102 protein-coding genes and 5 pseudogenes (1 of these 107 running past the window's edge) are annotated in these 115,343 nt (G+C 56.8%); 34 read left to right on the top strand and 73 right to left on the bottom strand.

From position 1 onward, the window contains the following. The 3 genes from AACY52_RS04385 to AACY52_RS04375 form a co-directional block, all read right to left on the bottom strand. Window positions 1–608: the 5' portion of a L,D-transpeptidase family protein gene (locus AACY52_RS04385; RefSeq protein WP_339437445.1), read on the bottom strand. It extends 361 nt beyond the left edge of the window; only the first 608 of its 969 coding nucleotides appear in the window; its start codon is at window positions 606–608; its stop codon lies off the left edge, out of view. 72 nt (window positions 609–680) lie between these two features. Next, entirely contained in the window at window positions 681–974 is a 294-nt protein-coding gene (locus tag AACY52_RS04380) for a hypothetical protein (RefSeq protein ID WP_065872740.1), read from the bottom strand. Window positions 975–1,032: 58 nt separating this feature from the next. Further along, window positions 1,033–1,638 carry an arylesterase gene (locus AACY52_RS04375; RefSeq protein ID WP_339414784.1) on the bottom strand — a complete coding sequence of 202 codons (606 nt, stop codon included), beginning with the start codon at window positions 1,636–1,638 and terminating at the stop codon, window positions 1,033–1,035. Between the two features lie 10 nt (window positions 1,639–1,648). On the opposite strand from AACY52_RS04375, the gene AACY52_RS04370 reads away from it, so the two are divergent. Continuing rightward, on the top strand, window positions 1,649–2,332 hold the full coding sequence (locus tag AACY52_RS04370) for an ABC transporter ATP-binding protein (protein WP_005786391.1): 684 nt from the start codon (window positions 1,649–1,651) through the stop codon (window positions 2,330–2,332). Next, window positions 2,332–4,842 carry an ABC transporter permease gene (locus tag AACY52_RS04365; protein WP_339560304.1) on the top strand — a complete coding sequence of 837 codons (2,511 nt, stop codon included), beginning with the start codon at window positions 2,332–2,334 and terminating at the stop codon, window positions 4,840–4,842. Before AACY52_RS04370 ends, AACY52_RS04365 begins: the two co-directional genes overlap by 1 nt. Window positions 4,843–4,979: 137 nt before the next feature. Here the strand turns inward: AACY52_RS04365 and greB are convergent, their stop codons facing one another. Further along, entirely contained in the window at window positions 4,980–5,453 is a 474-nt protein-coding gene (gene greB / locus AACY52_RS04360; protein WP_339415040.1) for a transcription elongation factor GreB, read from the bottom strand. Window positions 5,454–5,565: 112 nt separating this feature from the next. Further along, the gene (locus AACY52_RS04355; protein WP_339427778.1) at window positions 5,566–6,549 is read right to left on the bottom strand and encodes a hypothetical protein; all 984 of its coding nucleotides are present in this window, start codon (window positions 6,547–6,549) and stop codon (window positions 5,566–5,568) included. 219 nt (window positions 6,550–6,768) lie between these two features. Between AACY52_RS04355 and AACY52_RS04350 the strand changes: the two genes are divergently transcribed. From AACY52_RS04350 to AACY52_RS04340, 3 genes are read left to right on the top strand one after another with little or no spacing between them, the layout of a single operon-like run. Continuing rightward, window positions 6,769–7,695, top strand: a complete 927-nt coding sequence (locus tag AACY52_RS04350; RefSeq protein WP_339414787.1) for an ABC transporter ATP-binding protein — start codon at window positions 6,769–6,771, stop codon at window positions 7,693–7,695. Then, window positions 7,692–8,417, top strand: coding sequence for an ABC transporter permease (locus AACY52_RS04345; RefSeq protein WP_339560303.1), 726 nt, complete (start codon window positions 7,692–7,694; stop codon window positions 8,415–8,417). Before AACY52_RS04350 ends, AACY52_RS04345 begins: the two co-directional genes overlap by 4 nt. Before the next feature lie 15 nt (window positions 8,418–8,432). Then, a complete protein-coding gene (locus tag AACY52_RS04340) occupies window positions 8,433–10,163 on the top strand; it encodes a Gldg family protein (protein WP_339414789.1) in 1,731 nt (576 codons plus the stop codon). A 4-nt stretch (window positions 10,164–10,167) separates the two neighbouring features. Here the strand turns inward: AACY52_RS04340 and AACY52_RS04335 are convergent, their stop codons facing one another. From AACY52_RS04335 to AACY52_RS04325, 3 genes are all read right to left on the bottom strand, one after another. Further along, entirely contained in the window at window positions 10,168–10,476 is a 309-nt protein-coding gene (locus tag AACY52_RS04335; protein WP_056857201.1) for a hypothetical protein, read from the bottom strand. A gap of 250 nt (window positions 10,477–10,726) precedes the next feature. Then, window positions 10,727–11,161: a DoxX family protein gene (locus tag AACY52_RS04330; RefSeq protein ID WP_339414790.1), complete on the bottom strand. Its 435-nt coding sequence runs from the start codon at window positions 11,159–11,161 to the stop codon at window positions 10,727–10,729. Between the two features lie 103 nt (window positions 11,162–11,264). Further along, window positions 11,265–12,686, bottom strand: coding sequence for a transglycosylase SLT domain-containing protein (locus AACY52_RS04325; RefSeq protein ID WP_339427775.1), 1,422 nt, complete (start codon window positions 12,684–12,686; stop codon window positions 11,265–11,267). A gap of 236 nt (window positions 12,687–12,922) precedes the next feature. Here AACY52_RS04325 and AACY52_RS04320 point away from each other — a divergent pair, with 236 nt between their 5' ends. From AACY52_RS04320 to AACY52_RS04300, 5 genes and pseudogenes are all read left to right on the top strand, one after another. Then, complete coding sequence (locus AACY52_RS04320; RefSeq protein WP_339427774.1) at window positions 12,923–13,729, top strand: TatD family hydrolase; 807 nt, start codon at window positions 12,923–12,925, stop codon at window positions 13,727–13,729. 96 nt (window positions 13,730–13,825) lie between these two features. Continuing rightward, complete coding sequence (locus AACY52_RS04315; RefSeq protein WP_339560302.1) at window positions 13,826–15,307, top strand: methyl-accepting chemotaxis protein; 1,482 nt, start codon at window positions 13,826–13,828, stop codon at window positions 15,305–15,307. 199 nt (window positions 15,308–15,506) lie between these two features. After that, window positions 15,507–15,869 (top strand): hypothetical protein, encoded by a 363-nt coding sequence (locus AACY52_RS04310; protein WP_339415054.1) that lies wholly within the window; start codon window positions 15,507–15,509, stop codon window positions 15,867–15,869. Further along, window positions 15,845–16,663: pseudogene (locus AACY52_RS04305) on the top strand (RHS repeat domain-containing protein); the annotation flags it as partial. The gene AACY52_RS04310 and the pseudogene AACY52_RS04305, both read left to right, overlap by 25 nt. An 847-nt stretch (window positions 16,664–17,510) precedes the next feature. Beyond that, window positions 17,511–17,750 (top strand): annotated as a pseudogene (locus AACY52_RS04300) (terminase); the annotation flags it as partial. A 33-nt stretch (window positions 17,751–17,783) separates the two neighbouring features. On the opposite strand, the gene AACY52_RS04295 reads toward AACY52_RS04300, so the two are convergent. The 3 genes from AACY52_RS04295 to AACY52_RS04285 form a co-directional block, all read right to left on the bottom strand. Continuing rightward, window positions 17,784–18,581, bottom strand: coding sequence for an acyl-CoA thioesterase domain-containing protein (locus AACY52_RS04295; protein ID WP_339414794.1), 798 nt, complete (start codon window positions 18,579–18,581; stop codon window positions 17,784–17,786). A gap of 91 nt (window positions 18,582–18,672) precedes the next feature. After that, window positions 18,673–19,434, bottom strand: coding sequence for a CHAD domain-containing protein (locus AACY52_RS04290; RefSeq protein ID WP_339414795.1), 762 nt, complete (start codon window positions 19,432–19,434; stop codon window positions 18,673–18,675). A gap of 83 nt (window positions 19,435–19,517) precedes the next feature. Next, window positions 19,518–19,796, bottom strand: coding sequence for a hypothetical protein (locus tag AACY52_RS04285; protein WP_339414796.1), 279 nt, complete (start codon window positions 19,794–19,796; stop codon window positions 19,518–19,520). 218 nt (window positions 19,797–20,014) lie between these two features. Between AACY52_RS04285 and AACY52_RS04280 the strand changes: the two genes are divergently transcribed. Then, on the top strand, window positions 20,015–21,052 hold the full coding sequence (locus AACY52_RS04280) for a patatin-like phospholipase family protein (RefSeq protein ID WP_339414797.1): 1,038 nt from the start codon (window positions 20,015–20,017) through the stop codon (window positions 21,050–21,052). A 116-nt stretch (window positions 21,053–21,168) separates the two neighbouring features. Here AACY52_RS04280 and AACY52_RS04275 read toward each other — a convergent pair whose 3' ends face one another. The 6 genes from AACY52_RS04275 to kdpF all read right to left on the bottom strand — a co-directional run bounded on the left by AACY52_RS04275 (window position 21,169) and on the right by kdpF (window position 29,216). Then, entirely contained in the window at window positions 21,169–21,858 is a 690-nt protein-coding gene (locus tag AACY52_RS04275; protein WP_010211910.1) for a response regulator, read from the bottom strand. 37 nt (window positions 21,859–21,895) lie between these two features. Continuing rightward, window positions 21,896–24,547: a sensor histidine kinase KdpD gene (locus tag AACY52_RS04270; RefSeq protein ID WP_339560301.1), complete on the bottom strand. Its 2,652-nt coding sequence runs from the start codon at window positions 24,545–24,547 to the stop codon at window positions 21,896–21,898. 145 nt (window positions 24,548–24,692) lie between these two features. Then, entirely contained in the window at window positions 24,693–25,238 is a 546-nt protein-coding gene (gene kdpC, locus AACY52_RS04265; RefSeq protein WP_339414799.1) for a potassium-transporting ATPase subunit KdpC, read from the bottom strand. Between the two features lie 100 nt (window positions 25,239–25,338). Further along, window positions 25,339–27,396: a potassium-transporting ATPase subunit KdpB gene (kdpB, locus tag AACY52_RS04260; RefSeq protein WP_339560300.1), complete on the bottom strand. Its 2,058-nt coding sequence runs from the start codon at window positions 27,394–27,396 to the stop codon at window positions 25,339–25,341. A gap of 20 nt (window positions 27,397–27,416) precedes the next feature. Continuing rightward, window positions 27,417–29,117, bottom strand: a complete 1,701-nt coding sequence (kdpA, locus tag AACY52_RS04255) for a potassium-transporting ATPase subunit KdpA (RefSeq protein WP_339560299.1) — start codon at window positions 29,115–29,117, stop codon at window positions 27,417–27,419. 9 nt (window positions 29,118–29,126) lie between these two features. Further along, the gene (gene kdpF, locus AACY52_RS04250) at window positions 29,127–29,216 is read right to left on the bottom strand and encodes a K(+)-transporting ATPase subunit F (RefSeq protein ID WP_003218754.1); all 90 of its coding nucleotides are present in this window, start codon (window positions 29,214–29,216) and stop codon (window positions 29,127–29,129) included. 425 nt (window positions 29,217–29,641) lie between these two features. Here kdpF and eat point away from each other — a divergent pair, with 425 nt between their 5' ends. Next, window positions 29,642–31,006: an ethanolamine permease gene (eat, locus tag AACY52_RS04245; RefSeq protein ID WP_049709334.1), complete on the top strand. Its 1,365-nt coding sequence runs from the start codon at window positions 29,642–29,644 to the stop codon at window positions 31,004–31,006. Between the two features lie 111 nt (window positions 31,007–31,117). Beyond that, a complete protein-coding gene (locus AACY52_RS04240; RefSeq protein ID WP_003172675.1) occupies window positions 31,118–31,285 on the top strand; it encodes a DUF2897 family protein in 168 nt (55 codons plus the stop codon). A gap of 8 nt (window positions 31,286–31,293) precedes the next feature. On the opposite strand, the gene AACY52_RS04235 is transcribed toward AACY52_RS04240, so the two are convergent. Both AACY52_RS04235 and AACY52_RS04230 read right to left on the bottom strand, forming a co-directional pair. Beyond that, a complete protein-coding gene (locus AACY52_RS04235; protein WP_339414802.1) occupies window positions 31,294–32,142 on the bottom strand; it encodes a DUF1989 domain-containing protein in 849 nt (282 codons plus the stop codon). A 15-nt stretch (window positions 32,143–32,157) separates the two neighbouring features. Continuing rightward, the gene (locus AACY52_RS04230) at window positions 32,158–32,802 is read right to left on the bottom strand and encodes a GntR family transcriptional regulator (RefSeq protein ID WP_339560298.1); all 645 of its coding nucleotides are present in this window, start codon (window positions 32,800–32,802) and stop codon (window positions 32,158–32,160) included. Between the two features lie 132 nt (window positions 32,803–32,934). Between AACY52_RS04230 and AACY52_RS04225 the strand changes: the two genes are divergently transcribed. From AACY52_RS04225 to AACY52_RS04215, 3 genes are all read left to right on the top strand, one after another. After that, a complete protein-coding gene (locus AACY52_RS04225) occupies window positions 32,935–33,306 on the top strand; it encodes a TetR/AcrR family transcriptional regulator (protein WP_339560297.1) in 372 nt (123 codons plus the stop codon). A gap of 69 nt (window positions 33,307–33,375) precedes the next feature. Beyond that, complete coding sequence (gene tnpB / locus AACY52_RS04220; protein WP_339560296.1) at window positions 33,376–33,735, top strand: IS66 family insertion sequence element accessory protein TnpB; 360 nt, start codon at window positions 33,376–33,378, stop codon at window positions 33,733–33,735. Window positions 33,736–33,752: 17 nt separating this feature from the next. Continuing rightward, complete coding sequence (locus tag AACY52_RS04215) at window positions 33,753–35,297, top strand: IS66 family transposase (protein WP_339560295.1); 1,545 nt, start codon at window positions 33,753–33,755, stop codon at window positions 35,295–35,297. A gap of 130 nt (window positions 35,298–35,427) precedes the next feature. Here AACY52_RS04215 and AACY52_RS04210 read toward each other — a convergent pair whose 3' ends face one another. The 39 genes from AACY52_RS04210 to mtnA form a co-directional block, all read right to left on the bottom strand. Further along, window positions 35,428–35,760: a ComEA family DNA-binding protein gene (locus AACY52_RS04210; RefSeq protein WP_339560294.1), complete on the bottom strand. Its 333-nt coding sequence runs from the start codon at window positions 35,758–35,760 to the stop codon at window positions 35,428–35,430. 161 nt (window positions 35,761–35,921) lie between these two features. Then, on the bottom strand, window positions 35,922–36,944 hold the full coding sequence (locus tag AACY52_RS04205) for a glycosyltransferase family 4 protein (RefSeq protein WP_339560293.1): 1,023 nt from the start codon (window positions 36,942–36,944) through the stop codon (window positions 35,922–35,924). Between the two features lie 99 nt (window positions 36,945–37,043). Then, the gene (locus AACY52_RS04200) at window positions 37,044–39,035 is read right to left on the bottom strand and encodes a nucleoside-diphosphate sugar epimerase/dehydratase (protein ID WP_339560332.1); all 1,992 of its coding nucleotides are present in this window, start codon (window positions 39,033–39,035) and stop codon (window positions 37,044–37,046) included. Window positions 39,036–39,091: 56 nt separating this feature from the next. Next, the gene (locus AACY52_RS04195) at window positions 39,092–40,048 is read right to left on the bottom strand and encodes an SDR family oxidoreductase (protein ID WP_339560292.1); all 957 of its coding nucleotides are present in this window, start codon (window positions 40,046–40,048) and stop codon (window positions 39,092–39,094) included. Window positions 40,049–40,055: 7 nt separating this feature from the next. Next, the gene (gene wecB / locus AACY52_RS04190; RefSeq protein WP_220074466.1) at window positions 40,056–41,183 is read right to left on the bottom strand and encodes a non-hydrolyzing UDP-N-acetylglucosamine 2-epimerase; all 1,128 of its coding nucleotides are present in this window, start codon (window positions 41,181–41,183) and stop codon (window positions 40,056–40,058) included. Next, the gene (locus tag AACY52_RS04185) at window positions 41,176–42,186 is read right to left on the bottom strand and encodes a polysaccharide biosynthesis protein (protein WP_339560291.1); all 1,011 of its coding nucleotides are present in this window, start codon (window positions 42,184–42,186) and stop codon (window positions 41,176–41,178) included. The genes wecB and AACY52_RS04185 overlap by 8 nt, the downstream gene beginning before the upstream one ends. Before the next feature lie 18 nt (window positions 42,187–42,204). Then, window positions 42,205–43,062, bottom strand: a complete 858-nt coding sequence (locus tag AACY52_RS04180) for an SDR family oxidoreductase (protein ID WP_339560290.1) — start codon at window positions 43,060–43,062, stop codon at window positions 42,205–42,207. A 25-nt stretch (window positions 43,063–43,087) separates the two neighbouring features. Next, window positions 43,088–44,557, bottom strand: coding sequence for an oligosaccharide flippase family protein (locus AACY52_RS04175; RefSeq protein ID WP_339560289.1), 1,470 nt, complete (start codon window positions 44,555–44,557; stop codon window positions 43,088–43,090). Between the two features lie 8 nt (window positions 44,558–44,565). Next, window positions 44,566–45,900, bottom strand: a complete 1,335-nt coding sequence (locus tag AACY52_RS04170; RefSeq protein ID WP_339560288.1) for a hypothetical protein — start codon at window positions 45,898–45,900, stop codon at window positions 44,566–44,568. A 55-nt stretch (window positions 45,901–45,955) separates the two neighbouring features. Next, window positions 45,956–47,164 carry a glycosyltransferase family 4 protein gene (locus tag AACY52_RS04165; RefSeq protein WP_339560287.1) on the bottom strand — a complete coding sequence of 403 codons (1,209 nt, stop codon included), beginning with the start codon at window positions 47,162–47,164 and terminating at the stop codon, window positions 45,956–45,958. An 8-nt stretch (window positions 47,165–47,172) separates the two neighbouring features. Next, entirely contained in the window at window positions 47,173–48,282 is a 1,110-nt protein-coding gene (locus AACY52_RS04160; protein WP_339560286.1) for an NAD(P)/FAD-dependent oxidoreductase, read from the bottom strand. 21 nt (window positions 48,283–48,303) lie between these two features. Next, the gene (locus tag AACY52_RS04155) at window positions 48,304–49,506 is read right to left on the bottom strand and encodes a glycosyltransferase family 4 protein (RefSeq protein ID WP_339560285.1); all 1,203 of its coding nucleotides are present in this window, start codon (window positions 49,504–49,506) and stop codon (window positions 48,304–48,306) included. Then, complete coding sequence (gene asnB, locus AACY52_RS04150) at window positions 49,503–51,386, bottom strand: asparagine synthase (glutamine-hydrolyzing) (protein ID WP_339560284.1); 1,884 nt, start codon at window positions 51,384–51,386, stop codon at window positions 49,503–49,505. Before asnB (AACY52_RS04150) ends, AACY52_RS04155 begins: the two co-directional genes overlap by 4 nt. A gap of 1 nt (window position 51,387) precedes the next feature. Further along, the gene (locus tag AACY52_RS04145; RefSeq protein ID WP_339560283.1) at window positions 51,388–52,545 is read right to left on the bottom strand and encodes a glycosyltransferase family 1 protein; all 1,158 of its coding nucleotides are present in this window, start codon (window positions 52,543–52,545) and stop codon (window positions 51,388–51,390) included. After that, a complete protein-coding gene (locus AACY52_RS04140) occupies window positions 52,545–53,408 on the bottom strand; it encodes an NAD(P)-dependent oxidoreductase (protein ID WP_339560282.1) in 864 nt (287 codons plus the stop codon). The genes AACY52_RS04145 and AACY52_RS04140 overlap by 1 nt, the downstream gene beginning before the upstream one ends. A 14-nt stretch (window positions 53,409–53,422) precedes the next feature. After that, entirely contained in the window at window positions 53,423–54,643 is a 1,221-nt protein-coding gene (locus AACY52_RS04135) for a hypothetical protein (protein ID WP_339560281.1), read from the bottom strand. After that, the gene (locus AACY52_RS04130; protein WP_339560280.1) at window positions 54,640–56,100 is read right to left on the bottom strand and encodes a flippase; all 1,461 of its coding nucleotides are present in this window, start codon (window positions 56,098–56,100) and stop codon (window positions 54,640–54,642) included. The genes AACY52_RS04135 and AACY52_RS04130 overlap by 4 nt, the downstream gene beginning before the upstream one ends. Then, entirely contained in the window at window positions 56,097–57,218 is a 1,122-nt protein-coding gene (locus tag AACY52_RS04125; protein ID WP_220074478.1) for a glycosyltransferase, read from the bottom strand. Before AACY52_RS04125 ends, AACY52_RS04130 begins: the two co-directional genes overlap by 4 nt. Window positions 57,219–57,400: 182 nt before the next feature. Then, complete coding sequence (locus AACY52_RS04120) at window positions 57,401–58,159, bottom strand: methionyl-tRNA formyltransferase (RefSeq protein ID WP_220074479.1); 759 nt, start codon at window positions 58,157–58,159, stop codon at window positions 57,401–57,403. Beyond that, on the bottom strand, window positions 58,156–59,202 hold the full coding sequence (locus tag AACY52_RS04115) for a GNAT family N-acetyltransferase (protein WP_339560279.1): 1,047 nt from the start codon (window positions 59,200–59,202) through the stop codon (window positions 58,156–58,158). The genes AACY52_RS04120 and AACY52_RS04115 overlap by 4 nt, the downstream gene beginning before the upstream one ends. After that, entirely contained in the window at window positions 59,192–60,217 is a 1,026-nt protein-coding gene (locus AACY52_RS04110; protein ID WP_339560278.1) for a DegT/DnrJ/EryC1/StrS aminotransferase family protein, read from the bottom strand. The genes AACY52_RS04115 and AACY52_RS04110 overlap by 11 nt, the downstream gene beginning before the upstream one ends. Continuing rightward, window positions 60,199–62,079 carry an asparagine synthase (glutamine-hydrolyzing) gene (gene asnB / locus AACY52_RS04105; protein ID WP_339560277.1) on the bottom strand — a complete coding sequence of 627 codons (1,881 nt, stop codon included), beginning with the start codon at window positions 62,077–62,079 and terminating at the stop codon, window positions 60,199–60,201. Before asnB (AACY52_RS04105) ends, AACY52_RS04110 begins: the two co-directional genes overlap by 19 nt. A 114-nt stretch (window positions 62,080–62,193) precedes the next feature. Beyond that, the gene (locus tag AACY52_RS04100; protein ID WP_339560276.1) at window positions 62,194–63,339 is read right to left on the bottom strand and encodes a DegT/DnrJ/EryC1/StrS family aminotransferase; all 1,146 of its coding nucleotides are present in this window, start codon (window positions 63,337–63,339) and stop codon (window positions 62,194–62,196) included. A 5-nt stretch (window positions 63,340–63,344) separates the two neighbouring features. Continuing rightward, on the bottom strand, window positions 63,345–64,319 hold the full coding sequence (locus AACY52_RS04095) for an SDR family NAD(P)-dependent oxidoreductase (protein WP_339560275.1): 975 nt from the start codon (window positions 64,317–64,319) through the stop codon (window positions 63,345–63,347). Window positions 64,320–64,333: 14 nt separating this feature from the next. Continuing rightward, a complete protein-coding gene (locus AACY52_RS04090) occupies window positions 64,334–65,425 on the bottom strand; it encodes a DegT/DnrJ/EryC1/StrS family aminotransferase (protein ID WP_339560274.1) in 1,092 nt (363 codons plus the stop codon). Beyond that, the gene (gene wbpD / locus AACY52_RS04085) at window positions 65,422–66,006 is read right to left on the bottom strand and encodes an acyltransferase (protein WP_220074486.1); all 585 of its coding nucleotides are present in this window, start codon (window positions 66,004–66,006) and stop codon (window positions 65,422–65,424) included. Before wbpD ends, AACY52_RS04090 begins: the two co-directional genes overlap by 4 nt. Window positions 66,007–66,013: 7 nt before the next feature. Beyond that, window positions 66,014–66,964 (bottom strand): UDP-N-acetyl-2-amino-2-deoxy-D-glucuronate oxidase, encoded by a 951-nt coding sequence (gene wbpB / locus AACY52_RS04080; RefSeq protein WP_339560273.1) that lies wholly within the window; start codon window positions 66,962–66,964, stop codon window positions 66,014–66,016. A gap of 17 nt (window positions 66,965–66,981) precedes the next feature. Next, window positions 66,982–68,295 carry a UDP-N-acetyl-D-glucosamine 6-dehydrogenase gene (gene wbpA / locus AACY52_RS04075; RefSeq protein ID WP_339560272.1) on the bottom strand — a complete coding sequence of 438 codons (1,314 nt, stop codon included), beginning with the start codon at window positions 68,293–68,295 and terminating at the stop codon, window positions 66,982–66,984. A gap of 888 nt (window positions 68,296–69,183) precedes the next feature. After that, a complete protein-coding gene (locus AACY52_RS04070) occupies window positions 69,184–69,423 on the bottom strand; it encodes a LapA family protein (RefSeq protein WP_339560271.1) in 240 nt (79 codons plus the stop codon). Between the two features lie 19 nt (window positions 69,424–69,442). Further along, window positions 69,443–69,745 carry an integration host factor subunit beta gene (ihfB, locus tag AACY52_RS04065; protein WP_220074490.1) on the bottom strand — a complete coding sequence of 101 codons (303 nt, stop codon included), beginning with the start codon at window positions 69,743–69,745 and terminating at the stop codon, window positions 69,443–69,445. Window positions 69,746–69,877: 132 nt separating this feature from the next. Further along, on the bottom strand, window positions 69,878–70,162 hold the full coding sequence (locus tag AACY52_RS04060) for a hypothetical protein (protein WP_339497164.1): 285 nt from the start codon (window positions 70,160–70,162) through the stop codon (window positions 69,878–69,880). A gap of 159 nt (window positions 70,163–70,321) precedes the next feature. Beyond that, on the bottom strand, window positions 70,322–72,013 hold the full coding sequence (gene rpsA, locus AACY52_RS04055; RefSeq protein ID WP_012722933.1) for a 30S ribosomal protein S1: 1,692 nt from the start codon (window positions 72,011–72,013) through the stop codon (window positions 70,322–70,324). Window positions 72,014–72,132: 119 nt separating this feature from the next. After that, on the bottom strand, window positions 72,133–72,822 hold the full coding sequence (gene cmk, locus AACY52_RS04050) for a (d)CMP kinase (RefSeq protein WP_012722932.1): 690 nt from the start codon (window positions 72,820–72,822) through the stop codon (window positions 72,133–72,135). Further along, complete coding sequence (locus AACY52_RS04045; RefSeq protein WP_339560331.1) at window positions 72,819–75,029, bottom strand: bifunctional prephenate dehydrogenase/3-phosphoshikimate 1-carboxyvinyltransferase; 2,211 nt, start codon at window positions 75,027–75,029, stop codon at window positions 72,819–72,821. The genes cmk and AACY52_RS04045 overlap by 4 nt, the downstream gene beginning before the upstream one ends. Before the next feature lie 28 nt (window positions 75,030–75,057). Then, on the bottom strand, window positions 75,058–76,170 hold the full coding sequence (gene hisC, locus AACY52_RS04040; protein WP_339560270.1) for a histidinol-phosphate transaminase: 1,113 nt from the start codon (window positions 76,168–76,170) through the stop codon (window positions 75,058–75,060). A 9-nt stretch (window positions 76,171–76,179) separates the two neighbouring features. Beyond that, entirely contained in the window at window positions 76,180–77,274 is a 1,095-nt protein-coding gene (pheA, locus tag AACY52_RS04035) for a prephenate dehydratase (protein WP_053132458.1), read from the bottom strand. After that, complete coding sequence (gene serC / locus AACY52_RS04030; RefSeq protein ID WP_339414823.1) at window positions 77,274–78,359, bottom strand: 3-phosphoserine/phosphohydroxythreonine transaminase; 1,086 nt, start codon at window positions 78,357–78,359, stop codon at window positions 77,274–77,276. Before serC ends, pheA begins: the two co-directional genes overlap by 1 nt. Window positions 78,360–78,590: 231 nt before the next feature. Then, window positions 78,591–81,260 carry a DNA gyrase subunit A gene (gene gyrA, locus AACY52_RS04025; RefSeq protein WP_339414824.1) on the bottom strand — a complete coding sequence of 890 codons (2,670 nt, stop codon included), beginning with the start codon at window positions 81,258–81,260 and terminating at the stop codon, window positions 78,591–78,593. 424 nt (window positions 81,261–81,684) lie between these two features. Then, the gene (gene mtnA / locus AACY52_RS04020; RefSeq protein WP_339497163.1) at window positions 81,685–82,761 is read right to left on the bottom strand and encodes an S-methyl-5-thioribose-1-phosphate isomerase; all 1,077 of its coding nucleotides are present in this window, start codon (window positions 82,759–82,761) and stop codon (window positions 81,685–81,687) included. 108 nt (window positions 82,762–82,869) lie between these two features. On the opposite strand from mtnA, the gene AACY52_RS04015 reads away from it, so the two are divergent. The 4 genes from AACY52_RS04015 to AACY52_RS04000 all read left to right on the top strand — a co-directional run bounded on the left by AACY52_RS04015 (window position 82,870) and on the right by AACY52_RS04000 (window position 86,476). Further along, window positions 82,870–84,201, top strand: coding sequence for a TRZ/ATZ family hydrolase (locus tag AACY52_RS04015; RefSeq protein WP_339437162.1), 1,332 nt, complete (start codon window positions 82,870–82,872; stop codon window positions 84,199–84,201). 64 nt (window positions 84,202–84,265) lie between these two features. Beyond that, a complete protein-coding gene (gene ubiG / locus AACY52_RS04010; protein WP_017734479.1) occupies window positions 84,266–84,964 on the top strand; it encodes a bifunctional 2-polyprenyl-6-hydroxyphenol methylase/3-demethylubiquinol 3-O-methyltransferase UbiG in 699 nt (232 codons plus the stop codon). Between the two features lie 4 nt (window positions 84,965–84,968). After that, on the top strand, window positions 84,969–85,640 hold the full coding sequence (gene mupP / locus AACY52_RS04005; protein ID WP_339414827.1) for an N-acetylmuramic acid 6-phosphate phosphatase MupP: 672 nt from the start codon (window positions 84,969–84,971) through the stop codon (window positions 85,638–85,640). Between the two features lie 95 nt (window positions 85,641–85,735). Further along, window positions 85,736–86,476 carry a YciK family oxidoreductase gene (locus AACY52_RS04000; protein ID WP_339437161.1) on the top strand — a complete coding sequence of 247 codons (741 nt, stop codon included), beginning with the start codon at window positions 85,736–85,738 and terminating at the stop codon, window positions 86,474–86,476. 75 nt (window positions 86,477–86,551) lie between these two features. On the opposite strand, the gene AACY52_RS03995 is transcribed toward AACY52_RS04000, so the two are convergent. From AACY52_RS03995 to AACY52_RS03970, 6 genes are read right to left on the bottom strand one after another with little or no spacing between them, the layout of a single operon-like run. After that, window positions 86,552–88,066, bottom strand: a complete 1,515-nt coding sequence (locus AACY52_RS03995; protein ID WP_339414829.1) for an ABC transporter substrate-binding protein — start codon at window positions 88,064–88,066, stop codon at window positions 86,552–86,554. Window positions 88,067–88,101: 35 nt separating this feature from the next. Continuing rightward, window positions 88,102–89,073, bottom strand: coding sequence for an ABC transporter ATP-binding protein (locus tag AACY52_RS03990; protein ID WP_339414830.1), 972 nt, complete (start codon window positions 89,071–89,073; stop codon window positions 88,102–88,104). Then, entirely contained in the window at window positions 89,070–90,026 is a 957-nt protein-coding gene (locus AACY52_RS03985) for an ABC transporter ATP-binding protein (RefSeq protein WP_339414831.1), read from the bottom strand. Before AACY52_RS03985 ends, AACY52_RS03990 begins: the two co-directional genes overlap by 4 nt. After that, on the bottom strand, window positions 90,023–90,880 hold the full coding sequence (locus AACY52_RS03980) for an ABC transporter permease (protein ID WP_339414832.1): 858 nt from the start codon (window positions 90,878–90,880) through the stop codon (window positions 90,023–90,025). Before AACY52_RS03980 ends, AACY52_RS03985 begins: the two co-directional genes overlap by 4 nt. Further along, window positions 90,877–91,824, bottom strand: coding sequence for an ABC transporter permease (locus AACY52_RS03975; RefSeq protein ID WP_339428399.1), 948 nt, complete (start codon window positions 91,822–91,824; stop codon window positions 90,877–90,879). The genes AACY52_RS03980 and AACY52_RS03975 overlap by 4 nt, the downstream gene beginning before the upstream one ends. 3 nt (window positions 91,825–91,827) lie before the next feature. Next, the gene (locus AACY52_RS03970) at window positions 91,828–92,715 is read right to left on the bottom strand and encodes a proline iminopeptidase-family hydrolase (RefSeq protein WP_339414834.1); all 888 of its coding nucleotides are present in this window, start codon (window positions 92,713–92,715) and stop codon (window positions 91,828–91,830) included. Window positions 92,716–92,899: 184 nt separating this feature from the next. On the opposite strand from AACY52_RS03970, the gene AACY52_RS03965 reads away from it, so the two are divergent. Beyond that, window positions 92,900–93,664 carry a LuxR family transcriptional regulator gene (locus tag AACY52_RS03965; RefSeq protein ID WP_065889502.1) on the top strand — a complete coding sequence of 255 codons (765 nt, stop codon included), beginning with the start codon at window positions 92,900–92,902 and terminating at the stop codon, window positions 93,662–93,664. 91 nt (window positions 93,665–93,755) lie between these two features. Further along, complete coding sequence (locus AACY52_RS03960) at window positions 93,756–94,688, top strand: proline iminopeptidase-family hydrolase (protein WP_339414835.1); 933 nt, start codon at window positions 93,756–93,758, stop codon at window positions 94,686–94,688. Window positions 94,689–95,313: 625 nt separating this feature from the next. Here AACY52_RS03960 and AACY52_RS03955 read toward each other — a convergent pair. Next, complete coding sequence (locus tag AACY52_RS03955) at window positions 95,314–96,816, bottom strand: nucleobase:cation symporter-2 family protein (protein WP_339560269.1); 1,503 nt, start codon at window positions 96,814–96,816, stop codon at window positions 95,314–95,316. 158 nt (window positions 96,817–96,974) lie between these two features. On the opposite strand from AACY52_RS03955, the gene AACY52_RS03950 reads away from it, so the two are divergent. Continuing rightward, entirely contained in the window at window positions 96,975–97,808 is an 834-nt protein-coding gene (locus AACY52_RS03950; RefSeq protein WP_339428397.1) for a nucleoside-binding protein, read from the top strand. Between the two features lie 42 nt (window positions 97,809–97,850). Here AACY52_RS03950 and punC read toward each other — a convergent pair whose 3' ends face one another. Next, window positions 97,851–99,035, bottom strand: a complete 1,185-nt coding sequence (gene punC / locus AACY52_RS03945; RefSeq protein WP_339414838.1) for a purine nucleoside transporter PunC — start codon at window positions 99,033–99,035, stop codon at window positions 97,851–97,853. A 122-nt stretch (window positions 99,036–99,157) separates the two neighbouring features. On the opposite strand from punC, the gene punR reads away from it, so the two are divergent. Then, window positions 99,158–100,081 (top strand): DNA-binding transcriptional activator PunR, encoded by a 924-nt coding sequence (gene punR, locus AACY52_RS03940; RefSeq protein WP_339560268.1) that lies wholly within the window; start codon window positions 99,158–99,160, stop codon window positions 100,079–100,081. Here punR and AACY52_RS03935 read toward each other — a convergent pair. Continuing rightward, window positions 100,053–101,231 carry an aspartate aminotransferase family protein gene (locus AACY52_RS03935; RefSeq protein ID WP_339437157.1) on the bottom strand — a complete coding sequence of 393 codons (1,179 nt, stop codon included), beginning with the start codon at window positions 101,229–101,231 and terminating at the stop codon, window positions 100,053–100,055. The genes punR and AACY52_RS03935 overlap by 29 nt on opposite strands. Window positions 101,232–101,333: 102 nt before the next feature. Between AACY52_RS03935 and AACY52_RS03930 the strand changes: the two genes are divergently transcribed. Then, entirely contained in the window at window positions 101,334–102,239 is a 906-nt protein-coding gene (locus AACY52_RS03930; protein ID WP_339560267.1) for a LysR family transcriptional regulator, read from the top strand. Here AACY52_RS03930 and AACY52_RS03925 read toward each other — a convergent pair. Both AACY52_RS03925 and fabV read right to left on the bottom strand, forming a co-directional pair. Next, window positions 102,236–102,859 (bottom strand): HAD family phosphatase, encoded by a 624-nt coding sequence (locus tag AACY52_RS03925; RefSeq protein WP_339506741.1) that lies wholly within the window; start codon window positions 102,857–102,859, stop codon window positions 102,236–102,238. The two genes, AACY52_RS03930 and AACY52_RS03925, sit on opposite strands and share 4 nt — an antisense overlap. A gap of 320 nt (window positions 102,860–103,179) precedes the next feature. After that, complete coding sequence (gene fabV / locus AACY52_RS03920) at window positions 103,180–104,373, bottom strand: enoyl-ACP reductase FabV (RefSeq protein WP_065874890.1); 1,194 nt, start codon at window positions 104,371–104,373, stop codon at window positions 103,180–103,182. A 308-nt stretch (window positions 104,374–104,681) separates the two neighbouring features. Between fabV and AACY52_RS32190 the strand changes: the two genes are divergently transcribed. From AACY52_RS32190 to AACY52_RS03900, 5 genes and pseudogenes are all read left to right on the top strand, one after another. Further along, entirely contained in the window at window positions 104,682–104,858 is a 177-nt protein-coding gene (locus AACY52_RS32190; RefSeq protein ID WP_370467911.1) for a hypothetical protein, read from the top strand. Continuing rightward, window positions 104,846–105,025, top strand: a pseudogene (locus AACY52_RS32185) (beta-hydroxylase); the annotation flags it as partial. The gene AACY52_RS32190 and the pseudogene AACY52_RS32185, both read left to right, overlap by 13 nt. A 150-nt stretch (window positions 105,026–105,175) precedes the next feature. Further along, on the top strand, window positions 105,176–106,549 hold the full coding sequence (gene ppnN, locus AACY52_RS03910) for a nucleotide 5'-monophosphate nucleosidase PpnN (RefSeq protein WP_339414844.1): 1,374 nt from the start codon (window positions 105,176–105,178) through the stop codon (window positions 106,547–106,549). A gap of 173 nt (window positions 106,550–106,722) precedes the next feature. After that, window positions 106,723–106,980 carry an AbrB/MazE/SpoVT family DNA-binding domain-containing protein gene (locus tag AACY52_RS03905; protein ID WP_339414845.1) on the top strand — a complete coding sequence of 86 codons (258 nt, stop codon included), beginning with the start codon at window positions 106,723–106,725 and terminating at the stop codon, window positions 106,978–106,980. Beyond that, window positions 106,977–107,372, top strand: a pseudogene (locus tag AACY52_RS03900) (PIN domain-containing protein). The gene AACY52_RS03905 and the pseudogene AACY52_RS03900 overlap by 4 nt, the downstream one beginning before the upstream one ends. A gap of 127 nt (window positions 107,373–107,499) precedes the next feature. On the opposite strand, the gene AACY52_RS03895 reads toward AACY52_RS03900, so the two are convergent. Next, on the bottom strand, window positions 107,500–107,829 hold the full coding sequence (locus AACY52_RS03895; RefSeq protein ID WP_339414846.1) for a hypothetical protein: 330 nt from the start codon (window positions 107,827–107,829) through the stop codon (window positions 107,500–107,502). A 168-nt stretch (window positions 107,830–107,997) separates the two neighbouring features. Continuing rightward, window positions 107,998–108,297 (bottom strand): annotated as a pseudogene (locus AACY52_RS03890) (LysR substrate-binding domain-containing protein); the annotation flags it as partial. Between the two features lie 31 nt (window positions 108,298–108,328). On the opposite strand from AACY52_RS03890, the gene AACY52_RS03885 reads away from it, so the two are divergent. Continuing rightward, window positions 108,329–109,000 (top strand): NADPH-dependent F420 reductase, encoded by a 672-nt coding sequence (locus AACY52_RS03885; RefSeq protein ID WP_339428393.1) that lies wholly within the window; start codon window positions 108,329–108,331, stop codon window positions 108,998–109,000. 64 nt (window positions 109,001–109,064) lie between these two features. On the opposite strand, the gene mqo is transcribed toward AACY52_RS03885, so the two are convergent. After that, entirely contained in the window at window positions 109,065–110,711 is a 1,647-nt protein-coding gene (gene mqo / locus AACY52_RS03880; protein ID WP_339414848.1) for a malate dehydrogenase (quinone), read from the bottom strand. A 424-nt stretch (window positions 110,712–111,135) separates the two neighbouring features. On the opposite strand from mqo, the gene AACY52_RS03875 reads away from it, so the two are divergent. From AACY52_RS03875 to AACY52_RS03865, 3 genes are all read left to right on the top strand, one after another. Further along, window positions 111,136–112,323: an MFS transporter gene (locus AACY52_RS03875; RefSeq protein ID WP_339560266.1), complete on the top strand. Its 1,188-nt coding sequence runs from the start codon at window positions 111,136–111,138 to the stop codon at window positions 112,321–112,323. A gap of 196 nt (window positions 112,324–112,519) precedes the next feature. Continuing rightward, window positions 112,520–113,176 carry a Wzz/FepE/Etk N-terminal domain-containing protein gene (locus AACY52_RS03870; protein ID WP_339560265.1) on the top strand — a complete coding sequence of 219 codons (657 nt, stop codon included), beginning with the start codon at window positions 112,520–112,522 and terminating at the stop codon, window positions 113,174–113,176. Window positions 113,177–113,458: 282 nt separating this feature from the next. Next, complete coding sequence (locus AACY52_RS03865; protein WP_339560264.1) at window positions 113,459–114,298, top strand: hypothetical protein; 840 nt, start codon at window positions 113,459–113,461, stop codon at window positions 114,296–114,298. Window positions 114,299–114,667: 369 nt separating this feature from the next. On the opposite strand, the gene AACY52_RS03860 is transcribed toward AACY52_RS03865, so the two are convergent. Then, window positions 114,668–115,045 carry a hypothetical protein gene (locus AACY52_RS03860; RefSeq protein ID WP_339560263.1) on the bottom strand — a complete coding sequence of 126 codons (378 nt, stop codon included), beginning with the start codon at window positions 115,043–115,045 and terminating at the stop codon, window positions 114,668–114,670. Between the last annotated feature and the right edge of the window lie 298 nt (window positions 115,046–115,343).

Genomic DNA, 115,343 nt, shown 5'->3' with positions numbered 1-115,343 from the left:
GTGCCGATGCCGAACTTCGCGTTGGAGCCGTGGATCAGGTAACCCGGAGTACCCAGGGTGAACTTGAACGGGCCCAAGGGGTTGTCCGGGCCGGCCGGCACCACGTTGGGCAGCGGGTCACCGTTGGCGGCGTGCTCGGCCTTGATTGAGGCGGGCGGCGTCCAGGTCGGGTTCGGCGTTTTGGCAATGATGCTGGTATGGGCGATAGGCGAACCCCAGCCTTCACGACCAATGCCCAGCGGGAAGGTGTAGACCACGTTCTGGCCCTTGGGGTAGTAGTAGAGCCGGTACTCCGCCAGGTTGATCACAATACCTTCGCGCGGGCCCGGCGGCAGGATGAACCGCGTCGGCAGCACGATCTCGGTGCCCGCCCCCGGCAACCAGGCATCCACGCCCGGGTTCGCCGCGACCATCTCCGAATAGCCCAGGTCATAGGTGGTGCCCAGGTCGGCAAAGGTGTCCTCGTACTTGGCCTTGATCACTTGGACCTGACCGACGATGTCTTCACCCGGCGGTGGCAAGGGCAACTGCAAAGCTGACGCAGAACCGGCCGCACAGAGTGCGGCGAGAGACAGGCAGCAGGTGACGACGGAAAGGCGCGACAACATCCGGAAAATCCTTCGCAGAACGACGGGAGATAAAGATAGATTGTATACGTGAAGCGCGCTTCTAGCTGCCCCTTACAGCTCGAAACGCAGTTCCGGCCAGATCGGCGGCGTGCCACGCTTCTGGGATTCCAGGATCGCACGACACAACGGGCACAGGCGCTGGTCCTGGAAGATCGAGCGATCAACCCGCGACCAACGCGGTTGCGCCGGCAGCAGCGTGCCGCACAGGGTACGATCGATGGTGCCGCCCAGTTCCAGTTGACGCGTCACCAGATGCACCCGCACTTCCTGGCAGGCGAACAGATCCAGCTGCTCGTCCGGCTCGATCAGTTGGTAATTAAACAGGGACCAGGCAGGACGCGACATCAGGGGCTCCAAATCGGGGGGGCGCCACCTTAGCCGAAAGCCTGCCGGTAGAAAAGCGTCAAAGCAGCGGTTTTAGCGTCGGCCAGACATTTTCCAGCAACTTGCCCTGGGCGCCGACGGCCGGGTGCAGTTGATCGGCCTGCATCAGCTCCGGGTGCCCACCCACGCCTTCGAGGAAAAACGGCACCAGCGGGACGTTTTTTTCCTTGGCCAGTGCGCCAAAGACTTCGGCAAATGCCGTGGTGTAGCGCGGGCCATAGTTGGGCGGTAATTGCATCCCCAACAACAACACCTTGGCACCACCGGCCTTGGACTGGTCAATCATCGACGCAAGATTTTGTTTCAATTGCGCCGGGGGTTGTCCACGCAATCCATCATTGCCGCCCAACTCGATCACCACCACGTCTGGCTTATGCTCTGCAAGCGCCGCCGGCAGCCGCGCCAAGCCCCCGGCACTGGTATCCCCGCTGATGGAGGCGTTGATCACTTTATCGTCGAAACCTTCCTGCTTGAGCCGTTGCTCCAGCAGGGCAACCCACCCCTTGCGGGTATCCAGGCCGAAACCGGCACTGATACTATCGCCAACGATCAGGACTGTACCCGCCGCTGCGTTCTGGGCCATGCACATCAAGGCCAGGCCAGCACTCAAAAACCACATTCGCATCGGATTCTCCATGGGCGCAAGCATTCTCACCGCGCGGAACCTTAGCAAAGTGGTTCCCAGCGCGGAAGGTGAACTGACTATCCTGCACGAACTGAGCCTGGAACTGAACAAGGGCGATAGCCTGGCTATCGTCGGCAGCTCCGGTTCCGGCAAATCTACCCTCCTCGGCCTGCTGGCCGGCCTCGACCTGCCCAGCAGCGGCGAAGTCACCCTCGCCGGGCAAGCCTTGAGCACTCTCGACGAAGACCAGCGCGCGCGCATCCGTGCCGAGCACGTAGGGTTCGTGTTCCAGTCCTTCCAACTGCTCGACAGCCTCAACGCGCTGGAGAACGTCATGCTGCCGTTGGAACTGGACGGCCGCAAAGACGCCCGCGAGCGCGCCCGGCACCTGCTCGAACGTGTCGGCCTGGGCCAGCGCCTGACCCACTCACCACGCCAACTCTCAGGTGGCGAGCAACAACGCGTGGCGATTGCCCGCGCCTTTGCCGCCGAACCGGACGTACTGTTTGCCGACGAACCTACCGGCAACCTCGACAGCCACACCGGCGAGCGCATCAGCGACCTGCTGTTCGAACTCAATAAAGAGAGCGGCACGACCCTGGTGCTGGTCACCCACGACGAGCGCCTGGCCCACCGTTGCCGACGCCTGATCCGCCTTGAAGCCGGCCTGATGGTCGCGCCCCTGGAGCCTTGATGGCACGTTTGCCGCTGTTGCGCCTATTCAGCCTTGCCATGCGCCAATTGCTGCGCGATGCCCGCGCGGGCGAATTGCGTGTGTTGTTCTTCGCCCTGTTGGTGGCCGTGGCCGCCAGTACCGCCATCGGCTACTTCGGCGCTCGCCTCAATGGCGCCATGCTGTTGCGCGCCACCGAGTTTCTGGGCGCCGACCTGGTGCTGGAAGGCAGCTCGCCGGCCCGCCCCGAGCAAATCCAGTCCGGCACCGAACTGGGCCTCGATCACGCTCGCGTCGTGGAGTTCTCCAGCGTTATAGCCACTGATAACGGCATCCAGCTCTCCAGCATCAAGGCGGTCAACGAGCAGTACCCGCTGCGCGGCGAACTGAAAAGCGCTGCTGCGCCCTTCGGCGAGGAGACCCCTGGCGGCGGGCCCAAACCCGGGGAAGCCTGGGTTGAAGCCCGGCTGCTGACAGCACTGGACCTCAAGGTCGGCGACAGCATTGATGTGGGCATGAAAACCCTGCGCCTGGCCCGCGTGCTCACCTATGAGCCGGACCGCGCCGGCAACTTCTACAGCCTTACGCCCAGGGTGATGATCAACCTGGCGGACCTGGACGCCACCGGCGTCGTCCAGCCCGGCAGCCGCGTCAGCTATCGCGAACTGTGGCGCGGGCCACAGGGCAGCACGGTACTGCAAACCTATCGTGACCTGGTCAAGCCAGGACTCGCCGCCAACCAGCGGCTGCAGGATTCACGGGACGGCAACCAACAGATCGGCGGCGCGCTGGGCAAGGCCGAACGCTACCTGAACATGGCCAGCCTGGTCGCGGTGCTGCTGGCCGGTGTGGCCGTGGCGCTGTCGGCCAATCGCTTCGCCACCCGGCGCTTTGACGCCAGTGCCTTGCTGCGCTGCCTGGGATTGTCACGGCGCGAAGCCATGTTGCTGTTCAGTCTGCAACTGAGCGTACTGGGGCTGCTGGCAAGCCTGACCGGCGCCCTGCTCGGCTGGCTGGCGCAGTTTGGCCTGTTCTACTTTCTCCATGACCTGCTGCCGGCGGACGTTCCTCCCGGCGGGCTGTTACCGGCAATTGCGGGCATCGGCACCGGCCTGGTCGCCCTCGCCGGTTTCGCCCTGCCGCCCTTGGCCGCCCTGGGTCGTGTGCCGCCACTAAGGGTATTGCGTCGCGACCTGCTGCCGATTCCTTCCAGCACCTGGATGGTCTACGGCGCAGCACTGTTTGCATTGGGCCTGATCATGTGGCGCCTGAGCCTCGACCTGGTGCTGACCTTCGCCCTGCTAGGCGGTGGCGTGGTGGCTGCGCTGGTCCTCGGCGGCTTGCTCCTGCTGCTGTTGCAAAGCCTGCGCCGCCTGCTGGCACGCGCCTCCCTGCCGTGGCGCCTGGGCCTGGGCCAATTGCTGCGCCACCCGTTGGCGGCGGCCGGTCAATCCCTGGCGTTTGGCCTGATCCTGCTGTCCATGGGTTTGATCGCCCTGCTGCGTGGCGAGTTGCTCGACACCTGGCAAAACCAGCTGCCTAAGGATGCGCCCAACTATTTCGCGTTGAATATCCTGCCGGCCGACAAGGAGGCCTTTGGCGCCCGCCTGCTGGAACTGCAAGCGCAATCCGCGCCGCTTTATCCGGTGGTGCCGGGTCGCCTGATCAGTATCAACGGTGAACCGGTACAGGAAATCGTCAGCAAGGACTCAAGCGGCGATCGTGCGGTACAACGCGACCTGAGCCTGACCTGGGCTGCCGACCTGCCACCGGGTAATGCCCTGACGGCGGGCTCATGGTGGTCACAGCAGCCCACCGATGAAATCCCTGGCGTCTCCGTAGAAGCCAAGGTAGCGGAAAGCCTCAAGCTCAAGCTCAATGACCACTTGGTGTTCACGGTGGGCGGCGAAAATCGTGAAGCGCGGGTGACCAGCCTGCGGACCATCAACTGGGATAACTTCCAGCCCAACTTCTTCATGATTTTCCAGCCAGGCACCTTGAAGGACCTGCCGACCACCTACCTGACCAGCTTCTACCTGGCACCCGGGCATGACCAGCAAATCGTCGACCTGTCCCGGGCGTTCCCGGCGGTAACCATCCTGCAGGTCGAGGCGCTGCTGGAGCAGTTGCGCAGCATCCTCGCCCAAGTGACCCTGGCGGTGGAGTACGTGCTGCTGTTTGTCCTGGCAGCGGGGATGGCGGTGTTGTTCTCGGGCCTGCAGGCCACGCTGGACGAACGTATGCGCCAAGGCGCGCTATTACGCGCACTGGGCGCCGAACGCAAGCTGCTGGTCAAGGCCAGGCGTATCGAGTTCGGCTTGCTGGGTGCTGTCAGTGGGCTGTTGGCGGCACTGGGGACTGAACTGGTGACCTTTGTGCTGTACCGCTATGCATTTGACCTGGCCTGGCAGCCTCACCCATGGTTGTTGTTGCTGCCGGTGATTGGCGCCGTGCTGATCGGCGGTGCGGGTGTGTTTGGCACCCGCCGTGCACTGAACGCAAGCCCGCTGACTGTGTTGCGCGAAGGTTGAAGCGCCGTGTGGGAGCGCTTTAGCAACGCGGCGAAGGGATCACCGCGCGGTCTTTGCCAGACCGCAGCGCCGGCATCGCAGCCTCGCTAAAGCTCGACAGCTCCCACATTTGATCTCTGGTGTTTTCGCAGCCCAGCTCACTTCACATACTCGATCCCGGTGAGCCACCAGCACACTTCACCACTCGGGGTCTGCACGAGGGCCTCGTCGTCTACTTCCTTGCGCAGCAGCGCACGGGCCATGGGTGAGTCGATGGAGATGTAGTCCATCCGATCATAGATCTCGTCATAGCCGACGATACGAAAACGCTTGGTCTCACCCTGTTCGTTTTCGATATCCACCCAGGCGCCAAAAAACACCTTGCCCTCCTGCTCGGGCATGTACTCCACCACACGCATGTCTTCCAGGCGCTTGCGCAGGTAGCGCACGCGACGGTCGATCTCGCGCAGCAACTTCTTGTTGTACTGGTAATCGGCATTTTCGCTGCGGTCCCCCAACGAGGCCGCCCACGTTACTTTGCGCGTGGTGTCGGGGCGCTTCTCACGCCAGAGGTAATCCAGCTCCTTCTTCAGCGCTTCATGGCCTTCTTTGGTAATCAGCTTGGTACTCAAACGCTTGCATCCCCAGGCAATGTCCATAGGTGCCGATACGCCTGGGTTTCAGCCCCGGCGTTGGCTGGCTGGCGTTGATGATAAATGAACCCGGGAAAGTAGCCAGGCCAGTCTAGCTATCCAACGCCCGATCCAGCTCAAGCAGCATGCCTCTCAGGCTTTGCCGCAGGCCCGCCACCTGCGACGTCATCACCTTCAGGGCTTCGGTCCTCTGGCTGACCGCTAGCGACTGATCATGCAATTGAGCGGTGCGTTGTTCCAGTTCTCGAACCTTCTCGTCCAACTGGCTTTGCCCCTGCTGCAACCGCGCCTGCCATTGCTCAAGTGCCGTCTCCTGCTCGATTGCCGCGAGTTTTTGCTGGGTCAGCTCCTGGGCGACACGGGCAAGGTTGGTCAACGTACTGTCCACCTCGAACAACGTACTGTGGTCAGTTGACGCAGGGGGTTGCGGTTGTGCCGGTGCAACGGGTGCACGTGGGATTGCAGGTGGCGGCGGCGCCATGATCACGGGCGTTTCGACGGAAGCTGGCAGTGGCTCCTCAACCAGATGCTCATGCATCGGCCGGGGTGGCTCTGAGGAGCCCGCCCCTTTGGCCGGGGAGCTCATTTGCGACGAAAAACGAATGGACGGCACGATCAATGAAGCACTTTCGATAGCCGGCAGTGTCGAGGCCGACATGCCCAGGGTGATCACTTTCATCACCAGCGCTTTCTTGATAATCACCGAGTGATGATCCTCGGGCCTGGCGGGCGGCAGCTTGCAACCTTTCAAATCGACAAAATGATAGGGCTCCTGAGTCTCAGTAACGCCGCCCGCCTTAACCCCCGAAGCGGCCAATGTCAGTATTTGCTTAAAAACATGTAAGGCCACCTGCAAGTCTTCCTTGGACTCGACCCCGCCCAGGAAATACCGGTCAAGTTTCTTACGCAAGGCCGCGATATAGACCCTGGAACTTCCCGGCTCTACCTCCTCATCCAAACTGTAAACAAGAAAGTTGGAGGCCGTCTGACCTACAGCAAACCCACAGAGCAGTGCACCGTTAACCGGGGCATCTTGACCGTCGCGTTCAAGCACAAGGGTACGTAGCAGCATCATGGCATTCAGGCCTCATTATGCGGGGCAGAAAGTTTACATAAACAACAAATAAACATTCGAAAATTGGACACTTTTAAACACAACACATTGTTTCAGTGGCTTGACTGCCTCGCACGTAGGACTTGTCTTATTAATAGTTATCGGCGTTCCCAAAAACGGTCATTACCCGTACCCTTTTTTCACGCCCCCTACGTCATGCCAAACTTATTCGGTACAAAAATGATCGAAATAAGCAATCTGACAAAACACACGGGTAACACAACTCTAATCAGCGACTTTTCATTTAGCGCCCATCCACAAGAATGCCTGGGTTTATTCGGGGAGGATCATACGGTCAAAACAGCCCTGCTCAATCTAATAGCCGGTTCGACGCAGCCGTCCAGCGGTTATATAAATATCCAGGGCTTCAATACTCAAAGCCATGCACTTAAAGCGAGAAAACTCGTCGGCTACCAACTGTCAAAAGACCTCGGCCATCCAACAATGTCCGTCAACACATTCCTTGGCTTCATCGCGGCCGTGCGCGGCCTCCACGGCGCCGAAAAGCGCGCACGGTTGGAACACGTTGTTGCAAGACTGGAACTGTTTCCGGTGCTCAATGCCCCCCTCGACGCGCTCTCCATTGCCTGGAAACGCAAAGTCGCTATTGCCCAAGCCATCCTGCATGGTCCAGCCCTGTTACTGCTGGATGAGCCAACGGAAGGGTTCGCACCTGATCAGAAACATACATTCAGGGCGCTTATCCAATCACTGACGCAAGAAATGACAGTGATCATCGCCTCTCGTCACTGCGATGAATTGTCCGAATGGTGTACACGCGCGTTGGTCATAGCCGGCGGTCGCCTGGTGGCCGATACCCCACTGCCCGATCTACAGCGCGGCTCCCGTCACTTCCAGGCCGTCACACTTGCTGCCGACACACCATTGGATCTACTGGCCCTCGCCGTACTGCCAGGCGTGGCAGGCATCGAGGAGCATCGGCACGCACCCGGCACGGTGACCGTTCTCGCCATGCCGGGGCACACCATCTATCCCCATATCAGCACGCTGATTGCCAGTCGTCGCTGGAAAATCAACTCACTGAACCTGGAACCAGGTCGCCTCAATGATGTAGTCCACCAACTGAGCCAGGAGGCGTCGCTTTGAAACTATTGCCCATCATATTAAAGCGTCAACTTGCCAGCTTTGCCTGCACACCCAGTATTTACCTGAGCATTGCGATCTTCCTGATACTGTCAGTGACGTTGGGCATGGACATAAGCTCGTGGCCGGAACAAAACGACAGCGACTTGCAGGTCTTTTTCCAGTTCCACCCCTGGCTGTACTTACTGTTGATTCCCGCCCTGGCCACGCAACTATGGTCGGATGAGGCCAATGCAGGTTTTTTCGGCCTGATGAAAACCATGCCCATCACGACACTTGAATGGGTTATCGGGAAATTCCTAGCCGCTTGGTTCGTCGCAGGCACCACGCTGCTCCTGATGTTTCCTCTCGTCATCATTGCCAACTACTTGGGCAGGGCAGACAACAGCGTTATCGCTTCACAATTTTTGTCGAGTTGGCTGCTCGCGGGCAGCTACCTGTCCGCCGGTTGCTTTATTTGCACATTTGTATGCCAGCGCACTGTCATTTTCGTACTGACCCTTGTCTTGCTGCTAACAGCCAGTGGGCTCTCTACTGTATTGGATGCGCTTGAGCACCAAGCCCCGATAGGATTGATCGACAGCCTGGCCGCCCTCAGCCCTGCTTTACGATTCAGCAGTATCGATGATGGAAAACTTACACTTCGCGACACGCTTTACTTCATTAGCATGATCCTCGCCTTTCTCGCTGCGGCGACCGTCACACTCAACTACAAACACAGCTGAGAAGGGAAACCCTTAATGCGGTCCACTCTGCGCACCGGCATGACACTCACCGTCACCTTGTTGCTTTTTCTGGCGTTCAATCTGGTTTGGATAGGTAAACTTCCTGATATCCAGTGGGATTTTTCTCAACAAAAAGTTCACACTTTATCGTCTTCAGCACAACATCTAGCTTCCACATTGGAAAGCCCCGTCGACCTGTATTACTTCAACTCGAACAACGCCCCTAAAAGAAGCAACGCCGTGCAACGCTACAGCAAGCGTATTGAGGAACTGCTCAAGGCGTACGAAAAAACCGCCAATGGCATGATTAACCTGCACCTTATTAAACCTGCACCTTTTTCCGAGGACGCCTACAAAGCGCGGCTATCCGGACTCGACCACACCGCTGGGTTTCTCGGCCTTATCGGCACCCGCGCCGGTCACAGTGTGCGCCGTATTGGTTCCTTCAGCCTCGACCGGGAGCCTTTGCTCGAGTATGAAATCAGCCACCTGCTCTATAAGTTGCAGCACCCGGAGCGCCCGGTCGTTGCACTGCTGTCGGGGCTGGCGATGGACGAAGCTGCAGGTCGGCTGTTGCAGGATCTACGACGTGAATTTGATCTGGTCAACCTGGAGTCGACTGCCGCGCACGTCCCCGAGCGCATAAAAACGCTGATGGTTGTGCACCCACAGGCGTTATCTGAGCGAACCCTGTATGGGATTGAACAATTTGTATTGAAGGGCGGCAGATTGATGATGTTTATTGATCCCTTGAGCGAGCAACGCTCGACCGCTGCCCCTGCGAACACTCGCCTGGACCAATTACTGGCTGCCTGGGGTATCCAGATGCCAGCGGACAAGCTGCTGGCCGACGACCTCTATACGCCTTGGGAAACGCCAGGGGCGCCCACTCAGGTCCGATTGAATCTGCCTCGGCAGGCGATGAACACAAACGATATCAGCACATGGAACCTCAACAGGGTGACGGTATCGAGCAGTGGTGCCCTCTCACGACTGAGTAAAAGTCGCACGACCTTCACCCCTCTCCTGCACAGCTCCGAGCAGTCGGTGCTGCTGGATGCCAATAGTTTCACACGCGCAACCACGGTCGACTCATTGATTGAACAGGCATCGGGCCAAGCGCGACGTCATGTGATAGCCGCACGTATCGAGGGGCCGAGCTATTCTGTCTTTCCAGATGGCCTCAAGGGGCAACCGCCCGGTGTGCAGAAAGCAGCGCAGATACAGGTCGTGGTCATTGCTGACACGGACTTGCTTACGGACAAGGTCAGCAATTCGGCACCTGACAGCAACGCGTTGTTTGTCTTGAATACATTGGACAACCTGTCCGCCCCCGACACACTCGCCGCAATCCGCCCTCGCGTGCCGCAGGACCGGGAGCCGACAGTGCTGGAGCGCATGCGCGAGGTCGCGAAGCACGCCTATCGCGCAAAGGCCAGCGACCTGGAACGACGCCTGCAACGAACGGAGCAGGAATGGCAACGGCTGAACCCGTGGTCCACTGCCCTCGGCACCCAGGCGGTGGACACCACCACCCAGTTGCAAGCCCTCAACAAGGAACGCCTGCGCTTGCCCATGGAGCTGCATGCCTTACAACGCGAAGCCTATGCCCAGGTGCGTGACCTGGAACTGGCGATAAAACTGGTCGTGACCTTTGCCATTCCGCTGACGTTATGCCTGATCGCCTGGGGGGTCTTCCGGGGTCATCGCCGTCGTCGGCTGCACGCTGGCAGCCTGATTCACTGAACGATTAACGTCGGGCGATCAGCCCTTGTCGAGCGATGCGGGTCAATTGGCGGATGACTTCTTCCGCGTCGCCGGCACTGGGGGCCTGGATGACAGCGAGGTCAAAGCTGTTGCTGGCAAAACGCGCAAGGGAATCGCCATCTTCGACAAACTGGATCAGGAACGCTGAGGGTCGGCCAGTGCGGCGCGGCCAGCCATCCAAGTAACGCAAGAGCGTAGGCTGGTGCTTGCCGCCAAGGAGAATTTTAGGATTGCGTTGAGTGAGGTCCGCGGTGATCGGGGCCAGGCGTATCAGGGGGCGTAGTGCATTCATCGTGTCGTGTCTCTGCCTCAAAAGTCTGCGGGCAGGTGAGAGGCAACACCGAACCAGCGCTTTAGCGGAATTTCAAAGCATGGAACATGCTTCTGTCGGGACCGATAACGATCACCCATGGCGCCCCGCAATTAGCTGTTTAAATCGGCGCATGAACGGCATCCTAGAGAAGCCGATGGGGCGGTGTCAACAATCCCGAGCAACGAAAAGGCCCGCACATGGCGGGCCGATTCAAGGTTTTGCAGAACGATCAGTTGGCGATAGCGCGGTCGGCAGACAGTTTGCCCGCACCTTCCAACAACACCGCCAGGGTGCCGCCGAGCAAGGCCAGTGCGAACTCATAACCGTTGTTGGCCATGAACAGACCGTTATGGATGTGCACCGAGAAGATCGCCACCAGCGTCAGGATGGTCAAGCCGAGTGCCGCCGGACGCGCCAGCAGACCAACGATCAGTGCCAGGCCAGCGAAGAACTCGGTACCACCCGACAGCAGCGCCATCAGCGTACCCGGCGCCAGGCCGATGCTTTCCATCCACTGGGCAGTGCCCGCCAGGCCATAGCCGCCAAACCAGCCAAAGAGTTTTTGCGAACCGTGCGCGGCGAAGATAATGCCGACAATAATACGCAGGATGGTCAGGCCGTAACCGGCACGGGTGGACAGGACGCTTTTGATCAGTGGGCTCATGGTGATAATCCTTTTCAAAGTAGGGGTTGGTTGGCCGCTATATTAATCAGTTTAAACAATGATAAAAGCCGAAAAAATGCCTGATTAATATCGATGAAATCGATTACTTCCGTGAAATGATTTTCGGCGCTGGCGGTTCCAGGGACTCCCGCTCCCGATCGAACGCCAAATAGTACTTGTTGACGCTATTAACATAGCTGACGCCGCCCATGCCTACTTGCTCCATGGCAATGCGTTCAACCTGGAAGAACCACTGGTTGGGGTTGAGCCCCCGGCGCTTGGCCTCTGTGCGCATGCCCTGCACCCGCTCTGGCCCCATGTTGTACGCCGCCAGCACAAAGGCCATCCGCTCGCGCTCGTTGAGCTTGGGGCTGGCGAAGAACTTGCGGCGGATCATCGCCAGGTAGCGCGCACCCGCCTGCACATTATTGTCGAGACTTTCGATATTGTTGATCCCCACGCGCTGCGCTGCCGAGGGCGTGATCTGCATCAGGCCGGTGGGCCCGCCGCTGTTGCGTGCGCCAGGGTCAAGTGCGGATTCCTTGAAGGCCAGCGCGGCAAGGTTCAACCAATCCATGCCCTGCTCGCGGGCATGTTTTTGCAACACCGGGCGCAATTTTTCCAGGCGCTGGCGGTCGGCGCGGGCCAGCGGATTACGTACTTGGTAGAGGCGACGGTAGATGCGTTGAAACGCCACATCCTGGTCTGCGGGGGTTCGATAGGTCTTGAGGAAGCGATCAATGCTGGCCCGCAGCATCGAGGCATCCTGGCGCACAAACCAATACTCGTCGCCCGGCTCGCTGATGACCACCTGTTTATCGAAACGCAACTTGGGCAGGATCTTCGACCAGCGCTCGGCAATCGGCTTTTCGACAATGGTCAGGTGGAAAATGCCAGCCTGGACCATCTCCAGCACATCCTCCACCGCCAGGGTCGGGTCAACCCACTCCACCTTGATGGGTGGTTGCTTGTGCAGGGCCAGTTTCTGATTGACCTGGCTGATGGCGTCCGCCGCCGCACTCCCGGTGGTCAGCGCCAGGGTGCGTCCGGACAGCTGCTCAACCTTGGTAAACCGCCGCTCGCCTTTCACACCCACCAGCCATAGCGGCACACCGCTGGCAATCGGATCGCTGGTGCTGATCTTGTGCGCAGCCTTGACATCCAGCAGCTCACCGGGCGCCACCAGGTCACCTTCACCACGGGCCAGCGCGCCGAGCAACTGGTCCTTGGCCTTGGGAATGATCTTGAGGTTGATTTCCTGGCCGTTACGAGCATGGCCATTGAGGTATTGCTCGAAGGCGCGCAAACGATGGTATTCCACACCGATGGCCTGACCCTGAACCTCGCCGGAACTGTTACGGCTCTGGTTGACCAATACACGCAGGGTGCGGCTGGAGCGGATCTGCGCCAGGTCGCGCACTTTGCCGGGCTTGGTCACTTCCAGCGGCCCGTCCAGACGCGCAACCGCGGCCATGGGCAGCAGCAGCGTCAGGCACAACATAAGCAACGCCGAGGGTCGGATCATCCGCTCTCCGGAAAAGAATACTGGCCAACATCCTCGCGAAAAACGAGGCGGTGGGGTCAGAAACAGAGCGCTTTAAGCGCAGGCTTTGCGCGCAACGGTGGCACAGGGCAAGGCGTTCGACCAAGCCCAGTGTCACTTGCGACGTTCAAAGACAGCTATAACTCGTTGTAGTTCTTAGTTTTTCTTATAAATCTACAGCTCTGATATGCTTTCCGGCCGCAGGCGGAGGTAGCACCATGCAACTCATTGATATCGGCGTCAACCTGACCAACCCCAGTTTCGACGAGAAACACCAGGCTGTGCTTGAGCGTGCCTATGCCGCCGGCGTGCAACAATTGGTGCTCACCGGCACCAGCGTCGAGGGCAGCGAACACGCCCTGGAGCTGTGCGTAAAACTCGATGAAAGCGGCCAGCGCCTGTTCAGCACCGCCGGTATTCACCCCCACTCTGCCAGTGACTGGAACGGCGACAGCGCCCAACGCTTGCGCGGTTTGCTCAGCGAAAGCCGCGTGCGAGCAGTGGGTGAATGCGGGCTGGACTTCAACCGGGATTTTTCACCGCGCCCGCAGCAGGAAAAAGTACTGGAAGAGCACCTGGCACTGGCCGTCGAGCTGAAACTGCCAGTGTTTCTCCACGAGCGTGACGCCAACGTGCGCCTGCTGGAAATCCTCAAGGACTACCGCGACCAACTCACCGCCGCCGTGGTGCATTGCTTCACCGGCGAACAAACGGCGCTGTTCAGTTATCTCGACCTCGACCTGCACATTGGCATCACCGGCTGGATTTGTGACGAACGCCGTGGGACACACCTGCACCCACTGGTCAGGGAAATTCCCCGTGGCCGTCTGATGCTGGAAAGCGATGCGCCCTACCTGCTGCCACGTACGCTGCGCCCCAAGCCAAAAAATGGCCGAAATGAACCTGCGTACCTGCCGGAAGTGCTGCGCGAAGTCGCCCTGCATCGCAACGAGAGCGTGGAAGATCTGGCCCGGCACAGCACTGCCTGCGCCCGCACCTTTTTCGGGCTGCCTGAAGTGGATTGATGCGGCGCGTTGACCCATGTCAAAACCGGTTTCCTCGATAGCGGCACAATAATGGCACCTTGCCAATGCTGTTTCCGCTATCAGAGAAAACCTTCCATGGGTGCCTGGCTTAGCAATATCTCGCTGAAGTACAAATTCTGGGCCGTCAACGCGGTCGCCTTCATTACCACCCTGTTGCTGGTGCTGTACGCCCTGCAGCTTGAACAACAGGCCCGCAGCAGCGCGTCCCATGCCTCGGCGCAGGCCCAAGCACGGTTGCTCAGCGCCTGGCCGGCTGGCGAAGCGCTGCCCAAGGGCGAGCAATGGCTGACGTTCAAGCGCGGCCAAGTCCCACAAATGGCCGACCAGGACCTGTCAGCCCTGGGTAGCAGCGTTGGCTGGGTCGAACTCAATCACATGCCGTTATTCGGCGAGAACGTACTGATGGGGGCTGAAGTCATCGCCCGCACTGACGGTCAATACGTGGCCGTACTCGCTTACGCGCCAAGCCTGAGCCAGGTGTTCGGCGAACGCTTCACCAACTATGCGGTGGCGGTATTGATCCTGATGCTCGCGATGCTCGGTGCCTCGCAATTGCTGATCCGCTTCCTGCTCAGCCAACTCAACACCCTCAAGGACGTGATGCTGCACGTTGAGAAAACCGGCGACCTGTCGGCCCGTGTGCCTTTGGCGTGCAAAGACGAAGTCGGCCAGATGGCCAGCGCCTTCAACGCCATGCAAGCGGGCTATCAACGTGTGGTCAACACCGTCGCGCGTACCGCCAAGCAACTCGATGATGGCGCCGCGCGCCTGGCCAGCAGCATGAACGAGGTGCAGCACGGCATGCTCGGCCAGCAGAGCGAAACCGACCAGGCCGCCACCGCCATCAACGAGATGACCGCCACCGTCCACCATATTGCCCAGCACGCCGGCGCCACCCGGGATCTGTCGCAGACCGCCGACACCCTTGCCGGCAGCGGCCGGGAAGTGGTCACCCGCGTACAACGCTCGATTGCCGGCCTGTCGACCGGCGTGCAGCAAACCGCCGAAATGATCCAGAGACTCGCCGAGGACAGCCAGAAAATCAACGGCGTGGTCAGCGTGATCCACAGCATCGCCGAGCAGACCAACCTGCTCGCCCTCAACGCCGCCATCGAAGCGGCCCGCGCCGGCGAAATGGGTCGGGGGTTCGCCGTGGTTGCCGACGAAGTGCGCAACCTCGCCAAACGCGTACAAACCTCCACCGACGAAATCACCCGCATGGTCTCAGCCCTGCAAGCCGGCACCCGCGACGCGGTGGACTTCATGCAGGAAAGCTCGTTCAAGGCCGACGACTGCGTCCAACAAGCCCAGGAAGCCGGCGCCGCCCTCGCCGAAATCACCGGTGCTGTGGCGCAGATGCGCGAAAGCAACACCCAGATCGCCGTCGCCGCGGAACAACAAAGCCACGTCGCCGAAGAGATGAACCGCGCGGTCGTGAGCATTCGTGACGTGACCGAGAACACCGTGCAGCAGACTGTGGACTCGGCGACTACCAGCAATGAACTGGCGGCCTTGGCCGGGGAGCTGAGCAAAGCGATTGGGCTGTTGAAGCTGTAGGACTGATCAGCCTGTAATCCCTTGCCTACAACGAAGCCTCGGTTTGCCCGAGGTTTTGGTGAAACTTCCTAGCTATCCCGGCGAATAACGCCGACTTCTTTTCACTACCAACCCTCTCCAAAGTCTCTCGCCTGATCAATCAGCGCGAGGGACCGCCGATGTACTTCTCCGTTAACACCGTGCCCCGTTGGACGGCCTCTTGATTCCGGTCATTGGCAAGTTTGTCCTGTCGCCGATGAATGCCAAAGCGCCAGACGTCGAAAGCGTCTTTCGTGACTTTCGGGATTGCCTGAATACTTTTGACGAATGGGCCGAGAGCGTCTGGAGTGGCTCGTCGCTGGAAGTCGAGCAGGTATTCAAGGTGGGGGAAGAGGTTTCTCTCGTCGCTCCGGCGTCCTCCAAAAAACCCAATCGCACGGTTGCCGTCTGCAAAGCCCAGGGCGCGTTGACCTTGGTGCATATGTTCGAGAGCACACGCTTTGTGCCCATCGGCAATACGCCGGTGATGCTACAAGCGATTGCTCCCGATGGCCGCCCATCAGCAAAACCATCGACGGCCTAACCACCGAGTTCTTCTGGCAAGGCGACAAACTCATCGCCGAACACCACGCGGACCGCCACCGCAGTTACCTCTACGAACCCGACAGCTTTCGCCCGTTGGCGCTGCTGGAAGGTTTCGGTCCAAAAGAAACGAAGCCCTACCATTACCAACTCGACCACATCGGCACGCCACAAGAACTCACCGCCCCAGATGGCGAAATCATCTGGTCCGCGCACTACCGCGCCTACGGTGAAATCAGCCGCCTGGACATAGGAAAAGTCGACAACCCGCTGCGCTTCCAAGGCCAATACTTCGATCAAGAAAGCGGGCTGCACTACAACCGCCATCGCTATTACAATCCGGATGTTGGTCGCTACCTGACGCCAGATCCAGTTAAGTTGGCGGGTGGGATTAACGCCTACCAGTACGTGCCCAACCCTACGGGTTGGGTGGATCCGCTAGGGCTGAGCAGGTGTCCGGGGGAGGATGGATGTAAACCCACAAATCGCCCAGAAAATCCGGGGGAAAACGTTGAAATCAATGAGGGTGACGTTGAGCTACCCAAAGGCTTTGATACCAGACTTTCTAGAAATGGAGCTTTTAAAAGAGCAAAAGCAATCGGAGGTGTACCTAAGACTCAGCATCCCAAAAATGTTTACCGAGAAACCATCACCGATCAAGATCGCTACATTCAAGGAAGGGTTTACGAATTCGAATTACTTTATAGAGATGTAGAAATTCGTGAGCATTCATTAGGTCATGAAAAAGGCAATCATGCTCCACACTTCAATACCGAGGTTACCGTTGAGGGGTAAAAGTTCCGTTAACCATCGGCAATGACTCCCATACGCATTTTAAAAGGTGATTAATGGACACAGTCTTCATACACGAAACCGGCATACACCCCTGGGCACACCTACACCCTACAGAAGAACGAGGGTATGCCACGTTTACACTCCTTAATCCAGACTTTGAAAATGTGTGGAACACTTGGCTCGCCCTCGCATCGCTGTTGACACATGAATGGCCACTGATACTAACTTGGTATACCACTAGGACTCCCAAGTACAACAAGACACAGGAGTACCTAGCGTTAAGGCGCTTTGCGAAAAACTCAGGCCCCAAAGACATATTCAGAAAAAATGAAGCAACCTCAATTTATTCTGGAGTAGAGTATTTGGACACCCGTCCAGACCATATAGATCCAAACAAACTAAAGGCATACCGTAGCCGTGCAACTTTAATGACAAGACAAGACTACCAACCAGAGTCATTATGGCAACGACTAAGCCATTTAGAGTACATATCCACAACGGACGACTTTAAATTAATATTGGCAGACGAAGAAAATCTGTTATTCAAATTTCATGACACTGAAACGCATGGCGTCGCTCAAATCATATGTCACGCTATACATTCAGAGAAATTAGAGTTTGCGATCAGCACCTTAGACATCAGGAAAATCTTCTATCCAGAGGTATACGAGTACATTCACAGCTAGACTCGCCCAGAACATTTAGCCTCGACATCCGCTAAAAAATGCTCTTGCAGACTTTAGGTGAGTATTCCCTATGCCCCCCATAGGCAACCCCAATTCGCCCACTCGCCCCGCCCCACCTAAACTCTGTCCATAGCATTTCAACGGACAGAGGATTCACCATCATGGGCAAACGTCACCCCAACCTCCCCGCCTGGCAATGGCGTAGTTACCCGCAGAACCACCAGCACCCGACCAACCAGGCATTGCGCCTGATTGCGGTGCCGCTGTTCATTATCGGGTTTCTGTTGATCGTATCCGGGGTATTCAGCACAAGCCCTGCCAGTGTCGCCGTCGGCATTGTCGGTGTCCTGGCTGGTCTGGCCTTGCAGCGGCAGGGTCATAGCGTGGAAGTCCAAGCCAGTTTGTGTTGAACAGCAACGCCACCGACATTGAGGTCAGGCGAAGACCACCACGGTCTGGCGGCTGATGGCGATCAACTCGCCGGTGGGGCTCCATAGCGCGGCAGCGGCATGGCCGTAGCCGTCGCGGGCGTGCTCGATGTTGACATGGTACTGGCACCAGTCGAGCGTCGTGAGATTTTGCAAAGGTTGGATGAACTCGATGGTCCAGGTCAGGGTGCTGCCCGGTGCCGGCTTTTTCAGGTGCGGCAGTAGGGCCGGTGGCCAGGCGTCGACCAAGGCGAGGATATGCGCCTCGGTCAGTGGCTCTTCTTTTACATCCCCGCGTAAACGTACCCACCCGCCCATGTCGCGGGATTTGTTGCCAGTAAATGGCAAGCCGCCGACGCTCCATCGCATCGCCAGGTGGCGCATGAATTCAGGGGTGACCCCCTTGATATAGGGCAGTTCCTGACACTCATTCCAGTGTTTGAACACCGGCGGTGCTTCACTCTCGACAGCGATTTCCGACGCTCGCGACGCGCCGAAACTGGCTTGTACCAGTGTCGCCACTTCACCGTTCTGCGTCACGCGGCCGAGCAATTGGCTAACGGCCTTGCCTTCGCGCAACACTTCGACTTGATAACTGGCAGAAACGTCCGGCGCTACCGGGCCAACAAAGGTGATTGCCATTGATCGTAAAGGCCGATCGGCTGGCACCTGGGCGCGCAGGGCTTCGTATTGCAATGCGGCGACCAGCCCACCAAACGTTGCGCGGCCCTGGGCCCATTCCGCGGGGAGAGTTACATCCAGCGGGTTGCTTCGTGCGGCGTCGAGCAAATCACTAAAGCGCATGGCGCGTCTCACATCAGAAGGAACAGATGGGTGATCTTAATCATCGGGCCCGTGACGTGCAGCGCCTATTCCGGCCAAAAGCCGGACCGGCTCAGAAACAATCGGCGCTGAATTTGGCGAGCACGCGATCGGCCTGCCCTTCCGACTTGGCCATGGTGCGATGCCATACCGCAACACAAGGTTGCAGATCGGCCTGGTGCTCGGCCTGGGCCAACCACTGCCAGCAGTCATGCCAATCCCCGAGGGCAGCTTGGGCTTTTTTCAAGCGTGACAGGGCGTTGGCAGGCAATTTGTCCAGCTCGGGATACGCTTGCGCAGCGTAGCGCACGCGCTTGATCAGCAACCGCAGGCGGTGACGATCATGGTCGGGGTCTTTCAACGCTTCACCGAGTTTCTGCCATTGCTTGGCCAGACGTTTCTCGATGCGCGGGCGCAGGCCTTTGAGCAGTTTCTGGTGTTCAGAGGCACGAATAAAACGTGGGAAGGCGTCGAGTATCTGCAGCAAATGGGCAACTTCCGGGCTTTGCGCCACCTGGCGATAGGCATCGGGTTGCAAACGCAGGCGCCGGCTCGCGGCTTCGTGATGGCCATGCTGATGCAAATACGCCGCCAGCACCTCGCGGTCGCGTAGCGGCGTAGTCAGTTGGCCGACCTTGCTGGCTGCCAATTCAAGCTGTTCTACCCCAGGTAGACCGCGCAAGGGACGCAACAGGCTGCGCAGTCGGCGCACGGTGGTGCGCAAGTCATGCAAGGCTTCATCGTCGGTGACGGCGGCGAGGCGAGCCTGGCAGCTCAGTAACCCTACTTCCAGGCTAATGACCTGAGCGACTAACTGATCGACCAAAGCTGACATCCCTTCCTCCCCCTGACGACGAAAATTCCCAGATAACTCATGGCCGCCGATGCAGCCTCGTTGCACTCGACAGCCGCTACGCGTCAACGCCCGGCGCGAGACTCACGAATATAGAACCGCGCTTTCTCGGCTTTAGTGGAGCAGCCTTCGAACGCTTCAAATTGTTGCTGGGTTTTGGCGCCGGTCAACAAAGACAAGGCCTTGGAGTAGCTCACCGTGCCGGCAAAACCCTCAGCCTTGGCCAGGTCGAGCTCCTTCCAGGCAGCGTCCAATTGCGAGCCGCAACTGTCGCGGTACGCGGTTTTACCGGCACAACCGGCCAGGGCCAACACGATCACAGGCACACACATCCAAGCTTTCATCGATGACACCTCAAGATAAAGAAAAAACAGTCGTACGTTGTAGACGTTGCCTACATGGAAAAGTGCCTAATCCTTAGCCTGAAATCGACAGTACCTATACACCCGAGCATACCCGAGCGCCGCGAGTATTCAGGAAAAATATTACATGCCTAGCGAAGATTGAAGCTGCCACCTCAATGGGTGCATTGTGGGCGCCTGCATTAGGAAGGACATGGACCATGAAAAAACGTGTTGCCTTGGTGCTGGGCTCCGGCGGGGCCCGGGGCTACGCCCATATTGGGGTTATCGAGGAAATCGAACGGCGCGGCTACGACATCGCCTGTATCGCCGGGTGCTCCATGGGGGCCGTGGTCGGCGGGATCTACGCCGCCGGCAAGCTGGAGGCGTATCGAAACTGGATTGAAAGCCTCGACTATCTCGACGTGCTGCGCCTGGTCGACGTGAGTTTTCGCCTGGGGGCAATTCGCGGCGAGAAGGTCTTCGGGCAGATCCGCAAGATCGTCGGTGAGATCAATATCGAAGAACTGCGCATCCCCTACACCGCCGTCGCCACCGACCTGACCAACCAACAGGAAATCTGGTTCCAGGAAGGCTGCCTGCACCAGGCCATGCGCGCTTCCGCGGCGATTCCCAGCCTGTTTACCCCGGTGATGCAAGGCAACCGCATGCTGGTGGACGGCGGCCTGCTCAACCCACTGCCCATCGTGCCGGTGGTGTCGAGCCATTGTGACTTGATCATCGCGGTCAACCTCAACGCCACCAACCAGAAGCAGTACCGGTTGCCGGTGATCCAACGCCCGCCAGCGTTCAAGAGTCGCTTCAACAATCTGGCCAAATCACTCGGTTCGCACCTGCCGTTTCGCCGCAAGCAGGCCGAACAATTGCTGAAGCTGGAGCAAGAGGCGTTGGAGGCGCAAGCGGCAGAGATCAACCCGTGGCTGGACTCGGCCGAGCCGGAATCCCAACAACCCAACGCCGCACCGGAAAAACCCGGTGCACCGAAGTCGGCGACCGGGTCGTTCATCATCGATAACGTCGGCCCGGCGTCGCTGCTGGACCTGATCAACCAGAGCTTCGAGGTGATGCAAACCTCGCTGGCTCAGTACAAAATCGCCGGCTACCCGCCGGATGTGCTGATCAACGTGCCGAAGCGGGTGTGCCGGTTTTTCGAGTTCTACAAAGCGCCGGAGTTGATTGCGCTGGGGCGGGAGATTGCCAGTGATACGTTGGATCGGTATGAGCGTGAGCAGAGTTGAGGGTTAAGGTGCTGCTGATGACGCCATCGCAGGCAAGCCAGCTCCAACCTTTGGAATGCACTCCCCCTGTGGGAGCCGGGCTTGCCCGCGATGGCCTCGGAGCCGACGCCAAACATCTAAGCACTCAACAACCGATACCCTACCCCCGCCTCGGTCACGATAAACCTCGGCTGTGTCGGATCATCCGCCAGTTTCTGCCGCAGATGCCCCACCACAATACGCAGATAGTGGCTGTCCTCAGTATGGGTCGGCCCCCAGATATCCTTGAGCAATTGCTGCTGGGTAATCACCCGCCCCGGATGCCGGGCGAGCTGCGCGAGCACCGCATACTCCTTGCGCGTCAGCGCCACTTCGGCACCGTCCAGCAGCACGCGGCGATAGGCCAGGTCGACCGTCAATGGGCCAAACCGCAAGGCCGCTTCCTGGGCTTCACCCGCGGGCGCCTGGCGCAGCAGCGCACGTACCCGGGCGAGAAACTCCTGGATGCCGAAGGGTTTGGTCACATAGTCATTGGCGCCACCGTCGAGCGCCTCGACTTTTTGCCCTTCACTGGCGCGGACTGACAGCACCAACACCGGCACCGTCGACCACTCACGGAATTCGCGCAGCACTTGCTGGCCGTCCATGTCCGGCAAGCCAAGGTCGAGTACCAGCAGGTCCGGCTTGCTCAGTGCCGCCTGGGCCAGGCCTTCGTTGCCGGTGCCGGCCTCAATCACTTTGTAGCCCTGGGAGGCCAGGCTGATGCGCAGGAATTTGCGGATCTGCGGTTCGTCATCAATGACCAAAATCGTCGCGGTCTGGCTCATGGTGTCCAATCAAAATCCGTGAAGAAAACAGGGTAGCTCATGCCTCGCGCTCCAGGCCAGGCTGTGTCGGCAAGGGCAGGAACAAGGTGATGCAGGTGCCGCGCCCGTCAATGCCGTCGGCCACGCTGAGATGCCCGCCGTGGGCACCGACCATGCCCTGGCAGATTGCCAGGCCCAAGCCTGTGCCCTGCCCGCCTCGATCACCCCGTGCGGCGGTGTAGAACATGTCGAAAATCTTTGCGCGCTCGTCTTCGGGAATGCCTGGGCCTTCATCAGCGACGGCAAAAAACAGCTGGTTATCCAGCACGCCCGCGCTCAGTTGCAAACGCCCTTGAGACGGTGAAAAACGCGCGGCGTTTTCCAGCACATTAACCAGCGCTTGTTCGATCAGCGCAGCATGCACATACAACAGTGGCAACTCAGGCGGCACGTCGGTACTCACCTTCAACGGCGCCAGCACCGCACGCAAACGACCGAGGGCGCTGCCGACGATATCGCCCGGCGACACCCAATCCCGCGCCAGTTTCAAAGCGCCATGGCCGAGGCGCGTCATGTCGAGCAAGTTCTGGATATAGCGGTCGAGACGTTCGGCCTCATCGCGGGTGCCTTCAAGCAACTCGCGGCGATCTTCCAGCGGGATGGCCTCACCGAGCGCCAACAGGCTGTCGATGCTGCCGCGCATGGAGGTCAGCGGCGTACGCAAATCGTGAGACACCGAGGCCAGCAAGGCGCTGCGCAGTTGCTCGGTCTCACCGTGCAACCGTGCGGACTCCAGCTCCTGGGCCAGTTGCGCCCGCGCCAGCGCCTGGGCCAATGGCTGGCTCAGGGCAGTCAGCAAGCGACGGCGTTGGCCGCTCAGTTCCTGGCCGGGTTTTGGACTGACGCCCAGCAAACCCAACGGGCCCTCTTCGGCTGACACCGGCCACCACCACCAACGCCCGAACGGCAAGGTGCCAGTGCCCATGCCCGCCGGTTGGTCATGCTGCCAGGCCCAATCAGCAGCGGCGCGCTCGGCTTCGGTAAGCGTCAGCGGGCCGCCGGTCTCAATCGCCCAACCGCCCTGGCCATCGCGGTTGACCAGGCACAGGTCCAGGTCACTCCAGCCTTCCAGGTGATGCGCCGCGGCGCTGATCACCGCCTGGCGATCGGTGGCGGCGGTCAGTTTGCGTGACAGGTCGAGCAGTTCGCTGGTTTCTTCCTGGGTGTCGCGCAACGCCTGCAACTGACGGCGTTGACGTGCGGCGAGGTTGCCGGTCAACGCCGCCATCAACAGGAAGAACAACAGGGTCAGCACGTCCTCTTCGCGCTGGATGGCGAAGGAAAATTTCGGTGGGATAAACAGGAAGTCGTAGGTTATGAACGACAACGCCGCACACACCAGCGACGGCCCCAGGCTGCTGCGCACGGCCACCAGCAATACCGCCGCCAGGAACACCAGCGAGATATTCGGCAGCGGCAAGACGCTGGACACCGCCCAAGCCAATGCCGCAGCAACCACCGTCGCCACGACCGCAAGCGCATAGTCGAACCACACCAGGCCGCGCACGTCCGGCAAGCGTGACGGTGCGGGGATGTCATCGCTGTCGAGGACGTTGATTTCCAAGCTACGCGCATTACGCAGCAAACGCGCAGCCAGGCCGCCACCGAACAACCGACGCCGCCAACGCATCCGCGACTGCCCCACCAACACCAGGCTGGCGCGGCGTTCGGCGGCATGCTGGATCAGCGTTTTGGCCACCTCGCCGGCTCGCAGCAACACCACTTCACCGCCAAGGCGTTCGGCCAGTTGCTGGGCATTTTGCAGGCGCAATCGGAACTGCTCATCCCGCGCACGGCCGTTATCGATGTGCACCAGGCTCCACGGCAAATGCCGGCGTTGGGCAACACGGCTGGCATGGCGCACCAGGCGTTCGGCCTGTGCATCGCCGTCCACGCCGACCAACAAACGCCCACGTACTGCCGGCGCGGCCTGGCCGAGTTGGCGGTAGCCTTGGGCCAAATCATCGTCGACATGGGCGGCGGCGGTTTGCATCGCCAACTCGCGCAAGGCCATGAGGTTGGTCTGGGTGAAGAATGCATCAATGGCCGCGCGGGCCTGCTCCGGCACATAGACCTTGCCGTCGCGCAGGCGCTCCAGCAACTCGCGAGAGGGCAGATCGATCAGCAGCAGTTCGTCGGCCTCTTGCAGCACCCAGTCCGGCAGGGTTTCACGCACCTGCACGCCGGTGATGCCGCGTACTTGGTCGTTGAGGCTTTCCAGGTGCTGGACGTTGACCGTGGTGAACACGTTGATGCCGGCGGCGAGCAGTTCCTGGATGTCTTGCCAGCGCTTTTCATGGCGGCTGCCGGGGGCGTTGCTGTGGGCCAGCTCGTCCACCAGCACCAGCTTGGGCTGGGCGGCGAGCAGGCCGTCGAGGTCCATTTCTTCAAGCATCACGCCGCGATATTCGGTGCGCAGCGACGGTTGCTGCGGCAGGCCGCTGAGCAAGACTTCGGTCTCGGCGCGGCCGTGGGTCTCGACCACGCCGGCGATCAACTTCACGCCCTGGCGCAACTGGGTATGGGCGGCCTGGAGCATGGCGTAGGTCTTGCCCACGCCGGGCGCGGCGCCAAGGAAGACTTTGAGCCGGCCACGGCCGTTGCGGGGCAGATCGGCTAGCAGGGCATCGGCGCGGCCGGAGTCGCTCATGCTTGGGGGTTCCTTCAGGTATTCAAGTATTCAGGCCCACTGACGATCCAATGTGGGAGCGGGCTTGCTCGCGAAGGCGGTCTATCAGTAACAGATACATTGGCTGATACACCGCTTTCGCGAGCAAGCCCGCTCCCACAGGGGGTTACAGTTTTTCCAGAGCCATGTTCAATGCCAGCACATTCACCACCGGCGGCCCTACCAACGGGCTTTCGATATGCTCATCGAGCAACCGCTGCAAGGTCGACACCGGCACACTCCGCGCCGCCGCCACCCGCGCCAGTTGATAGGCAATCGCTTCCGGTGGCAAGTGTGGATCAAGACCGCTGCCAGAGGTAGTCAGCGACGCCAAAGGCACCGGCCCTTGGCTGGGCACGCGCTGTTTATTCGCATCATCAAAGATGCGCGTCGCCAGCGCCGGGTTACTTGGGCCAAGGTTGCTGGCGCTGCTGGAAACCGTCGCGAAAGCGCCGGCCGAGGGGCGCGGGTGGAACCAGCTGTCACCGGTAAAGTCCTGGGCGATCAAGCTGGAGCCGCGCACTTTGCCGCTGGCGTCGCGTACCAGGCTGCCATTGGCTTGATCCGGGAAGGCGACTTGGGCGACGCCGGTCACCACCAGTGGGTAAGCGACGCCGGTGATCAGGGTCATGAGCACCAGCAGGCTCAGGGCCGGACGGATTAGGTTGGACATTTTGGATTCCTCAATTTGTGGGACGCTCTGCCGTGTTGCAATGGGGCTGCTTCGCAGCCCGGCGCGGGGCAAGCCCGCTCACTACAAAGAGCGGGTTCGGTTACACCAGGTGCAACGCCGTCAGCAGCATGTCGATCGCCTTGATGCCCACGAACGGCACCCCAAGCCCGCCCAGCCCGTAGATCAGCAGGTTGCGCCGCAGCAAGGCCGCCGCGCTCGCCGCCTGCACGCGCACACCGCGCAGCGCCAGCGGGATCAGCACCACGATGATCAGCGCGTTGAACACGATGGCCGAGAGAATCGCGCTTTGCGGGCTCTGCAAGTGCATCACGTTGAGCACGCCGAGTTGCGGGTAGATCGAAGCAAACAGCGCCGGCAAAATCGCAAAGTACTTGGCCACGTCGTTGGCGATGGAAAAGGTGGTCAGCGCACCGCGCGTCACCAGCAATTCCTTGCCGATCTGCACCACGTCCAGCAACTTGGTGGGGTCGCTGTCGAGGTCGACCATGTTGGCGGCTTCGCGAGCGGCCTGGGTGCCATCGTTCATCGCCATGCCGACGTCCGCCTGGGCCAGGGCCGGAGCATCGTTGGCGCCGTCGCCGCACATCGCCACCAGGCGACCGTCGTTCTGCTCATGACGAATACGGGCGAGTTTTTTCTCCGGCGTGGCTTCGGCCAGCACGTCGTCCACGCCGGCTTCGGCAGCAATCGCAGCAGCGGTCAGCGGGTTGTCGCCCGTCACCATCACGGTCCGAATGCCCAGTTTGCGCAACTCGGCGAAACGCTCGCGGATGCCGGGCTTGACCACGTCCTTCAGGTGAATCGCACCGAGCAACTTGCCATCGGCACACACCAGCAATGGCGTGCCACCGCTCTGGGCGATCTTGTCGATTTCCCGCGACAGTGCTGGTTGCAGGTCGCTGCGTTGTTGGCCGATAAACGCCAGCAGCGAATCCACGGCGCCTTTGCGGAACACACGGCCCTGATAATCGACGCCAGACAAGCGGGTTTCAGCACTGAACGGCACGGCCGTCAGCTCATCCGCAGTCGGCTCGGCTTGCGGGTGCAAGGCGCGCAGGTATTCGACGATGGATTTACCTTCCGCCGTGTCATCCGCCAGGGAGGCAAACAACGCGCCTTCGGCCACTTCCTTGCCGCTGACGCCAGGCGCCGCGACCACCGCCGTACAGCGACGGTTACCAAAGGTGATGGTGCCGGTCTTGTCCAGCAGCAGCACATGCACGTCCCCCGCCGCTTCCACGGCGCGGCCGGACTTGGCGATCACATTGAGGCGCACCAGGCGGTCCATACCGGCGATACCGATCGCCGACAATAAGCCGCCAATGGTCGTAGGAATCAGCGTCACCAGAAGTGCGACCAAGAACACCAACGGCAAGCTGCCATTGGCAAAGTGGGCGAACGGTTGCAGGGTCACCACCACCAGCAGGAAGATCAGGGTCAGGCCGATCAGCAGGATATCCAGCGCGACTTCGTTGGGGGTTTTCTGGCGTTTGGCGCCTTCCACCAGGGCGATCATGCGGTCCAGGGTCGACTCACCCGGGTTGGCGGTGATGCGGATCAGCAGCCAGTCCGATACCAGACGGGTGTTGCCGGTGACGGCCGAACGGTCGCCACCGGACTCGCGGATCACGGGGGCGGATTCGCCAGTGATCGCCGCTTCGTTAACCGCCGCGATGCCTTCAACGACTTCGCCGTCACCGGGGATCATTTCCCCAGCGGTAACGCGCACCGCATCACCTTTGCGCAGGCTGGTGGCCGGCACCACTTTGAAGCTGCCATCGGCCTCTTTGCGGTGTGCGCTCAGGCCTTCGCTGCCGGCCTTGAGGCTGTCGGCACGGGCTTTGCCGCGCCCTTCGGCCAAGGCTTCGGCAAAGTTGGCGAACAGCACGGTGAACCACAGCCACACAGCGATTTGCACGGCGACGTAGGTCGGCACCGTCGTGTCCGGCACAAAGCACAGCACGGTGGTAAGGATGGCGGTCAGCTCGACCACCAGCATCACTGGCGAGCGTTGCAGTTGGCGCGGGTCCAGCTTCACGAACGCCTGGACCAGCGCCGGGCGCCACAGGGCGGAAATCGCGGTTTTGGCGGGCTCTTGGGTTTGCACCGGAGCCGCGTTTTTTGCAGGCATATTCATTTTCATATCCCCTTCGCTCTTCATTTAGAAGCAGCCATGCTCAGATGTTCAGCAATAGGGCCCAGTGCCAGCGTCGGCAGGAAGGTCAAGCCGCCCACCAGCAAAATGGTCACGGTCAACAGGGTCACGAACAGCGGGCCATGGGTAGGGAAGCTGTTCTGACCAATCGGTGCGGCCTTCTTCATCGCCAGGCTGCCGGCCAGGGCCAGTACCGGAAGGATGTAGCCGAAGCGACCGATCAACATGCCCAGGCCCAGCATCAGGTTGTGGAACGGTGTGTTGGCGCTGAAGCCACCGAACGCCGAGCCGTTGTTGGCACTGGCCGAGGTGTAGGCGTAGAGCAACTGGCTGAAGCCGTGCGGACCTGGGTTGCTGATGGCACCGGCCGGGCCTGGCAGGCTCGCGGCGATGGCACCGAGCACGAGCACGCCAACCGGCATGACCAGCAGCGTCACCACCAGCAATTGCACTTCCTTGGCCTGCAGCTTCTTGCCGAGGTATTCCGGGGTGCGGCCGATCATCAGGCCGGCGAGGAACACCGCGATCAACACATTGAGCAACATGCTGTACATGCCGGCACCGACGCCGCCGAAGATCACTTCGCCGACCATCATGTTGACCAGCGCCACCATCCCGCTGAGGGGGCTGAGGCTGTCCTGCATGCCGTTGACCGAACCGTTGGACGCTGCGGTGGTGGTCACCGACCACAGCACCGTGCCGGTGGTGCCGAAGCGCGCCTCCTTACCTTCCAGCGGCGCGGTCTGCTCCACAGCCGGGTTGTTCAGGGTCGGGTTGGGCTGGTATTCGGACCACAACGAGGTCGCGCCACCGATCAGGAACAGCGCCAGCATGCAGCCGAGAATCGCACGGCTCTGACGCAGGTCTTTCACGTAGTGGCCGAAGGTGAACACCAGCGCCACCGGGATCAGGATGATCGATGCCACTTCGAACAGGTTGGCCCAGGCAGTCGGGTCTTCGAACGGGTGCGCCGAGTTGACACCAAAGAAGCCACCGCCGTTGGTACCCAACTGCTTGATCGCAATCTGGCTGGCCGCCGGGCCCAGGGGGATCACTTGATCCACGCCTTGCATCGTCACGGCATCGACGTAATGGGCGAAGGTTTGCGGAACGCCCTGCCACACCAGGAACAACGCCAGCACCAGGCACAACGGCAACAGGCCGTAGAGGGTGGCGCGGGTCATGTCGACCCAGAAGTTACCCAATGTCTGCGCCGATTTGCGACCGATCCCACGGCAAAGAGCAATCAGGACTGACAGGCCAGTGGCAGCACTGACGAAGTTCTGCACGGTCAGGCCGGCCATCTGGCTGAGGTAGCTTAAAGACGCCTCACCGCTGTAGGACTGCCAGTTGGTGTTGGTCATGAAACTGACCGCCGTGTTGAAGGCCTGCGTCCATTCCTGACCCGGCAATTTCTGCGGGTTCAGTGGGAGATAGTCCTGGAACAACAGGATCGTGAACAACAGCAAAAAGCTCGCTAGATTGAACGCGAGCAAGGCCAGTATGTATTTCTGCCAGCTTTGTTCCTGCTGCTCGTCCACGCCCGCCAGGCGATAACAGGCTTTCTCCACAGGCCCCAGAACCGGGCTCAGCCAGGTGCGCTGCCCTTCCATCACTTTGTAATAGAACCGCCCCAGGAACGGGGCCGGCACCAGCACCAAGGCAAAAAAGGCAATGATCAGCCAATAGTCATAACTGTGCATGGCCAGCTCCTAGTTCCGATCCGCGCGTAACAGCGCAACCAGCAGATAAATGAACAGCGCCACGGCCAATAGCAGTGACACCCCGTCCAGAACGCTCATGGAAGTCTCTCCGTTTAGCGGCGAGTGCCGCGTGTGGGTCAATTGTCGGCAGGAGTGGTGTAAAGGAACGAGAGCGAGGGTATGGGCGGGGCGTAAAGACGGCGTAAAGAGTGGGTTTATGCGGGGTTTACAGCGGGATTTGCCGTGGATGGGAGGGCCTCATCGCGGGCCAGTCGAATCGTCGCACCGCCGCTCCCACACTCGACCGCGTTTCAGCAGGAAATACGCGGCCCAATGTGGGAGCGGGCTTGCCCGCGAAGGCGCCAGCTCAGTCAATACAGCACTTATCTGGTGCAACGCAGGGCAAATTCAAACGCCAAACCGTTCCCATGGCGACAGTTGCACGGCTTTACGACAATGATTCTCAAGCTGGCATGCACGCTGCAACACCTTGAATCATTCCAAACCGTTCAGGGAGCAGCACAATGAACACACAACTCAAACCCACCTTGGGCACCCTGCACTTGTGGGGCATCGCCGTCGGCCTGGTGATTTCCGGCGAATACTTCGGCTGGAGCTATGGCTGGGGCGTCGCCGGGACCTTGGGCTTTTTGGTGACCTCGTTGATGGTCGCCGCCATGTATACCTGCTTCATCTTCAGTTTCACTGAGCTGACCACCGCGATTCCTCACGCGGGTGGGCCGTTTGCCTACAGCCGTCGTGCCTTTGGTGAGAAAGGCGGTTTGATCGCGGGGCTCGCGACCTTGATCGAGTTCGTCTTCGCGCCGCCTGCGATCGCCTTGGCCATCGGCGCATATCTGAACGTGCAATTCCCGGCGCTGGACCCGAAACACGCGGCCGTCGGCGCGTACATCGTGTTCATGGGCCTGAACATCCTTGGTGTGAAACTCGCCGCCACCTTCGAATTGGTGGTATGCGTACTCGCCGTCGCCGAGTTGCTGGTGTTTATGGGCGTCGTAGCGCCCGCCTTCAGCTTCAGCAACTTCGCCCTGAATGGCTGGGCCGGTTCCGACACCTTTGGCGCCCCGGCGATTGCCGGCATGTTTGCCGCGATTCCCTTTGCCATCTGGTTCTTCCTCGCCATCGAAGGCGCCGCCATGGCCGCCGAAGAAGCGAAAGATCCGAAGCGCACCATTCCAAAAGCCTACATCAGCGGCATCCTGACCCTGGTGATCCTGGCCATGGGCGTGATGTTCTTTGCCGGCGGTGTGGGCGACTGGCGCACCCTCTCCAATATCAACGACCCATTGCCACAAGCCATGAAAACCGTGGTCGGCGACAGCTCCGGCTGGTTGCACATGCTGGTGTGGATCGGCTTGTTTGGCCTGGTAGCGAGTTTTCACGGCATCATCCTGGGCTATTCGCGCCAGTTCTTCGCCCTGGCCCGCGCCGGATACCTGCCGTCTTTCCTCGCCAAACTGTCGCGTTTTCAGACACCGCACCGGGCAATCATCGCCGGCGGCGTGGTCGGCATCGCCGCGATCTACAGCGACGGCCTGATCAACCTGGGCGGCATGACACTGACCGCAGCGATGATCACCATGGCCGTATTCGGCGCCATCGTGATGTACATCATGAGCATGCTCAGCCTGTTCAAACTGCGTAAGACCGAACCGTTGCTGGAGCGCACCTTCCGCGCACCGGGTTATCCGATCGTGCCCGGCATTGCGTTGGTGCTGGCGGTGGTGTGCCTGGTGGCCATGGCGTGGTTTAACACGCTGATCGGGCTGATCTTCCTGGGCTTTATGGCCGTTGGGTTCGTTTACTTCCAGATGACCGCGCAAGACCGCGCGGATGCACCTGCGGATGCGATGTTGACCGGACTCTGAGGTTAACGAGGCGGAATAGGCCTACACTGAACTCCTGAGAAAGCCTGTTACTCAAAGCAGTTATCCCCGTGGGAAAATTCTCCCACGGTGATCTGCCTCAAGGAGAGCCTTATGCCGTGGTATGCGTGGTTGATTATGGTGGTCGCGATCGGGTCGATCGTCGGTGGGCTGATGATGCTGCGAGACAGCGCCAACAAGGTCGAACTCACCGACGAACAACGCAAACGCGTGGCCGAGCGTAACGCCCAAGCGGATGCGAAGGACGCGCAGGATCGCTGAGCCTTGGGTTACTCCCAAGCCGCCTTGGCAATCTGCAAACCGTGCTGCCCCTTGTAGGCAGCACGCTCCGGCTGGCTCCAGCCGTTCAGCAATTCATCTTCCAACTTGTAGATCTCAACCCCGAGCGGACGGCATACCGTCAGAGGGTCCTGCGCCTCCGGCCCCCACATCGGCAACGATAAATCCCCACCCGGGCACGTCGACAGCGCACACAGCAAATCAATCTCTGCAAAGAACTCCAGGTAATCGCCCTTCTGCGCCGGGCAAGCCTTCATGAAATACATGTCGTCATGATTCAGGCCCGTGCACTGAAAAATGTTCAGCACGTCATGCACGTCGAACTCCGTCAGACCGTGGGGTAAAACCGCGCGCGTCAGGTTCGAATGGCAATGGTGATGGAAGTCCTCGCCGGTGAGCATCCGATTCACATACGGATCGCAACGCGTGCCGAGCAAATCATGCAAGCGCCCGCCATGCTCATCGGTGCCGTAACTGGCCAGGCTGTCATCGGTGATCGTCACCAGCGGTCTTAAAAATGGCAGATTCGACCACAACCGGTCATGCGTGCTCACATGGGCACCCTGCAACTGACGCGTGCGCGCCGCCCACAGGCGTTCGCGAGGGTCGTTGGCGTTCCACACATTGAAGTCACCCACCTGTGGACCGACCGGCGTGGTCACACGAAACACATGCCCGGCCGGCACCTTCCACGCCCTGCCGGTTCGGATCGGTACCTCGAACTGCTCGATCAACGTACGTTGCTGTTTATGGTCACGGATGCGCTCGTAAAACGCCGTGTCGACCTGCAGCGCCGAACCTTTGCTGACCTGATAAGCGGCCGGATAATCTTTGTACATGGTGCGGATCCTCGATCAGGGGTGGTAAAACAAGGCCAACGGCACACGTTCCGAATTACCCAGGTAGAGGCTCATCGCCTCGCCTGCCGCCGGTTTATCCTGCTGGACCAGTAACGTGTAAATCTCACGATCGCGCTCCAACCATGGCGACTGGAAACGCTGCTCGTCAGGCGCGGCGCAAAACACCAGACGCAGTTGGGCGATGACCTGGGCAAAAAACTCATCGAACAACGGGCTGCGCATCAACCCAACGATCTGCTGGTGAAACACCAGGCTGTGGGTGGCGACCGCACGCCAGTCTTCGCGCTCGCGGGCCAGGGTGGTGGCGTCGATTGCGTTTTGCATGCGCTCCGATTGATCCTCTGTCAGAGGGCCGCTCTGGGCGATGGCCTGCAACTCCAGGGTGCGGCGGACTACAAACAAATCACGCACCTCGTCGCACTCCAGCCGCCGGACCATGACGCCCTTGTTGCGCACGTAGCGGGTCAGGCCTTCCTGGCCGAGACGGTGCAATGCTTCGCGGATGGTGTTGCGCGAGGCGTTGTAGGCTTTCACCAGTTCAGCTTCGATCAATGGCATGCCTGGTAACAGCCGCCCGCCGATGATGTCGGCGCGGAGTCCCAAGGCGATTTGGTCGGCTAAAGACAAGCTGGATGTCATGATTGCCTCACGATTGTTGAACAATCTCATGCGTAGAGGTAACCACTTTTCATGCCCACGTCCAAGACAGAGGACATACATCTAAATCGATACAACATGGTTAGAATGCCAACCTGTAACCGAGGCCTTTCTATGCGTTATTCATCCGACCACAAAGCCCAGCCCCACCAACGCATCATCAAGGAAGCCTCCGTGCGTTTTCGCCGCGACGGCATCGGCGCCACCGGCCTACAGCCGTTGATTAAAGCGCTGAACCTGACGCATGGTGGGTTTTACGCGCACTTCAAATCCATGTCCTCTGAACTCGGGCTTAGAGGCCAGCACAGCGCAACAACGGACGCAGTACTCGGCGCACGGCTCAAACAGATTGAAACGGCGTTGGGGAATGAACAGGATGATGCACAAAGCCTGGTGATGATGTCGACACTGGTGGGAGCGTTGGTGCTGGCCCGGAGCGTCGAGGACAAAGCACTGCGATGCGCATATGGGGTATCCGCTCCATGAACTCCACATTCCAAGCGGATAGCTGACGGCTGATGCTGTGCTCCCGATTTCCATCAGGAGCCCATCACCATGATGCGTCCCAATGCCAGCGTTGAAAAAGTGTACCTCTACCCGAAGCCTGTAGATTTTCGAAAGTCCATCGACGGCCTGGCTGCATTGGTCGAACTGGACATCAAAGTTGCGGTGTTCGACCCGGTGCTTTTCGTCTTTCTAAATCGCCACCGCAACCGCGTCAAAGTGTTGTACTGGGAGCGCAACGGCTTCTGCCTTTGGCTCAAGCGCCTGGAGTCTGAACGTTTCAAACTTTCCCCTGATGAGGTCGACGAGGTGATCGTGCTGACTGTCCAGGAATTGAACTGGTTACTGGATGGCTTTGATCTCTGGCGCAATCGTCCTCATAAGGTTTTAACGCCAAGATTCGTCGCCTGACGGGTATAATCCCCGGTATGAATTTGATACCCGAAGACCTTCCCGATGATCCTGTTTTGCTCAAGCAAATGTTGCTTGAAGCACTCAGTCGTCAGCAAGTAACGGCTGAGGCATACCAGACTCATATCGTCGATTTGAAAGAACAGATCAAACTGCTGCGCGACCGTTTGTTCGGTCGAAAATCCGAGCAGACCATCGAGCCCAACACGCCGCAACTGGCGTTGTTCAATGAGCCCGAAAGCGAGCCGATGCTTCCAGTCGGCGACGCTGACGAAGAAGCGGTTGCTTCGACGCCGCGTCGCGGCAAACGCAAGCCACTGCCGGCTGATCTGCCACGCGTCGAAGTGACCCACGAACTGCCCGAGCACGAACTGACCTGCGCTTGCGGCTGCCGCAAACACGTCATCGGTGAAGAAACCAGCGAACAGCTGGAGATCGTGCCGATGCAGATTCGCGTACTCAAACACATCCGCAAAGTTTACGGTTGCCGCGGTTGTGAAACCGCGCCGGTCACCGCAGACAAACCCGCTCAGATGATCGAAAAGAGCATGGCCAGCCCCAGCGTATTGGCCATGCTCTTAACCACCAAGTACGTCGATGGCCTGCCGTTGCATCGTTTCGAAACCGTGCTGAGTCGACACGGTGTGGATATTCCAAGGCAAACACTGGCGCGCTGGGTCATCCAGTGCAGCGAACACTTCCAGCCCTTGCTGAATTTAATGCGCGACCGATTACTGGAAAGTCCGGTCATCCACTGCGATGAAACAAGAGTCCAGGTACTGAAAGAGCCAGATCGAGACCCCACCAGCCAATCGTGGATGTGGGTGCAGGCCAGCGGGCCGCCGGATCGAAAAGTTGTGCTATTTGACTACACCACCAGCCGTGCGCAGGAAGTGCCTCTACGCCTGCTGGAAAGTTATCGCGGCTACGTGATGACCGACGATTATGCGGGTTACAACGCGTTGGCGTTGCAGCCCGGTGTTGAGCGATTGGCGTGCATGGCTCATGCGCGTCGTAAGTTTGTCGACGCGCAGAAAGTGCAGCCCAAGGGCAAAACCGGACGTGCCGATATCGCGCTGACAATGATCAATAAGCTGTACGGCATCGAGCGTGAACTCAAGGACGTCAGCGATGAACAGCGTTTTATCGGTCGTCAGGAGAAGAGCCTGCCGATCCTGGGGCAGTTGAAAAGCTGGCTGGATAAAACACAGTCCCAAGTGACGCCGCAAAGTGTGTTGGGTAAAGCCGTGAATTATTTGGCCAACAACTGGAGCCGTCTGGAGCGATACGTGGAGGCCGGTTTTTTACCGATCGACAACAACGCGGCGGAGCGCGCGATAAAGCCGTTTGTAATCGGGCGCAAGGCATGGCTGTTCAGCGACACGCCCAAGGGTGCCACCGCCAGTGCGCAGATCTACAGTTTGGTCGAGACCGCCAAGGTCAACGGCCAGGAGCCTTATACGTGGCTGCGCCACGTACTGGAAAGACTGCCGCAGGCACAATCGGTTGGGGACTACGAAGCCTTGCTGCCATGGAACTGCTCGCCAGAGATGCCACGGTAAACGACTGCCTCATCTGGAGGTCGGTGTAGTTCGTGGATCGCTTACCATATGGGACGTCGTGCGAGAAAACTTGAAAAACCAGATTTCAGAAGATGAAAAAGCCGGTCAATGACCGGCCTCCCCTTCTGACTTAGTTGATCACCAGCCTCTCGCGATTCTTCTCCAGCAACGCCTTACCGATCCCCTTCACTTCCAACAACTCATCCACCGCCGTGAACGGGCCATTGCCTTCGCGGTAGGCCACGATCGCCTTGGCTTTCGCTGCACCGATGCCAAAGAGGTCACGACGCAGGGTTTCGGCGTCGGCGGCGTTGAGGTTGACCTTGGCGGGCTGCTCGCCCTTGGACATCTGCGCGGTGATCGGGGTTGGGGCTTCGGGTTTGATGGACGGGGCTGCGGTGGTGGTGACGGAGAGAGTGGTGAGGAAGGCGAAGATGAGGGAGGTGAGGTAAGTGTTTTGCATTTTGAAGCTCCATGATATTGGTGAGGAAAGCAGCTGTTCCGAAGCTGCTTCCCAAACTTAGGTGATATCAGGTAACTGTCAAAAATGTGTCCATTACAGGATGTTAAATCTCACTGCCTGTGTTCATTACGTTTAAATCAATAACTGTACGCACGGTCAGTTTACGCCGTGCTGCGCTCCAACTCACCGGCGCGATATTTGACTGCCAAAAATACCAATGGAGCGTAAGCCACCGCCAATACCGTAGCGCCGTCCAAATCGTAGGAGATCAGACACAGCGCAGCAGGCAACAGCCAGAACACGTTGAATATTCCTACAGCCAAAGTGACAGGCAGATGCTTGCCAAATTGTCGCGATGCGAATTGGTAAGCATGGCTGCGGTGTGCTTCGTAAACTTTGTCGCCTCGTATCAGGCGACGTAACAACGTAAACGTAGCGTCTACAATGAATACTCCAAGGAGTATCAACAAAGCCCAAAACATCGTTGGTGAAACCCAGGCTGCCTGAATCGATAACACGCCGAGTGCAATGCCAAGAAATCCGCTCCCGGCATCGCCCATGAATATTCTGGCCGGCGGGAAATTCCAGAGTAGAAACCCTGCAGCGCAACAAGCCAGGGTCACTAAAGGCCAACCTTCGCCTGGGGTACCGTTGATCCAGTATAAGACGCAACCGCCCAAGCAGACTGTTATGGCCTCAACGCCGGCGATGCCATCAATACCGTCCATGAAGTTATAAAGGTTAAGCATCCAGACCAGATAAATGGTCGCGAACATGTAACCAAACCAGCTGACATCAACACTCAAGCCGAACACGCTTATAGTTGGCAACCCTCCAAGCCATACTACCGCCCATACGGCTGCAGTGAGGTGCGCCAACAATCTCCAGCGCGCAGCTATATGTCCGTGATCATCCAGAAACCCGACAATGGCGGTCAATGCGCCAGCTCCAATGAGCGCATAGAACAAGGGCGCAGCGATGAGACCACCTGCAAACAATGCAACCAAAGCCACCAGATAGCTCAGTACAATCGCAACGCCCCCACCCCGTGGTGTGGGGATGGAATGAGAGCTGCGACCATTGGGTACATCGAGCATTTTCCGCGACAACGCGTAGCGACGCAGGGCTGCCGTCAGAAAAAAGGAAAGTCCGAACAGCGCCGGAATCAGCCACCAATAGTTCATTATCCAAAAAACTCCAAAACCTAAAATTTTCTATTGGGACTTATAACTGCTTGGCCTGATGCACGGTCCAGAAAGCGACAGTTCAACTCTCTGCCTAGATCAAACGTCCTCAGCATTTTCCTGACGGCGTATATGAATCAGATCCACAATCTGGCACTCGGGAAAATACCCACTCACGGTATCGCCGAGCAACTGCCGGACTTGGACATAGTCATCCGCAGTGACAGCATCGAGAAGTGATGAAATTGCCAGTTTGAACTGCTCCCAAGGCAAATGTTCCTCGTCGGCGCGCATGATCATCGAGTGCTCGGTCGGAGATACGTTGTCACCGATCAGCAATTCTTCATAAAGTTTTTCACCACGACGCAACCCGGTGAACTCGATCGCTATGTCTCCGCTGGGCCTTTCGGGACTGCGCAACGAAAGGCCGGAAAGATGCACCATCTTCTCCGCCAAGTCCGCGATCTTTACCGGCTGCCCCATGTCGAGTACGAATACGTCACCACCCTGCCCCATGGAGCCCGCCTGGATGACCAACTGCGCCGCTTCCGGGATTGTCATGAAATAGCGCGTCATATTCGGATGAGTGACCGTAATCGGCCCACCACTCTTGATCTGTTCGCGGAATAACGGAATGACCGAGCCCGAAGAGCCCAGCACATTACCGAAACGGACCATGGTGAAACGGGTGTTGTTAATGCAGGGCTGTGTGAAATGCTCACCGAACAGCAGAGGCTCGGGCTCCCGACTCAGCGCCTGCAGCGTCATTTCTGCCAGTCGTTTGGTGCACCCCATGACGTTAGTCGGGCGCACAGCCTTATCGGTGGAGATCAGCACAAAGTGCTCCACTCCAGCTTGCACAGCAGCCTGAGCGGTGAGCAAAGTACCCAGGACATTATTCAACACGCCCTCAGCAACATTATGCTCGACGATAGGCACGTGTTTATAGGCGGCTGCGTGATAAACCGTATTGACCTTCCAAGTACGCATCACATCCAGCAGGCGCTCAGTGTTGCGAACCGAGCCCAGGATCGGCACCAGCTCCAGATTCAATCCTCTGTCTTGGATCAGCTTTTCCAACTCGATCTGGATGCTGTAAAGGTTGAACTCACTGTGCTCGAACAAGATCAACGCCGTCGGCCTACTGGTGAGGATCTGCCTGCACAATTCCGACCCAATGGAGCCACCCGCGCCTGTCACCAACACCACGTGATCGCGGATGCAGCGCTCAAACAAAGCCTGCTGTGCAGCAACCGGATCGCGGCCGAGCAGGTCGACGATATCGACTTCCTGAAGATCGCTGACACTGACGCGGCCGTTGGCCAAGTCCATGAACCCAGGGATCGTACGCACGTGTACTGGATAGCATTCAAGCGCAGCAAGAATCTCACGGCGCCGGGCGCGTGAAGCCGATGGGATGGCCAACAGAACTTCGGTTGCACCTGTCTCCTCAATCATCTGTTCGATATCAGAGAAGGGGTAAACCTTCAGCCCGGCTATTACCCGGCGCGCAATACTTTCATCGTCGTCGATAATCGCAGCCGGTCGCATTGACTTGTCCGACCGCAGTGCCGCGACCAACTGGTTACCTGCCGCGCCACCGCCATAGACAGCGACTTTGATAGCGTCGTCGTCCTGGCGTAAAAAAGGTACATGCTGGCCGGCAAGGAACCAATCACCGAGGAAATACTGGCGCATGAACAACCGTAGCCCGCCGATCATCAGCAAACTAAGCCACCAATAGTTGATGATCAACGAACGCGGGACCAGTACGTCCGGTCGATACAGGTAGACGTAGACCGTCAATACCAGAGACGACAACGCCACGGCTTTGAATATGCTGACCAACGCTTCGTTACCGAAGTAACGCATCACCGCGCGATACAGGCCAAACCGGATAAAAATAGGAACAGAGATGATCGGCGCAGCAATGAATAACCAGGCGTAATCGCCGAACGGGTTGATGGGTTGCTCAATACCCAACCTCACCACAAACGCGAGCCAAAGCGCGACCCACACCAAAATCACATCGACCATCAACTGCAAGAAACGCTTGTAGCTGCGCGGCAGATTCAATAAACGCTCACGCATTGCACGAGATCCCTTCGTTCGACTTTCGGACTGTCCACCTCCTTTCCCTTCCACGCTCAATGCTCCAGAAAGTCTTTTGCCGTTTTTTCCAGCGCCCCATCCACACTGATCGCGGGGGTCCACCCAAGCAGCACTTTAGTTTTATTGATGTCAACCTGAAGCGATCCGCACAGACGCTGGGAGATCGCTTTTTTGCCGAGCAACTGCGCGAATCCGCTCAACAGTCCCATCGGAAGTGGCAACAGGCGTGCTGGACGGCCCATGGCCCGCGCCATCATCCGCAGCAACTCCGTAGTCGACAGGTCTTCATCATCGCTTACCAGAAAAACCTGGTTCGCAGCGGCAGAATTATGCACGCACGTCATAACCAGATCGACGAGGTTGTCCACCGCCACAAGGCTTCGTTTGTTGGTAATCGCCCCCAAGGGCAACGGCACGCCACGGTTGAGCCAAGCCATCATGCTACGAAAATTGGCTTTCACCCCAGGACCGTAAACCAGCACGGGTCGAATAATCACGACGTCCATTCCGGTTTTAGCTGCTAGCAACAGCAACGCCTGCTCGGCTTCCCATTTGGAAATGCCATACGGGTCCAGCGGAGCCGGTACATCGTCCGCCGTGTAAGGGTGCCCTGGCTGCGTGCCCTCACCGTTGACCTTGATCGAGCTCAGGTAGATGAAGCGGCGCACACCAGCTTCCGCCGCTTGTTCCGCAAGGCGCAAAGTGCCTCGTACATTCACACGACGAAAGGCCTCCAGCGAATCGGCTTCGCGTTCGTCCATGACGTGTACGCGAGCGGCACAGTGGATGACAACCTCAACGTGCTCAAGCGGCCCGAGCCAATCGGTGTCCGGCTCAATCCCTGACACCTGAACGGCCTCAAGGTGAGCTGGCGACTGCTGCGGGACCTGGCGGTAAACCGAACGCACGCTGTAGTGCGGATCGCTCAGCAGCCTAGCTTGGACGGCGGATCCGACAAATCCGCTGGCGCCTGTCAAAAGAACACGTGTCATAGGACGCTCAAGCCTTCTTCCACACCGTACGATTGATGTAGTCGGTGTAGCTCAGGACCACACGCACGACCTGCAGCGAAACCGGCCCGCCTTGATAATCCGGTACCACAGGCACCCTGCGATGCTCGCGTGCGTGCTGGCTGGTAACGACTCGAACCGCATCCATTACCGATTCACGCTTGAGGCCGCTCATGATCAATGTGCCCTCGTCCATGCCCTCAGGGCGTTCATGGGCGTTGCGCAGGGTAACGGCAGGAAGGCTCAAGAGTGACGCCTCTTCGGTGATGGTGCCGCTGTCCGACAGCACACAGAACGCCGACATCTGCAGCTTGATGTAGTCCAACAGACCAAACGGTTTGACGAAACGGATCAACGGATGGTCAAGGGATTCACCCAAGGCTTCCAAACGCTTGCGCGTACGTGGGTGTGTCGAAACGATCACTGGAAAACCATAGTGGTCCGCCAACGAGCGGAGGGTATCCAGGAGATCACGCAGATTATCCGGCGTATCTACGTTCTCCTCCCGGTGAGCGCTGATGATGAAAAACTTGTCCTGTTCCAAGCCACTTCGCGCCAACACATCAGACTGCTCGATCTTGGGCATGTAGTAGTCAAGGACTTCCTGCATGTGAGAGCCCGTCTTGATAATCGTCTCCGGACGAATGCCCTCGGCGATCAAATAACGGCGAGCATGTTCAGTCAACACCATGTTGATATCGCTGAGGTGGTCGAGCACCTTACGGTTGAGTTCCTCAGGCACCCGCTGGTCGAAGCAACGGTTACCGGCCTCCATATGGAACACCGGTATCTTGCGGCGCTTGGCCGCAATCACAGCGAGACAGGTGTTTGTGTCGCCGTACAAGAGCAACGCATCTGGCTGTTCCAGCTCGAAGATTTCATCCGACTTGGCTATGACTTCGGCGATGGTTTTTGCGGCGGTATCACCCGCGGCGCCGAGAAAATGGTCCGGTTTGCGGATTTCCAGATCGTCGAAGAACACTTGGTTGAGTTCGTAATCGTAGTTCTGCCCGGAATGCACCAGGACATGATTGACCTGGCGATCGAGCTCGGCGATAACCCGGCTCATTTTGATCAACTCGGGACGTGTGCCGACGAGCGTCATGACCTTAAGCATCGAGTTGCTCCTTGATGTAATCGAGCTTGAGCAGCAGTTCCTTGATGCCAAGTACATCCAGGCGCTCGGTATTGTGCGAGGTGTAGTCGTAGAATTCGGATATACGTTCCTCGCCTTCAACAAAGTACTTGTTGTAGTTCAGGTCACGGTTGTCCGCCGGAATCCGGTAGTAACGCCCCATGTCCTCAGCCTTGGCCATTTCCTCGCGAGAAACCAGCGACTCATAAAGCTTCTCGCCATGGCGCGTACCGATCACCTTGACGTCGTTTGTCTTGCCGAACAGTTGCTTGAGAGCTTCGGCCAAGTCGCCAACTGTTGAAGCAGGGGCCTTCTGGACAAACAAATCGCCTTGCTGACCGTGTTCGAAAGCGTGCAAAACCAGATCGACCGAATCTTCCAGCGACATAAGGAAGCGGGTCATCTCGGGGTCGGTCACCGTCAGGGCGCCGCCCGTGCGAAGTTGGTCAACAAACAATGGAATAACCGAGCCGCGAGAAGCCATGACATTGCCATAACGTGTCGCGCAAATGACCGGACCACTGGCAGGGATCATGCGCGACTTCGCAACCATCAACTTCTCGGACATCGCCTTGGAAATGCCCATAGCGTTGATCGGATAGACCGCCTTGTCAGTGCTCAACACCACCACCCGCTGTACACCACTGGCGATGGCGGCATTCAGCACGTTCTCGGTGCCCAGCACATTGGTGCGTACCGCTTCCATTGGGTAAAACTCGCAGGACGGAACCTGCTTCAGGGCTGCAGCGTGAAAAATGTAGTCAACACCCACCATCGCCTGATCCAGGCTGTCGCGATCACGGACATCGCCGATGTAGAACTTGACCTTGTCATTGGCCAGGGCGATGCGCATGTCTTCCTGCTTCTTCTCATCACGACTGAAAATGCGAATCTCGCGCACAGCGGTATTGAGAAAACGCTTGAGGACCGTATGGCCGAAAGAACCGGTGCCGCCGGTGATCATCAATACCTTGTTGTCGAACATGTAAACCTTCCGAATTGGTTAGCGAGTGGCATGCATCAGCTCAATGAGCTGGGGCCAGGTTGGAGCTTGGTAGCCGGTTGCCTGGGTGAAGCGCTCACTGTTAAGCGAGCGATCAATCACTAATGCGGCGTCTGGACGGATCTCGATTGACTTGCCGTATTGGCTGGCAATGAGTGTCAGTAGATCGAGCTTGGCGATTGGTTCTGCGGACACATGATACAGGCCATTGAGCTCTGGGTGCGGCAGGACGAAGTCTTTCATCACGCGGGCCAGTTCGGCGGTGGGTAGACCAGAGAAGATAGCCTTGGAGAAGCCCCGGGTACTGCCCTCTTGTGAAAGGAACCAGTCAACCAATGAATGGTTGGAGTTTAACTCGTGCCCGATGATGGAGGTGCGCAGGGTAATTGCGTGAGGCAAATCGTGCAGTTCGCCGATGTACTTTGACTTACCGTAGAGGTCTTCGGCGTCTGAAACGTCGCTTTCCAGATAGCCACCCTTACGGCCTGAGAACACGCAGTCGGTACTGATATGGATGAGTCGGGCGCCACTCAGGGCACAAAGCCGGGCGAGCCTATGTGGCAGCATGGCGTTGATGGGCAAAGCGGTCAGTGGGTCTTTGGCATCTGCAAATTGCTTGATGAGTCCGACGCAGTTGATTACAACATCGGGACGCACCTCTGCCAGCACTGCGGTGAGTGCGTCCTGATCGAGCACATCCACGCCGCTGAGCAAATGCGGTTGGCGCTGCGGCGCAAAATACCTCAGCGCGGCGCTGCTCCTTACCGTGCCCCAAGTGTCGTGATGAGCATCCTCGGAAAATACTCGGAAAACAGCGTTGCCGAGCATGCCAGTTACGCCAAGAATCAAAATCTTCATATCTATCCTTTAACTTCGAGCTGTCTTAACGACGCCCGGATAAACCAGACAATCTGAGTCGCAAGCGATTCATAAGATGTTGTGCAAAAATTCGCTCATCCGCACCCATTATCAAAAAACTGAAGACCAGTGCCGGTAAGATCAAAATGAAATGCCACGAATAAAGCTCTCTATCGTCCCAGCAAAGCCAGGCTATTAGCGAGGCTATCAAAAAACCTGCCAGCCAATACAAAAGCTTGCGTTTCTTCAATACCAACCCATGGTGCAACCGCAAGCGTGATGCCAAGAATACAAGATAAAATACGTAGCTGACGAAGTATGCAAAGCCGACCCATTCGAGCCCATAGGGCAGAAGAAACAGGGAGACTGACATGAAAATCAAGCTCCAGAGGGCCTCGGCCATCGCAAAGCCTCTCATATCCGCGCGAGCTACCAATGCCGTCGAGATAACCCAGCCCAATACCCTGACAAAATCTCCGACAAGGACCCAGCGTAATACATCAAGCGAAGGGAGAAATTCACGACTGAACAGAATAGACACTATAAGTGGCTTCATCACCACTAGACAGCCTATAAGAGGCAGAGCTATTAACAGCGAAAAATGAAATGCCTTAGCCAATGCAAAATGTAAATCGCGCCCGTCGTTAACCTTACTTAGTTCAGGCAACAGATAGCTTTGTAACGAAGTCAAAAACAATGCCAGGTACATCGCACTGATACTCCAAGCCGCATCAAACTGCCCGGCGCCTTCCAGCCCATAATACCTTACTATATAACTTCGAACGATCAAGACACTACCGAGCGTTAGAAACAACGACAATAAGGATGGCAGCGCAACACGCAAAAAACGCACGATTGCGGCCCGGGTCGCTCCGGTAGGCGATACAGACTTCACATCTTTAAAGTAACCTATACGTCGAACATAAAAGAAAGCTGCGATCAATCCAAGTAATGGTCCGCCAGCCAGAAGCAAAACCATGACATTTGAATTGCCACGCGCATAAGCTAGCCCTACCGGCAATGCCACTAGCGCAGCCCCCAGACCGGTAAGCATAGTCACTATGCTCAGCGCCCCAAACTCCATTTCGGCTGTCAGCACGCCTCGAAAGAAAAAAAGTAGAGCCCCAAGAACAATCGGGATAATCAGCCATCGAATAGCTGAAGTGTGCTCACCTTCAAAAATCCAAGCAGCAATAAAATCCGCAAAAATAAAAACACCTATGGAAAGCAACAAACTAGCAACAAAAAAAACGTAGAAAGAGGAAATAAAAAATTGCCGTTTTGAAATCCCTTGATGACTGCTCAACCCCTGAACGACAGCGTTCTGGCCTCCAATGGAAGCAACCGACGAAAGCATTTGCTGCAAATGTCGCAATATAGAATAAAGTCCTACTCCTGCTGGCCCAGCTAACACTGCAAGCAACTTCACCGCGACAGCACCTAGCACCAGGCCAAAAAACTGCCCCACAGCGGTTTTTAACGTGGACACTGCCATACCTGGTTTCACTTATCACCACCAGATCTACCTGGAGCCTGCACATCAGCTCTATTGTCAAAAAGAAGAAAGGCCAAAACTACGTATATGAAGAGCCCACCACTGAGAAGTGTAGCCGTCAGCGAACTCACTGATGCCACGAAGAAGCATACGACACTCGAAACCATCAAAACTTGGCTTCCAGAAGAAAATATACAAGCGGCACAAAAGGTAAAAATCAGGCAATACACCAGCACTCCCGCCCACCCAAACGCAAGCTTTGCGTCTACAAAAAAAGCGGTATTGGACGCTCCTGCTCCTCCTGGAGACGGACCAAATTCATAAACATAAACCATCTTCTCCAACAACATTTTTGGCTCACCATAAAGAAGGTGAATAAAGCTGACGGAGCGTCCTAAGGTCAGTTCCTCATTCAAGACTTTGCGATGAAAACCTAGCCAATCGTAAGCGGTTATATAAGGGATCCATACGATTCTATTTAACAGAATGAATAGCTTACCAGATGCCTCACTTGCTTCAACTGGGACTTGTCCAAATCCAAACTGGTCTTGAATCATGTTCGGCAGAAAAAAACGCCCTGGCCGACCCATAGCCTCTTGAACTGGCATACCGGGAGGTATTGAAACCTGAAGGGAAAGTGCATCCTTGGCCCCAGCATTAATATTTTTCATTTGTGCATCCCCAACACCTCCCATCGCAAGAATAGCCATAATACCGATGCTGGCAATCATCAAAAAAATTACACCAACAGCGACTACCCACCGCCTTAAAATAAAAAAATAAAATATGCAAGGAAGAAATATAAAAACGGGCGCTGCCTTTTCCAGGGAGAGCATTGAAAAAGCGAGCAGTAAAATTAAAAGCACATACCGAAACCTTGAGCCATACACAAATGCCGCAACAAGAACCAATGGCATCACAGAGCGTCCCAGTATAAAAACCGCATATCTAACTAAACTCTCGTACCCTTCTAGGCCAGCCAAAAATTGACCGCGCGCCTGAGCAATATCCATCAAGGTCCCCCCCTTAAGCGCAACCATCAGGGGTACAGCATCGGCCAAATTAACAGCATAACCGAGACTCGCAACGTAGATACAAAATGCGATGAAAGACAGCCAATGCCAAAAAACTCTAGGGACATTAATTAGACTTGATATTTTTCGGCCCACAGATATAAATATTCGCGAGAACAACTTATAAGAACATATATATACAACCCCAAACAATAGAATCAAAAATATAAGCTCTACAGACTCTTTATCGTGAAAAAAAACCAGACCGAGCAATGAAGCCGGAAAATAGATCAGCCCAACTAAAAAAACAGGAAAATATTTAATTTCCATAGTAAAAGTAACTCAAAAAACACCTTCCCAATCAATATTATCGGCTCTGGATTACCTATGACAAAATGTGCACCAGATTGTTCACTTGGAACGACATATCAAAATTCGCTTCAAAATAATCTCGACCCGATCTCCCCATGGCGTCACGCTCGGCAACATCGAGTGCCTGCAAACGACGAATGTTCTCCACAAGAGGCACCGCCTCCTCGGCAGCTGAAGTCAAGCCCGCCCCCGCTTCTGCTACGACCCGGGCGCCCTCACCATTAATGCTGGCAAGAATCGGTCGACCTGCGGCCAGATATGCCTGGATCTTACTCGGAACTGTTTGTGCGAAAGTCTCGTTATCATTAAGCGAAACAAGCAATGCAGATGACTTTTCAAATATCTTTGGCATCGCTTGTGGCGCAAATCTTCCGGCAAGGATCAAGTTATTCAAGCCTAATGCTTGCTGCTGGGATCGAAGCCACTCCAAGCGACTTCCGCTCCCTACTAGTACCAACCGCACTAGCAGGTCATTCCGCAAATGCACGGCAACCTCTATCAAGGTATCTAGTGCCTGTGCGGTCCCCAGATTGCCGGCAAAAACAACACAAAAATGCTGTTCCAGCAACTCACTCAATTCAGCGGGAATGGGCGCCGCCTCCGCCAACGGATTTGCATCTATCGAGTTAGGGTAATAAATGATTTTCTTGGAATCCGCATAGCGCGACACCGGTTCAAAAAAGGCACGCGACTGCACCAATAAGAGATCGCAACGACGATAGATGACCTTGACCAACCACCCCACGGCTTTGAGTGCGCGAGGATTATTGATAAACCCGGTCGCCTTGAGGCTTTCCGGCCACAGATCCTGTACCCACAAGGCAAGCCTTGCCCTCTTCAGCCACTTCAGCGGAATGGCAGGAATAGCCTGCAAGACCGGTGAAGGGGCAAATACCAGAATCGCATCAAACTCTCGTTTGCGCAGCATCCAAGGCAGAAACAAAAGACCGGCCAAAACAAACGAAAGATAGTTGAGTATCAAGTTCTTCGCCCCGCCCGCTCCTCGCGGCCAGAGCGGTACGCGTAGCACATCAATTTTTCCAAGATAAAGCTCGTGTTGCGTCCCCTTGGCACAATAGCCATCGTAAATTTTACCGTCCGGATAGTTTGGCTTTCCGGTAGCCACGACGACCTCATGACCCTGCTCATCGAGGGTTCGCACAATATCGTTGATAATGAAACTTTCGGGCCAAAAATATTGGGACAGAACTAGGATCTTCATAGGGAAACTCAATCAATAATCCTGGCAACATTATCGGCAATGGCCAAGCTGGCAGTCAGACCGGGGGATTCTATCCCATAAAGGTTAACAAGTCCGGGCAGGCCGTGGGTCTGTGAACCCTGTATAAGAAAATCTTCAGCCGGCTGTCCAGGCCCTGAAATTTTGGGTCGGATGCCGCAGTAACCCGGCGTCAGGCGTTGCGGATCAATACCAGGGAAGTAGCGCTCGATTGCCACTGCAAACTCGCCTCTTAGGCACTCTTCAACTTGATAATCGACGATATCAGTCCAGGCTACATCCGGCCCGAATCGCACCTGCCCGCCCATATCAATGGTGGCATGTACGCCAAGACCAGCCGTATTCACTTCTGGCATAGGATATATCAGACGTGTAAATGGTGAATTCCCGCTGTAGGAAAAATACCGCCCCCGGCACCATTGAGTCTTCGGCACATGATGCGCCTCAAGGCCGTCGATGCATGAAGCGATCTGACTGGAAAAAAGCCCCGCCGCGTTTATTACTCGTTGCACGTCCACAGAGAAAAGTTCGCCGCAGCTCTCACCTTCCACTAACCAATCCTTACCATCGTACTGCAGCCGCTCGACCCGGGTTTCCAGCGCAAGATCGGCACCATGTCGCTGCGCATCACCGAGCAGTGACAGCAAATAGGCGTGACTATCAATAATGCCAGTATCCATCGATAACAGAGCCGCAACACCGGAGACAGCGGGCTCCATCTGACGGAGTTGCGCCGCACCCACCTCCTGTAATGAATCAACACCTGACTGCTGCGCATTCTTCTGAAGGGTATCAAGCGCAGCGATTTCAGCGGAGCTTACCGCGACGAGCAACTTGCCGATCCGCCGATGCTCGACATGATGGTCTGCGCACCAGCGATACAACAAATCGCGTCCTTCCACGCACAGACGCGCCTTCAATGAACCAGGGGGGTAGTAGATGCCCGCGTGAATGACTTCCGAACTGCGGCTGGAAGTATGCGGGCCAATCCAACGTTCTTCTTCGACCACCAACACGCGCTGTCCTGAACGTGCCAGGCGCGAAGCGCAGGCCAATCCAATGACTCCGGCGCCGATGATGAGACAATCATATGAACTCATATTATGAGTGCCTTGTAAAAATCACGATTTGGAAAGAAGACGCAAGTAGACGCTGTGCATCAACGCCGCATTGGTTTTGATCGCAAAGTATCCCTCTGCCCATTGGCGAGCCTGGCTGCCTAGGGTCAGACGCAAGGCGTCGTCCTCAGCCAAGCGCTGCAAGGCATCGGCAAGCAGCTCAGGGTCAGGCCGCGCTATTGCGAGCCCCGTCACTTCGTGCATCAGTGCGTCAGGAAATGGGTTTACCACGGCCACCACGCTGGGGATCGAATAAAAAGCAGCCTCGAATACCGGCCGACCCGCCGCATCCAGATGAGAGGGGAAGCAAAGAATGTCGAGTTGCGGGTAAAGCGACCTAACGTCGCCAAGGAACCCCAGCATACGAACCTGACTCTGCAAACCGTAATCGCCTATCATGCGTTCCACGTTAGCACGCACATCATCGGCAAAACCCAGCTTACGAAGCGTCCAGGCCTTTAGGCCGTTGAGCTTGCGGGCGTTCTCCCCTGCGATCAGACACTCAATATTTACGTTACGAGCCTTGAGGATACGCATTGCCTCAATCAACTCATAGATGCCCTTGAGTGGGATCAAAACACCGAGAAATCCGACGCGGACAGGTCTTACAGCATTATGCGACGAGGAGACTTCAATGTCGTTTTCAATCCCCAGACCGTTGTGCACGATGCTTAAGGGCAAGTCTGCCGCCAGTGTTGCCGCGACAGTATGATCGATCGGCACGACAGCATCGGCATAGCGGCGCATCCAGGCATTGACCAGTCGCGTGCGAAAGCCAGAGTCCGGTGCTCGCTGCAGCGAGCGTACATGTACAAGCATCGGCACACGTAAGAACCATTTGGCGACAATACCCAGGGGCAGCAATGTCACCTCGTTAACATGCAGCAAATCGAACTTCTCATGACGCAAGCGCCAGATCGCTGCGACAGAAAACGGCAGCAAGAAAATCTCTCGCAGCAAAATAATCCAGCGTAGACGGCGATAATGACTAAAACGTGTATTGTCGAACTGACTTAGTCCTTTCACCTTGCGTACATCCATGCCTGCTTTGGCAAAAGCACCGCAGACCGGACCATCCGGCGTCAGTACCGTGCCGCGTACACCCAGAACATGCAGACAGCTGAACAATTCGATCAGGCTCTTTGATGCGCCACCGAACGCTGCAGCCGGATGCAAGTAAAGCACCCGGATTGATGATTCACTCATCGCAAACTTCCGTACCAGCGCGCAAAGTTAACCCAGCGCCAGACCTGCCAGGTGTAAGGCCGATGCCCACAAACCACCGCGTCGAAATGCTCAAGTAGTTTTGCTTGGTCAAGAAATGGCAGCCCTAGATCCTCTTCCAGCCAGGGTCGCAATACGTCCGCCATCCCCATGAGCCATTGCTGTTCGGGCGTCGCAAAACCGACTTTATCGCGACGCTCAAGCACCTCTGCCGGCACAATCCCACGTAGCGCGGAACGCAGCAGATGCTTGGTCTCACCCGCAGGGGAAACAAGATACGCTTCTGGTAATGACAGCATGAAGTCGCAAAGGTCGGTGGTCAGAAACGGTACGCGGCTTTCTACCGAGAAACGCATTGAATTGCGATCACCGTGGCGAAGCAGGCCGAGTAAACCTCGTGTATTCAGCGAGGACGCCAACGTACTCATCATGCGACGGCCGTGTATCTGCTGGGATGGCGCGTGCTTGGGAAAACCGAGATGGACGCCATTCTCGCGCAACGGCCCTGGTCGGATCCATGCAGGGCAGTTATCCATACCGTTAAGCCCGCGCAGCAGATCGTGCAGACCGCCATCACTATACTCGCCAACAACTCGCTTCACTCCCTCAACACGACTGCGCCCCGGCCATTTCGACCATTGACCCAAAAAGCCCCAGGCTTCCCGCAATTGGCCGTTGTCCAGCAGGCTGCGAATACGTTGCCCCACATATCCGTTATACCCACCTTGATTCTCGTCGGCCCCCTGTCCTTCCAGAGTTACGGTAACTCCCTGTTCCCTCGCCTCTTTGAACACCCGGTACTGGGCATAGATGCTCGTACTGCCAAATGGCTCACCCTGCGTGGTAATCAAGTCTTCGAGATCGGCCGCCAGTTCGTCCCCCGACACAATCACCTTGTGCGCCTTGGCACCAACGTGCGTGTTGACCTTATCCACCCAGCTTTCTTCACTGACGACACTGCCGCGGGCGATATAGCTGAACGTATTGATATCCGAATGAGGCTCAAGGTGACGCATGGCACAAACGATCGCGGAAGAGTCGACGCCTCCAGACAAGGCAGCGCCCACCGGCACATCGCTACGCAGATGCAGACGCACATTGTCGAGAAACATTTCGCGTAGCTGATCACTCGCGCTGGAAAAGCTCATGGACTGAGTCTGTAAGATGGATGGCTTCCACCAAGTCACAGGGCTGGATACCTTGAGCGCGGCTAGATTGACAGTGAGTAGCTGTCCCGGAAGCAAACTCACGACCCCATCGATGAAGCTCTCTTGGCCGAAATCATACTCACCATGCACCAAATAATCGTATGCGCGCTGCCAGTTGAGTGTAGAGCGCTGGCTCTTCAGCGCTCGAACGGCCGGGAGCTCCGAGCCGAAGATAAACGCACCGTCCTCCAATGCGTAGAAGAACGGTTTAATACCAAAAGCATCGCGAACACAGGTCAGCGAGCCCTCTTGGCGATCGAACACCACGAACGCAAACATCCCCTTAAGCCGAGGCAACGCAGCTTTGCCCCAATAACTCCAAGCAGCAAGCAAAACTTCAGTGTCCGAACGAGTGCGAAAGTGCGCGCCAAGGGCCTCTAACTCTGCTCGCAATTCAATGTAGTTGTAGATCTCGCCGTTGAACACCAGCCCGAATCGTTGATCGGCGGTATACATCGGCTGCTGGCCTGACGAGGAAAGGTCGATGATTGCTAACCGAGTATGGCCGAGTACAACAGCGCCTTCCCCTAACGGGTGACGATCAAACCCCTGATGATTCGGGCCCCGCAGGCGCATCGCAGCAAGCGCGGCGTTTACCCGCTGATCCAACCCAGCAGGAATAACCCGCCAAAATCCACCTGTAATTCCGCACATCTTATTTGGCAACCTCTGTCGTCAAATGCTGGGTTTTTTCGTAATCGCTCATGATCCCGCGAGCAATGCTCAGCGGATCATGCCAGCGCTCAACGAACGCCCGACTTTGCTTGCCCAGGGCGACTAACGCCTCACGCGGCATCTGCAGCAAATCGCGCAAATCGTCCTCCACTGTAACGGGAGTAACTTGGAGAAAGGGTAAATCAGTTTTCATTTCAGGCGGAATGAAACCCAAATCTTCGTCCCGAATGTAAACGAGCACAGGCTTGCCAAGCGCCATCAACTCAACAGCCAAGCCGCCGTACCAACCTGCGAACAGCTGGTCGACTAGAACATCTGCCGATTCATAAATCTTCCTTGCATCGGCATTGCTTATGCCTTCGACCAACAGCAATTCGAATTCAAAACCCTGGATACGCAGCCTTTCCAGCGCGTTGAGAACAAGGTCAGAACCTTTAACTTTGCGATTACTTGGTGCATGCACGATACGTAAAGGCCGATTCTGATCCTGAGTATAGGAAGGTACCCATTCATCTAGAAATACTAGTGAATAAGGTGTGAAGCGCGCACTTTCTGGAAGCACATGCATGAGATCAGGATTCACTGAGTAGACCTGACGAGCAATACTCGAAAGCAATTTGATATTGCGCCGCTTGAAGGCATCAGAAGCGGCGCAGTAATACCCATCTTCAACCTGACTGGCAATGTTGATAGTAAAATGCTCTCGACTATAATCACCTTGACGAGCATCATCACCTTGATAGGTTACGAACACAGCCTTGCCAAGAATACGAATATAGGCAATCTCGAGACGCTGCAGCGCACGCAGGTAGCCTGCATAGAAAAGGCGCAGAAATCCTTTAATGCCTTGATTAGGGCTGAAGCTGAAGGCGTAAGCGTTAGCGAGCGTAGTGCCAGCATTGTAGTGGATTACGTCAAAGCGCGGGAGCAAGAAAAGAATCGCTCCTATACGTTTGAGTTCTCGCATTAGTAAACTCTGACCAGGGCGATGCAGCTCAATATCAGCGGGATAGGCGAGGTAATTTTGCGACACCACAAGGGAATGGCTTTGTACTCCCAACAGCTGCAGCGCCCTACTGAGCGCTTGAGGATTGCCACCCACTGAACTGGGAGCGTGCAGGACACTATATTTCTTCATCAGGGAATGAGTTCCAAAATTCCTCGAGCGAAAGAAATTTTGGGTGCAATTAATGACTCACTCAACGCATCAATATTGGCGATGAGATTGCGAGACTCAATATTTTCTATATTAAAAATTGGATCACGCCCGACTGCCTTGCCTATGATGCCGGCAATATCTCGAAGTGAAAGAACCTCTGCTCCAGCGACATTGAACGTATGACTGCCCTCAAGTGCCAGGCAATGTTCAAGCGCAGCTACCGCGTCACTGACGTGGATTGGATTAATCTTTATCCCATCAGGCCCCTGCAACGTGATGGGCTGCCCAGACATAATATTGTCAATCAAACGAGGAACAAGCATTGAGCGCTTCTGTCCTCGACCATACATAAAAAAGAATCTAAGAACAGTGACGTTCATTAAAGATGAATAATTCTGCGCTAGTACTTCACCACACAACTTGCTGCCAAGATAATAACCTAGCTGCCCATGATGGGGGATTTGGGCGTTTTCTTTGAAGGCCTCATTCCCAGCCCCATAGACCCCGCCTGATGAAGCCAGGACGAAATGTCGCGCCCCTGCGGTCCTCGCATAGTCCAATAGACGTGCAGTGGATGCCACGTTGACACCAAAGACATCCAAAGCTTGATCGGGAAACTCACGGAATCTAGACGATTGTGCCAGATGGATAACTGCATCCACTGAAACCGGCAACATCCGCGCGGACCACGCTTGCGAGAGATCCAAAACATGGTAGGTAACTCCCGCCACAGGTGCTTCAGGCGCGGTATGAACTATCGCATGTACCTGATGCCGAGCAACCAGTTGCGCTATAGAATGTGTGCCCAATAACCCATTGGCACCACTGATAATAATATTCAAAATTGCAACCCCACCTAATTAACCTTCCTAGGCCTGTTCTCGGCTGTCCCCTTGGGAGGGCCGATCAATTTGGCGAAAATTTCGGAAAAAACGAGCGAAATGGCCTCCACGGAGTGATGACGCTCGATATAGCCTCTGCCCTTACCCGCCGCGACCTCAAGAATATCGCGATTTACATACAGGTTTCTAACAACTTCTTTAAAGGAAAAAGCGTCTGCACGAATAATTGGGATCTCGTCGAACCCTTGGAGCAGACCAGTCGCGACATAGAGCTCTTCAAGATCACGCCGAAGGTGGCAAATGACCGGTTTCCCGGATGCCATCGCTTCGATTGCAAACATCGCGTACCACCCGATAACTAACTGATCGACGATGACGTCCGCCTCAAGAATCATGCGGCGCACTTCCTCGTTTGGCACCCGCTCCAGCATTGTCAATTCTATATCAAGCCCCTCTGCGCGTAGCTCCTCCACAGCCCGCAGAATGTGCCGCGTACCCTTGATTTCGCGGTGATTCGGAGCGTGCAACAGTTTCAGCGGTCCATTTCTAAACGGCTCGCTAGCGCTAATCTCAATGAGATTTGGTAAGGGAATGGAAAAATGAGCGATCATCAGCGTATCCCAATGGTGCATGTAGTCGACCCACTCGCAGCCACCAATGATATGACTTCCTGCTGAACTCCATATATCAACCATCGTTCGGATATGACGATGTCGCTTGCCGTGCTGTGGGTAATCCATCGCCATAGCATGCTTAAACTGGAGATTGGGAGAACGAGACATAATCTGAACGTCAGAACCATAAGGTAAAACGACCACTTTTACACGAGCCCATCGATACAGGTAAGGTTCCAGTCTCCATAAGAAAGCCGTCCCTTGCCCCAGCGGGCCACCATCAAAATATATAATTAATGAGCGATAACGTAAAATCGACCAACAGAAAATATAGATATTGAGAAAAAACTTACGACAAAAAAAGTTTTTCGATAGCCAATATAAGTCAAACCGGACATCAAAACTATTTGTAATGTGCCATACCTGGCTCACGAAGGTTTCAGCGGAATAGCCGGCTAGCTGCAGCGCTCTCTTATGATATAAATTATTGATAAGCGGAAAAGGACCTAAGCCAACATCTATACTTTTATTAACATGCCTTGCAGCCAAGACCATGAAACATAAAAAAGGGAAAACAACTGCCTCGAACAAGAAACGAAAAAAATAATAAATAAATTTCATTTTCTAATGACCACCTGAGTCGCCTGTAATTCTCGAAATACTTTCAGATTAAGAGCTGGCATTGCAAGAGCGAGGCAGCACATAGCCACCCCTAACTTCATTAACATAATTACGATATTCATCTCGTATTGCTGAAAAAAAACACTAAAAACAAGAACGATGGTACCTAACAGACATATCCAGAGTAATCGCCTCCAACAAATAGGCAGAGGGTAGTAACGCTGCGTGAAAAACAAGAAGCCGGAAGATAGAAAAATATATGCCGCAACTGTGGCCCATGCCGCACCCGAAACACCAAATTTCGGAATCAGAAGCCAGTTAAGTACAACATTTATCATCGCCGCCGCCCATACAAGATAAGCGAAGACCTTAGTACGATTCGCAAGGGAAATACCAATCGCTGTAACTTGCTGACTAGCTTGCAACACAGCAGTAAAACACAGTATTGAAAGAGGGACAGATGCCGAAAAATACTCTTCTGTCAAAAAAACTCTCAATATCTCTCCCGAAAATAATGCAATAAATCCAGCAATTGATAACATCACTACAAGCAAAATCAGTAAGACCTCGAAGTATAGTTGGCGGTATTTCGTAGGATAATCAGAGCGCAATTTTACAGCATAGGGACTCCATGCCATGCCAAAAGCTGTGGCCACAAAAATCGCAAGGGTCGAAAATCGAAAGGCGACAGAGTATAGCCCTACATCATCGACACCCGACATCGACGCTAACATCCATCGGTCGATCGAGGCAAAAAGCCAATATGCCAGCTCAGTAAAAATGAAGGGCGAGCCATACGCCAAGAGGCGTCGCGACCAAACATAATCAAACTTTAAAATCAAATCTTTGCGAACAAGCCAAAGCCCTAGGGGAATGGCTAAAAAAAGTATAAGCGCTTGAGATAAAAGTACCCCTTCTACACCGGCACCCCAATGAAGAACAGCAACAACCGACAATAGTGCGCCAAGCGCACGGCTAGTAAAAGAAAACCCTAAAAACCTCCAAGGCGAAAAATGCAGTCGGAGTACATCCTGTAGAAATTGAGCCCATTGAGTTAACGGCAATAGCAATGCGACTGCCAGTGCGCCAACAGCACTAAGCTTAACCAAATCTGAACTTATCAAAGGTACTACATAGGGGATAGTCAAATACGCTATTAGCCCGAAAAAAGCTCCTAAAATAAACGTTATAAAAAAACCAGTCGAGACGAGTAACGGTCTCTCGCTAGATGATACAGTTTCATCCCAATAAAAACGCTGAACTGCGTTATTAAGACCAAATCTGACTACAATACCACCCAACATTACGACCGTCATTGCCAACTCAAGCACGCCATACCCAGAAGTTGAGAGCGCAGCTGCCAATAAGGGAAAAGTAAAAAAGGCAACGAGCTTGAGCAGAAAATCCACCCCGCCATATATTGCACTGTCCTTAAACAAACTACGCAACAATGTCAATTTTGAATCCGACCGTTTTTTAATGGATGTTGAACCTTCTTCTTTCTCATTACAAAGTCGCCATAAAGTGGATGGCAGAAATCGGCCAATGTAGATCTATCTTTATACACATACTCTAGAACTGCAGAAAAAAAGAAATTCGCAGCTTCATAACTGTGATATTTTTCTATATATTCACGGCTAGCACAACCCAATTCTTGACGCAGTTCAGGATTACGGACCAATTGCCTTAAAACATCAACTAAAGTTTCTGGAGAAGCAGAAACAATAGGACACTCAGAAAAGAATGACCACCGCCTTAGAGGCAGAATATATCGGTCATCTTCAAGATTACAAATTACCGGCAATCCAGAGGCCATCCCTTCAATCGCGTTTAAACCATGCCCACTAATTACAAGCTGTTCAATTAGCAAATCTACGTCTTTTTCAAAAGTTTCCTTAACAAAAGAATTTGGCATTCCTTCAATCAAGACCAAATCGACTTTTAACCCTTCCTTTTGTAGTATTCTAACTGCTTCTATAACAAATTCACTACCTTTAAACCCCCTGAAATTTGGGGAGTGGGCAACGTAAACGGTGCCGCCCTCACCGCCGTCTGCTGTGCTCAAGCGTCTCGACGGATTCCACAAGTTATCATCAATGAACAATTGACTCCCTAGTAATACATCCCACCGACCTAATCCATCGAATCCTATAAACCCCGGAATGACACAGTCAGCGCGCTCACACCAGTAGTCGACTCTCTTCGCTACGGAGCCCTGCTCTCTAGAGCGCAACGGGATTGAAGCTTGTAGACCATGACTCACCGCAGTGGATCCTACACGTCGATATACGTAAGAATCCAAGCCAAACGGTATAACTACGATTTTTTTACCTGCCAACTTTAAAAGAAAGGACTCTAAAAACCAATAAGGCGTTCGCCCAAGAAAAAAACCATTAAACGAGATAAAAAAAACATCATAAGAAAACAACGAACCAAAAAAACCCAGGTAGTACTTCAAAAATACTGGCACTCTCCAAAACTTATCCTGCAGGACCAAATCATAGTCCTCCCGCGCATTTATGGAAGAGCAATAACCATTTGTATAGGAATAAGAAACGTAGCCTGCTTTTCGCATAGCTCGCGCCCAATAGCTATTATTTATTATCGGCGCCTCCCCCCAAACGAGGCGATGCTTTTGATTTCGCTTACAACAACATCGAGCACAGAACGCAATAGAGAGAAACGCTAACAACGTAATCGGAAGGAAAAACCAGCACACAGCTGCATAAAACTTATATTTAATGCTCATAAACCACCCTAAATCATGTCCCACTCATCCGAACCTTTTTCGGGACGCCAAAGTTTTATACACACTTTCTGCCCCGCATATAAGAAGTACGCAGGATATGTTTCAGGATCACAAGCACGAATTTCATTAATCAACTCAATTAACGGTTTTTGCGGATCTATAATTGAATCAACCGGCGTTCTTACTTTAGAATACTCACTCGCCTCGTTTTCATCTTGAGCAATCACTGAATAAGACCCAGTTTTTAAAAGCTGGATTGCCTCGTACAGGATTTTAGGCTCAATTTCTTGCCCTTTGCGATATACACTGCTCGGGGTATCAAATACAGACAGTGGAAAGGACTCCTGCACCAAAATACCTCCACGATCCATCTGTGAAGTAATAAAGTGAACCGTAACGCCAGAACTTTTTTCGCCATTTATCAATATATAAGGCCCACTTCTAAAACCACGATATTTAGGCAGAAGAGTCGGATGTACGTTGATAGCAAAGCGAGCTAAGGCAATGGCTTTTTTCGATATAATGTAAGGGAATCCGCAAGACACAATCACATCAGGCTTCAACTTTTCCAATAATTCAAAAATGCCTTCACGCGCAACGGGATATACAGGAACACCGAATTCAACTGCGGTAAGAATTACGTTTTCAAAACGCCTATTAGAATCGGATAAAAAAGGCGTAATGACAGACCCTACCTTTTCACCTTGTTCCAAAAGATATCTAAGAGCATTATGTCTTGCACCGCCGGAAAGAAATGCGATATTCATTTATTCAACCATTTAAAAGGCACCGTATAAAAATACGGAAACTCCGAAAGCAATACATCACTATCAGCACCAAGCACTGAAGCGTCAAAAATATTTGTGTAATAGCTGTAGGGCATATCTATGGCCCCCCAACTTTTTTTAAATCTATAAACTCCTTCTTGTGTAGCCCACGTACCTCCCCAATTCCAGTAGCGATAGCCTCGTTCCACAGCTTCTCGCATTGCGTTAAATATCAAGCATGTCAACGGCTGCATCGAACGATACTCAGATTTTATAACCGGAGTAAAATACTCGACTGTTTCACCACTATAAAAAAGAAGCAACGCCGATATAGGACGCCCGTTAAGATATGCTATATAAACCAGATAATCTGACCCATATTTAAAACTTGACTTTAACAACTCAAAAAAATCATTTGGCTTAGCCAACCCACCAATTTCCATCATATTTTCTTTATGTGTTTCAGCTAGAAATTCCAGCCCCCAATCGACATAAAGAGAAGACCATTCGATGTCTTGTTTTTCCGACTTGCGAACCATATTTCTTGTTTTACTGGCAAGACTTGCCATGACAGCATCGTAGCTTGAATCAAATGAAAGCTCGGTAACCTGACCAATTCTGGTATCACTGGGCACTACTTTCAAACCGCGCTCATAGAGGGCTGAATCGCCTGTAAATGGCGAAGATATTAGTGTGCTTACTGAACATCTCACCCCCTTAATGTAGGCTAAATAAAACTCTAAAATCTCTAAAAATAGAGGCTCGTCTTGAGTGAGTAAAACAACCCCTCCATGGCTACCGTAAAACGGCATTGAGTTTGCTACACTCATGCCGCCCTTTTCTTTTATAAAAAAAGGCAACGCACCGATCACTTCCCCATCATCATTAACCGCGACAACACAAAAATACTTAACTTTCAAAAAGGCGCTTATGACTTTAGCGTATTTTATAGAATGATATAAAAGTGCATTGGGAACTTTTGAAAAAAAAGCATCCAACGCAACTGAATCGCTTAGATCAAACAAATCTAATTTATAATCCACAAACAATTTCCTTAGCTGATTCAGATATACGAGCAATACAAGCATCTGATAACGCAGGATAGCAAGGAATCGAAACGGTATTATTGAATGCGATGACTGCATTAGGATAGCGTGCATCGCTCAATCCTCGCGAGCGATGCAACAAGGCATCCACCCCTCTACGTACAAGTATTCCCTTATTTCGAAAAAGAGGGGCTGCCCGATCAAATCCTTCTGAGAAAGACAGAGGAAATCTAAAGAAAATTGACTGATGACGCACTGCCCGAATCTTATCAGAACAAACAGCAGGTATCTGTTCAAAATAAAAGTCGGCTACAGTTTTTCTTTTTTCTAACATTTTTTTATAACGGGAAAGTTGAGAGACTCCAAGAGCTGCCTGGAAGTCGCTAATACTATTGGATTTTGATTTAATAGCATATTCATTTTTTAAAATTGAAGATTTGGGAATTGTCAACAACCCCCCCTCCCCTGTTGTGAGACATTTGGTTGCGTGAAATGAATAAATCGCAACTGCTCCATCACTGCCGACATCAGAATGAAAACACTGAGCACAATCTTCGATAATTGGAACACCGAAAACTTTAAGTGATTCTATATCAATTTTTATCCCAAACATGTGCACGGCGATAATTGCCACTACAGAAGAGTCAAAAAATTTAGCAATAGACTCCGTCGTCACGCACCAAGCATCGCCGATATCACAGTAAAGTGGTCGTAACCCAACATTTATCACTGCAGCTTCAACCGAAGAGCACACATAAGTGGGGATAATAACCGCCCCACCCTCTTCCAGATCGAGAAGAAGCAACGCACGTTCAAGGGCAACTTGTCCTGAAGCGGTCAATTCTGAATATCCGCAGCCTAAATATTCGGAACACTGATTCTCAAATTCATTTGCCCGCTGTCCCGAAGCAAGCATTCCTGAATTCAAGACAAGGTTCACCGAAGCGATATCCTCATTAGTAATCCAAGGAGATGAATGAGATATTTCTCCGTTTATTTTAAGTTCGCGCATATCCACTCTTCAACGCTCAACATAGACCAGATAAGTAAACGCCGGTTGCTGTTGCCATCAAGATGTTCCCCGACCAATCCAGATACACTTTCAAAATCGAGATACTCATAAATTTTACTTTTTGGTTCGATTATTTTTCTTTTTACAAAATCAATACTCTCGCCTTTGAACCAACTTGCGTCCGGTGCGGAAAAACCTTGCTTTTCGGCTTTAGTAATGTCACTCGGAATATATTTCCCCATCACATCGCGTAAGATCTGCTTTCCATCACGTGTTTTTTGAAAATATTTATCGGTTTTGCCACCCGCCTCGTTCTCATTAAGACGAACCACTTCAGAGAGGTTATTTAATTTCAAATGAACTGGACAACGCATCGCAAAATCGACAAGGTCATTATCCAAAAAAGGAACTCGACTTTCTAGGCCGTGCGCCATGCTGAGCTTATCTTCAACAACTAGAAGGCCATGCAAAAACGTCTTAGCTTCAAAATACAAGGAGTGATTTATATAATCTTTAGGCGAGTAGAGATTATCCGCATGATGCTTGAATACATCTCGAAAAATATCCCTGGTCCAAACATGTTTTACGTCATCCCAAATAGGCGAAAAAACCTGTTTTATCTGAGCATTCGGGATGAGGCGCTGCCAGAAATTATAGTACTTGTCAATGTAATGTTCGAAGTTATCATTTACAACAGCCCTGTAATAGCGCCAAGGGTAGCCACCAAAAAGTTCGTCCCCCCCCGCACCAGACATCACTACCTTGACGAATTTCGAAGCCAACTGCGCGGCATAATAGTTTGGATAGCTCTGACCTACACGAGGCTCTTCCAAGTGCCACGCCAACTTTGGCAAAACTCTTTCCATATCCCCCGCCTTAAGCACCATCTCGTAATGCTCAGTTTTGAAGTGGTAGGACATGTACTCGGCCTTGCTACGCTCATCAAACCCCATCTCAATGCCCGAAGCAGAGTTAAGGTCAAAACCGCAAGTGAACGTCTTCATGTACGGATAAGACTTCGCGGCTATCGCTGTGATAGAACCAGAATCCATACCGCCACTCAGATAGCTGCCAAGCTCCACATCGGTCACCAGTTGGCGATTGACAGCCTGCTTGAACAACCGATCAAGTTCCTCGCGATACTCTTCATCGCTAGCCTTATTTTCAGGCTCACGAAAGTCGTAATCCCAGTATTGGGTAAATTGCAACGCTGGCGTTTTACGCTTCAACTCCAAAACTGCATAGTGCCCTGCCGGTAGCAGCTTCACGTCGTTAAGTAGAGTTTTGTCGGTGAAGATGTTCTGAAACGTGAAATATTCCAACAGAGCTTCTTTGTCAAGGCTGCGCCGAAAATCCGGCATGGCAAGAATCGCCTTTTGCTCCGAGCCAAATGCCAGCGTCTGTCCTTGCATCGAGTAGTACAGAGGCTTGATACCGTAGCGGTCGCGCGCGAGCAGGAGGGTTTGCTCTTGTCGATCCCACAACGCCAAACCAAACATGCCGTTGAATCGCTCCAGCCCCTTTGCCCCCCAAGCAATCAGTGCATTGAGTACAACTTCGCTGTCGGTGCGAGAGCGGAATTGGTAGCCCAGAGACTCGAGTTCGATACGAAGTTCACGGTAGTTGTAAACCTCACCGTTGTAGACCATCACATAGCGCTGAGATATGGAGGCCATCGGTTGATGACCGGCAGGCGAAAGATCGATGATTGCCAGGCGACGATGACCAAGGCCGACGTTGCCTTCGATCCAATGACCTTCTCCATCCGGGCCGCGATGAGCAATCGCGTCCGTCATGCGCTGCAGCACTACAGGCGATACCGGATTGTTATTTAGATGAATGAGGCCGGCAATACCACACATGCGCTTTTGTTGCTCCTGAAAAACGGGGAAAGATGATGAGCTGGAAACACCTCTTCCGACTCATCACCTGGATGTTCGCCTCTGGCAACAGCCAGAGAGATGTCCACTACAGGCTTAACCCAACTGGCGGATTGCCTCAACTACATATACGTAATCTTCACGCGACATGCGATTGTGTAATGGTATAGCCATACTGTGATCGTTGCAGTCGCGTGCACCCGGGAAGTCGTCCGGCTTGAGGCCGAAACGCTCGCGATAGTAAGCCAGCATATGCGCGGCATGGGTACCCGGACGGGTTGCGATGCCCTTTGCTTGAAGTATTTCCATCATGTCGTTACGCGGCATCGGAGCTTTGGCCGGATCGACATAGGTCACAAATGCTTGCCAGCCATGACGGCTCCCTTCGGGGGTAGAAGGCAGACGTAACCAGTCGATATCTGCCAATTGGTCGCAGTAGTACTCCGCCCAACGCGAGCGCTCGTCGATGAATCCATCGAGTTTACCCAGTTGAACGATCCCGACAGCGCCCTGCAGATCGGTCATTCGATAGTTGAAACCCAGCAGGTTGAACTCCGGCAACAAATACGGCCGAGGCCCATTGTGACGCTGCTCTTCGGAAAGCGTGGCACCGTGGTTGCGCAGCTGGTTCATACGCTCAGCCAACTCCGCGTTGGCCGTGGTGACCATGCCACCTTCGCCGGTCGTTACCGACTTGCGCGGATGGAAGGAGAACGCTGCGACATCGCCAAGGCTGCCCGCCGGGCGACCTTTCCAACTAGCCCCCGCTGCACAGGCGGCATCTTCAACGATGGCAACACTGGCTGGCAGTTGTGCACGCAGGGAGTCCATATCTAGGCAACGGCCAAACAGGTGCACAGCGATGACCGCGCGAGTTTTTTGCGTCAACTTAGAGGCGATCTGCTGAATATCGAGGTTGTATGTCTGAGGTTCGACATCCACGAAGACAGGGGTCGCGCCGCAATACAGGACCACGTTGGCAGTGGCAACCCATGTGAAGGCAGGCACTATCACCTCATCACCCGGGCCGATACCCAGACCAGCCAAGGCCAGGTGCAGACCAGTGGTGCAGGAAGTCACTGCCAGTGCATGGGGCACTTCGTGACGCTCAGCAAAGGCTTTCTCAAAGGCAGCGACCTTAGGACCTTGGGTCAGCCAGCCGCTCATCAGCGGCTCTCGAGTTGCCTGCCATTCTTCCTCACCGGTACAGGGAAGCGAGATAGCGATATTACGCATTTCCATTAAGCTCACTCCGCACCGTGCTCTGCACGCCAATCGATCAGTTTCTGCAAGCCTTCCTGCAACTCATACTTGTAGGTAAAACCAAGGTCTTCTGCTGCTTTTTTCGGGCAACCGATACGGTTTTGCACCATGCGACGCGCGTCGTCTGCGCTGTACGGACGATACTCGACAACTAGGTCAGACTTTTTCAAGTCCAAGATGCCATCGCACAATTGCTTGATGCTTGTTTGAACGCCAGTACCGACGTTGTAGAACTGGTCAGTGACTTCTGCCTCAAGGGCCAGGACGTTGCAACGTGCGACGTCTTCCACGTAGATGAAGTCATAAGCCTGCGTACCGTCACCGTTGATGACCGGGCCTTCGTTGGCGTCGATCTTGTTCAGCATGATCGGGATAACACCGGTATAGGCCGCAGTCTGGTCCTGGTGCGGGCCATACACGTTCATGTAGCGCAGGCCGACGTAGCTCAGGCCGAAACGATCATGGTAAGCGTGGCACATGGCCTCGCCAGCGATCTTGGTAGCGCCATAAAAGTTACGGTTGTTGAACGGGTGCTCTTCGGTCATTGGCACCTGCACCGCATCACCATAAACGGAGGCGGAGGAAGAGTAGACCAAGCGCTTGATGTTGTTCTGAACACAGGCCTCGAGTACGTTGAAAGTACCTTCGATGTTCACGTGGAACGCTGTACGCGGGAAGTCTTTGCAGTGCAGAAGCCACATGGCGGCGAGATGAATTACGCCGTCCATGCCTTTCATCGCATCGTTCAGCAGGTCGATTTCGCGCACGTCGCCGCCGTTCGCATAGAGGCTGCAGCGTGGATCCTTCAACTGTTCTGCGATATTGCTGACTTTGCCACGAGCAAAGTTATCGTAGATAACCACTTGCGCAGCACCGGCTTTCAACAGTTCCGAGACAACGAAACTACCAATGAAACCAGCACCACCAATAACCAGAACTTTAGAACCTTGGACTTTCATGCAACATACTCCATTCAAACGTGGGTGGCGGCCGATAGTGATTCACAGATGAATTGCTGGTCAGCCAGACCGAGATAGGGGTGCATTGGTAAACTCATTACCCGCTTGGCAATGGCGTCACCGATAGGCAGATTTGCCTCATCATCTTTGACTGCCGGCTGGCGATTTAACGGAATCGGATAGTGAACTGCGGTAGGAACGCCTGCCTGCTTCAGGTGGTCTTGGACAGTGTCGCGTCCGTTCACCTGAACGGTGTACTGAGCCCATGCGCTGGTGTTGTGGGCTTCAACAAAAGGAGCCGCGATCCGTGTCTTACCAAGAAGCTTCGCGTAGCGGCCTGCTACTTGCAAACGCAGCTGGAGTTCATCTTCGAAGATATCCAATTTAGGCAGCAAAATCGCAGCCTGCAGCGTATCAAGACGGCTGTTCACACCGACGCGAATATGGTGGTAACGACGATCCTGGCCGTGACGAGCTATCTGGCGTAGCAGCTTGGCAAGCTCGTCATCATTGGTGAAAATCGCACCACCATCACCGTAACAACCCAGCGGCTTGCTTGGGAAGAAACTGGCACACGCTATAGTGGTCAGGTTGCATGAACGTTTGCCTTTATAGGTAGCACCAAAACTTTGCGCCGCATCCTCTATCACCGGGATGCCGTGCTTGGCTGCAATGGCGTTAATTGCGTCGAAGTCGGCGCACTGCCCGTATAGCGACACCGGAATGATCGCCTTGGTGCGAGGTGTGATCGCAGCTTCCAGCAGCGCCGGATCAAGGTTATATGTGCGTGGGTCAACATCAACGTAGACCGGTTTTGCCCCCAATAGCGCTACGGTTTCTGCGGTCGCGATATAGGTAAATCCCGGGGTTATTACTTCGTCTCCCGGACCAATACCCAACGCCATCTGAGCAATCTGCAAAGCATCAGTGCCATTGGCGCAGGTGATGCAGTATTTGGCGCCAACAAATGCAGAAAGGCGCTCCTCCAACTCCGACACTTCCGGACCAAGAATGTACTGCCCATGCGCTAATACGCGCTGGATGCCAGCATCAATCTTGTCCTTGATTTTGGTTTGCTGGATCTTGAGATCAATAAACTCGATCATTGCACGGCCTCCTTGACCAGCGCTTTACCGCTCAATACGTATCGAGCACCGCTGTGCTCGCAAATAGCAATTCCATCGCCTTCCAACGGCAAGTCCAACTGTTCGCCATACTCGCTCATCCAGCCGATCTGCCTTGCCGGTACGCCGACTACCAGAGCATACGCGGGGACCGACTTGTTGATCACCGCGCCAGCGCCGACGAACGCGTATGCTCCAATGGTGACACCGCAGACTATGGTGCAGTTGGCGCCTAAGGTGGCGCCTTTTCTAACCAAGGTGTCCCGGTACTCACTTTTGCGTTCGATAAGCGAACGTGGATTGTAGACATTGGTAAACACCATGCTTGGCCCGCAGAATACGCCTTCTTCCAGTGTGACATTGTCATACACCGACACGTTGTTCTGGATCTTGCAGTTGTCGCCGATAACTACCTTGTTGCCGACGAAAACGTTCTGCCCGAGAGATACGCCTTTGCCAATATGCGCGCCACTGCAGACATGCACGAAATGCCACACGCGCGAACCGTCACCGATCTGTGCGCCTTCATCGACTATTGCGGAAGGATGGACCTGATAGTTCATGCCAGCCTCAGCGACTCAAGGTTGTAAGGAAAGGATGACCCTCATTATTTTGTGGTGTAACGATGGCGGACGAGCGGATAGTGTTCACCGTTTCTACACAGTGACGCGCATCTTCGATACCGTAGCCACGACCTGCAAGGATCTCCTTGTAGCTGGTGGTGTGCAAGTCGGTAAAGCCTTCGGAAAACTCCATCTCATCACCGTCTACGGTGATGGAACGGTAGGTAGGTTTTTTGCCCTTGACTGATTCCGGCAGGTCATCTGCATCGATCGAGAGGAACCAACGTACCCGGGCCTTTTCATACTCCAGGTAGCCAGCAGCCTTGTAATCGTTGGCATAGTGCACGACGTTGCGCTGGAGCTTGCCGAAGATGAAATGCAGCATGTCGTAGAAGTGCACGCCAATGTTGGTCGCGACCCCATAAGACTTGCGAGGGTCCCCCTTCCAACTTTCCATGTACCACTTGCCGCGTGAAGTGATGTAGGTGAGTTCTACATCGTATTTGCCGTCACGACTCTCGCGGGCGACCTTTTCCTTGAGGTCAAGAATGGCCTGGTGGTGGCGCAACTGCAGGATGTTGTAGACGCGCTTGCCCGTTTCACGTTCAACCAGAGACAGCTCATCCAGAATCGCCGGCGTAGGCACCAGCGGCTTCTCGCAAATCACGTCGCAGCCAAGGCGTAGGCCGGCTGCGATATGCGAATGATGCAGATAATTGGGCGAGCAGACTGCTACGTAATCCAGAGCTTTGGCCGGATCGCGCTTGAGTTGCCAGGCGTGCTCGACAAAGCGCTCGAACTGAGTAAAGAACTCGCTTTGGGGAGACAGGCTGTCAATGATTCCCACGGAGTCATTGATGTCGTAGGCGGACACCAACTCGTTGCCGGTGTCTTTAATTGCGCGCATGTGCCGCGGGGCGATATAGCCAGCGGCGCCGATAAGGGCGAAACGTTTCAAAAGCAACACTCCTGCAATCAGGCTTTGATGATATGAGCTTCAGGGGTGCGGTATTTGCCGCGACTGTCGACCAGCAACTTAGCGTGTTTACGAATCAACTCGTAGTCAAACTTATCGTGGTCAGTCGCCAGAACAATGGCATCAAAGCTGGCGATATTCTCAGCGGTCAGTGCTTCGCTGGATAGGTTGAAGTGATGCTCGCGCATCTTGGGGAATACCGGCACGTGTGGGTCGCTATAAGCCACAACGCAACCTTTGGCTTCGAGCAGCTCCATGATCTCCACTGAAGGCGACTCACGCATATCGTCCACGTTTTTCTTGTAGGCAATACCCAGCACCAGCACCTTGCTGCCCTTCAGCGGTTTGCTGTTGTTGTTGAGGCCGTCCATCAGCTTGCTGACTACGTACTCGGGCATAGCTTGGTTGACCTCACCGGAGAGCTCAATGAAACGTGTATGCAAGCCGTACTCGCGAGCCTTCCAGGTCAAGTAGAACGGGTCGATGGGTATGCAGTGCCCACCAAGCCCAGGCCCTGGGTAGTATGGCGTGAAGCCAAAAGGTTTAGTTGCAGCAGCGTCGACGACTTCGAAAATATCGATGCCCATACGATCAGCCACTACTTTCATTTCGTTGACCAAGCCGATATTCACTGCTCGGTGAATATTTTCCAGCAACTTGGTCATTTCAGCTGCCTTGGTGGAGCTGACGGGCACAACCTGATCAATTGCCTGCTCGTACAGCGCAATACCGACTTCCAAGCAAGCGGGGGTGTGCCCACCAATTACTTTTGGAATTGTACGGGTTTCAAAATTTGGATTACCCGGATCTTCACGCTCAGGGGAATAGACGAGGAAAATGTTCTCACCGACCTGCAACCCGCCTTCCTGAACACGCGGAAGCAGTTCTTCTTCAGTCGTCCCTGGATACGTGGTGCTTTCCAGAGATACAACCTGCCCTGCACGCAAGTAAGGTTTAATGGCTTCCGTGGTATTAATCACGAAGCTCATGTCTGGTTCACGGTACTTGTTCAAGGGCGTCGGAACACACAAAATCAGGGCGTCACATTCGCTTGCACGCTCGAAATCAGTGGTTGCCTCGAAGCCACTCTGGCGGGCTTCGCGGACTTTTTCAGCGGGAATATGTTCAATATAGCTCTGACCAGCGTTCAGCCGGGAGACTTTAGCCTCATCTATATCAATGCCTAATACACGAAAGCCAATGGCGTTATAACGCAACATCAAGGGCAGACCGACATATCCCAATCCAACGATGCCAATTAGGGCTTTTTTGCTTTTGAATTTGTCAACACTTGACTGCTTGATGCCTGACATCAGGTAAAACTCCATTAGCTAATTCTGGAACGATCAACACATCAACTATCCCGGGAATCACAACCCGATGTTGAGGTTCTCTTTTCATACGCGCCTGACGACTCCTGGACGCTCGCATCTATTTGTGCCTTCCGCTGCGGCTCCCTTCACACGGCGCCGAAAAACCGCTGCTGCTCTCTATACAAGATCCGGACAACAAGCCCACCGCGGATGCTGCCATTTCGGCTTAACAAGCCGTCGACAGCCTCATGGGATACATAATGGGCAACGTGTCAAAGGTCACATTATGCCGTTATTCTGCCCGCGTGGCTGTAGCGTAATTGATGATTCCTCCACAGCACCGTAGATAAATGCCAGCAATCGTGGCACCTCAACACATGAATTTAGGTACCGGACGCACGTATTTGAACAGGGGGGCCATCATGCTCCCTGAAGATCGTCTCGAACCACCGCGAGCTAAAATTCGTGGCTTGCTTTCGCGAAACAGTCGTTCCGAAACAATGCCGAAGTGCCAGGCAGGGCCAATTAGCGACAGATCATTCCAAGACTTGAGCCAAAAAAGGGTGGCATTCTGCCATAAACAAAAGAGAGATCGAGCGAGACTATCAATTTAAGCGAGAGCAACGAACCGGTTCGAGGGGGTGGCGTGAAATATTTGAAGCCGCAATGGAAAAGCACCAACCCCAAATCGAATCATCATGGGAAAAAATAGGGGAATCTACGTATAAAAATCGCCTTAACCTGAAGCATTGCGCCACCAGGTGAGCTCACCAGATCAAATCATTAGCGTGACAGCGAGCCTTATGCAGAGCGCGCGGCTACCCCTCTTTGATATCACACTCGGCGACCGAATGTACAAATCAACGATGGACCAACCAGATTAATCAGTTATCTATTCAGCCTCGACATTGCTACATGCCTCATCCCCGCCAACCAGCTGATGACTGGCCCAATGCAGCAACCCACCAGCAAAGCCAAGACAATATAGACCCCCACAGAAGCTTGAGGCGTAGACCATGAAAGGAACCCAAGGGCTACTGGCTGATCATTTTCGAGAGTAAATATGATAACGACCGCGACAACCAAAATGAGCAGCGCGACTGCGATCAATTGCTTAACTTTGCTCATCTACACCCCCAAACGAAGACTAAAGATTACCTTCATCTTCCTCATCCTCATTCACCCGATCCCGCAATTCCTTCCCCGGCTTGAAATGAGGCACAAACTTCCCATCCAGACTCACAGACTGCCCGGTCTTAGGATTCCGCCCTACCCGCGGCGCGCGGTAGTGCAGCGAAAAGCTCCCAAACCCACGGATCTCAATCCGATCCCCGGTCGCCAGGCACTGGGACATTTGCTCGAGCATGGTCTTGATAGCCAGCTCTACATCCTTGGATGAGAGCAGCCCTTGATGGGTGACAATTCGTTCGATCAACTCCGACTTCGTCATATTTTTCCCTTCTTTTTCAAGCAGCTAGGAAAAGCGCTTCGAAGGTTTTAGCATGACTTGATGAATTTGAACAGCCCATGCATAAACTTATCTGTGGACTGAATAAACACCTGTTGCGGATGGACCTCGCACTCAATTGCAGATCACCAACATCGTCCGCGTTACCGCGCCGGCGGGGTTCCAGCCGAATGGATAGTCGCCCTCTTCGTCCGTGGCGTCACTGGACTTGGTGATGACCTTGTAACCCTGCATCTTGCACTCTCTAGCCGCGCGTTTGTCGCACTTGCTCCAGTTGTTGCCCAGGCCCGAGCAATCGATCTCGATGCCGCTGACACCTCGCTTGGCGTGGGTCTTGGCGCTGGTGGTGGAGCAGCCTGCAAGTACCAGCACTGCGGTTAGTACGATAAGCCTGTTCATTCAAATCCTTATTGAAGCAACAACGCGAGAACTGTTTTTTTAAGACTATAGTCAGTTCTGACACTGAGCTGTGCATCTTGGTTCTCGGTGTTGATTCAACGAATTTCAGGCGCAAAAAAGGGCGACCGAAGTCGCCCTTTTTCTAGGGTCTGACAGAACTTAGTTCTGTTTTTCCATTTGTGCACGCAACAGGTCGCCCAGAGTGGTAGGACCAGCAGCGATGCTATCCGAAGGCTTGTCTTTCAAGCTTTGGATGGCTTCTTTCTCTTCAGCATCGTCTTTCGACTTGATGGAGAGCTGGATTACGCGGCTCTTGCGGTCAACGCTGATGATCTTGGCTTCTACTTCCTGGCCTTCTTTCAGAACGTTGCGCGCGTCTTCAACGCGGTCACGGCTGATTTCGGAGGCTTTCAGAGTCGCTTCGATATCGTCGGCCAGAGTGATGATGGCGCCTTTAGCGTCAACTTCTTTCACGATGCCTTTAACGATTGCGCCTTTGTCGTTGTCCTGAACGTATTCAGAGAACGGGTCGCTTTCCAGTTGCTTGATGCCCAGGGAGATGCGCTCACGCTCTGGGTCAACCGACAGGATAACGGTGTCCAGCTCGTCGCCCTTCTTGAAACGACGAACAGCTTCTTCGCCCACTTCGTTCCAGGAGATGTCGGACAGGTGAACCAGGCCGTCGATGCCGCCGTCCAGACCAATGAAGATACCGAAATCGGTGATCGACTTGATGGTGCCGGAGATTTTATCGCCCTTGTTGAACTGGCCAGAGAAATCTTCCCATGGGTTAGATTTGCACTGCTTGATGCCGAGGGAGATACGACGACGCTCTTCGTCGATGTCCAGAACCATAACTTCCACTTCGTCGCCGACTTGTACGACTTTCGAAGGGTGGATGTTTTTGTTGGTCCAGTCCATTTCGGAAACGTGTACCAGGCCTTCCACGCCTTCTTCCAGCTCAGCGAAGCAGCCGTAGTCGGTCAGGTTGGTAACACGCGCGGTAACGCGAGTGCTTTCTGGGTAACGGGCTTTGATAGCGACCCATGGATCTTCACCCAGTTGCTTCAGGCCCAGGGAAACACGGTTGCGTTCGCGATCGTATTTCAGAACCTTGACATCGATCTCGTCGCCAACGTTGACGATTTCGGAAGGATGCTTGATACGCTTCCAAGCCATGTCGGTAATGTGCAGCAGGCCATCGACGCCACCCAGATCGACGAATGCGCCGTAATCGGTGAGGTTCTTGACGATACCTTTGACTTGTTGGCCTTCCTGCAGGGATTCCAGCAGAGCTTCACGCTCGGCGGAGTTCTCTGCTTCCAGGACGCTGCGACGGGAAACGACAACGTTGTTGCGTTTCTGGTCGAGTTTGATGACCTTGAATTCGAGTTCTTTGCCTTCCAGGTGCGTGGTGTCGCGCACAGGACGAACGTCGACCAAAGAACCTGGCAGGAACGCACGGATGCCGTTAACGTCGACAGTGAAGCCGCCTTTAACCTTACCGTTGATAACGCCCTTGACCACTTCTTCAGCTGCGAAGGCTGCTTCGAGAACAATCCAGCATTCAGCGCGCTTGGCTTTTTCACGGGACAGCTTGGTTTCACCGAAACCGTCTTCAACCGAGTCCAGAGCAACGTGAACTTCGTCACCGACATTGATTGTCAGATCGCCAGCATCGTTGTAGAACTGTTCCAGCGGGATCAGAGCTTCAGACTTCAGACCAGCGTGAACGGTTACCCAGCGAGCTTGGTAATCGATATCAACGATAACACCGGTGATGATGGAGCCTGCCTGAAGGTTCAGGGTTTTTAGGCTTTCTTCAAAGAGTTCCGCAAAGCTTTCGCTCATTTTAATTCCTGTTGATAAGGGCGAAGAATACGCCCATCTCCACACCCCAGACGGTGTGGGTCAGTTTCAATTAAAAGAAGCACCACAGGACTATGACTGGTCCCCTGCGGCCTTCTTGGTCACCCGGCGATATCGCGAATAGCGATCTCGCTCATGATGCGTTCCAGCACCTGCTCGATGGACAACTCCGTGGAATCCAGCTGTATCGCATCAGCCGCCGGCTTTAGCGGGGCTACTGCGCGCTGGGTATCACGCTCATCGCGTGCACGGATCTCATCTAGCAGACTCGACAGACTAACACCATCGACTTTGCCCTTCAACTGCAAGTAACGGCGGCGAGCCCGCTCCTCGGCACTGGCGGTCAGGAAAATCTTTAACGGCGCCTCTGGAAATACCACGGTGCCCATGTCGCGGCCATCGGCCACCAGGCCCGGCGGTTCCTGAAACGCCCGCTGACGCTGCAGCAAAGCGTCACGCACCGCAGGCAGCGCGGCGACCTGGGACGCCCAGGAGCCGACTTGTTCGTTGCGCAGATCATCGGTCACATCATCGCCTTCGAGGATGATGCGCTGGGGATGACCTTCCGTCGCGCCGACGAACTGCACATCCAAATGTGCGGCCAGCAGCTTCAGGGATTCTTCGTTGGTCAGGTCGACGCCATGGTTGCGAGCGGCAAACGCCAACAGGCGGTAAAGCGCGCCGGAATCCAGCAGGCACCAACCCAGGCGTTTGGCCAGGATGCCGGCTATCGTGCCTTTGCCCGAACCGCTTGGCCCGTCGATGGTAATCACCGGTGCTTTGATATTCACAATTGAGCCTCTTGGGCAACACGGATGCCGACTTGGGCACACAGTGTAAGAAAATTCGGAAAAGACGTAGCAACATTGGCGCAGTCGCGGATACGAATCGGCGCCGCCGCCCTTAGGGAAGCCACACTGAACGCCATGGCAATCCGGTGATCGCCATGGGCATGCACTTCGCCCCCCCCCATCAGGCCACCGTCAATGATAATCCCATCGGGGGTCGGTTCACACTTCACCCCCAGCGCCAATAGACCATCGGCCATCACCTGGATACGGTCAGACTCCTTCACGCGCAGCGCCTCAGCTCCGCGCAACACCGTGCGCCCCTCGGCACAGGCCGCCGCGACGAACAGCACCGGAAACTCATCGATTGCCAACGGCACCAGCGCGTCGGGAATCTCGATCCCCTTCAGCGCCGCCGCGCGCACCCGCAGGTCCGCGACAGGCTCACCGCCGACTTCGCGCAGGTTTTCCAGCGTTATATCTGCGCCCATCAGCCGCAGGATGTCGATCACGCCGGTACGCGTCGGATTGACACCGACATGCTCCAGCAACAACTCGGAGCCCTCGGCAATCGACGCAGCCACTAGGAAGAACGCAGAAGAAGAGATATCCCCCGGCACTTCTATATGGGTAGCCGTCAACGAATGCCCCGACTCAACCGAAGCCGTCGCGCCCTGCACCGCCACCGGATAACCAAAGCCGCGCAACATACGTTCGGTGTGGTCACGGGTCGGTGCCGGCTCGGTCACCGCGGTCTTGCCCTCGGCATACAAACCCGCCAACAACAGGCAGGATTTGACCTGGGCGCTGGCCATCGGCATGTCATACGCCACGCCCTTCAACGACTGGCCACCACGGATGGTCAGCGGCGGACGCCCTTCCGGCCCAGTCTCGATCACCGCGCCCATTTCCCGCAGCGGCTTGGCCACGCGACTCATCGGGCGCTTGGACAGGGACGCGTCGCCCGTCAGCACGCTGTCAAAGCGCTGCGCTGCCAGCAAGCCGGACAGCAGGCGCATGGAGGTGCCAGAGTTACCGAGGTAAATCGACCCCGGCGCCGGCTTCAAGCCATGTAAACCCACGCCATGAATGATCACACGCCCATGGTGCGGGCCTTCAATCACCACGCCCATGTCGCGAAACGCCTGCAAGGTCGCCAGGGCGTCTTCGCCCTCGAGAAAACCCTCGACCTCGGTCACACCTTCAGCCAACGAACCGAGCATGATCGACCGATGGGAGATCGACTTGTCGCCCGGCACCCGAATGCTTCCGCTCAAGCGGCCGCCCGGGTTGGCGAGAAAGGTCAGTTCATCAGCGCTCACAGCGGTTTCCATATAGGCCCGGCGAGCCAGGATCTTGCTGAAATGCTCACGCGCCACCCGTGCACGGGTGAACACGCCCAATAATTGATGGCCGTCCCCCGCGTCGACCGCATCACGCAAGGCGTCGAGGTCACTGCGGAAGGTGTCCAGGGTGCGCAACACCGCTTCGCGATTGGCAAGGAAGATGTCGTGCCACATCACCGGGTCGCTGCCGGCAATCCGCGTGAAGTCACGGAAGCCGCCGGCGGCATAACGGAATATCTCGAGGTTCTCGTTGCGCTTGGCCAGGGAGTCCACCAGGCCAAATGCCAACAAATGCGGCAAGTGACTGGTCGCCGCCAGCACCTCGTCGTGACGCTCAACCTGCATGTGCTCGACATCCGCGCCCAACTCACGCCACAGACGATCCACCACCGCCAATGCAGCGGGGTCGGTTTGCTTCAGCGGTGTGAGGATGACTTTGTGGCGACGGAACAGCTGCGCATTCGACGCCTCTACCCCACTCTGCTCGGAACCGGCAATCGGATGGCCCGGCACGAACCGCGCCGGCATGCCGCCAAACGCCTGTTGCGCCGCACGCACCACATTGCCCTTGGCACTGCCGACGTCCGTCAGGATCGCCTGGCCGAGGTCCATGCCGGCCAACACGCCGAGCAATTTCTCCATGGCCAGGATTGGCACCGCGAGCTGGATCACGTCAGCGCCACGGCACGCAAGCGCCAGGTCCGCTTCACAGCGATCCACCACCCCCAACTCAACCGCCAACTGACGCGATTTGGGGTCAAGGTCCACACCAACTACTTCGCCACACAGCCCGCTTTCACGCAGGCCTTTGGCGAAGGAGCCGCCGATCAAGCCCAGACCGACCACCACCAGGCGACCGATCATAGGCACAGCAGGTTGCAATGCGGTGACATCAACCACGGGCCAGAACCTTGGCCAGCGCTTCCAGGAAGCGGCTGTTTTCAGCCGGCAAACCGATGGTGATACGCAGGTGATTCGGCATGCCGTAGTTGGCCACCGGACGCACGATCACGCCTTCGCGCAACAAACCCTGGAACACCGGGGCAGCCACTTGGCCAAGGTCGACACAGATGAAGTTGCCCTTGGACGGAATCCAGCCCAGGCCCATCTCACGAAAGCCTGCCTGCAATTGCAGCATGCCGCTTTCGTTGACGCGACGGCTCTCTTCCAGGTACTCGGTATCCTTAACCGCCGCACAGGCCGCGGCCAGCGCGAGGCTGTTGACGTTGAACGGTTGGCGTACGCGGTTCAGCACATCGGCAACCACCGCAGTGGACAGACCGTAGCCGACCCGCAACGACGCCAGGCCATAGGCCTTGGAGAACGTGCGCGATACCAGCAGGTTCGGGTAGGCCGCCAGAAAGTCCAGGCCGTCCGGCAAGTCGCTGCCTTCGGCGTATTCGATGTAGGCTTCGTCCAGCACCACCAGTACGTGCTCAGGCACGTCTTGCAGGAAGTCGTTCAGCGCTTGAGCATCAAACCAGGTACCGGTCGGGTTGTTCGGGTTGGCAATAAACACCACGCGGGTCTGGGCGTCGATGGCCGCCAACATGGCCGGCAGGTCGTGGCCCCAGTCCTTCGCAGGAATGATGCGCGCATCCGCGCCAACAGCCTGCGTGACAATTGGATACACCGCGAACGCGTGCTCGCTGAACACCGCATTCAGGCCCGGCGCCAGGTAGGCACGGCCGACCAGCTCGAGAATGTCATTGGAACCGTTGCCCAACGTCACCTGGTTCAGCTCGACGCGGCACTTCTGCGCCAGCAGCGACTTCAGAGCAAAGCCATTGCCGTCGGGATAACGCGTCAGCTCGGCCAGCTCTTCGCGAATCGCCGCGAGCACGTTAGGGCTCGGGCCCAGCGGATTTTCGTTACTCGCCAATTTGACGATTTTGGAAGGATCCAGATTCAACTCACGCGCCAACTCGTCCACAGGCTTGCCCGGAACGTAAGGCGACAGTTGTTGCACGCCCGGCTGAGCCAGGGCGAGAAAGTTGCCACTCATGTTAACGCCTCACAAAACCGCTTTCGGGTAAGAGCCCAGCACCTTGAGTGCCACGGCTTCCTGACTGATTTTCTCGAGCACGCCCTTGACCAGTGGGTCGCGGTGATGGCCGATGAAGTCGATAAAGAACACGTAAGTCCATTTACCGCTGCGCGAAGGACGAGTCTCGATGCGCGTCAGGTCAATCCCGTTGTCGTGGAACGGCACCAGCAGCTCATGCAGCGCGCCGGGCTTGTTGCTCATGGAGACGATGATCGAGGTCTTGTCGTCGCCGGTCGGCGGCACTTCCTGGCTGCCAATCATCAGGAAACGCGTGGAGTTGTCCGGGCGGTCCTCGATTTTTTCGGCCAGGCGCGTCAGGCCATACAGGCCCGCCGCCATATCACCGGCGATGGCCGCCGAGTTCCACTCACCCTTGACCCGCTTGGCGGCTTCGGCGTTGCTGGAGACTGCCACGCGCTCAACATTCGGGTAATGCGCGTCCAGCCACTTGCGGCACTGCGCCAGGGACTGGGCGTGAGAATAGATGCGGCTGATACTGTCGGTCTTGGTGCTCTCGCCCACCAGCAGATGGTGGTGGATACGCAGCTCGACTTCGCCGCAGATCACCATGTCGTGCTCGAGGAAGCTGTCCAGGGTGTGGTTGACCGCGCCTTCGGTGGAGTTTTCCACCGGGACCACGCCAAAATTCACCGCACCGGCCGCCACTTCACGGAACACTTCGTCGATCGCAGCCATCGGCTTGCTGATCACCGCGTGGCCGAAGTGTTTCATGGCCGCCGCTTGCGTGAAGGTGCCTTCCGGGCCGAGGTACGCCACTTTCAGCGGTTGCTCCAGCGCCAGGCATGACGACATGATTTCACGGAACAACCGCGCCATCTCTTCATTGCCCAACGGGCCCTTGTTGCGCTCCATCACACGCTTGAGCACCTGGGCTTCACGCTCAGGCCGGTAGAACACCGGCACTTCGCCTTCTGCCAGGGACGCCATTTTCACCCGTGCCACTTCCTGCGCGCACCGCGCGCGCTCACTGATCAGCTCCAGGACTTTCTCGTCCAGGCTGTCAATGCGTACACGCAGGGCCTTGAGTTCTTGCTCAGACATTAGCCGTGTTCCTTTTCGAACGCTGCCATGTAGGCAACCAGCGCGTTGATCGCGTTGATGTCGACAGCGTTGTAGATGGAGGCGCGCATGCCACCGACCGAACGGTGGCCCTTGAGGTTCAGCAGGCCGCGCTCGTCGGCACCGGCCAGGAACGGTTTGTCCAGACGGTCGTCCGCCAGGCGGAACGGCACGTTCATCCACGAGCGATCAGTGAGGTTGATCGGATTGCTGTAGAGGCCGCTGGCGTCGATGAAGTCGTACAGGGTGCGCTTCTTCTCTTCGTTGCGCTTGCCCATGGCAGCCACACCGCCCTGCTCTTTCAGCCATTCGAAAACCAGGCCCGACAGGTACCAGGCGAACGCTGGCGGGGTGTTGTACATCGAGCCATTATCCGCCGCGACCTTGTAGTTGAGCATGGTCGGGCACAGCGAACGGGCACGGCCGAGCAGGTCTTCGCGGATGATGTTGACCACGATGCCGCTCGGGCCGATGTTCTTCTGCGCGCCGGCGTAGATCATGCCGTACTTGGACACATCGATCGGGCGCGAGAGGATGTCCGAAGACATGTCGCACACCAGCGGCACGTCACCCACTTCCGGCACCCAGTCGAACTCCAGGCCGCCGATGGTCTCGTTCTGCACGTAGTGCACGTAGGCAGCGTCCTTCGACAGCTTCCACTCGTTCTGACCGGGAATCGCGAAGTAGTCGTAGGGCTTGGCGGTGCCCGCCACATTGACGTGACCGTAACGCGAGGCCTCTTCAATCGCCTTCTGGCCCCAGATACCGGTGTCGATATAGTCGGCCGTGCCGCCTTCCGGCAGCAGGTTCAGCGGGATCTGGGCGAATTGCTGGCTGGCGCCGCCTTGCAGGAACAGCACTTTGTAGTCGGATGGGATGCCCAGCAAGTCGCGCAGGTCCTGCTCGGCCTTGGTGGCGATGGACACGAACTCATCGCTGCGATGGCTCATTTCCATCACGGAGAGGCCTTTTCCATGCCAGTCGAGGAGTTCACCCTGCGCACGCTGCAGGACTGCTTCAGGAAGCGCCGCGGGACCGGCACAGAAGTTATAGGCTCTCTTGCTCACATCCAATCTCACTCTGATCTGGTGGTAGTCACGCAAACATATCAGGCGACACCCGATCCAATGTGGGAGCGGGCTTGCTCGCGAAAGCGATCTAACAGCCGACATTTGTAGTGAATGTCAGTCCGCCTTCGCGAGCAAGCCCGCTCCCACAAGGAATCTGCTTGGGTATCAACATTTCCATCCGGACAAACAACAAGGGGGCGAATCTTCATCCGCCCCCTGTGTGTCCGCTTATTCCTGCGGCTCTTCTTCGTCTGCGGCTGCATCGAGGGTTGGCTCGTCGACGTTGTCATCGCCGGCTGCGATCACCTCGCCATCGAAGCCTTCACCTTCAAGCTCGTCGCCTTCCAGCTCTTCGCCTTCCACTTCCGACGGTTCCTGGACACGCTCCAGGCCGACCAGTTTTTCGTCCTTGGCCAGCTTGATCAAGGTCACGCCCTGGGTGTTACGGCCCAGGCTCGACACTTCAGCCACACGGGTACGTACCAGGGTGCCCTGGTCGGAAATCAGCATGATTTCCTCGCCATCGAGCACCTGGACTGCGCCGACCAGACGGCCGTTGCGGTCGTTGCTGACCATGGCAATCACGCCTTGGCCGCCACGCTTGTACTCCGGGAACTCGCTGATAGCGGTACGCTTGCCATAACCACGCTCGGAAGCGGTGAGGATCTGGCTGCCTTCTTCCGGGATCAGCATCGAAATCAGCTTCTGCCCTTCCGGCAGGCGCATGCCGCGCACACCGCGAGCGGTACGGCCCATGGCGCGAACGTCGGATTCCTTGAAGCGCGTTACTTTACCGCCGTCGGAGAACAGCATGACTTCACGCTCACCATCGGTGATGGCCGCGGAGATCAGTACGTCGCCTTCATCCAGCTCCAGGGCGATCAGGCCCACGCTGCGTTGACGGCTGAAGGATTCCAGCGGGGTCTTCTTCACGGTGCCCTTGGCGGTCGCCATGAAGATGAAGTGACCTTCGGTGTATTCCTCGACCGGCAGCATGGTGCTGATGTATTCATCACTGTCCAGCGGCAGCAGGTTGACCAGTGGGCGACCACGGGCGGCGCGGGAGGCTTCCGGAATTTCGTAGGTTTTCAGCCAGTACACTTTGCCTTTGCTGGAGAACAGCAACAGCGTGGTGTGACTGTTGGCGACCAGCAGGTGAGCGATGTAGTCCTCATCCTTGACGCCGGTAGCCGACTTACCTTTACCACCACGACGCTGGGCCTGGTACGCAGCCAATGGCTGGGTTTTGGCGTAGCCACTGTGGGAGATGGTCACGACGCGCTCTTCTTCCGGGATCATGTCACCCAGGGTCAGGTCGAGGCGCGCATCGAGGATCTCGGTGCGGCGCACATCACCGTATTCGGCGCGGATCACTTCCAGCTCTTCGCGGATCACTTCCATCAGGCGCACGGCGCTGTTGAGGATGCGGATCAGCTCGCCGATCTGGTTGAGAATCTCCTGGTACTCGGCCAGCAGCTTCTCGTGCTCCAGACCGGTCAGGCGATGCAGGCGCAGTTCGAGGATGGCCTGGGCCTGTTCCGGCGACAGGAAATACTTGCCGTCGCGCAGACCGTATTGCGGGTCCAGGGTCTCAGGGCGGCACGAATCGGCGCCGGCACGCTCAACCATCGCCACTACGGCGCTGGATTCCCACGGCATCTTGATCAGTGCTTCTTTAGCTTCCGACGGGGTCGGCGAGGCTTTGATCAGGGCGATGACCGGGTCGATGTTCGACAGCGCAACAGCCTGGCCTTCCAGGATGTGGCCGCGCTCGCGGGCCTTGCGCAGTTCGAATACGGTACGGCGGGTAACGACTTCGCGGCGGTGACGGACAAACGCTTCCAGCAGATCCTTGAGGTTCAGGATGCGCGGGCGGCCGTCGATCAGTGCAACTACGTTGATACCAAATACGCTTTGCAGCTGGGTCTGGGCGTAAAGGTTGTTGAGGATCACCTCAGGCACTTCGCCACGACGCAGCTCGATCACTACGCGCATACCGTCTTTGTCGGACTCGTCGCGCAGTTCGGTGATGCCTTCAAGCTTCTTCTCTTTGACCAGCTCGGCGATCTTCTCGATCAGACGCGCCTTGTTCAGCTGGTACGGGAGTTCGGTGATGACGATCTGCTGGCGGCCACCGACTTTGTCGATGTCTTCGATCATCGAGCGGGCGCGCATGTAAATGCGGCCGCGACCGGTGCGGTAGGCTTCGATGATGCCGGCGCGACCGTTAATGATCGCGGCGGTCGGGAAGTCCGGACCGGGGATGTATTGCATCAGCTCATCGACGGTCAACTCAGGGTTGTCGATAAGCGCCAGGCAACCGTCGATGACTTCACCGAGGTTGTGCGGCGGGATATTGGTGGCCATGCCCACGGCAATACCGCTGGAACCGTTGACCAGCAGGTTGGGAATACGGGTTGGCATGACCGCCGGGATCATTTCGGTGCCGTCGTAGTTCGGCACCCAGTCCACGGTTTCTTTATGCAGGTCGGCCAGCAGCTCGTGCGCCAGCTTGGTCATGCGCACTTCGGTGTATCGCATGGCCGCGGCGTTGTCGCCGTCGACCGAACCGAAGTTACCCTGGCCGTCTACCAGCAGGTAGCGCAGGGAAAACGGCTGGGCCATCCGAACGATGGTGTCGTACACCGCAGTGTCGCCGTGAGGGTGATACTTACCGATCACGTCACCGACAACACGGGCAGATTTCTTGTACGGCTTGTTCCAGTCGTTACCCAGCTCGCTCATCGCGAACAGCACACGCCGGTGCACGGGCTTCAAGCCATCGCGCGCATCAGGCAGTGCCCGACCGACAATTACGCTCATCGCGTAGTCGAGGTAGGACTGTTTCAGCTCGTCTTCGATATTGACCGGGAGGATTTCTTTGGCCAGTTCGCCCATGAGAAGCCTGATTCCTTTTTCGGGTGAAACCTCGTCACATCCATATGGGACGAACGAAGCTCGCCGCTGCCGGCAGAGTGCCTGACAACGACTTACGACAAATCAACGAGTTATGACACGGATCTGCACGTTATAGGCCACCCCTTGGGGCAGCCCTGGAAACCGCCGGATGTTATCACAATCGCCGCCACGCACCTATCCCCCTGATGCGCATGGAGCATAGTAAGTTGACGGATGACAGGCTTGAGGGGGACGAGAGGGGCTCAGAAGTGGGGTGGTGCTATTTTTCGAGCGTGGATCCAAGGATTTTATTGACTTAAATGGCCAATCGCAGGCAAGCCAGCTCCCACACGTAGATCTGTGACCATTATCCAAGGTGGGAGCTGGCTTGCCTGCGATAGCAATCGGACAGGCGCCAAAGCCCTCAATGCAACCGCTTACGGCACATCAACCTGGCCAATTTGGCCGTATCCGGCCGCTCAACGACGCCTTTCTCGGTCACGATCACATCGATCAGATCAGCCGGCGTCACATCAAACACCGGGTTATAAGCTGTCACATCGGCCGCGAAACGCTGGCCCGCAACTTCCAGCAGCTCACCCGCATCACGCTCTTCCAGCGCAACGTCATCGCCAGTGGCCATCATCCTGTCCAGCGTCGAACTCGGCGCCACCACCATAAAACGCACGCCATGATGCATCGCGCACACCGCCAGCTGGTAGGTGCCGATCTTGCCGATCACATCACCATTGGCGGCGATGCAGTCGGCACCGACGATTACCCATGTCACGCCTTTGGTCTTCAGGATATGTGCACCGGCCGAGTCGGCATTCACCGTCACCGGGATGCCCTCGCCCGCCAGTTCCCAGGCGGTCAGGCGCGAGCCTTGCAGCCAGGGCCGGGTTTCATTGGCGTAAACCTGTTCGACCATGCCTTCCAGATAGGCCGCACGAATCACGCCAAGGGCCGTACCGACACCACCGGTCGCCAGGGCGCCAGCGTTGCCATGGGTGAGGATTGCCTGGGCATTGCCCTGGTGCTTGCGGATCAGCTCAACGCCCAGTTGGGCCATGGTCAGGTTGGCTTCGCGGTCGCTTTCGTGGATCGCAATCGCCTCGGCTTCCAGCACCGCCAGCGGATCGGCGTGCTTCTTGACGCGGTCCAGGCGGTCGCGCATGCGCTTCAGTGCCCAGAACAGATTCGACGCGGTCGATCGGGTATCGGCTAACAATGCGTAGTCTTCTTCCCATGCGGCCTGCCAATCACCGCCTTCGGCGATCCGCTCGCGGGCCGCCAGCACCAAGCCATACGCAGCACTGATACCAATAGCCGGCGCACCGCGTACCACCATCGAACGAATGGCTGCAGCCACCTCATCGACCGTAACGCAGGCCACCCAGCTTTCCCGGGACGGCAAGGCACGCTGGTCGAGCAGGTACAGCGCGCCATCACGCCAATTGATGGCCTTCACTTTCTCCGCTGCCAACAGTCGATCGCGCATCCCTTACTCCGCACTCATGAACAAAGCCGCCGATTATAGCGATCCGCCAGCCAGGACGCTCGGGTATACTTCGCCCTTCTTTTATAGCTGCCTGGGAAGAAGCCTGCGATGACCGCCACTGCCGCCCCGCTCGACTTGTTGTTGCTGCCAACCTGGCTGGTACCTGTCGAACCTGCCGGCGTGGTGTTCAAGGAGCATGGTCTGGGCATCCGCGATGGGCGCATTGCCTTTATCGGGCCACGGGCCGCGGCCTTGAAGCTTTCGGCCGTTGAGGTGCGCGAACTGCCGGGCATGCTGCTCAGCCCCGGCCTGATCAACGCCCACGGGCATGCGGCGATGAGCCTGTTTCGCGGCCTGGCCGACGATTTGCCACTGATGACCTGGCTGGAAAAACACATCTGGCCCGCCGAAGCCAAGTGGGTCGATGAAGCCTTCGTACGTGATGGCACCGACCTGGCCATCGCCGAACAGCTCAAAGGTGGCATTACCTGCTTTTCCGACATGTACTTCTACCCCAAGGTCGCCAGTGACTGCGTGCACAACAGCGGCATGCGCGCGCAGATCGCGATTCCGATCCTCGACTTCCCGATCCCCGGCGCCAGCACCGCCGATGAGGCGATCCGCCAGGGTGTCGAGCTGTTCGGCGACCTCAAGCACCACCCGCGCATCAAAATCACCTTCGGCCCGCACGCGCCCTACACGGTGTGCGACGACAACCTGGAAAAAATCCGGGTAATCGCCGAGGAGCTGGATGCAGCGATTCATATGCATGTTCACGAAACCGCCTTTGAAGTGCAGCAAGCGGTTGAGCAGACCGGCGAGCGCCCCCTGGCACGCCTGGGTCGACTCGGCCTGCTGGGCCCGCGCTTCCAGGCCGTTCATATGACCCAAATCAGCGAGGACGACTTGGCTTTGCTGGTAGAAAGCAACACCAGCGTCATCCATTGCCCGGAATCGAACCTGAAACTGGCCAGCGGCTTTTGCCCGGTGGAGCGGTTATGGCAGGCTGGCGTCAATGTGGCCATCGGCACCGATGGCGCCGCCAGCAACAATGACCTCGACCTGCTGGGCGAAACCCGCACCGCCGCGATGCTGGCCAAGGCCGTCGCCGGTTCAGCCACCGCGCTGGATGCCCACCGTGCCCTGCGCATGGCGACGCTCAATGGCGCGCGGGCCATGGGCCTGGAAAGCGAGATTGGCTCGCTGGAAGTGGGCAAGGCGGCGGATATGGTCGCCTTCGATCTGTCGGGGCTGACGCAACAACCGATCTACGATCCGGTCTCACAACTTATATATGCCACCGGACGCGATTGTGTGAAACACCTTTGGGTCGCCGGCAAGCAGTTGCTCGACGACCGGCAATTGACCTGCATGGATGAACAACAATTGACCGCCACGGCCATTGCCTGGGGCCAACGCATCAGCGGGCACAGCGAATAACGCCGGTTTTGAACCCTGACGTTCAGAAACGGCCAACCGATTTATCAGATTTAGAGGATTCACCATGAGCAACGTCGACCACGCCGAAATCGCCAAATTCGAAGCCCTGGCTCACCGCTGGTGGGACCGCGAGAGCGAGTTCAAACCCCTGCACGACATCAACCCGCTGCGCGTCAACTGGATTGACGAGCGCGTCAACCTGGCCGGCAAGAAGGTTCTGGATGTAGGTTGCGGCGGCGGCATCCTCAGCGAAGCCATGGCGCAGCGCGGCGCGACCGTGATGGGCATCGACATGGGCGAAGCCCCATTGGCCGTGGCCCAGCTGCACCAGCTGGAATCCGGCGTCAACGTCGAATACCGTCAGATCACCGCCGAAGACCTGGCCGAAGAAATGCCCGAGCAGTTCGACGTGGTCACCTGTCTCGAGATGCTCGAGCACGTGCCGGACCCGTCCTCGGTGATCCGCGCGTGCTTCCGTATGGTCAAGCCAGGCGGCCAGGTGTTTTTCTCCACCATCAACCGCAACCCCAAGGCCTACCTGTTCGCGATCATCGGCGCGGAATACATCATGAAGCTGCTGCCGCGGGGCACCCATGACTTCAAGAAATTCATCCGCCCGTCCGAGCTGGGTGCCTGGAGCCGCCAGGCCGGGCTGACCGTCAAGGACATCATCGGCCTGACCTACAACCCGCTGACCAAGCACTACAAGCTGGCCAGCGACGTGGACGTCAACTACATGATCCAGACCCTGCGCGAGGAGTAAGCCTGTGAAGTTGCGAGCGGTTCTCTTCGATATGGACGGTACCTTGCTGGACACTGCGCCGGACTTTATCGCCATCTGCCAGGCCATGCGCGCCGACCGCGGCCTGGCGCCGATCAACGACCAGCACATCCGCGATGAAATCTCCGGCGGTGCGCGAGCGATGGTCGCCGTGACCTTTTCCATGGACCCGGAATCCCCAGGTTTTGAAGAATTGCGCTTGGAGTTCCTCGATCGCTACGTCAAGGGCTGCGCGATCCATAGCAAACTGTTCGATGGCATGGCCGAGTTGCTCGAAGACATTGAGAAGGCCCATCTGATCTGGGGCGTGGTCACCAACAAGCCGCTGCGCTTTGCCGAGCCGATCATGCAGCAACTGGGCCTGGCCGAGCGTTCGGCCCTGCTGATCTGCCCGGACCATGTGAAACACAGCAAGCCGGACCCGGAGCCGATGATCCTGGCGTGCAAGATGCTCGGCCTGGACCCGGCCAGCGTGTTGTTCGTGGGCGATGACCTGCGCGATATCGAATCCGGCCGTGATGCCGGCACCCGCACGGCGGCGGTCACTTACGGCTACATCCACCCGGACGACAACCCGCGTCATTGGGGCGCCGATGTCGTGGTGGATCACCCGCTGGAGCTGCGCAAGGTGCTGGATAACGCGCTGTGCAGTTGCTGATTGTTTGCCGCCCCTGCAAACACTGAAGCCAGCTCCCACAGGAATTGGATTCCACATTGAGAGCTGTATCACCTTGAATTCTGTCGAGGCTATTTATGTTTGATTACTCCGCACGTCCAGAACTGCTCAAAGGCCGGATAATCCTGGTGACCGGTGCCGGTCGCGGGATTGGCGCGGCGGCGGCAAAAACCTACGCCGCCCATGGCGCGACCGTGCTGCTGCTGGGCAAGACCGAGGCCAACCTGGCCCAGGTCTACGACGAAATCGAAGCCGCGGGCCACCCGCAACCGGTGGTGATTCCGTTCAACCTGGAGACTGCCCTGCCCCATCAATACGATGAGCTGGCCGCGATGATCGAGAACGAATTCGGCCACCTCGACGGCCTGCTGCACAACGCGTCGATCATCGGCCCACGCACGCCGATCGAGCAGTTGTCCGGTGAGAATTTCATGCGCGTGATGCACGTGAACGTCAACGCGATGTTCATGCTGACCAGCACCCTACTGCCGCTGCTGAAGCTGTCCCAGGATGCGTCGGTGGTGTTCACCTCCAGCAGCGTCGGGCGTAAAGGCCGGGCGTATTGGGGGGCTTACGGTGTGTCGAAGTTTGCCACTGAGGGCCTGATGCAGACCTTGGCCGACGAGCTCGAAGACGTGGCGGCGGTACGCGCTAACAGCATCAACCCGGGCGGTACGCGCACCAGCATGCGGGCCCAGGCGTATCCGGGGGAAAACCCGTTGGAACGGCCTGCGCCGGAAGAGATCATGCCGGTGTATTTGTACCTGATGGGGCCGGACAGTGCGGGGATCAATGGGCAGGCGTTTGACGCGCAATAATATCTGACACAACACAGAACCAAATGTGGGAGCGGCGGTGCGACCGCCGCTCCCACATTGGTATTGCAGCGCTCTTTAGTTTTTCACCACCTCTTCGAGAGTGAAGCGGCCCAGCGGGTTTTGCAGGAAGTTGCTCACATTTTTGCGTGAGATGTTGATGTACGGGCTGTAGTACAAGTCGATCCAGTTCACGTCCTGTTTCGCCAGTTTCTGCAGTTCGACATACATCTGCTCACGCTTGGCCGGGTCGGCCTCGATCCGCGCGGCCGCCACCAACTCCTTGACCTTGTCGTTCTTGTAACGGGTCATGTAGTTCTGGTTGGTGTCATGGCCCAGTACGAAGGTGGTCTTCTGGTCCGGGTCGAGGATGTCGTTGGTCCAGTACATCACCGAAATATCGTATTCCCCGTCCACCAGCATCTGCCAGCTTTGGGTCGGGTCGACCTTTTGCAGGTTGGCGGTCACGCCGACCTTGGCCAGCTGGTCCTTGATGATCACCGCAATCTGCTCGTCGGCTTCGTTGCCAGCGTTGACCACGTAGTTAAGCTTCAAGTCCTTGGCACCCGCAGCCTCCAGCAGCTTCTTGGCGGCCGTCGGGTCATACGGGCGTTGCAAGTTGTTGGCGTAGTGGAACAGCGAGCCCTTCGGGATGTATGAATAGGCCACGGTGCCTTGACCGTAAGTGGCGGCTTTCACCAGCGATTGTTTATCAATGGCCATGTCCAGCGCCTCGCGTACTTCCTGCTTGGCCAGCAGGCCGTGAGCGTGGTTGATCAACAGGTGATCTTCGCGGGTGGACGGGTCGGAGTGGATCACCACGTTCTTGTCTTTCTTCAGCTCTTCAACCCGCGAGAACGGTACGAAGATCGCTGTGTCCAGCTCGTCGTTCTGCACCATGCGCATGCGTGTATTGTCGTCGGTGACGGAGACCCACTCCACGCCATCGAGGCTGACGTTCTTGGCCTGCCAGAAGTTCGGGTTCTTTTTCAGGATGACGCGATCACCCTTGCGCCACTCGTCTACGGTAAACGCGCCGGACGTCACCGGGTTTTCCGAGTAGGCGTCTTCACCCATTTTGGTCATGGCCTTTTCCGACAGGATCGACACCGTCGGCGACGCCAGTTGCGAGAGAAAAGCGACAGCCGGCGTCTTGAGGGTGACCACCAGGGTTTTCGGATCGGCCGCCTTGGCGGTGTTGATCAAGTTGAACGGATCAGCCCACAGCGAGGCTTTGTTGTCGCGGATACGCAACAGGCTGAACGCCGCATCCTCAGCGGTAATCGGCGAGCCATCCGAGAACTTCGCGTCGCGCAGCTTGAAGGTGTAGGTCAGGCCATCCTTGGAAATATCCCAGCTTTCTGCCAACCCCGGCTCCATCTTGGTGCCCAGGTTATCGACGCGCACCAGGGTGTCGTAGACGTTGGCGAATACCCACGTGTCGCGGTTTTGCGCGCTTTTGATCGGGTCGAACGTGGTGCTGTCCTCGCGGCAGCCGATGGTCAGGACGCCGGCGGCGTGTGCCAACCCAGCAGTCAGGGACCAAGCGGTCAACGTAGCGGCGGCGAGCAACTTCAAGTGGCGCGTTTGCATATCACAACTCCTTGTTAATGAATGGCAGGTAAGGGTCAAAGCAAAGGTTCTTCAAGCACGCAACTGTATCGATGCTCGTGCAGGAAATGCGTTGGCGGCAACACCTCGGAACACATGGCTCGAGCGTGCCGGCAACGCGGGTGAAAGGCGCAACCGGTAGGCAAATTCAGCGGGCTGGGTGGCTCACCCGGCAAGGGCTCCGTAGGCAACGGCCGATGCGGATCAATCTCTGGAATCGCCTGGATCAAGGCCGCCGTGTAAGGATGCCGTGGCGAAGTGAAGACCGCTTCCACCGGTCCTTCCTCGACAATCTTGCCCAGGTACATCACCGCCACGCGGTTGCACAGGCGCCGCACGATGGCCAGGTCATGGGCGATAAACAGGATCGCCAGGTTCATACGCTGTTGCAGTTCCAGCAGCAGGTTGATGATCTGGCCCTGGATCGACACGTCCAGCGCCGCCACGCATTCATCGGCGATGATCAGCCGTGGCTCTACCGCCAATGCCCGGGCAATGCCGACGCGCTGGCATTGGCCGCCACTGAGGGAGCCGGGTCTGCGGCTGGCGAGTTCGGGGCGCAGCCCGACCAGGTCGAGCAGCTCGTTGACGCGAGCGGGGATCTGATCCGGCGCCACCTTGCGCTGCACGCGCAACACTTCGGCGATGGTTTCACCGATGGTGTGGCGTGGATTCAGTGCGGCGTACGGGTCCTGGAAGATCATCGCGGTTTCATGGCGCAGGCGAGTGATATCGATGGCGCTGCCGTGGGCCATGTCGATGCCGTCAAACAACACCTGTCCGGCGCTGATCGGGTTGAGGTGCAACACCGCCCGGCCCAAGGTGCTCTTGCCGCTGCCGGACTCACCGACCAACCCCAGGGTTTCACCCGCCGCCAGGTCCAGCGACACGCCGTTCACCGCCCTCACCCACTGCTTGTTCAGGCCGAACAACCCCGTGCCGGACGCGGCAAACTTCACCTCAAGGTCCTTGATCTGCAACAGGCTCATGGGTGCGCTCCCAAAGGGTAATGACAGGCGACTCGCGCGCCTTCCGGCAGCACCTCGGTGCACAAGGCGCCGACCTGCGGGCAACGCGGGTTGAACCGGCAGCCGGCGGGCAAGGCGTCCAGCAACGGCGGCTGCCCGGGAATCGTGCGCAGCAAGGCGTGGCCGCTGCTGTGGGCGGGCTGGCAGTCGATCAGGCCAGCGGTGTACGGGTGTTGCGGATGCGCCAGCAGTTCGTATTTGCTGCCGTGTTCGCACAGGCGCCCGGCGTACATCACGGCGATGGCGTCGCAGGTTTGCGCAACCACGCCGAGGTCGTGAGTGATCATGATGATCGACAGACCGCGTTTATCACGCAGCTCCAGCAGCAACCGCAGGATTTGCGCCTGCACCGTTACATCCAGGGCCGTGGTCGGCTCGTCGGCAATCAGCACTTTCGGGTTGCAGCCCAGCGCCACCGCGATCATCGCGCGCTGGCGCATGCCGCCGGAAAACTCGTGGGGGTAGTTGTCGACCCGCGCTTGGGGATCGGGGATGCCAACCTGGCGCAACACCTCGATGGCTTGCAGCCGCGCGTCTTTTTTCGACACGCCTTGGTGCAGGCGAATGCCCTCGGCAATCTGCTCGCCGATACGCATCAGCGGGTCGAGGTGGCTGCTGGGGTTCTGGAAGATCATGCCCAGTTGGCCGCCGCGCACGGCACGCATGCCGGCGTCATCGAGTGGCAGCAGATCCTGGCCGGCCAACCGAACCGCGCCACCTTGCACGCGCAGCGCAGGCGACGGCAACAGGCGCATCAGGCCGCGACACGCCATGGTCTTGCCTGAGCCACTCTCCCCGACCAGGCCGAGGATTTCACCTTCAGCCAGGTCGAAGGACACACGGTCGACCAGGGTTACATCACGCCCGGTATTGTTGGCAATCACGCTGAGGTCGCGTACTTGCAGCAGGCTCATGAGCGATCCCCCAGCACTTGCGCCACGCCATCAGCCAGCAAGCTGAAGCCCATGGCCAGCGTCACGATGGCCAGCCCCGGAAAGGTGCAGATCCACCAAGCGGTTGTGATAAAGGCTTGCCCCTCGGCCACCATCGTTCCCCATTCGGCGGTCGGCGGTTGAACGCCCAGGCCCAGGTAGCTCACAGCGGCGCCATTAAGCAGTACCAGCACCGCGTCAGACATGGAAAACACAATCGAGCCGAACATCGCATTCGGCAGCAGATGCCGGAACAGAATCCGCCCGTGACCAAAGCCCAGGCTCTTGGCGGCCAGGGCGAAGTCGCTCTCCTTGAGCACCAGGATCTGCGAGCGGATCAGCCGCGCGTAAGACACCCAACCCACCAGCGCCATGGCGATATAGAAGCTCTTCAAGCCCGGACCGAGGATGGCCATGATTGCCAGCATCAGCACCAGGAAGGGGAATGCCAGAATCACATCGATCAGGCGCATGCAGAAGCTGTCGAAACGCCCACCGATATAGCCTGAAACCGCGCCGACAAAGGTGCCGATCAGGAACGGGAAGATCACCCCAACGATCGCCAGTTGCAAATCGATGCGCGCGCCCCAGATCACCCTCGAAAGAATGTCTCGACCATAGTTGTCCGTGCCGAATGGATGGGCAAGGTTTGGGCCGAGCAAACTGAAGTCCGTGTTTTGCGCAATCGGGTCATAAGGCGCGATCCACGGCGCAAACAGCGCCAGCGCCAACCACAGCAGCAGAATCAACAAACCCCAGGCAGCGGTCAGCCGGCCGTTGCGAAAACCAAACCGCAGACGCAAACGCCATGGCGCAATCAAGGGGCGAGTGCTCATTGCATCTTCACCCGTGGGTCGAGGGCGACAGTGGCCACGTCAGCCAGGAAGTTGACCACCACGGTCGCGCACGCCAGCACCATGGCCACGCCCTGCACGACCATGTAGTCGCGCGTGAAGATCCCGCGCACCAGCAACTGGCCGATGCCGGGGATGGCAAACAGGCTTTCGATCACCACCGTGCCGCTGATCAACCAACCGATATTCACCGCCAGCAGGTTGACGGCCGGTACCAGCGAATTGGGCAGCACATGGCGGCGAAACACCGCAGCTTCCGACAACCCGCGCGCCCGGGCGGCGGTGACGTGGTCGGCTTGCAACTCCATCAACATGCTCGCCCGCAGGTTGCGCACCAGCACCGCCGACAGGGCCAGGGCGATCGTCAGGCACGGCAGAACCATGTGGTGCGCCTTGTCCAGCCAGGTCCGCCCGTAACCCGATACAGGAAACAGCCCCCACTGCACACTCAGCAACAAGATCAACATCAAGCCCAGCCAGAACGCCGGCATGCCCAGGCCGACCGTCGTGAACACGCGGATCAGCTTATCCGCCCAGCCACCTTTGTTACGCGCGGCCACGGTGGCCAGCGGCACCGCGATCAGCAGCGCCAGCACCACGCTGCCGAGCACCAGCACCAGCGTCGGCTCGATGCGCGTGACGATCAGCTTGAGCGCGTCGACCTTGTACAGCAGCGATTGACCGAGGTCGCCCTTGAGCAGGTTTTTCAGGAAGTAGAAATATTGCAGCCACACAGGTTGGTCGAGGCCGAACTGGGCGCGGATTTTCAGCAAGGCGTCGGGCGTGCTGCGCGAACCCAGCAGCGCGCGCGCCGGGTCGCCGGGGATCGAGCGCACCAGCACAAAGGTGATCAGGCTGATGCCAAACAGCACCGGCAGCAATTGCAGCGGCCGGGACAGCACAAAACGATAACGTGCCAGGTTCATCCGTCAGCCTCGGTGACGCGTGAGGAAGTCCAGCAACACCGGGAAATACGCCTGGGGTTCCTCATAAAAGGGCATATGGCTGCTGTTGGGAAATACGTGCAATTCGGCGTGTTTGGCCGCCATCTTCATGCGCAGGGCGCAGGCCGGGGTGAGTTCGTCGTGCTGGCCGGTGGTGATCAGCATGGGCATCTTGAACGCGGCCATCTCAGGGATGCGGTTCCAATCCTTGAGGTTGCCGATGTAGAGGAATTCGTTGGGGCCCTGCATGGTTTCGTAGGGGCCCATGTTCCAGTCGTCGAGGGAACGCTTGACCGGCGCGGGCCATTCGTCGAGACGGCACACGTGGCGATAGTTGAGCAAGGTGATCGCGGCCTGGTACTGCGGGTGGTCGAGGGTGCCCATGGCTTCATGGCGTTGCATCATCGCCACGGTTTCGCTGCCAAGGGCGCCGCGCAGGCGTTCCAGTTCCTGGGACAGGTGTGGAATGTCACCCACGGTGTTTTCGAGGATCAGGCTTTTCAGCACATCGGGGTAATGGATGGCGTATTCGATACCGAGCCAGCCGCCCCATGAATGCCCGAGCAAATGCACGCGGCCCAGGCCCAGTGCCTGGCGCACGGTTTCGACTTCTTCGACATAACGGCCGATTTCCCACAGCGAAACGTCGGTCGGTCTGGCTGATGCGCCCGTGCCAAGCTGGTCGAATGCAACCACTCGCAGGTTATGGTCTTTGAGCCAGCCATGGGCGTCGCGCAAGTAGTCACACGGCAGGCCGGGCCCGCCGTTGAGGCACAACAGCACCTCATCGCCTTCGCCGAAGCTGTAGACCACGAGGTCATGGCCGTCGACTTGCACGTTGTACTGCTGGTCGGGGGCAATTTCACGCCACATGCATACATTCCTTGTGTTGTGTCGGCCTGGCAGGTAGCGGCCGTTTATCAGGCCAACACTACCGAGGATGCCGCGCGTCCATAACCTAGCATTTCTTATAGGTTTGGGCCTGGCAGTCCTTCGCCGGGGCGTGGCATTCTACTTGCAGCAAGTCGAGATTCAAATGAATTCGGGAGCAGAACGGATGCTGGCCAAGCTGACTGCCTTAAATCACCGTCTGATGCCGGGCAGGAGCCTGGATGAGCAGATGGACAACACATTCATCCTCGCCCAGCAGTTGGGTTTCGATGCACTGGTGTATGACTACACCCCGGTGCCAATCGACCAGGATGGTGCATTGATCACCCCCTCGGTGCTCGAACTGCGCAATACCCCGCCGGGCTGGCATAGCTTGTGGTGCAGCGAAGGGTTCTACCAGATCGACCCGGTGCAACACCTGGCTCTGAGCACGGTGTCGCCGTTTGTTTGGTCCTACGACATCAAGGCCGATACCCCACTGCAAAAGATCATCGATCCCTGCCACGCCCCCGTTTCATCCTATCTGCACGACCAACAACTGACCTGCGGCGTCAGCGTGCCCATTCACCTGCCCCGTGGCGGCTTCGCCTCGCTGACCGGCCTGCGTACCGGTAAAGCCGGCAACGTCCTGCAGGATGCGCAGCAGACCTTGTCGGATTTCAGCCTGATTTCCCACGCCCTGCAGGAAGCGGCCTACCCGCTGTTCAGCAAAGAGCTGCGCACTTACCCGCATATCCACCTGACCAAACGTGAACGCGAGTGCCTCAAATGGGCCGCCGACGGCCTGACCGCCGCTGAAATCGCCACGCAATTGAGCCGTTCACTGGCGGTGGTCACCCTGCACCTGGCCTCGGCAATGCACAAGTTGGGGGCCAAGAATCGCGTACAGGCGGTGGTGCGCGCCACCCATTACCGCCTATTGGAAGACTGACCCCTCGGCAAAACCTAGCTGTTTTGCTAGTTACTTAAACTTCTTCCACGCTTTATCGTGTGCCTGATCATTTTTTCAGAGCAGGTACGAAATGGAATTCATCGAAAAAATCCGCGAAGGGTATGCGGCGTTTGGCGCCTACCAAACCTGGTTCCGCGTCACAGGTGACCTCTGCAGCGGCCGCACGCCCCTGGTGGTTATCCACGGCGGCCCCGGATGCACCCATGATTATGTTGATGCGTTCAAGGACGTCGCCGCCAGCGGCCACGCCGTGATCCATTACGACCAACTGGGCAACGGTCGCTCCACCCACCTGCCCGAAAAAAATCCGTCTTTCTGGACCGTGGGCCTGTTCCTGGAAGAACTGAACAACCTGCTGAATCATCTGCAAATCAGCGATAACTACGCGATCCTCGGCCAGTCCTGGGGCGGCATGCTTGGCAGTGAACACGCGATTTTGCAGCCTAAAGGCTTGCGTGCCTTCATCCCGGCCAACTCGCCGACGTGCATGCGCACCTGGGTCAGCGAAGCCAACCGCCTGCGCAAATTGTTGCCCGAAGGCGTGCATGAAACCCTGCTCAAGCATGAAGCCGCCGGTACCTACCATGACCCGGAATACCTCGCCGCCTCGCGAGTGTTCTATGACCATCACGTGTGCCGGGTCAACCCGTGGCCGGAAGAAGTGGCGCGCACGTTCGCCCAGGTCGACGCAGACCCGACGGTGTACCACGCGATGAGCGGCCCAACCGAGTTCCACGTGATCGGCAGCTTGAAGGACTGGAAATCCATTGGCCGCCTGTCGGCGATCAATGTACCCACTCTGGTCATTTCCGGTCGCCATGACGAGGCCACGCCGCTGGTGGTCAAACCGTTCCTGGATGAGATTGCCGATGTGCGCTGGGCGCTGTTTGAAGATTCCAGCCACATGCCCCATGTGGAAGAACGCCAGGCGTGCATGGGGACCGTGGTGAAGTTTTTGGACGAGGTGTGTTCAGCGCAGTACAAAGAACTCAAAGCTGGCTAAATCAATGTGGGAGCTGGCTTGCCTGCGATGACCATAGGTATCTACACATTTTTGAGGACTGTGTTAAACCTGTGGCGAGGGAGCTTGTTCCCGTGGCGACCTGATAGTCGATCGAGCCTTATCAGGTGTAAATCGATCACAGTGTGGGAGCGGGCTTGCTCGCGAAGGCTATGTGTCAGGCGCTAGAGTTTTTTGGTCGGGGAACATATCCATTGCTGCGGTAACGGCCTCCTAGGGTTCCGCTCTTACAGCGGGTCACTTTTGGAAGGACCCAAAAGTAACCAAAAGGTCCTCGCCCCACCACTCGGCACCTCGCCCAGGCTCGGTGTGCCAGAACGCAGGCTTGAATCCGTGGGCCGCCGCAATGGGCCATCCTTGGCCCAGTGCGGCTAACCCGGCGTCCTGCCGTGTTACCCACGGATTCAAGCCTGCGTTCGGCCAGCGTGGTTGACGGGGCGCCTGAGATCAAAATCACAAGCCAGATCAAAAGCCAAAGCGGCATCGCAGCCAAATTTGGGTATCGACCAATATTTGTGTAGATACCTATTCTGCGATGACGGCGGTGAATTCACCCTTGCTATCTATCGCAGGCAAGCCAGCTCCCACACTGCCCCCCTGTTCGGCGTCAGACCTCGGTGGTTTCTGTCTTCGGCGCTTTCCTCGCCACATCCGCCACCAACGGAATCTCCTTACCCTCGGCATCAAACAATTTGCCGCCCCTGAAATAGTCCCCTTCACGCAGTGATGACACATCTCGGGCGCTCAAACTGCGGTCTGTGCCTGCCACAAACACCGACTGCTGGTCCGAGTTACCAGCGGTGAAGTGGTTGAACGCCAGGTTCAGCAGGATCGCCATGATCGCCGACGAACTGATCCCCGAGTGAAAGATGGTCGCGAACCAGCTGGGGAATTGATCGTAAAAACTGGGCGCCGCGATGGGGATCATGCCAAAACCGATGGAGGTGGCAACAATGATCAGGTTCATGTTGTTGCGGTAGTCCACCTTGGACAAAGTGCGGATACCACTCGCCGCCACGGTACCGAACAACACAATCCCCGCCCCGCCCAGTACGGATGTCGGCACCGCCGCAATCACCCGCCCCATGAACGGCAACAAGCCGAGAATCACCAGAAACAGCCCGCCCGTGGCCACTACAAAACGGCTCTTCACCCCGGTAACCGCGACCAGACCGACGTTCTGGGCGAAGGCGCTCTGGGTGAACGAACCAAAGATCGGCGCGAACATACTCGACAACATATCGGCGCACAGGCCGTTGCCCAAGCGTTTGGAATCGACCTTGGTGTCAATGATCTCACCCACCGCCAGGATGTCCGCCGAGGTCTCGACCAAGGTCACCATCACCACGATGCACATGGAGATGATCGCGGCCACATGGAAGGTAGGCATGCCGAAATGGAATGGCGCAGGGAAGCCGAACATCGGCCCCTGGGTCACCCCGGAGAAGTCAGCCATGCCGAGGAACACCGCGATCACCGTACCGATCACCATTGCCAGTAGGATCGACAAACGTGAAATGGTAGCGCTGCCGATTTTGCTCAGCAGCAACACCAGCACCAGGGTCAATGCCGCCAGGCCGATATTGGGCATGCTGCCGAAATCCGCAGCGCGACTGTTGCCGCCCATGGCCCAGCGCGCCGCGACCGGCATCAGGGTCAGGCCGATGGTGGTGATCACAATGCCCGTGACCAACGGCGGGAAAAACTTGGTAATCCGAGAGAACACCGGGGTTATCAGCAACCCGATAAGCGACGCGGCCATCACCGCCCCGAGAATCGCCGGTATCCCGCCGGCGCCATCACTGCCGACAATCGCCACCATGGTCGCCACGCCAGCAAACGACACGCCCTGCACCAGCGGCAACTGACACCCAAAGAACGGCAGGCCCAAGGTCTGCAACAGCGTGGCCAGGCCACCGGCAAACAACGATGCGGCAATCAACAAGCCGATATCCGCCGGCGACAACCCGGCCGCCTGGCCGACGATCAACGGTACCGCGACGATGCCGCCGTACATGGTGAGTACATGTTGCAGGCCGTAAGCCATGTTAGCGGCGACGCCGAGATTCTCATCTTCTGGCCGCTGCGGTGACGCCTTCGGGTTAGTCATGGTGAGGGGTTCTCTGTTTTTGTTGTGCGGTCACTGTATGCAATGTCCGGACTGGATGTCCATAGAGTTGTATACAATCACCCGAACAAGTTACCCTCCGCCGGCGTTACAAAAACAATTCGGCCGTGATGAGCCAGAACGCCAAAGGACCCAGGACAATGAAAAAGGCATTACAGGGCGCCACCGTTGCACTCACCCTGCTCGGCGGCGGGGAGGCCGTCGCGGTGGAATGGATGAACAACAGCGTAGGGTTTCGCTACGGCCAGCAGTTCACCAATCCGAATAACCCCAACGAATTCAGCAAGCGCATCTACAGCTTCACCCACGCCAGCGGCTACCGATACGGCAGCAATTTCCTCAACCTCGATGTGTTCCTGTCCGACAGCCGCGACCCGCGCAAGGGCACTGATCATGGGGGGAGTGAGGTGTACGCGGTGTACCGCCACCAGCTGTACGCATCGCGGGTATTCGATGTGCCGCTGGGTACCGGCCTGGTCAAGGATTACGCGCTGACGTTGGGCTTCGATGCCAACCGCAACAACAACTTCGCTTCAGCAAAAAAACGCGCGCTGGTGATCGGCCCCACCTTGAAGTTCAACACCGTCGGTGTGCTGGACCTGAGCCTGATGTACTACAAGGAGAGGAACCACACCGGCATCCCCGGTGCGCAGGAGTCGAACCACACCTTCGACGATACCTACATGCTCAACCTGACCTGGATGCGACCGTTCGAGATCGCCAATCACGCGGCGAAATTCCAGGGTTTTATCAATTATGTCGGGGAAAAAGGTGAGGACTACCACGGCCGCGACACCGCGCCCGAAGCCCTGATGCGCACGGCGCTGATGGTGGCGGTGCGACCGGGTAAGAATGTGAAGCCAAACCTGTATCTCGGGGTGGGTTACGAGTACTGGCATAACAAGTTCGGCGTGGACGGCGGCCGGGGTAGCCGCACATCGACGCCGACGGTGAATCTGGAAATCACCTTTTAATACCTGAAGCAATCCGATCAAGTGTGGGATCCGACTGTCACTTCAGGCTTGTGCCAGTGCCGAATTACCCTTTTTGGGCCGCGCCAACCAGTACCCCAACACCGCCAGCGGCGCGGTTGCCAGCATCACGATGGCGGTAATCAGGAGCGGCTGGTCGATCATCGATGACACGATCAAGCTGCCGAGAAAGCACAGACCCAGTTGCAGGGTGTTTTGCAGTGCCGCGGCTTTGCCGGAATTTTCCGCAAACGGCATCAGCGCATTCGCCACCACGATGGGGTAACTGGCACCGTTGACCAGGGCCATCAAGCAGAACGGCATCAGCAAGGTGGTCAGCGTCGGCACAGTCAAGGTGGCAACCAGGTACAGCGCCACCATGCTGATGCAATACGCCAGCAGCAACCATGGCAATAGCGTCTTGCCCTGAAAATGCTGCAGCGCGCTGCGGCAACTGTAGCCACCCACCAGAAACGCTAATGTGGGCAGCAGATAGCTCAGGCCGATGTCATTCGGGCTGTAGCCCATGTCGCCAAGGATGAAAGGCGAAGCCGTCAGCCAGGCGAAGAAGCTGGCCGAGCACGCGGCGAAGATCATGACGTTGCCGGTAAACACGCGAGAAGTCAGCAACTGCCCGTAGCCGAGGCGCGAAGGCTCGCTCTTCTCTGCCTGACCTTTCGGCACGGTGCGCAGGAACAATGTCGGCAACAGCAACAACAACGACACCCCCAGCAATACGCCGAAGATCGCCTGCCAGCCAAAGTGATTCAAAACCATTGCGCCCAACAGCGGCGCCAACGCCGGTGACAGCGACATCAGCGGCATGATGCTGGCGAACACGCGGTGAGCCTTGTCGGCCGGGTAACGGTCGATCACCAGGGCCTGCCAACTCACCGCGGCGGCACACACGCCAATCGCCTGCATAAAGCGCAGCGCCAGCAGTTGCGGCGCCGTCTCGACCCAGAACATGCCTGCGCAGCCCAGCACAAACAGGCTCAGGCCTGCGAGCAGGATCGGCTTGCGCCCCAACCGGTCCGACAGCGGCCCCCACAGCAACTGCCCCACCGCAAAGCCGGCGAGGAAAATACTCAAGCTGGCGCCCACTGCACCGGCGCCAATCTGCAACTGCTCGCCCATCGCGCCGAACGCTGGCAAATACATGTCCATGGCGAGATAACCGAGCATGCTCAGCCCCGCCAGATACCAAATGAAACCAAAAGAATTTTTCATTGAAGCCTTGTTAATCCTGCCATCAAACTATTTGCTGACTGGCGCCCATTATGAAGCTGACAGTTTCTGTGTGAAGCGATAATAATTGGACATTCTTATCAATAAATTTGAAGGCAGCCGCTATGTGGTCCGAATACTCCCTGGATGTTGTGGATGCCGTGGCGCGCCATGGCAGCTTCAGCGCCGCGGCCCAGGAGTTACACCGGGTGCCGTCGGCCATCAGCTACACCGTGCGTCAGCTCGAGGAGTGGCTGGCGGTGCCACTGTTCGTGCGACGCCATCGGGATGTAGAACTGACACCTGCCGGCCGTTTATTTATAGACGAGGCCCGGAGCGTGATGAAAAAAATGCTCGGCACGCGGCGGCTGTGCCAGCAGGTGGCCAACGGCTGGAGCGGCCAACTGAAGGTGGCGGTGGATTCCATCGTCAAACCCCAGCGTTGCCGACAGTTGGTATTGGATTTCTATCGGCAGTTTCCCGAGGTGGAATTGCTGCTGGAATACGAGGTGTACAACGGTGTGTGGGATGCCCTGGCGGATGAGCGCACTGACATCGTGATCGGTGCCACCAGTGCAGTGCCAGTGGCCAGTCACTTCACTTTCCGCGACATGGGCTTGTTGAACTGGCTGTGCGTGGTCAGCGCGCGGCACCCGTTGGCGAGCGTCGAAGGGTTGCTGAGTGACGACCAACTGCGCCCCTTCGCCTCGCTGTGCATGACCGACACCTCACGCAACCTGCCCAAGCGCGACACGTGGACCCTGGATAACCAGCGGCGTCTGGTGGTGCCGAACTGGGCCTCGGCGATCGATTGCCTGCGCGATGGCCTGTGCGTTGGCATGGCGCCGGCGCATCAAGTGCTGCCGTGGATCGAACGGGCCGAGTTGGTGGCGCTGCAATTGAGCCGGCCGTTTCCGGCCAGCCCGTCGTGTGTGGCTTGGGCGCAGAGCAAACTGTCCCCGGCCATGGCGTGGTTGTTGGAGTACCTGGGAGATACTGAAACCATGAATCAGGAATGGCTCAATGGGCCTGACCCAGTAACCGGGTGATGGCGCGCACGATCATCTCGACTTCCTTGGCATCCAGGGTCAGCGGCGGCAGCAGGCGAATGACCTTGCCCCGCGTCACGTTGATCAGCAGGCCGTGTTCCTGGGCCGCACGCAGAGCCAGGTCGCGGTAAGGACTGGCCAGCTCTATACCGATCATCAAACCCAGCCCGCGAATCGCCAGCACGTGCGAGTGCTCACTCAACTCCACCCGCAACCGCGCGAGCAAGCGCTCACCCTGCTGCGCCGCGTTCTGCAGCAAGCCTTGCTCCTCGATAATGTCCAGCACCGTGCAACCCACCCGACACGCCAATGGGTTGCCGCCGAAGGTGCTGCCGTGACTGCCCGGTGTAAACAATTGCGCCACGGCGGACCGTGCCAGGCAGGCGCCGATGGGTACGCCATTGCCGAGACCTTTGGCCAGGGTCATCACGTCCGGGAAAATGCCTTCATGCTGGCAGGCAAACCAGGTGCCCGTGCGGCCGATGCCGGTCTGGATCTCATCCAGCATCATCAGCCAGCCGTGGCGTGTGCAGTGATCGCGCAGGGCTTTGAGGTAGCCAGGCGGCGGCGGCAGTACGCCACTTTCGCCCTGGATCGGCTCCAGCAGGACCGCCGCGATGCGCGTGCCAAACGCTTTTGTGACCGCCTCGATCGCGGCGATATCACCAAAGCTCACCTTGAGAAAGTCCCCCGGCAAACGCTGGAAGCCCAAGCGCACCGATGGCCCATCGCTGGCGGCCATCGTGCCCAGCGTACGGCCATGAAAGGCATTTTCCATCACCACCACCAACGGCGCTTCGATGCCTTTTTTCCAGCCATGCAGCCGCGCCAACTTCAGCGCTGTTTCGTTAGCCTCGGCCCCGGAATTGTTGAAAAAGGCACGGTCCAGGCCAGACAACTGGGTGAGGCGCTGGGCCAGCTTCTGTTGCCAGCCAATGCTGTAGAGGTTGGATGTATGCAACAGCAAACCCGCTTGTTCGCTGATCGCCGTCACCAGCCTGGGGTGCGAGTGACCGACATTGGTCACCGCCACTCCGGCCACCGCATCGAGGTATTCGCGGCCCTGCTGGTCCCACAAGCGTGTGCCCAGGCCACGGGTAAAACTCAGGGCCAAGGGTTGGTAAGTGGTCATCAGGCAGGCGGCGGTCATGGTGCGGGCTCCAGTACTTCGTTGTGATGGCTGCAGTATCGTTAGCCACCTGGACTGGATAAACTGTGCATTCCTGCAATGACTTTAAACCAAGGCTTGATAATGGACCTGTTCCAGGCGATGTCGGTGTACGTTAAGGTGGTCGAGACCGGCAGCATGACCGCAGCGGCCCAGGCCTGCAGCATGTCGACCACCATGGTCGGCAACCACCTGCGAGCCCTGGAACAGCGACTGGGTGTCAGCCTGCTCAAGCGCACCACGCGCAAACAAAGCCTTACGGAATTTGGCGGGCAGTATTATGAGCGCTGTCTGGAAGTGTTGGGGCTGGTGGCCGACTCCGAGCAGCTCGCCGAGCAAGCCAACAGCGACATCCCCAAAGGCACCCTGCGCATCACCGCCCCACCCGTGTTCGGCACCGAACAACTTACACCGGCCTTGAGCGAATTTTCCCGACGCTACCCGCTGATCAACCTGTACGTGGTGCTGAGCAATGAGCGGATGGACCTGGTCGACAGCGGCTTCGATGTCGCGATCCGACTTGGCGAACTGGAAACCTCCAGCCTGATCGCCAGGCCGATGCAGGCCTACACCCTCACGCTCTGCGCGTCACCGGCCTACCTGGCGCGACGTGGCACGCCGCAGACGCCCGATGACCTTCGCCAGCACGACTGCCTGGCGTTCGCCTACCCGGCAAGTGACAACTGGCGCGACACCGACAAACTGTGGCGCATGACCGGCGAAGGCGTAGAGGTGGAGGTTCCGGTGTCCGGTTCATTGACCATCAACAGCTCGCAAGGCTTGCGCCAGGCAGCCGTCAACGGCATGGGCATCATCATGCTGGCCGATGCACTGGTGCAGCCGGATCTGGAGAGTGGCAAGCTAGTGGCCTTGTTAACCACTTATCGACTGCCCAGCCGCCCGATGCACCTGCTCTACGGTCAGGACCGTTATCGCTTGCCCAAGTTACGCGCCTTCGTCGATTTCGCTATGGAAAAGTGGGCACGCTAGAAGCCCACGCCCAACTCACGCAATCGCGCGGCAGTGCGCTCAGCCGATACGTGGTGGATACCTTGCCAACCGAGGGCGACGGCCGCGTCGATATTGCCGGCGACATCATCGATAAACACCACTTCAGCCGGCTGGATATTCGGTAGGTGGGCCCGTACCTGGCTGAGGCTGGCATGGTAGATCGCTGCGTCAGGCTTGATCATCTTCAGTTCGCCGGACACCACAATGTCGCGAAAGTACTGCAGGAACGGGTAATTGGCCCGTGCATAGGGGAACGTCTCGGCGGACCAATTGGTGAGTCCGAACAGCGGCATATCAACATGGTGCAACGCCTTGAGGATCGCCACGCCTTCCGGTAGCGGGCCGCGCAGCATCTCGTGCCAACGGTCGTAATAGGCTTGGATCAAACGCTCATGATCCGGGTACTGCTCGATCAGGCTGCGGGTGCCTTCAGCCAGTGTGCGACCGGCATCTTGCTCGGTGTTCCAGGCCTGGGTGCAAATGTGCTCGAGAAACCATTGCCGTTCGTAATCGTCGGTAATCAACTTGCGGTACAGGTGCTGCGGGCTCCAATCGAACAGGACACCGCCGAAATCAAAAACCACTGCGCGAATTGTCATACGTCCCTCCCCTGAGTGTGATGCGCCAGTCTCGCATGCCAGCGAAACCACGCCGCACGTAAACAAGCGTAGGACAGCTCTGATAATTTCACGGGTCGCGCACAGCAAAAAAATGGCGGAACTGATAAAAACGGCCAAGGACAGTGGCTATCACGTGCCACTCAATCCACTTTGGGAGAGAGAAGTGGTCGGTATCAAGCGCTCTGGTTTCACCCATGCCCAAGAGCGGCTGGCGTCAGCCTTTCGCCAAGGCTGACGCTCTGTGCGCTTACAAACAGCAGCCTCATAACAGGGTTATCGAGGCTGCTGTCTAAGCCGTCTTATGCCGAGATGAGACCGTTGATCTTCACGGTCGGATTGACGTCAGCGTCGTAGTCCACGCCGTCGATTTCAAAGCCGAACAAGCGCAGGAATTCAGCCTTGTAGCCGGCAAAATCGCTGATCTCGTTAACGTTGTCGTCGGTGACCTGGTTCCACAGTGCAGCGACGGCGTCCTGGACTTTAGGTTCGAGCTCGGCAAGGTCGGCACGCAGGCGGCCGTCTGCGTCGAGTTTCGGCTGGCTGCCGTACAGGCTGTCCTTGAACAGACCGTAGACTTGTTCGATGCAACCTTCGTGGGTGCCCTGCTCTTTCATCACTTTGAACAGTAACGACAGGTACAGCGGCATGATCGGGATTGCCGAGCTGGCCTGGGTCACCACAGCCTTGAGCACCGACACACGGGCGTCGCCCTTGAGTGCCGCAAGGTTGTCGCGCAGGGTCAGGACTTTTTTATCCAGGTCTTTCTTGGCTTCGCCGATGGAGCCGTTCCAGTAGATATCCTGGGTCAGCTTCTCGCCGAGGTAGGTGAACGCGGTGGTCTTGGCGCCTTCGGCAAGGACGTCGGCGTCACGCAGGGCGTCGATCCACAGCTGCCAGTCTTCGCCACCCATCACTTTGACGGTGCCGTCGATTTCTTCCTGGGTCGCAGGCTCCAGGGTGGTGTCGACCACAACGCCCTTGTCGGTGTTGATACCGCGCAGGGTCACGGCCTTGCCAATCGGCTTGAGGGTGGAAGTGTGCACCACGCCTTGCGGGTCGGTACGGCGTGGCGCGGCCAGGCTGTAGACGACCAGGTCGATCTTACCGAGGTCTTTCTTGATGGTTTCGATGGTCAGGCGCTTGATCTCGTTGGAGAACGCGTCGCCGTTGATGCTCTTGGCGTACAGGCCTTTTTCGACAGCGAACTTCTCAAACGCGGCACTGTTGTACCAGCCAGCGGAGCTCAGCTTGCCTTCTTCGCCTTCTTTTTCAAAAAACACGCCCAGGGTGTCGGCGCCGCAGCCAAACGCAGCACTGATACGCGCGGCCAGGCCATAGCCGGTGGATGCGCCGAGAACCAGCACCTTCTTCGGGCCGCCTTCGATGGCGCCGTGCTCAGTGACGTAGTCAATCTGTTCCTTGACGTTCGCTTCACAGCCTACAGGGTGAGCGGTCACACAGATAAAGCCACGAACCCGCGGTTTGATGATCATAAAATTTCTGCCTCTTCCAAGGTGCCGAAGGCCAGTGGTGGCCATTCAACTTCAATCGTACCGGTCTATGACGTCCGAAAAACCGAAGCGTCACGATAGTCGCAAATCTTCCGTTTACAAAATCCAATCCACACAGTGCAGCCAGTGTTAAAAACTGTGTAGAGCCTTAACAATTTCGCACTATTTAAAACGCCAACAGACGCCGAACGCCTTATCATGACGCAGCTGTTTCGATATGTGTCAAACACCCACCACTCGCGGCCACGGATCCGGACCTGTCGAATGGCGTCGTGCTGGATCTGAGTTAGATGAACAAGCCTGCTTTGCGTAAAAAGGCAGTATCGGTCGCCTGGGTATTCGGCGTGCTGCTGATTATTGATATTTTCCCCGAGACCACCCTGGTATTTCTCGGCCTGGTAGTGATCTGCGGCCTTTACGATTTACTGCGTAATGGCTTGTATGACGCGCCCTCGATGACACGGTAATGCATGCGTCTTTCAACAAAAACGATGCAAAGCGTTACTGCCTGCTTATCGATATTCTGCGGCCGACCCCGCTGCCCTTGGTTCTCAATGCGGTAATCGCTGGATTTGCCGGGATGGTCTTTACCCTGCGTCGGGTTTTCTACAAAAACTGGAAGCTGATTCAGTAAGTTCTGCGGCATTATGGTGCTGGACGGTGTTTGCGCTTGGCCTCGCGCCTGAGGTAAACATCCGTCTCGTGCGTTCGAATTCGGCGCCCACCATTCTCAAGCCATCGCGGCCCTGTGCGGGTGCGGTGGCTGTGCTTTCAAGGATTAAGAATGCCCCAACGTCAAGTCATCAATGCTTCCGTCAGCCCCAAGGGCAGCCTCGAAACCCTGTCCCAACGTGAAGTGCAGCAACTGAGCGAAGCCGGTTCCGGTAGCATCTACACCCTGTTCCGACAGTGCGCCCTGGCTATCCTCAACACTGGCGCGCACATCGACAACGCCAAGACCATTCTCGACGCCTACAAGGATTTTGAGGTTCGTATCCACCAGCAGGACCGCGGTGTTCGCCTGGAATTGCTGAATGCCCCTGCCGACGCATTCGTCGATGGCGAAATGATCGCCAGCACCCGCGAAATGCTGTTCAGCGCCCTGCGTGACATCGTCTATACCGAGAATGAACTGGACAGCCAGCGCATCGACCTGAGCAATTCCCAGGGCATCACCGATTACGTATTCCACCTGCTGCGCAACGCCCGTACGCTGCGCCCGGGTGTCGAGCCGAAAATTGTAGTGTGCTGGGGCGGGCACTCGATCAATACCGAAGAATACAAATACACCAAGAAGGTCGGCCACGAGCTGGGCCTGCGCAGCCTCGACGTGTGCACCGGCTGCGGCCCTGGCGTGATGAAAGGCCCGATGAAAGGCGCGACCATTGCCCATGCCAAGCAACGCATCACCGGCGGGCGCTATCTGGGGCTGACCGAGCCGGGCATCATCGCCGCCGAAGCGCCGAACCCGATCGTCAATGAGCTGGTGATCCTGCCGGATATCGAAAAGCGCCTGGAAGCCTTCGTCCGTGTAGGCCACGGCATCATCATCTTCCCGGGCGGCGCCGGCACGGCCGAAGAGTTCCTGTACCTGCTGGGCATCCTGATGCACCCGGACAACCGCGACCTGCCGTTCCCGGTCATCCTCACCGGGCCAAAAGACGCGGCCCCGTACCTGCAACAACTGCACGCATTTGTCGGCGCCACCCTGGGCGAGGCCGCCCAGGCGCACTACCAGATCATCATCGACGACCCGGCCGAAGTGGCCCGCCAGATGACCATTGGCCTCAAGGCGGTGAAGCAGTTCCGTCGCGAACGTAACGACGCCTTCCACTTCAACTGGCTGCTGAAAATAGATGAGGGCTTCCAGCGCCCGTTCGACCCGACCCACGAAAACATGGCAAGCCTTCAATTGAGCCATTCGCTGCCACCCCACGAACTCGCCGCCAATTTGCGCCGTGCTTTCTCGGGAATCGTGGCGGGTAACGTGAAAGACAAGGGCATCCGTCTGATCGAGCAGAACGGCCCTTATGAGATCCATGGCGACCCGGCCATCATGAAACCGCTGGACGAATTGTTGAAGGCGTTTGTAGCCCAACACCGTATGAAGCTACCAGGCGGTGCGGCGTATGTGCCGTGCTATCGCGTGGCGCAGTAAACCGCCGGTTTCAGTCATAAGTTGTAGCGCTTTAAGGGCTTTTTGGAGCGTGCAGGTGGCGTGAGTCGGGCTAAGGTTTTTACGTGTCCCGACTCACACACACCAGGGAGCAACCTATGGACCAACGGATCTTGTCCACCATCGATCCTTACCCTAAGGTGAGGAGCATCACGATGGAGATCTTCAACATGGCCACCGCCACACTTACTTCGAAAGGGCAAATCACCATTCCCTTTCAGGTCAGAACCGCCCTGGGTCTGGAAACAGGAGACCGCGTTGAATTCGTTGAAATGGAGGACGGTAAATTTTCCATCATGGCAGCGAGCAACACCGTACACGACCTCAAAGGCCTGATCCGAAAACCCGCCAACGCCGTCTCACTGGATGAAATGAACCGCGCCATCGCGGCACAAGGAGCGAAAGCTGGATGATCGCGCTGGATACCAATGAGCTGGTGCGCTACGTCACCCAGAATGATCCCGTCCAATCGCCCAAGGCATCCGAGCTGATCTAATCGCTCACCACCTTTTCACCAGGTTTTGTCAGTTTGGTGTCCGTGGTGGAACTGGTGTGGGTTTTACAAAGTTGTTACCCGTCAGCCAAGAGTGATGTGGTAACTGTTCTGGAAACGCTGTTGCGCACCCGTGAGTTGACCATTGAGCACGCTGAGATCATCTGGCAGGCCCTGCGACGTTTCACGGCGAGCAAGGCCGATTTTGCGGACTGCCTGATAGAACGCTGTGCCCATGCCGCTGGCTGCGAATATACCGCCACCTTTGATCTGAAGGCTGCGAAGGCGGCAGGCATGAAGCGACTGACCTGAGGCTTGCCGTTGCAGCGGCACTCAGGTCAAAGCGAACGCTATAAAGAGCCGGGCACCGAACAACTAAGCTCGGCGCTGTTGCGCGAGGTTCGGCTGCCAGGCACCAGGACGCCGATCCAGCCAAGGCTCAGCGAACCCAACCACCGCCCTGCCAGTGATACCCATCATTACGTTGCACCCAGTGTGGATGCACATAGCGGTAACCCTCGCGTACCGGCTCCCAATGACCATGTACCGCGACGTAGCGCCCACCTTCCCAGCGCCAGTAACCACGTGACCATACATAGCCGTAGCGCACGGGCGGTTCGACCTCGACCACCTGCACCGGCGGCGGTTGCGGCGCAACGACTTCCACATACTCACGTTGAACCGGCCTGCGCTCATGCACCACGCGCTCTTGCACACACCCGGATGCGGCGACAACCATGGCCGCCAATGCGGCATAACGTAGCAACATATATACCCCTCGGGCGCTGACGCCCAAACACCTGCAAAATTGAAAATGCCCCCTTTTCCAGCCGCTCTCCTGATCGGCCATGGGTATTTTTTAACAGGTAGTGTCTGTCAGGTTGCTGAACCTGAGGATGTTGCGCTTATCAGCGCAGACGAAAGGCACAGTGCGCATTTACCCCCCTGAAGTCGGGCCAAAACGCCCCAGCACAGCCTCGACAAAACCTCGCAACTTAGCAGTACGTTGCCGATTCGCGGTGTAGACCAAATGCATGGCCCGGCTGGGCGCGTCAAAGTCCGGCAGCACCCGCACCAAGTCGCCCCTCGCTAACGCCGTACGCAGGAAGTCTTCCGGACCGAGCACAATGCCGAAACCATCCAGGGCGGCCGACATCAACGCCCTGCTTTCGTTGATCTGCAAGCGGCTGCTTACCTGCACGTTGTGCGGCACAGCGCCTTCGTAAAACACCCATTTAGCCACTTCATACCTTCACTGGAGCAAGCACATGAAGATTGGCGTGATTGGAGCAGGTTTTATCGGGCGTGCCCTGGCGCAGTTGGCACTGGCGGCCGGGCACGAAGTGATGTTGAGCAATTCCCGTGGCCCACAAACCATGAGCAGTGTGCTGAGCGGCATACTTGGCGTAAAAGTGGGCAGTGCAGACGATGCCGCACAATTTGGCGATGTGGTACTCGTGGCGATTCCCCTGGAACATTACCGCAGCGTACCTGCGCAGTGGTTAGAGGGTAAAACGGTGATGGACGCCAACAATTACTATCCCGACCGCGACGGGCATATCCCGGAACTGGACCGTTTTGAAACCACCACCAGCCGGCTGCTTGCTGACCATTTGCCGCACTCACATGTAGTGAAAGTGTTCAATGCGATCTTTGCGCCGGACCTGACGCAAGATGCCCGCCCTCACGGTGCACCTGACCGCCGCGCACTGCCGGTGGCAGCGGATGACGCGACGGCCAAGGCACGCGTGATCACGTTGCTCGATGAGCTGGGTTTCGATGCCATAGACGCAGGTGGGCTGGACGAAAGCTGGCGGTTTGAGCGAGCCAAGCCTGCTTATTGCATCCCGCTGGACCAGGCTGGTTTAAAGGCAGCGTTAGCGGCGGCCGAACGTACGGTTGAACTGCCTGCGGTCGAGCGAACCCAGCGCCACCCATAAACACCCGACCACAAAAAAGCCCGCTGACCGTAACCGGTTCAGCGGGCTTTTTCTTAGCCGTTACTTACAGCGCCAGGTCAGACGCTGGCTTGCTCGGCTCAGCCGCAGGCTTGGCAGCCTCGGTCGCCTTTGGAGCAGCCGCTTGCGGAATCACAGGCGGTGTAGGCAGTTGCAGGACACCGGCGGTGTAGGCCCATTCCTTGGCAACCGCTTCTGGGCTGTCGTTCAGCTTGGTGCCGTAGCTCGGTACGATCTGGTGCAGTTTGGCCTGCCACTCAGGGGTCGCAACCTTGTCCTTGAACACTTTCTGCAGCACGGTCAGCATGATCGGAGCCGCGGTCGACGCGCCTGGCGATGCGCCCAACAGGCCCGCGATGGTGTTGTCGGCAGAGCTGACCACTTCGGTTCCGAGTTTCAGGACGCCGCCCAGCTCTTCGTCACGCTTGATGATCTGCACGCGCTGGCCGGCCTGCCACAGGCGCCAGTCGGATTGCTTGGCGTTCGGGAAGTACTCTTGCAGCGCCTTGAAGCGGTCGTCATCCGACAGCATCAGTTGACCAGCGAGGTACTCGACCAGCGGGTATTCACGAATACCGACTTTGGTCATGGGCCAGATGTTGTGGGTGGTGGTGCTGGTCAGCAGGTCCAGGTACGAGCCTTCTTTGAGGAACTTGGTGGAGAAGGTCGCGAATGGGCCAAACAGGATGACGCGCTTGCCATCCAGCACGCGGGTGTCCAAGTGCGGAACCGACATCGGTGGCGCGCCAACCGAAGCCTTACCGTAGGCCTTGGCCATGTGCTGCTCGGCGATGGCCGTGTTATCGGTCACCAGGAACGAGCCGCCCACCGGGAAACCCGCGTATTCCTTGGCTTCAGGAATGCCCGACTTTTGCAGCAGGTGCAGTGCACCGCCGCCAGCGCCGATGAACACGAACTTGGCGTCGGTTTCAGTCTTGGTGCCGTCTTTCAGGTTTTTGTAGCTCACACGCCACGAACCGTCGGCGTTCTTGGTGATGTCCTGCACTTCGCTCGACAGTTTCAAGTCAAACTTCGGCGTGGTTTGCAGGTGGGCGACGAACTGGCGGGTGATCTCGCCGAAGTTCATGTCGGTACCCAGCGGGCTCCAGGTGGCCGCGATTTTCTGGTTCGGGTCACGCCCTTCCATCATCAACGGAACCCACTTGGCGATCTGCGCCGGGTCTTCGGAGTACTGCATACCGGCGAACAGCGGGCTCGCTTGCAGGGCTTCGTAGCGTTTTTTCAGGAACTTGATGTTGTCATCGCCCCACACAAAGCTCATGTGCGGTGTGGAGTTGATGAACGAACGCGGGTTCTTCAGCACGCCCTGCTGGACCTGCCAGGACCAGAACTGACGGGAGATCTGGAACGCTTCGTTGATCTCGACCGCTTTCGGGATCTGAACGACGCCGCTGCTGTCTTCCGGGGTGTAGTTCAGCTCAGCCAGGGCCGAGTGACCGGTACCGGCGTTGTTCCAGCCGTTGGAGCTTTCTTCGGCAACGCCATCAAGGCGCTCGACCATTTCCATCGACCAGCCCGGCTCTAGCTCATTGAGCCATACACCCAGGGTCGCACTCATGATGCCGCCGCCGATCAGCAGCACATCGACTTTCTTTGCCTCTTCCGCATGAACGGACGTGATCCCCATCGACAAAGCCAGCCCCAGCAGGGCAGTGTTTACTTTTTTAAACATCAGTAGCACCTATGATAAAACGCCATCCGCCCTACTGCCCCTGAGTCTTCAAGGTCGCAGGGTGGGCACACAAGACCGACGTATCGACCTTACTTTTAGTCCCTTCTGCGCTGACTTCTTATCATTATTGGCTTCAGCTACCTGGGCGACAGCCAATCACTGGGACGTATACGGATGTACGTACCCAGGAAAGGCTAGACCAGGACGGCGCGCAGAATATCACGGCAAACAGCGTTTATGCGCCGTTTGGCCAATTGACAGCTCTAAATCGAGGGTTTTAACGCAGCGGTGTCAAGCGTGGCAGGCGCGACGTGGAGTCACAGGGCAGGAACTCTCACGCAAACGGCTGTTCTAGACACCTTTGTCGCTGCTTGCGTAGCATCGGCGGCTGTCCTTCGTGCGTTCCAGCCAAACAGAGTTACCCATGACTATCCAGCAAACACACGGGCACGTGCTACCCGCGCGCAGCGCCGCCAAAATGGAAGCTGCCATGGCCGTGGGCGCTTTCGCTATCGGTACTGGCGAATTCGCCATCATGGGCCTGATGCCGGACATCGCCCACAACCTGAACCTCAGCGAACCGCAAGTCGGTCACGCCATCAGCGCCTACGCCCTCGGCGTGATGGTCGGCGCGCCACTCCTCGCCATCCTCGGCGCTAAATTGCTGCGCAAACACATGTTGCTGTTACTGATGGCCCTGTACGCCCTGGGCAACCTCGCCACCGCCTTCACCCCGACCTTCGGCTCACTGATCGCCTTCCGCTTTATCAGCGGCCTGCCCCACGGCGCCTACTTCGGCATTGCCGCCGTGGTGGCTTCAAGCATGGTGCCCAACGACAAACGCGCCGGCGCAGTCGCCCGCGTAATGATGGGCCTGACCCTCGCCATGCTGCTGGGCAACCCCATCGCCACCTTTCTCGGCCAACACCTGGGCTGGCGCTCCGCGTTCGCGCTGGTCAGCGTGATCGCCCTATGCACCATCGCGCTGGTCTGGCAATTCGTCCCCCACCGCCACGACGAACAACGCAGCGACCCGCGCAAAGAATTGCGCGCGTTTACCAAACCCCAGGTGTGGATGGCCTTGTCCATTGGCGCCATTGGTTTTGCCGGGATGTTCTGCGTATTCAGCTACCTGGCGCCAACCATGCTCGAAGTGACCAAAGTATCGCCGCAGTGGATCCCCTTCGGCCTCGCCGCATTTGGCGTGGGCGGCATCATCGGCAACATCGCCGGCGGCAAGCTGTTCGACCGCATGCAGTTTCGGGCGGTGGGTTTGATATTGGTTTGGTCGATGGCCGTGCTGCTGTTCTTCCCCTTCGCGGCGTCCTCGCTATGGGGCGTCCTGCTGAGCATGGGCCTCATCGGCACCATGGTGGCCCTGGCTGCGCCGCTGCAAATCCGCCTGATGGACATCGCGCACGAAGCCCCGAGCCTGGCGGCGGCGTCCAACCATGCGGCGTTCAACCTGGCGAATGCACTGGGGCCGTGGTTGGGTGGGATGGCGATTACGTCTGGGTTGGGGTGGACGAGCACCGGGTATATCGGCGCGGTCACCGCACTGGTCGGGCTGGGCGTTTACCTGATAGCGCGACGGATGCAGGGTGGGCATTGAGGAACGATCTCGTAGCCTGGCTGATCCTATGGCCGATAGCTTAGGTTAGGGGCGCAGCAGCTTGGAGCGAACCAGTGTAGCGTCGCTCCGAACCCACCAGGTAAGAGTCATTCCCATCTTGCATTTGCCGCACAATTTCGCGGGCGTATTTTGTTTTTTTCTCTACAATTCCGGAACGTAATTAAAGGAATTTTTCGTGAGCAGTCCAACGCATTCAAACGACCGCCCCAACGATGATGAAATTGATTTGATTCCACTTATCCAAGCATTGTGGGCAAGCAAGATTACGATTATCGCCACAACCATCGTGGGCGCCGCTGCTTCATTAGCGCTTTACGCCTCGTCACCTGAACAGTGGACGGCCAGCACTTACATTACTAAGTCATCCTTGTACGATTTATATAAAAAAGTGAACGAAAAGGACGCTCCAGCCAAAACAAGCCGGCTGTCGCTGGAAACCAAACTGTACAGCACCATACAAAACGATGTTTTCTTTTCCGCCATGGGTATCATGGCAGCCAATTCCATTACCCTGAAAGACACCCCACCCAAGTCAGGTGGAAGTGAGCCCGTTCTTTATATCGTCTCCACCACTGCGACCACGGCAGCGCTGGCTTCATCCCAGCTGAAATCCGCCATGGATAACGCCAACACTCAAGCCATAGCACTGAACCTGCCGGTATTGGCTGCGGGCAATACGCTAAAGGCATTCACTACCCTGGATGAAATCAAAACGTCCACCACTAAGAACACCAAAAAGTATGCCTTCCTGGGTGCCTTTTTAGGGCTGATACTCGGAAGCGTCTTTGTACTAGGCAGGTTTTTTATTCGGCAGTACAAGCAGTCAAACTGATGGAAGGCTGTATTACAGAAACTCTGTCGATCAGGAAATAGCCAGCGCAGACCAGCAGGGAAGTGGAATAACGGCCTTAAGCCATTATTTCGCCGCGCACGGTTTTTTCACGGCAATTTTTTTGATGAGGTCGCGAAAAGCCCAGGACTCATACAGGCACGTCAAGATAAAAAGGCCAGCATCAGTGGCCATTTAAACTCTGTTCAGGCAATGTTCAGGTTGGATCCAATGGCGCCAGCCTGTAATATCCTTGTCATATTAATGATATGACAAGGACGTGTTTTGAGCTTTCCCGACAGCAGCGTGCTCCAGAACTTCCCCTCTACGCTCAACCACCGCAACGCCACGATCTTCATCACGGAGAGTGCCGACGACAGCGCCCAGCAGGCGATTCAAGACCTGATCGACACTCACTATGAGCTCAAAGATCGCGTCAGCGCCCCGCTGAAAGGGATGGAGAATGACCTGTTCGCCAAGTCCCAACCGCTCGACAGCCTCAAACCAAAACTGAGAGTGACATTCGGCCGCTCAAAGCGCGACGGCACATTCGACTGGCCAGTCGAAGAAGTCATCAACACCCTCGGCGCACAGAAACGTGGCGCTCCGGTTGCTGGCCTGTATGGCTTCGGCTACAGAAAGTCGGCATTGGGTTTGATCCAGGAATTCTTCATCTTCACCCAAATGCTGGATGGCTACCTCAACGGACTGGAATGGCTCAAGAAGGAGCGCGACATCCAGAGCCTGATCAGCGCTTCTTTCAAACTGCTGCACTGCCTGCACGGCAAAGGCGTGGTGCACATGGATTTCTGGGCCAACAACGTGATGATCAACTTAGAACAGCCCACTCTCGCCAAGGCCATCGACCTGGAAAACTGTTTCCTCACTCCTTCGGATTTCCTGAGTGAGGTCCTGGCCTTTCAATTCGGATTCTTTTATCGGCGGGAAATCTTTCGGTTCGTGATCGAGGAGGATTACGACCGGATGGTAGTGGACGAGTTGGCCAAATATGCGGGCGTTGATCAGGAGCGTTTTGACGAGGTGTACGCAGCAAGCAAACATGAAAATATCAGCCGCCGAGCACGGCGCGAGATTTTCCATAAAGGAATCGTCGTGACGAGCTAACGCAATTAACTGCTGTCGACAAACTGGCTCTGTTTCCGGAAACAGCCTCCCCGACAGCTGACATGCATCCCTGATAAACTGCGCCCCATTCGCCACGTTGACTCAGATTCCCAATGCCCCTACAAACCGCTCCCCTCTGCCGCCGCTTCTCCGTCGCCCCCATGATGGATTGGAATTACTAATCCTGTAGGCCACGTATTCCTTGCTCTACAGAGCCGGCCTGAAAGCTGCGTACCACTTTCGTACCAACACTACTTCCAAGCAGTGACGCCATGCTCCTCACGACAGGCGGCAATCGGCCAAAAGCAGCCGGTCACAACCGACGGAGAACAGCCAAAAGCGCATACTCATGACCGTCCGTCATCCTCTCTAAGCAGACGCGTAAGTGAACGGCTCCAGCAAAATTTGAGGTTCGACCCACAACCTTAAACCGTAGGGAATTACCGAATACCCGTCGTATCGCCCAGTGAAAGTATTCGAAGCTGCAAACTCCAAGAATTTACCGCGCTTGTCATCAACAACGCGGATACCGGGGCATCCAAGCATTGTGTATTTGATAATGGGGTTTGGTAGTGAAGCCTCACTCACCTGAATTTCCACATCTGAATGATATTGCCAAATTGTCAATTTCAGTCTGACAGTACCTTGCTCGATAACGTAACAGTGTGATGTTTCGAACTCATCCAGGGAGGGGAAGACGCCGAGTACGGCGATGAGATCAAAAGGATCCCATGTTAAGAGGGGCATAAAGCATCCTTTGCTGACATCACGGTGAATTTGATCCCATTCTAATCATCAGCCCTCTGTAACGCAGTTTTTCTCCAAGACTTCTTGGCCATAGGCAGGGCGATTTTTCGCAAACCATCACCAAACGAACATTTACGATCTGGAGGACTCTACGGTTTTTTCCCTCCGTCCGCTCTGGGTCGATCTCTGCCTGTCGCGAGGGCCGTAATTGACCCAGTGCGGATGCCCAGACATTCAAACCAAACGAGTAGATAATCGACTGCTATTACAGCCATTTCCAGTACGTATGAACAACGAA

The organism is Pseudomonas sp. EA_65y_Pfl1_P113 (assembly GCF_963970525.1).
Classification (GTDB): domain Bacteria; phylum Pseudomonadota; class Gammaproteobacteria; order Pseudomonadales; family Pseudomonadaceae; genus Aquipseudomonas; species Aquipseudomonas tritici.
Note: the sequence above shows the minus strand (reverse complement) of the source record. Positions and strands in the feature narration are given on the sequence as shown.

What these genes read in the sequence shown, in the direction of transcription:
- AACY52_RS04315 (WP_339560302.1), top strand. Translation starts at nt 13,826, where the DNA reads ATGGGTGCCTGGCTTAGCAATATCTCGCTGAAGTACAAATTCTGGGCC.
- AACY52_RS04230 (WP_339560298.1), bottom strand. Translation starts at nt 32,802, where the DNA reads ATGACATCCAGCTTGTCTTTAGCCGACCAAATCGCCTTGGGACTCCGC.
- AACY52_RS04340 (WP_339414789.1), top strand. Translation starts at nt 8,433, where the DNA reads ATGCGGTCCACTCTGCGCACCGGCATGACACTCACCGTCACCTTGTTG.
- AACY52_RS03935 (WP_339437157.1), bottom strand. Translation starts at nt 101,231, where the DNA reads ATGACCGCCGCCTGCCTGATGACCACTTACCAACCCTTGGCCCTGAGT.
- AACY52_RS03895 (WP_339414846.1), bottom strand. Translation starts at nt 107,829, where the DNA reads ATGTTGCTACGTTATGCCGCATTGGCGGCCATGGTTGTCGCCGCATCC.
- AACY52_RS04365 (WP_339560304.1), top strand. Translation starts at nt 2,332, where the DNA reads ATGGCACGTTTGCCGCTGTTGCGCCTATTCAGCCTTGCCATGCGCCAA.
- AACY52_RS04355 (WP_339427778.1), bottom strand. Translation starts at nt 6,549, where the DNA reads ATGATGCTGCTACGTACCCTTGTGCTTGAACGCGACGGTCAAGATGCC.
- AACY52_RS04015 (WP_339437162.1), top strand. Translation starts at nt 82,870, where the DNA reads ATGACCGCCACTGCCGCCCCGCTCGACTTGTTGTTGCTGCCAACCTGG.
- AACY52_RS04240 (WP_003172675.1), top strand. Translation starts at nt 31,118, where the DNA reads ATGCCGTGGTATGCGTGGTTGATTATGGTGGTCGCGATCGGGTCGATC.
- AACY52_RS04155 (WP_339560285.1), bottom strand. Translation starts at nt 49,506, where the DNA reads ATGAGTGAATCATCAATCCGGGTGCTTTACTTGCATCCGGCTGCAGCG.
- AACY52_RS04000 (WP_339437161.1), top strand. Translation starts at nt 85,736, where the DNA reads ATGTTTGATTACTCCGCACGTCCAGAACTGCTCAAAGGCCGGATAATC.
- AACY52_RS04290 (WP_339414795.1), bottom strand. Translation starts at nt 19,434, where the DNA reads ATGTCAGCTTTGGTCGATCAGTTAGTCGCTCAGGTCATTAGCCTGGAA.
- AACY52_RS04295 (WP_339414794.1), bottom strand. Translation starts at nt 18,581, where the DNA reads ATGCGCTTTAGTGATTTGCTCGACGCCGCACGAAGCAACCCGCTGGAT.
- AACY52_RS04280 (WP_339414797.1), top strand. Translation starts at nt 20,015, where the DNA reads ATGAAAAAACGTGTTGCCTTGGTGCTGGGCTCCGGCGGGGCCCGGGGC.
- AACY52_RS03925 (WP_339506741.1), bottom strand. Translation starts at nt 102,859, where the DNA reads ATGACAATTCGCGCAGTGGTTTTTGATTTCGGCGGTGTCCTGTTCGAT.
- AACY52_RS04210 (WP_339560294.1), bottom strand. Translation starts at nt 35,760, where the DNA reads ATGCAAAACACTTACCTCACCTCCCTCATCTTCGCCTTCCTCACCACT.
- kdpB (WP_339560300.1), bottom strand. Translation starts at nt 27,396, where the DNA reads ATGAATATGCCTGCAAAAAACGCGGCTCCGGTGCAAACCCAAGAGCCC.
- AACY52_RS03975 (WP_339428399.1), bottom strand. Translation starts at nt 91,824, where the DNA reads ATGAACCTGGCACGTTATCGTTTTGTGCTGTCCCGGCCGCTGCAATTG.
- AACY52_RS04205 (WP_339560293.1), bottom strand. Translation starts at nt 36,944, where the DNA reads ATGAACTATTGGTGGCTGATTCCGGCGCTGTTCGGACTTTCCTTTTTT.
- AACY52_RS04135 (WP_339560281.1), bottom strand. Translation starts at nt 54,643, where the DNA reads ATGAAATTTATTTATTATTTTTTTCGTTTCTTGTTCGAGGCAGTTGTT.
- wbpA (WP_339560272.1), bottom strand. Translation starts at nt 68,295, where the DNA reads ATGTCAGGCATCAAGCAGTCAAGTGTTGACAAATTCAAAAGCAAAAAA.
- AACY52_RS04160 (WP_339560286.1), bottom strand. Translation starts at nt 48,282, where the DNA reads ATGAGTTCATATGATTGTCTCATCATCGGCGCCGGAGTCATTGGATTG.
- AACY52_RS03885 (WP_339428393.1), top strand. Translation starts at nt 108,329, where the DNA reads ATGAAGATTGGCGTGATTGGAGCAGGTTTTATCGGGCGTGCCCTGGCG.
- ubiG (WP_017734479.1), top strand. Translation starts at nt 84,266, where the DNA reads ATGAGCAACGTCGACCACGCCGAAATCGCCAAATTCGAAGCCCTGGCT.
- AACY52_RS04375 (WP_339414784.1), bottom strand. Translation starts at nt 1,638, where the DNA reads ATGCGAATGTGGTTTTTGAGTGCTGGCCTGGCCTTGATGTGCATGGCC.
- AACY52_RS03985 (WP_339414831.1), bottom strand. Translation starts at nt 90,026, where the DNA reads ATGAGCCTGCTGCAAGTACGCGACCTCAGCGTGATTGCCAACAATACC.
- AACY52_RS04285 (WP_339414796.1), bottom strand. Translation starts at nt 19,796, where the DNA reads ATGAAAGCTTGGATGTGTGTGCCTGTGATCGTGTTGGCCCTGGCCGGT.
- fabV (WP_065874890.1), bottom strand. Translation starts at nt 104,373, where the DNA reads ATGATCATCAAACCGCGGGTTCGTGGCTTTATCTGTGTGACCGCTCAC.
- ppnN (WP_339414844.1), top strand. Translation starts at nt 105,176, where the DNA reads ATGCCCCAACGTCAAGTCATCAATGCTTCCGTCAGCCCCAAGGGCAGC.
- AACY52_RS32190 (WP_370467911.1), top strand. Translation starts at nt 104,682, where the DNA reads ATGAACAAGCCTGCTTTGCGTAAAAAGGCAGTATCGGTCGCCTGGGTA.
- AACY52_RS04100 (WP_339560276.1), bottom strand. Translation starts at nt 63,339, where the DNA reads ATGGAAATGCGTAATATCGCTATCTCGCTTCCCTGTACCGGTGAGGAA.
- AACY52_RS03955 (WP_339560269.1), bottom strand. Translation starts at nt 96,816, where the DNA reads ATGACTAACCCGAAGGCGTCACCGCAGCGGCCAGAAGATGAGAATCTC.
- AACY52_RS04090 (WP_339560274.1), bottom strand. Translation starts at nt 65,425, where the DNA reads ATGATCGAGTTTATTGATCTCAAGATCCAGCAAACCAAAATCAAGGAC.
- AACY52_RS04120 (WP_220074479.1), bottom strand. Translation starts at nt 58,159, where the DNA reads ATGAATATCGCATTTCTTTCCGGCGGTGCAAGACATAATGCTCTTAGA.
- pheA (WP_053132458.1), bottom strand. Translation starts at nt 77,274, where the DNA reads ATGTCTGAGCAAGAACTCAAGGCCCTGCGTGTACGCATTGACAGCCTG.
- AACY52_RS04330 (WP_339414790.1), bottom strand. Translation starts at nt 11,161, where the DNA reads ATGAGCCCACTGATCAAAAGCGTCCTGTCCACCCGTGCCGGTTACGGC.
- punR (WP_339560268.1), top strand. Translation starts at nt 99,158, where the DNA reads ATGTGGTCCGAATACTCCCTGGATGTTGTGGATGCCGTGGCGCGCCAT.
- AACY52_RS04145 (WP_339560283.1), bottom strand. Translation starts at nt 52,545, where the DNA reads ATGAAGAAATATAGTGTCCTGCACGCTCCCAGTTCAGTGGGTGGCAAT.
- AACY52_RS04195 (WP_339560292.1), bottom strand. Translation starts at nt 40,048, where the DNA reads ATGACACGTGTTCTTTTGACAGGCGCCAGCGGATTTGTCGGATCCGCC.
- AACY52_RS04370 (WP_005786391.1), top strand. Translation starts at nt 1,649, where the DNA reads ATGGGCGCAAGCATTCTCACCGCGCGGAACCTTAGCAAAGTGGTTCCC.
- AACY52_RS04165 (WP_339560287.1), bottom strand. Translation starts at nt 47,164, where the DNA reads ATGAAGATCCTAGTTCTGTCCCAATATTTTTGGCCCGAAAGTTTCATT.
- AACY52_RS03860 (WP_339560263.1), bottom strand. Translation starts at nt 115,045, where the DNA reads ATGCCCCTCTTAACATGGGATCCTTTTGATCTCATCGCCGTACTCGGC.
- AACY52_RS04175 (WP_339560289.1), bottom strand. Translation starts at nt 44,557, where the DNA reads ATGGCAGTGTCCACGTTAAAAACCGCTGTGGGGCAGTTTTTTGGCCTG.
- hisC (WP_339560270.1), bottom strand. Translation starts at nt 76,170, where the DNA reads ATGAGTGGCAACTTTCTCGCCCTGGCTCAGCCGGGCGTGCAACAACTG.
- AACY52_RS04110 (WP_339560278.1), bottom strand. Translation starts at nt 60,217, where the DNA reads ATGCGCGAACTTAAAATAAACGGAGAAATATCTCATTCATCTCCTTGG.
- AACY52_RS03990 (WP_339414830.1), bottom strand. Translation starts at nt 89,073, where the DNA reads ATGAGCCTGTTGCAGATCAAGGACCTTGAGGTGAAGTTTGCCGCGTCC.
- tnpB (WP_339560296.1), top strand. Translation starts at nt 33,376, where the DNA reads ATGATGCGTCCCAATGCCAGCGTTGAAAAAGTGTACCTCTACCCGAAG.
- AACY52_RS03970 (WP_339414834.1), bottom strand. Translation starts at nt 92,715, where the DNA reads ATGTGGCGTGAAATTGCCCCCGACCAGCAGTACAACGTGCAAGTCGAC.
- mqo (WP_339414848.1), bottom strand. Translation starts at nt 110,711, where the DNA reads ATGTTTAAAAAAGTAAACACTGCCCTGCTGGGGCTGGCTTTGTCGATG.
- punC (WP_339414838.1), bottom strand. Translation starts at nt 99,035, where the DNA reads ATGAAAAATTCTTTTGGTTTCATTTGGTATCTGGCGGGGCTGAGCATG.
- AACY52_RS04185 (WP_339560291.1), bottom strand. Translation starts at nt 42,186, where the DNA reads ATGTTCGACAACAAGGTATTGATGATCACCGGCGGCACCGGTTCTTTC.
- AACY52_RS04235 (WP_339414802.1), bottom strand. Translation starts at nt 32,142, where the DNA reads ATGTACAAAGATTATCCGGCCGCTTATCAGGTCAGCAAAGGTTCGGCG.
- AACY52_RS04350 (WP_339414787.1), top strand. Translation starts at nt 6,769, where the DNA reads ATGATCGAAATAAGCAATCTGACAAAACACACGGGTAACACAACTCTA.
- AACY52_RS03960 (WP_339414835.1), top strand. Translation starts at nt 93,756, where the DNA reads ATGGAATTCATCGAAAAAATCCGCGAAGGGTATGCGGCGTTTGGCGCC.
- AACY52_RS04045 (WP_339560331.1), bottom strand. Translation starts at nt 75,029, where the DNA reads ATGATCGGTCGCCTGGTGGTGGTCGGTCTGGGCTTGATCGGCGGCTCC.
- wbpD (WP_220074486.1), bottom strand. Translation starts at nt 66,006, where the DNA reads ATGAACTATCAGGTCCATCCTTCCGCAATAGTCGATGAAGGCGCACAG.
- AACY52_RS04095 (WP_339560275.1), bottom strand. Translation starts at nt 64,319, where the DNA reads ATGAAAGTCCAAGGTTCTAAAGTTCTGGTTATTGGTGGTGCTGGTTTC.
- AACY52_RS03875 (WP_339560266.1), top strand. Translation starts at nt 111,136, where the DNA reads ATGACTATCCAGCAAACACACGGGCACGTGCTACCCGCGCGCAGCGCC.
- kdpA (WP_339560299.1), bottom strand. Translation starts at nt 29,117, where the DNA reads ATGCACAGTTATGACTATTGGCTGATCATTGCCTTTTTTGCCTTGGTG.
- eat (WP_049709334.1), top strand. Translation starts at nt 29,642, where the DNA reads ATGAACACACAACTCAAACCCACCTTGGGCACCCTGCACTTGTGGGGC.
- AACY52_RS04270 (WP_339560301.1), bottom strand. Translation starts at nt 24,547, where the DNA reads ATGAGCGACTCCGGCCGCGCCGATGCCCTGCTAGCCGATCTGCCCCGC.
- AACY52_RS04325 (WP_339427775.1), bottom strand. Translation starts at nt 12,686, where the DNA reads ATGATCCGACCCTCGGCGTTGCTTATGTTGTGCCTGACGCTGCTGCTG.
- kdpF (WP_003218754.1), bottom strand. Translation starts at nt 29,216, where the DNA reads ATGAGCGTTCTGGACGGGGTGTCACTGCTATTGGCCGTGGCGCTGTTC.
- asnB (WP_339560284.1), bottom strand. Translation starts at nt 51,386, where the DNA reads ATGTGCGGAATTACAGGTGGATTTTGGCGGGTTATTCCTGCTGGGTTG.
- AACY52_RS04060 (WP_339497164.1), bottom strand. Translation starts at nt 70,162, where the DNA reads ATGAACAGGCTTATCGTACTAACCGCAGTGCTGGTACTTGCAGGCTGC.
- AACY52_RS04200 (WP_339560332.1), bottom strand. Translation starts at nt 39,035, where the DNA reads ATGCGTGAGCGTTTATTGAATCTGCCGCGCAGCTACAAGCGTTTCTTG.
- gyrA (WP_339414824.1), bottom strand. Translation starts at nt 81,260, where the DNA reads ATGGGCGAACTGGCCAAAGAAATCCTCCCGGTCAATATCGAAGACGAG.
- AACY52_RS04320 (WP_339427774.1), top strand. Translation starts at nt 12,923, where the DNA reads ATGCAACTCATTGATATCGGCGTCAACCTGACCAACCCCAGTTTCGAC.
- AACY52_RS03905 (WP_339414845.1), top strand. Translation starts at nt 106,723, where the DNA reads ATGGAGATCTTCAACATGGCCACCGCCACACTTACTTCGAAAGGGCAA.
- mtnA (WP_339497163.1), bottom strand. Translation starts at nt 82,761, where the DNA reads ATGCGCGATCGACTGTTGGCAGCGGAGAAAGTGAAGGCCATCAATTGG.
- AACY52_RS04335 (WP_056857201.1), bottom strand. Translation starts at nt 10,476, where the DNA reads ATGAATGCACTACGCCCCCTGATACGCCTGGCCCCGATCACCGCGGAC.
- AACY52_RS04225 (WP_339560297.1), top strand. Translation starts at nt 32,935, where the DNA reads ATGCGTTATTCATCCGACCACAAAGCCCAGCCCCACCAACGCATCATC.
- AACY52_RS03950 (WP_339428397.1), top strand. Translation starts at nt 96,975, where the DNA reads ATGAAAAAGGCATTACAGGGCGCCACCGTTGCACTCACCCTGCTCGGC.
- AACY52_RS04180 (WP_339560290.1), bottom strand. Translation starts at nt 43,062, where the DNA reads ATGAAGATTTTGATTCTTGGCGTAACTGGCATGCTCGGCAACGCTGTT.
- AACY52_RS04275 (WP_010211910.1), bottom strand. Translation starts at nt 21,858, where the DNA reads ATGAGCCAGACCGCGACGATTTTGGTCATTGATGACGAACCGCAGATC.
- rpsA (WP_012722933.1), bottom strand. Translation starts at nt 72,013, where the DNA reads ATGAGCGAAAGCTTTGCGGAACTCTTTGAAGAAAGCCTAAAAACCCTG.
- AACY52_RS04215 (WP_339560295.1), top strand. Translation starts at nt 33,753, where the DNA reads ATGAATTTGATACCCGAAGACCTTCCCGATGATCCTGTTTTGCTCAAG.
- AACY52_RS04380 (WP_065872740.1), bottom strand. Translation starts at nt 974, where the DNA reads ATGTCGCGTCCTGCCTGGTCCCTGTTTAATTACCAACTGATCGAGCCG.
- ihfB (WP_220074490.1), bottom strand. Translation starts at nt 69,745, where the DNA reads ATGACGAAGTCGGAGTTGATCGAACGAATTGTCACCCATCAAGGGCTG.
- AACY52_RS04070 (WP_339560271.1), bottom strand. Translation starts at nt 69,423, where the DNA reads ATGAGCAAAGTTAAGCAATTGATCGCAGTCGCGCTGCTCATTTTGGTT.
- AACY52_RS04125 (WP_220074478.1), bottom strand. Translation starts at nt 57,218, where the DNA reads ATGCGAAAAGCAGGCTACGTTTCTTATTCCTATACAAATGGTTATTGC.
- asnB (WP_339560277.1), bottom strand. Translation starts at nt 62,079, where the DNA reads ATGTGTGGTATTGCCGGCCTCATTCATCTAAATAACAATCCGGTATCG.
- kdpC (WP_339414799.1), bottom strand. Translation starts at nt 25,238, where the DNA reads ATGTCCAACCTAATCCGTCCGGCCCTGAGCCTGCTGGTGCTCATGACC.
- AACY52_RS04170 (WP_339560288.1), bottom strand. Translation starts at nt 45,900, where the DNA reads ATGGAAATTAAATATTTTCCTGTTTTTTTAGTTGGGCTGATCTATTTT.
- AACY52_RS03930 (WP_339560267.1), top strand. Translation starts at nt 101,334, where the DNA reads ATGGACCTGTTCCAGGCGATGTCGGTGTACGTTAAGGTGGTCGAGACC.
- AACY52_RS03995 (WP_339414829.1), bottom strand. Translation starts at nt 88,066, where the DNA reads ATGCAAACGCGCCACTTGAAGTTGCTCGCCGCCGCTACGTTGACCGCT.
- AACY52_RS03980 (WP_339414832.1), bottom strand. Translation starts at nt 90,880, where the DNA reads ATGAGCACTCGCCCCTTGATTGCGCCATGGCGTTTGCGTCTGCGGTTT.
- wecB (WP_220074466.1), bottom strand. Translation starts at nt 41,183, where the DNA reads ATGCTTAAGGTCATGACGCTCGTCGGCACACGTCCCGAGTTGATCAAA.
- AACY52_RS03965 (WP_065889502.1), top strand. Translation starts at nt 92,900, where the DNA reads ATGCTGGCCAAGCTGACTGCCTTAAATCACCGTCTGATGCCGGGCAGG.